This window comes from Streptomyces bottropensis ATCC 25435, from assembly GCF_000383595.1.
Taxonomy (GTDB): domain Bacteria; phylum Actinomycetota; class Actinomycetes; order Streptomycetales; family Streptomycetaceae; genus Streptomyces; species Streptomyces bottropensis.
On the sequence record NZ_KB911581.1, the window covers coordinates 3,151,301 to 3,263,921 of the forward strand.

A 112,621-nucleotide genomic window follows, 5' to 3' on the forward strand; every position below is an offset into this window, starting at 1 on the left:
CGGCCGGGCTGACCGTACGCGACCTGACCCTCGCCAACGACTGGCTGCGCGCGGACCATCCGGACTACACGGGGACCCAGGCGGTCGCCGCGTACGTCACGGGGGACCGCTCGCACTTCGAGAACGTCCGGTTCCTCGCGCACCAGGACACCCTCTTCGCGGACACCACCGCGCTCGACGCCTTCGACCGGCAGTACTACCGGCACTGCCACATCGAGGGTGACGTCGACTTCGTGTTCGGGCGGGCCAGGGCCGTCTTCGACGCCTGCCACTTCCGCACGCTCCAGCGGGACGTGTCCTTCACCCCCAAGGGCATGGTCTTCGCCCCGGCCACCGCCCGCGCCAACCCCTACGGCTTCCTCGCCCTGCGCGGTCGGATCACCTCCGGGGCCGAGGACGCCGCGTACAAGATCGCCCGGCCCTGGGTGCCCTCGTACGAGACGACCGCCTGGCCCTCGCTGGTCGTGCGGGACACCTGGATCGGGCCCGGGATCGACGCGGTCGCCCCGTACACCAACATGCGGGAGGCCTACCCCTGGCAGACCATGCGCTTCGGGGAGCACGCCAACTCCGGTCCGGGCGCGGTGGTCGCGGTGCCGGAGAACCGGCCGCAACTGACGGACGCCGAAGCCGCGACGCACACGCGGCGGACGTACCTGGGGGACTGGCGGCCCTATGGCCACCGGTGAACCGGTGGGGCGGCGCGCTTTCGTGGCGGGCGCGGGAGCCGCCGCCCTCTTCGCGGGCGCCGGACCCGCCGAGGCCGCGGCACCCCTGGAAGGCACCCTCCCTGACTTCCATCCCCTCCTCAAGGACGAGCTCCGCTTCCCGCTCGCCTGGGGAACCTCGCCCATCCGTGACTTCCGCGCCTGGCGGCGGGCGGCACGGGCGAAGGTCGAGGAGCACCTGTTCGTCGCCCGGGACGACACCCCGTACGCCCCGGAGTTCGGCGAGCGGAGCACCCAAGGGGAGGGCTTCACAAGGGAGTTGGTCACCTTCTCCCTCAGCCGCTACGGCCGTGTCCGGGGTGCCCTGCTCACCCCGCACGGAACCGGGCCCTTCCCCGCCGTCCTCCTCCTGCACGACCACGGCGCCAGGTTCGACATCGGCAAGGAGAAACTGGTCCGGCCCTGGTCCGACGGGAGCCGGCTGCCCTCGGCGCAGGCCTGGGCCGACCGGTACTTCGACGGGCGGTTCGTCGGCGACGAACTGGCCCGGCGCGGCTACGTCGTCCTCGCCGTCGACGCGCTCGGCTGGGGCGACCGGGGCCCGGTCGCCTACGAGGAACAGCAGGCGCTGGCCGCCAACCTCTACCACCTGGGTTCGTCGCTTGCCGGACTCATGGCCAGGGAGGACGTGCGCGCGGCGGGCTTCCTGGCCGGTCTCGACCGGGTGGACCGGCGCCGGGTGGCCGCCCTCGGCTTCTCGATGGGCGCGTTCCGGGCCTGGCAGACGGCCGCGCTCAGCGACGACATCGCGGCCACCGTGAGCGTCTGCTGGATGACCGGGCTCAAGGAGGTCATGGTCCCCGGCAACAACATCCTGCGCGGCCAGTCCTCCTACTACATGCTCCACCCCGGGCTCGCCCGGCACCTCGACTTCCCCGACGTGGCGAGCATCGGCGCCCCCAAGCCGATGTTCTTCCTGAACGGCGGCCTCGATCCGCTGTTCCCCGCCGACGGCGTCCGCGTGGCCCACGACAAGCTGCGCGCCGTCTGGCGGTCCCGCCGCGCCGAGGAGCGGCTGCGGCTGAGGACCTGGCCGGACCTCGGTCATGTCTTCACCGCGCCCCAGCAGGACGAGGTCTTCGACTGGCTCGACTCCGTCCTGTGAGCGACCCCACCCGCACGAGAAAGGAACCGCTCTCCATGTCTCGTCGTACCACTCTCGCCCTGGGCACCGCCCTCGCCATCGGCGCCGGCCTGGCCGTGCTCCCCACCCAGGCGCACGCCGCCACGGTCGTCGTCGGCAACACCACCGACCTCTCCAACGCCATCAAGAACGCCACCGCCGGCACCACCATCCAGGTGCGCGGCGGCACGTACTACCCGACGGCGACCCTCCAGTCGACGGCCAACGGCAGTTCCTCCAGCCGGATACGCCTCCAGCCGTACGGCTCCGAGACCGTGAAGATCGACGGCTCGAACCTTCCCGCCGGCGGCTGGATCTTCAAGCTGACCGCCGACTACTGGACCGTCTCCGGGATCACCTTCCAGAACTCCCCGGACAGCGCGGTCGTCTGCCAGTCCTGCGCCTCCACGGTCTGGGACAACATCAGGACCATCAACGGCGGCGACTCCGGCTTCACGCTCACCGGGGACAGCACCACCGACAACACCGTCCGCAACATCGACTCCTACGGCCACTACGACGCGGCCAACCACGGGGAGAACGCCGACGGCATCGCGGTCAAGTTCGGATCCGGCTCCGGCAACCTCATCACCGGTGCCCGCCTCTACAACAACGCGGACGACGGCCTGGACTTCTGGTCCTTCTCCTCGCCCGTCACCGTCGAGCACACCTGGGCGATGGGCAACGGCAGGAACCGCTGGGGCGACTCCGCGTTCGCCGGCGACGGCAACGGCTACAAGCTGGGCGGCGACGGCGAGACCGTCGCCCATGTCATCAACAACTCGGCCGCCTGGGACAACGCGGGCAACGGTTTCACCGAGAACAGCAACAAGGGCGCCATCGTCATCAACCGCACCACCGCCTACGCCAACGCCAAGTGGGGCTACTACTTCGCCACCGGCGCGGCCCGTCTCGGCAAGAACCTGGCGGTGAGCAACAGCGGCGGCTCGGTCAACAAGGGCTCGTCGGTCGCGTCGTCCGGCAACAACTGGGACTCGGGCGTGTCGACCCCGGCCTTCCGCTCGACCAGCGCCTCGACGACGTTCAACGCCCGCTCGTCCAGCGGCACCCTGCCCGCGACCACCTTCCTGACCACGGGCAGCACCACCATCGGCGCGACCATGAACTGAACTGGGCCGCGAAACTTTCGAACAGTTTCGCGGGCGCGCGGCAACCCTTTCGCGCCGGGCGGCGACCAGGGGAACGAAGCGGGCCGGAGCGGCCCCTCCGGCCCGCTTCGTTCCCCGTCTCCCCGAGACGCGTCGCCTGCGAAAGGAACACCGTGCGTCACAGCCACGGACGCCATCGAAGAGCGCGAACCCTGTCGATCGCCGCCGCCGTGTCCGTCGCGGCGGGCGCGGGCGGCGTCCACCTCGGCCTCGCGCACGACGACGCCCGGGCCGCGGCCGCCACGGTCACGGTCACCGTCTCCGACACCGCGTCGCTGGAGTCGGCCGTCGCACACGCCGTCGCCGGTACGACGATCCAGGTGCGCGGTGGCACCTACCGGCCGGCACACACCCTGAGATCCACGGCGAACGGCACCGCCTCGGCCCGGATCACGCTCACCGCGTACGGCGACGAGAAGGTCAGGATCGACGGGTCCGGCCTGGCCGCCGGCTCCTGGCTCGCCGGGATCCACGGTGACTACTGGACGGTCTGCGGCCTCACCTTCCAGAACTCCCCGGCGCAGGGCTTCGTGGCCACGTCGTCGACCGGCGGGATCTTCGAGAACCTCGTCACCGCGGACAACGGCGACACCGGGTTCACCCTGCGCGGCGACGGCACCACCGACAACCTCGTGGCGAACCTGGACAGCCACGGCAACGACGACGCCGCCGGCCACGGCCGCAACGCCGACGGCATCGCGGTGAAGTTCGGCTCCGGCACCGGCAACAGGATCACCGGCGCCCGCCTGTACGGCAACGCCGACGACGGGCTCGACCTCTGGCAGTTCTCCTCGCCGGTCACCGTCGAGCACTCCTGGGCCTTCGGTAACGGCAGGGACCACCGGCCCGGCCCCGCGTCCGAGGGCCGGGGCAACGGGTTCGAGCTGGGCGGGGGAGGGGCGACGGCCGCGCACGCGGTCGACTCCAACGCGGCCTGGGACAACGCGCTCCACGGGTTCACCCGGGACTCCAACACCGGCGCGATCCGGCTGGACCGCAACACGGCCTACGCCAACGGGGAGAGCGGGTTCTCCTTCGCGGCGGGCACGGCCCGTCTGGCCCGCAACCTGGCGGTGGACAACGGGGCGGGCGGGGCCGAGCTGGGCCCGTCCACGATGTCCACCGCGAACAACTGGGACAGCGGCGTGAGCGCGCCGGCCTTCAGGTCGACGACCCCGACCACCGTGTACGGCGCGCGGCGGGCGGACGGGTCGCTGCCCGCCACCACGTTCCTGACCACGGGCTCCACCACCATCGGAGCGACGATGCGCTGAACCGCCGCACCACGCGCGCGAAGGCGCCCCCCGCCGGTCGTCACCGGCGGGGGGCGCTGTTCGTGCCGACCCCGAGGGGGGCTCCGGTCGGCACCGCCGCCGGCCGAGGGGGGCTCGGGCCGGCAGGTCCCCACGGGCGGACACCAGGCCCGGACCGAGGACGTCGTACTGACTGGTGTTCGAATGCCCTGCACCGACAAGGACGCCGTACGCGCACGTGTGGTTGTTCCCCCGGTCGTACGGGGATACCCGCGGCCGATCGCGCACGAACGCGTCCGTGACCCCGGTCCGTTCCGCAGCTGCGGTCATGCGCCCGATCCCCCGCTGGTGGTGACGACTGTGCCGCCTCCTGGTCGCCACCGGTGGGGAAAGGGTTGCCGCCGCCGCGGATCTTCCTACGAGTCGTCCTCGTCCTTGTCCTCGTCCGAGGAGCCCTTGTCGTCGTGGGCCTCGAAGTCGCCCGCCACCGCGAGGTCGTCGCCGCCCGCCTTCGCCGTCATCGCGTAGCGGTCGCCGCCCGCGTCCCGGCCGCCGCGCTCGTGGTTGTACTGCCCGGCGAAGACGAACTCGCCCTTGGGGACCGTACGGCCGTCCTTGAGCACCCAGGTGTAGACCAGGAACCCGTCGTCGGTGGCGACCGTGAGGTCGAAGTCCTGCTCCGGCAGCGAGCGCCAGGCGCCGGACGAGGTGACCCCGCCGGTCCGGGCGATCCGCAGCTGCACGGTCAGCTCGGTGAGCTGCTCGCTCGTCCTCAGGGTGAGATTGCTCTGCGCCCAGAACTCGTTGCTGTGCGGGTCGACCGAGCCGTCCGACCAGAGCGGACCGTCCGTCTCGTCCCCCGAGGAGGGCAGCGTCGGCGCGGTCGTCTCCTTGGCCGACGGGCTCTGCGACGGGGTCGAGCGGGGCTTCGTCCCCTGCTTCCCGCCGGCGCTCGGGCTCGGTCGGTCGGGAGGGATCGGGGCCCGGCTCGTCGCGGCCGGGGAGTCGACCGGGGTCGGGGAGACCACGACGGTCCCCCGGTCGGCCGGCGCCGTCTCCTCGCCCTTCACCGCGGAGGCGACCGCGTAGCCGCCCACCGCGAGCACACTCGCGACACCGGCGGTCGCCGTGACCACCCGCACCCAGCCCCACAGTGGCGGCCGGGTCACCTTGCGGCTCCGGCGCTCCTCGGGGGCCGCCATACCGCGCTCGATCCGGGCCAGGATGCGGGCGCGGTCGGGCTCGTGCGCCTCGGCCGACTCACGCAGCCGGGCGCGCAGATCCTCGTGCACGTCCCTCATCGGTCCCTTCCTCCACTGCCCGGCGCGCCCGCACCGGTCACACTCGCGCCCCTTGCGCCCCCGCCCGTGATGCCGGCGTGCATACGCCGTGGCGCGTTCTCGGTGCCGAGCAGCTTCTGCAGTTCGGCCATCCCCTTGGACGTCTGACTCTTCACGGTACCGACCGAGACACCGAGGGCCAGAGCCGTGTCCTTCTCCGAGAGGTCGAAAGCATGCCGCAGCACCACACACGCCCGCTTGCGGAAGGGCAGTCTGCGCAGCGCCGACTGGACGTCGACCACGCCGGGCACATCGGGATTCTCGGTCTTCTCCTCGCGCTGCGACCAGAACAGCGTGATCCTGCGGCGCTCGCGGACCGCACTGCGGATCCGGGTGCGGGCCAGGTTGGCGACGACGCCACGGGCGTACGCCACCGGATGGTCCGCCGCGCGGACCCGGTCCCAGCGGTGCCACATCGCGAGCAACGCGTCCGCGGCCAGATCGTCGGCGGCGTCCGCCTCACCCGTCAACAGGTGCGCGAGGCGGGAGAGTTCGGCATAGTGCCGTTCGAAGAAGGCGTGGAACTCCACGGAGGCTGCGTCGTCGACGACAGTGCCCACGGGACCTCTCTTCTCGCTGCGGCCACGGCAGCCCGTCCGGCTGCCTGTGCGAGTCATGTGAATGACATGTGATCGTCCGAGGCCGACCCCCGACGAGATCCGGAAGAGTAGCAGTGATCGTGAACGAGGTTCGTACGCGGCTTCGAACGCCGTCTTGCAGGGAGAACTCCGTTTTCGTAACACGGAGAAAACCTGAACCAGGTTCAACGGGGAAACAATCCAGCCAGCATCCGCGCGTAGTCCACGCATGTCACTAGGAGCACCGTTCATGTCCGACGCACAGAAGGTGGCCGACCGGCCCGCAGCCGGACCACCCGGGGCGAACAGCGTCGATCGCTTCTTCAAGATCAGCGCCCGAGGGTCCACCTTCACCCGCGAGATACGCGGCGGCCTCGCCACGTTCTTCACGATGGCGTACATCCTTGTCCTGAATCCCATCATCCTCGGCAACGCCAAGGACAAGTTCGGCCACACCCTCGACGGCGCCGAACTCGTCACCGCCACCGCCCTCGTGGCCGCGGTGATGACGATCATCATGGGCGTCGGCGGCAACCTGCCCCTCGCCCTCGCCGCCGGCCTCGGACTCAACGCGGTCGTCGCCTTCCAGATAGCCCCGCTGATGAGCTGGCCCGACGCGATGGGCCTGGTCGTCCTCGAAGGCCTGCTGATCTGCGTCCTGGTGGCCACGGGCCTGCGCGAGGCCGTCATGCACGCCATCCCGCAACCGCTCAAGCAGGCGATCAGCGTCGGCATCGGCCTGTTCATCGCCTTCATCGGTTTCGTCGACGCCGGTTTCGTCAGCCGCATACCCGACATCGCCGGCACCACCGTGCCGGTCCAACTCGGCGCCGGCGGCGCGCTGTCCGGCTGGCCCATCCTGGTGTTCTGCCTCGGCGTCCTGCTGACCGTCGCCCTGCTCGCCCGCAAGGTGCGGGGCGCGATCCTCATCAGCATCCTGACGATGACGGTCGTTGCGATCGTGATCAACTCGGTGGCCGACATCAAGAGCTGGGGCCTCACCACCCCGAAGGTCCCGGCCGACCTCGTCGCCGCCCCCGAGTTCGGACTGATCGGTGACTTCAGCCTGTTCGGCTCGTTCGGCGAGACCACCGTCATCACGGTCGTCCTGCTGATCTTCACGCTGCTGCTGTCGGACTTCTTCGACACCATGGGCACGGTCGTCGGCATCACCGCCGAGGCGGGCCTGCTGGACGAGGAGGGCAAGGTCCCGAACCTCGGCCGGGTCCTCCTTATCGACGGCGCCGCGGCCGTCGCGGGCGGCGCCGCCTCCTCGTCCTCCGCGACCTCCTACATCGAGTCCGCGGCCGGCGTCGGCGAGGGTGCGCGCACCGGCTTCTCCAACCTGGTCACCGGTGGCCTCTTCGCGGTGGCGCTCTTCCTGACCCCGCTGCTGACCATCGTCCCCATGCAGGCCGCCGCGCCCGCGCTCGTCGCCGTCGGCTTCCTGATGATGACCCAGGTCAAGCACATCGACTGGGACAAGTACGAGATAGCCATCCCGGCGTTCCTCACCATCGCCGTCATGCCGTTCACCTACTCCATCACCAACGGCATCGGCGCCGGCTTCCTCGCCTTCGTCCTCATCAAGACGGTCCTCGGCAGGGCGAAGGAGATCCACTGGCTGCTGTGGGCCACCTCGGCCCTGTTCCTCGTCTACTTCGCGATCAACCCGATCCAGCAGCTGTTCGGGGTGAAGTGACCCCGTTCGCCCGCTGACGGCGAAGGGCCGCTCTCCGGGGGGAGTGAGGGCGGCCCTCCTTTTCGGATGGTTCAGGGGTGCCTCAGTTCTTCAGCGCGGCCTCCATGACCGCCTTGGCCACCGGCGCCGCCAGCCCGTTGCCGCTGACCTCCGACCGGGCCGCGTTCGACTGCTCCACCACGACCGCGACGGCGACCTCCTTGCCGTCGGCCTTCGCGTACGACGTGAACCAGGCGTACGGCGTCTTGCTGTTGTTCTCGCCGTGCTGGGCCGTACCGGTCTTGCCGCCCACCCTCGCCCCGCTGATCCGCGCGTTCGTGCCCGTGCCGTCCTCGACGACCGTCCGCATCGCCGACTGCAACTGCTCCGCGGTGTCGGCGCTCATGATCTCCTTCGTGTCCGCGTCGGCGTCGTAGTCCTCCAGGACGTCGCCACCGCCGTCGGTGATCTGGGCCACCATGTGCGGCGAGACCAGCTCGCCGCCGTTCGCGATCGCCGCCGACACCATCGCCATCTGCAGCGGCGTCGCGGTGACGTCGTACTGGCCGATGCCCGTCAGGGCTGTGGAGGATTCGTCCATGTCCGAGGGGTAGACGCTCTCGTACGCCCGTACCGGCACGTCCTGCGTCCTGTCGTCGAAGCCGAACCTCTCGGCCATCGCCCGCACCTTGTCCTGCCCGAGCTTGACGGCCATCCTCGCGAAGACGTTGTTGCACGAGTACTGCAGCGCCGTACGGATGGTGGCGTTCGTGCAGGGCGCGCTCGGGTTCTCGTTCGACAACTCCGTGCGCGTGCCCGGCAGGGTGTACGGGTCCGGGCTGTCGGTCCTGGTGTCCACCGACGCGTACAGCCCGTCCTCCAGCGCGGCGGCCGCCACGACCAGCTTGAACGTCGACCCCGGCGGCAGCGGCTGGCGCAGCGCCCGGTTGGTCAGCGGCTTGTCCGGGTCTGCGTTCAGCTTCTTCCAGGCCGTACCGGCGGTGCCCGCGTCCGTGAGCGAGGACGGGTCGTACGACGGCGTCGACACCACCGCGAGGATCCGCCCGGTGGCCGGGTCGATCGCCACGGCCGCGCCCAACTTGTCGCCGAGGGCGTCGAACGCGGCCTTCTGCACGGCCGGTTCGATCGTGGTGATCACGTTGCCCGGCTCGGCCCGCTCACCGGTGACCGTGTCCATCACGGTCTTCAGCCGCAGGTCGGTGCCGTCGAGCAGGTCCTTGTAGACGCCCTCCAGCTGCGTCGGCGCGTAGGCCTGCGAGGCGTAGCCCGTGACCGCCGCGTACAGCTCGCCGTCCTTGTACGTGCGCTTGTACGCGAGGTCGCTGTCCTTCGTCCGGCCCGAACCGGTGACCGAGTCGCCCGCCACGACGATGTTCCCCAGCGGGGCCGCGTACATCTCGATCGCGTTGCGCCGGTTGTTCTGGTCGTCCGCGAGCGCCGTGCCTTCGTAGAACTGCACCCAGGTCGCCCTCCCCAGCAGGGCGAGCACGAGCAGCAGGATGAAGACCGCGGAGCGTCTGATCGTCTTGTTCATGGCACCCGGAAGGACGGCCGGGCGCGATCGCGCGTTCCCTCCGCCCGGTGTTCTCATGGACTCCTCATGAGACCGGGCTCGCGCCCGGGGCCGGGTCCGGGGCCGTGCCCGGGCGGCTCAGAGCCGCCGCGTCGCCAGTGTCAGCCGGTCCCGTGCGTCGAAGAGGGCGTCCTTGACCAGCTGCTCGTGGGCGGGCGTCAGCCGGGCCACGGGGACCGAGCAGCTGATGGCGTCACGGGCGGGCGTGCGGTACGGGATCGCCACGCCGAAGCAGCGCAGCCCGAGCGTGTTCTCCTCGCGGTCCACGGAGAAGCCCTGGTCGCGGATCTGGCGCAGCTCCTCGATGAGCCGCTCCCGGTCGGTGATCGTGTGCTCGGTCAGCGCGGGCAGGGTCTCCGGGAGCATCTTGCGGACCTGCTCGTCGGTGTGCGTGGCCAGCAGCGCCTTGCCGAGCGAGGTGGAGTGGGCGGGCAGCCGGCGGCCGACCCGGGTGAAGGGGCGCAGATAGTGCTGCGACTGCCGGGTGGCCAGGTAGACGACGTTCGTGCCGTCGAGGCGGGCCAGGTGGATCGTCTCGGTGGTGTCGTCCGACAGCCGGTCCAGCGTCGGCCGGGCCAGCGCCACCACCTCGTCGCCGTCGATGTAGGACGTGCCCACGAGCAGTGCCCGCACCCCGATGCCGTACCGGGTGCCCGTCGCGTCCGTCTCGACCCAGCCCAGCTCCACCAGGGTGCGGAGCAACATGTAGAGACTGGATTTGGGGTAACCGACGGCTTCCTGGACGGCCGCCAGGGAGTGCATTCCGGGGCGCCCGGCGAAGTATTCGAGCAGCTCAACGGTCCTCACCGCCGACTTGACCTGCGCTCCGCCGCCCGTCTCGACTGCCGACATCGCCCTTGACCCCTTCGTTGGACGGGAAATAGTCTCCGAGTGAGTATTCATCATCAGAGACAGCGTTCAGCATATCGAACGACCCTGGTGAATGACCCAGAAATACCCCTGGGAATTGACCCAGATATACGTGGAGGAACCCGCGGTGGCAGCAGCACCAGTCTGGAGTGTCGACCCCCGAACCGGGAAGCAGCGCGAGCAGGTTGCGGTGGAGGCCACAGCCCAGGAGGTGGACGCCGCAGTCCGCGCGGCGCACGCCGCCCGGGCCTCACTGGCCGACCGCGCGGTCCGCGCGGCCTTCCTGCGCTCCGCCGCCGACCAGCTCCAGGCGGCCAAGGACCAGCTCGTCGAGGTCGCCGACGCCGAGACGGCGCTCGGCCCGGTCCGGCTCACCGGTGAACTCGCCCGCACCTGCTACCAGCTGCGGGCCTTCGCCGACATCGTGGACGAGGGCGCCTTCCTCGACGTGGTGATCAACCACCCCGACGACACCGCCACCCCGCCCATCCCGGACCTGCGCCGCTACAAGGTCCCCCTCGGCGTCGTCGCCGTCTACTCGGCGTCCAACTTCCCCTTCGCGTTCTCCGTCCCCGGCGGCGACACCGCGAGCGCGCTGGCCGCCGGCTGCCCGGTGGTCGTCAAGGCCCACCCCGACCACCCGGCGCTGTCCGAGCTGGTCGCGATCGTGCTGCGCCGGGCCGCCGCCGAGCACGGCATCCCCGAGGGCGTCCTCGGCCTCGTGCACGGCTTCGAGGCGGGCGTCGAGCTGGTCAAGCACCCGCTCGTCACCGCCGCCGGCTTCACCGGTTCGGTACGCGGCGGCCGGGCCCTGTTCGACGCGGCCGCCGCCCGGCCCGTGCCGATCCCGTTCCACGGCGAGCTGGGCTCCCTGAACCCCGTGCTCATCACCGAGGCCGCCGCCGCCGAGCGCGCCGAGGCGATCGGCGCCGGGCTCGCCGGGTCGATGACCCTCGGCGTCGGCCAGTTCTGCGTGAAGCCCGGCCTGGTGCTGGCGCCCGCCGGTGACGCCGGTGACCGCCTGCTCAAGTCCCTCACCGACGCGGTCAGCGACGTCGGCTCCGGCGTCCTGCTGGACCACCGGATGCGCGACAACTTCCTCGCCGGTGTCGCCGAGCGCGCCGAACTGCCCGAGGTGGAGTCGCCGGTGACCGCCGGCGCGGGCGGCGACCACACCGTCAGCCCCGGATTCCTGACCGTCCCCGCGGAGAAGCTGGCGGCCGAGGGCGAGCACGACCTGCTCCTGGAGGAGTGCTTCGGGCCGCTCACGGTCGTGGCGCGCTACACGGACGAGGACGAGGCCAAGTCCGTGCTGTCCCGGCTGCCGGGCAACCTCACCGCGACCGTGCACGTGTCCGGTGAGGAGGCCGCCGAGGGCGGGCGCGGACCGGAGCTGCTGGCCGAGCTGACGCCGCTGGCGGGCCGCGTGCTCGTGAACGGCTGGCCGACGGGCGTGGCCGTGGCCGCCGCCCAGCACCACGGCGGGCCCTACCCGGCGACGACCTCCACGTCCACGTCGGTGGGCGGAACCGCGATCGAGCGGTGGCTGCGGCCGGTCGCCTACCAGGGGGCGCCCGAGGCGCTGCTCCCGCCGGAGCTGCGCGACGACAACCCGCTGGGGCTGCCGCGGCGCTTCGACGGCCGCCTGGAGCGCTAGCGGCGCAGGCGCTCGGCCCGCTCCGGGCCGAGCGTCGGACACGGTGGTTCACGCAGCTTCCCGCGCCCCCGAAAGGCCCACTGCCGTGGGCCGGGAGCTGCGAGAATCCCCCCATGGACGTCGACATACCCGAACTCCCGTTCCCGCTCCGTACGTACGGTCCCGATGGGCACTGGTCCTATGAGGACGGGGTGCTCACCGGGTGGGCCGGTGCCCGGCAGGACCGGTTCGTGCCGCCCACGGACGAGGGGCTCGACCCGAAATCGGACGCGCCCCGGCTGCTGGGGTCGCCGGAAGGGGACTTCCAGCTGATCGCGCGGGTCACGGTCGGTTTCGGCGCCGGATTCGACGCGGGCGTGCTGTACGTGCACGTGGGGGAGCGGGCCTGGGCGAAGCTCTGCCTGGAGTACTCGCCGGACGTGCCGACCGTGTGCACGGTGGTCACCCGGGGCCACTCTGACGATGCCAACTCCTTCACCGTGGAGGGCAGTTCGGTGTGGCTGCGGGTCAGCCGCACCGGCCGCGCCTTCGCCTTCCACGCCTCGCGCGACGGCAAGCACTGGACCTTCGTCCGCCTCTTCACCCTCGCCGGCGAACACGAGAGCGGCGCCGCCCTCGTCGGTTTCATGACCCAGTCCCCGATGGGCGAGGGCTGCGTGGTCACCTACGACGAGATCGAGTTCCGCCCGAACTGGCCCGAGGACCTGAGAAACGGCAGCTGAGGCGCTCCTCGGGCCCTCACGGTGACCGGAGACGGGCGTGGCCGGGAATGGGCCGAGCTGCTTGAACGTTCACCAATCGTGGAGGCGGGGGCCGTCTCCGTGCCCGCAGACCTGGAGAGAGCTGACACCATGCGCGTCGAGATCTGGAGCGACATCGCCTGCCCCTGGTGCTATGTGGGCAAGGCCCGCTTCGAGAAGGCGCTCGCTGCCTTCCCGCACCGCGACGGCGTCGAGGTGGTGCACCGCTCCTTCGAGCTCGACCCGGGCCGCGCCAAGGACGACATCCAGCCGGTCCTCACCATGCTGAGCAAGAAGTACGGGATGAGCGAGGCACAGGCCCAGGCCGGCGAGCACAACCTGCGCGAGCAGGCCGGCGCCGAGGGTCTCGCCTACCGGGCCGAGGGCCGCGACCACGGCAGCACCTTCGACATGCACCGCCTGCTGCACCTCGCCAAGGAGCAGGGACGCCAGAGCGAGCTGCTCCAGGCCTTCTACCGGGCGAACTTCGCCGAGGAGCGGTCCGTGTACGCCGACGCGGACGAGTACCTGGTCGAGCTGGCCGTGGCGGCGGGGCTGGAGGAGAGCGCGGTCCGCACGGTGCTCGCCGACTCCGGCGCGTACGCCGACGCCGTCCGCGCGGACGAGCGCGAGGCGGCGGAGCTGGGGGCGAACGGGGTGCCGTTCTTCGTGCTCGACCGCACGTACGGGGTGTCCGGCGCTCAGCCCGCCGAGGTGTTCGAGCGGGCGCTCACGCAGGCGTGGGGCAAGCGGCCCGCGCCCCTGAAGGTCGTCGCGGCCGGGGGCGCGGACGCCTGCGGACCCGACGGATGTGCCGTGCCGCAGTAGCCGCGGTGAGGACTGCGGCGCAGGTCAGCGGCCATCCATAAGCATCGCTTGGGGAAATCGCGCAGAACCTCTCCATGGACGTGGGATGCGCGGGGGCCCCAAAGTGGAGCCATGGAGACCTTCGAGAGCCTGGTCCGGACCGAGTTCGCCCCGAAGAACACCTATCTGAACACCGCGAGTACGGGACTGCTGCCGGCCCGTACGGTCGACGCGATGAAGGCCGGCGTGGACTCGGTCGCGGCCGGGCGGCCGCAGGACATGTTCGCCGACGTGGAGGCCGCGCGGGCGGCCTTCGGGCGGATCGTCGGGGTGCCGGACAGCCGTGTGGCGGCCGGCGCCTCGGTCGCCGTCTACAGCGGACTGGTCGCCGCCTCGCTGCCCGAGGGCGCCGAGGTGCTGACCGCCGAGTCCGACTTCACCTCCCTCGTGAACCCCTTCCACGTGCGCGGCGACCTCAAGGTGCGCCAGGTCCCGCTGGAGCGCGTCGCCGAGTCGGTGCGCCCCGGCACGGCGCTCGTCGCGGTCAGCGCCGCCCAGTCCGCCGACGGCCGGATCGCCGACCTGGCCGCGATCCGGGAGGCCGCGCTGACCCACGGCGCGCGTACGTACGTCGACGCGTCGCAGTCCGCCGGCTGGCTCCCGATCGAGGCGGACGCGTACGACTACGTCGTCTCCGTCGCCTTCAAATGGCTCCTCTGCCCGCGCGGAGTGACCTTCCTGGTCGTTCCGGAGGACCTCGGCGGCCTGACCCCCCTCTTCGCCGGCTGGGTCGCGGGACAGGAACCGTGGGACAGCTGCTACGGCCCGGTCGAGGAACTCGCCCGCTCCGCCCGCCGGTTCGACGAGAGCCCGAGCCTGTTCTCGTACGCCGGCGCACGCCGGTCTCTGGCGCTGATCGAGGAACTGGGCGTCTCGCGCGTGCGGGACCACGACCTGGCGCTGGCCGACCGGTTCCGCGCGGGCGTGGCCGGCCTCGGCCACGAGCCCGTTCCGGCGCCCGGATCGGCGATCGTCTCGGTGCCCGGACTCGGCCACCGGCAGGCGGAACTGAGCCACGCGGGCGTCGAGGTCTCCGATCGCGCGGGCCATCTGCGGGCCGCCTTCCACCTGTACAACACGCCCACGGATGTCGACCGCGTCCTGGACGTCCTGTCCGGCTGAGTTCACGAGACCCACTGGCGCGGGACCGGGCGAGGGCGCTAGGAAGGCTTCACGAGGTGGTGGTGCCGGTGGAGCCGACGCTCGAACAGCCGTCCATCGATGTGGAGTTGCATCGGCGGCTGGTGTACGGGGACGAGTCCGCGCTGCGTGAGGCGTACGCGGTGTACGGGGGACTCGTCCGGCGGGTGGCCGCACGGGTCACCCGCAGCCCGGCGGCCGCCGAGGACGTGGCGCAGGAGGTCTTCGCCCAGCTGTGGAGCAGGCCGTACGGCTTCGACGCGCGCCGGGGCTCGCTGCGCACCTGGCTCTCCATGCTCGCCCACCGGCGGGCCGTGGACTGGGTGCGCGACGAGGCCCGGCACCGCAGGGACGCCCGCGCGGACGACTCCGCGCTGCACGCCGTCCCCGACCCCCGGCCCGGCCCGGACGAGGCGGTCGTCGACCGCGAGCGCTCCCTGCTGCTGCACACCGCCCTCGCCGGACTCCCGCGCCCCCAGCGGGAGGTGGTCCACCTCGCCTACTTCGCGGGCCGCACCTACCGTCAGGCCGCCGTCGAACTGGGCATACCCGAGGGCACCGCGAAGACCCGGCTCCGCTCGGCCCTGCGCACCCTGGCCCGTTCCCTCGCGGACCCACCGGACCCGGCGGCGGTGAGGGGCGCGTGATGGGGGCGTACGTGACCGCCGGGACCGCGCCGGTCGTGCGTATCGTGGACGGGGCAGGGCGAAAGGGCGGCGCGCGATGACCAACGACCACGACGGGGTGCGGGAGCTGCTGGCCGCCTGGGCGGTCGGCGCGCTGCCCCCCGGCGACCGGCGGGCGGTCCCCCTGCACCTGGCCGGCTGCGAGTCGTGCGCGGCGGAGGCCGAACGGCTCCGCGACACCGTACGCCTGCTGGACGGCGGGCCGGTCCCCGCCCGTGACGGTGCCGACGCCCCGGACACCGGTGCCGACGGCGTCCTCGCGCCCGCCCTGCGCTCCCGCCGCCCCCGCGCCGCCGAGATCGCCCACCACGCCGCCCCCTACGCCGCCGCCGTGGCCGGACTCCAGGCGCTGGTACCGGAGGTGGACGGCCGCTGGGGCACGCCGGTGGTGCACGACTGGGACGCGCACGCCACGGTCGCGCACCTCGTCGCCGCCGACGAGCACCTCGCCGTACGCCTCGGCCTGGACTCGCCCCTGCCCGCCTCGCACATTCCGGAGGGGATGCCCGCCGGGGAGGCCTGGGCCCGGCGCACCGCCGACGTCATCGCCCACGAGCACGGGCGCACCCCCCAGGAGACGGTCGCCACCTGGGCCGCACAGGCCGCCGCGCTGCTGGCCACCCCCGAGGCCGCCGACCCCGAACTCGCCGCCCGCCCCGTCTCGGTGATGGGCCTGCGGCTGCCGGTCGCCGACCACTTCGTGGTCCGCGCCTTCGAGGCATGGATCCACACGGACGACATCGGCCGCGCGCTCGGTCTCCCCGTCCCCCCGCCCCCGGACGAACACCTCTGGTCCCTGGTCCGCCTTGCCGTCCGCATCCTCGGCCTGGCCCTCCACGACGCGGCCCCCGTCCTCCTGGAGGTCACCGGCCCCACCGGCACCAGCTGGATCCTCGGTGACGACACCGGTCCCGTACGGGCCGAACTCACCCTGGCCCCGGTGGACTTCTGCCTCCTGGTCGGTGGCCGTCACACCCCGGGGGGCGTCCCCAGAGGCATCACGGGCGACGAGGCCGCCGCCCGGAACGTGCTGGACAGGGCGGCGTCACTGGCCTGGCTGTGAACGCGCGAAAGGGCCGGGCGGCCGCTCAGGGGCAGCGGCCGCCCGGCCCGGCCCGGGTGACGGTGAGGTCACCGCACGGGCCCGGATCCGGTGCTCAGCGCACCGGGGTGAAGTCTCGCGCGCCGATGAACTCGGGCCGCCGTACCGGCGCCGAGAACGGCTCGACCGCCGTGTTCTCCACGCTGTTGAAGACGATGAAGACGTTGCTGCGCGGGAACGGCGTGATGTTGTCGCCGGAGCCGTGCATGCAGTTGCAGTCGAACCAGGTCGCCGAACCGGCCTTGCCCGTGAACAGCTTGATGCCGTACTCCGAGGCCATGGCCGTCAGCGCCTCGTCGGACGGGGTGCCGGCGTCCTGCATCTGCAGCGACTTCTTGTAGTTGTCCTTCGGGGTGGCCCCCGCACAGCCGAGGAACGTCCGGTGCGACCCCGGCATGATCATCAGGCCGCCGTTGGTGTCGTGATTCTCGGTCAGGGCGATCGAGACGGACACCGTCCGCATGTTCGGCAGACCGTCCTCGGCGTGCCAGGTCTCGAAGTCGGAGTGCCAGTAGAAGCCGGAGGCACCGAACCCCGGCTTGACGTTGATCCGCGACTGGTGGACGTAGACGTCCGAGCCGAGGATCTGCCGGGCCCGTCCGACGACCCGCTCGTCGCGCACGAGCCGGGCGAAGATCTCGCTGATCCGGTGCACCTCGAAGACCGACCGGATCTCCTGCGACTGCGGCTCGACGATCGAGCGCTCGTCGGCGCGGATGGCGGGATCGGCGACGAGCCGCTCCAGCTCCTGCCGGTAGACGGCGACCTCGTCCGGCGCGATGAGCTGCTCGACGGGCAGGAAGCCGTCGCGCTCGTAGGCCTGGAGTTCGGCGAGGGAGACCGGGCCGGGCGTGGCCGGGGAGCCCCAGACGACCGGGTCCTGACGCGGGACCGACACCTCGGTGGCCCCACGGCTGGGGTAGAGGTCGGGCAGGGTGGTGGCAGTGTTCATCGTGGTGGTCGTGGTCATGGTGATGTCACACCTCCTCGGGCTCGGTGAGCAGCGGGTAGACGCCGTTCTCGTCGTGGTCCTCCCGGCCGGTCACGGGCGGGTTGAACACGCAGATGCAGCGGAAGTCCTCCTTCACCCGCAGCGTGTGCCGCTCGTGCCCGTCGAGGAGGTACATGGTGCCGGGCGTGATCGTGTAACTCCGCCCGTTCTCCTGGTCGGTGAGCTCGGCCTCGCCCTCGACGCACACGACGGCCTCGACGTGGTTCGCGTACCACATCGACGTCTCGGTCCCCGCGTACAGGACCGTCTCGTGGAGGGAGAAGCCGACCCGCTCCCGGGCGAGCACGATCCGCTTGCTCTCCCAGGTGCCGGACGCCGACTTCACATGCCGGTCGGTTCCTTCGATGTCCTTGAACGAACGGACGATCACGGTGTTGCGATGCCTCCTAGTTAGGTGCTTCAGGTGCTTCAGGTGCTCGGGGTGGTCCGGTGCGGTCTCAGACCGTCTCCCGCACGGCCCGGGCGAGGACGCGCAGCCCCTCGTCCAGTTCCTCGGGGGTGATGGTGAGAGCGGGCAGCAGTTTGACGACCTCGCTCTCCGGGCCGGACGTCTCGATCAGCAGCCCCAGCTCGAAGGCCCGGTGGGCGACCCGTCCCGCGCGGGCCTTGTCGTGGAACTCCAGGCCCCACACCAGGCCGCGGCCCCGGTACTCCTTCACGTCGGCGAGGTTCTCCTCGGTGATCGAGATCAGCGCCTCCTCGACCTGCTCACCGCGCGCCCGGGTCTGCTTCTCCATGGCGGAACCGTCCGCCCAGTACGCCTCCAGGGCGGCCGTCGCCGTCACGAACGCCGGGTTGTTGCCGCGGAAGGTGCCGTTGTGCTCGCCCGGCTCCCAGATGTCCAGCTCCGGCTTGAACAGGCACAGCGACATCGGCAGCCCGTAGCCGCTGATGGACTTGGAGACGGTCACGATGTCGGGGGTGATGCCCGACTCCTCGAACGAGAAGAAGGCACCCGTGCGACCGCAGCCCATCTGGATGTCGTCGACGATCAGCAGCATGTCCTGCCGCTCGCACAGCGCGGCCAGCGCCCGCAGCCACTCCGGGCGGGCGACGTTGATGCCGCCCTCGCCCTGCACGGTCTCCACGATCACCGCGGCGGGCTTGTTCAGCCCGGAGCCCTGGTCCTCCAGCAGTCGCTCGAACCACAGGAAGTCCTCGACCGTGCCGTCGAAGTAGTTGTCGAAGGGCATCGGGGTGCCGTGCACCAGCGGGATGCCCGCCCCGGCCCGCTTGAAGGCGTTGCCGGTCACGGCCAGCGAGCCGAGCGACATGCCGTGGAAGGCGTTCGTGAACGACACGACCGACTCCCGGCCCTTCACCTTCCGCGCCAGCTTCAGCGCCGACTCCACCGCGTTGGTGCCCGTCGGACCCGGGAACATCACCTTGTACGGCAGGTCGCGCGGTCGCAGCACCAGGTTCTGGAAGGACTCCAGGAACGCCCGCTTGGCGGTCGTCGACATGTCGAGCCCGTGGGTGACGCCGTCCCGCTCCAGGTAGTCGATGAGCGCGCGTTTGAGTACGGGGTTGTTGTGGCCGTAGTTGAGTGAACCGGCGCCGGCGAAGAAGTCCAGGTACGTGTGGCCGTCCTCGTCGAACATGCGGCTGCCCTGCGCGCGGTCGAAGACGGTGGGCCAGCCGCGGCAGTAGCTGCGCACCTCGGACTCCAGGGTCTCGAAGACGCTCAGGTCGGGCTGGGTGATGGTCACGTCGAATCGCTCCTCGGTGCGTGGGGGGAGGGAGAGGAAGGGGGGAGGGGGAGTGCGGGTGGTGCTCAGAAGGACAGCGGTCCGATGCGGTGGAGCATCTCGGGCGGGTGCGGGCCGTCCGGGAAGTCCCCCGCCTCGAACAGCACCGTGCGCTCGATGTCCGCGCCATGACGGGCGGCGAACCCGGCGAACAGACGCTCGGAGGCGGTGTTGCCCGGCGTGATGGTGGTCTCGACGGTGGTCAGGGGGTGCCGTCGTGCGACCCGCTCGGTCAGTCCGTCCAGCAGCGCCGCCGCGAGGCCGAGCCCCCGGTGCGCCTCGTCGACGGCCACCTGCCACACGAGCAGGGTGTCCGGCCGCTCGGGCCGCACATACCCGGTCACGAACCCGACCGGCTCTCCGGAGTCGTCCCGCGCCACCACCGAGGTGTCGGCGAAGTCCCGGCACCACAGCAGATAGCTGTACGAGGAGTTCAGGTCGAGGGCTCCGGAGTCCCCGGCGATGCGCCACAGCGCAGCGCCGTCCGCCACGCTCGGGCGGTCGATCCGAATCCCTTCTGCGATTTTCTGAGGGGCTTCCAGGGGTTGGGTGTGCAGGTCTGCTTGTGCGGCGGTCATGCGGCTTGAATTTACCCAGCGGAAATTCGAATTGCATCGCCCTGCGGGGTTACGTATGCGCCGAGCGCGTGTTATCACGCGGGCGCGAGCGCTCCGTCGAACCCGGGTGGATCTGATGCTTTTCGTCCGGAAATTACCGTACGAAAGGGGCGCGCTGTGGAGTCGGTCACACAGGTGAAACCCTCACGAGATCTGCTCGAATTACGCCCCACCGCGTTCGCGAAATCTTTGCGTTTAGGGAAGGGCGGAGCGGGCAGAAGAATACGGGGTTCTACCCGCTGAATTCACTGAATTGCCCCGTGGAAGATATCGGAAATTCCAGAGGGGCCTTTTCGCGCCCAGCTGTCCGCCGCGCTACGCCCAGGCCTGCGCCGCCGCGCGGCGGGCCCCTTCCGGATCGACCGTCCCGCCGTGCTCGGCCAGCGCCGCTCCCAGCCCGGCGAGGGCCGCGTGCACGACCTGAGGGGTCGCGTCGGCGCCGTAGTGGTTCACGCGGATCATCTCCGAGGCGAGGGTGCCGCCGCCCGCGGCCAGCGGCAGGGCCGGGTCCGCGGCGAGCGCCTTGGCGACCAGCTCCGCCGCGTCGGCCCCTGCGGGCGCCCGCAGGGTCGTGGCCACGGGCGCCGCGTCGGCCGCCGCGTGGACGTACGGCTCCAGACCGCCGCCCAGCGCGAGCGCCCCCGCCCGGGTCGCCGCGGCGGCGGACGCGTGCCGGGACATCACCGTGTCGAGCCCCTCCGTCTCGACGCGCTCCAGACACGCCTCCAGCGCCAGCATCTCCAGCTGGGCCGGCGCGTGCAGGAGCGCGCGGCGGCCGCCGTCGATCCAGCGCTCCTTCCAGTCCAGCAGGGAGAGGTAGGAGCGGCGCGGGGCGCGCGGGTTGGCCGCCATCCGCGCCCACGCCCGCTCGCTCACGGAGATCGCCGACACCCCGGCCGGCCCGCCCATGGCCTTCTGTGCGCCGATGACGCACAGGTCGACACCCCACGCGTCCGGCAGTACCGGCTCGGCGCCGACGGAGGCGACCGCGTCCAGGTAGAACAGGGCGCCCTGCGCGCGGACGACCTCGCCGATCTCCGCCACGGGGTTGGTGTTCCCGGTCGCCGCCTCGGCGTGGACCAGTGAGACGAAGTCGATCGCCGGGTGCGCGGCGAAGGCCTCCCGGATCCGCGCGGCCGTGACCGCCGTGTGGAAGGGGACGGCCAGGTCGATCACGCTCGCCCCGCAGTCCCGCAGCCAGTCGCCGAAGGTCTGCCCGTACGGGCCGGTGATCACGTTCAGCGCGGTCGTGCCGGGCCCGGCGGCCCCGCGGATCGCGCCCTCCAGCGGCAGCAGCGCCTCGCCCTGGGTGATCACGACGTCCTGCGTGGTGGAGAGCAGCCGGGCCACCCGGTCCTCGATCGACGCGAAGTGTGCCGCGCTCAGCGGGGCCAGATCCAGAAACGGGTGTGTCACGGGGTGCTCTCTTCACCTATGGGGTAGATGGTGTCGAGGGTACCGACGGCACCCTCGCCCCCCTCACCGGCGACATCCGAGGTCAAGAGGCCCGGTACCCATCGGATTGGTTTGGGGAAGTCAAACATCTCCTTATAATCGGTTGTCTCAAGTCCCCTTACAGGAGGTCTCCCCGTGAACTCGGTCCTCGGACGCCGGACCCGCACCCTGGCCGCCACCACCGCCGCGGCCGGACTGCTGCTCGTGGCCGGCTGTGGCTCGGAGGGCGACGGCGGCAGCGGCGGCACCAAGACCGCGGCCGGCGGGGTCGAGCTGGTGAAGGCCGGTCAGCTCACGACCTGCACGCACCTGCCGTACCCGCCCTTCCAGTCGGAGATCGACGGCAAGGTGCAGGGCTTCGACGTGTCGCTGATCGACCTCGTCGCCGAGGACCTCGGTGTGAAGCAGGACATCATCGACCAGCCCTTCGAGAACTTCAAGACCGGCGGATCCCTCAACTCCGGCCAGTGCGACCTCGCCGCGGCCGGTATGACGATCACCGACGAGCGCAAGAAGAACGTCGACTTCTCCGACCCGTACTTCGAGGCCACCCAGGCCGTCCTTGCCGACAAGAAGGCCGGCATCGCCTCCTTCGCCGACCTCAAGGGCAAGAAGGTCGGCACCCAGGCGCAGACCACGGGCGAGGACTACGCCAAGAGCAAGGGAATCGACTCGGTCTCCTTCGAGTCCTCCGACGCCGTCCTCAACGGCCTGCGCACCAAGCAGGTCGACGCCGTGATCATCGACTACCCGGTCGTCCAGGGCTGGCTCAAGGACAAGGCGAACGCCGCCGCCTTCGAGGTCGCCGAGCAGATCAACACCGGTGAGGAGTACGGCTTCACGGTGAAGAAGGGCAACACCAAGCTCGTCGCCGCCATCAACAAGGCGCTGTCCGAGGCCAAGTCCGACGGCACGTACAAGAAGCTGTACGAGCAGTGGATCGGTCCGTACGACGAGGACGCCGCCTCCGCCTCCCCGTCCGCCTCATGAGCGTGGCCGACCCCGACACACCGCTCCAGCCGCGGAAGAAGGGCCTGAGCCGGAGCCGTAGGCGCGCTCTCTCCCAGGGCGCGCAGTACGTGCTGTTCGTCGCGGCCGTCGTCGCCTTCGCGGTGTCGGCCGACTGGGCCCGGCTGAAGAACCAGTTCGCCCAGTGGGACATCGCCGAGCAGATGTTCCCCGAGGTCATCACGCTGGCGCTGAAGAACACCGTGCTGTACACGCTGTCCGGCTTCGTGTTCGGGCTCGTCCTCGGCATGGTCGTCGCGCTGATGCGGCTGTCGTCGGTGGGCCCGTACCGCTGGTTCGCCGGCGTGTACATCGAGATCTTCCGGGGCCTGCCCGCCCTGCTGATCTTCATCTTCATCGGCGTCGCCGTCCCGCTGGCCTTCCCCGGCACGGAGATCCCCGGCGGCACCTACGGCAAGGTCGCCCTCGCGCTCGGTCTGGTGGCCGCCGCGTACATGGCGGAGACGATCCGCGCGGGCATCCAGGCGGTCCCCAAGGGGCAGCTGGAGGCGGCCCGTTCGCTGGGCTTCTCACCCGCGCGCGCGATGGTCTCGATCGTCATCCCGCAGGCGTTCCGGATCATCCTCCCGCCGCTCACCAACGAACTGGTGCTCCTGTTCAAGGACTCCTCGCTCGTGCTGTTCCTCGGCGTCACGCTGGAGGAGCGCGAACTGTCCAAGTACGGCCGCGACCTGGCCAGTACCACCGCCAACTCCACGCCGATCCTGGTCGCGGGCCTGTGCTACCTGCTGGTGACCATCCCGCTCGGCTTCGTCGTACGCCGTATGGAGGCCAAGGCCCAGGAGGCCGTGAAATGACCGAGAAGACCCTCGGCGGGACGTCCCCCGGCGGGCGCGCGGAGATCGAAGTACGCGGTCTGCACAAGTCGTTCGGCACCAACGAGGTACTGAAGGGCATCGACCTGGAGATCGGGCGCGGCGAGGTGGTGTGCGTCATCGGCCCGTCGGGCTCCGGCAAGTCGACCCTCCTGCGCTGCGTGAACCTCCTGGAGGAGCCGACGAAGGGCCAGGTCTTCGTCGGCGGCACCGAACTCACCGACCCCGACGTCGACATCGACGCGGTACGCCGCCGGATCGGCATGGTCTTCCAGCAGTTCAACCTCTTCCCCCACCTCACGGTGACCGAGAACCTCACGCTGCCGCAGCGCAGGGTGCTCAGGCGCGGCAAGGCCGACGCGGCGAAGGTGGCCGCCGAGAACCTGGAGCGCGTGGGCCTGTCCGAGAAGGCGGACGCCTACCCGGCCTCGCTCTCCGGCGGCCAGCAGCAGCGGGTCGCGATCGCCCGCTCGCTGTCGATGGGCCCCGAGGTGATGCTCTTCGACGAGCCGACCTCCGCCCTGGACCCGGAGCTGGTCGGGGACGTCCTGGCGGTGATGCGCATGCTCGCCCGGGAGGGCATGACCATGATGGTCGTGACGCACGAGATGACGTTCGCGCGGGAGGTCGCCGACCGGGTGGTCTTCATGGACGGCGGGGTCGTCGTCGAGGACGGCACCCCGGACCAGGTCATCGCCCACCCGAGCCACGAGCGGACCCGCCACTTCCTCTCGCGTCTGCTGGACCCGGCGATGGCGGACGTGGAAGAGGAGGACGACAGCGCCCCGTAGGACGCCCGGCGGCCGCTCACGCACCCGCGGTCGACAGGGCGCCCCGGGGGAGCCTTATCGTGCGGGCATGAGCGATCGCGCGGTGCTGCACGTGAAGGGGCGGATCCTCGTCGGTCCGCAGGACGTCCGCGACGAACTGTGGGTCGTGGACGGGCGCATCTCCTACGACCGTCCGCACGGCGCCCAGGACGTCCGTACCGTCGAGGGCTGGACGCTCCCCGGCCTGGTCGACGCCCACTGTCACGTGGGCCTCGGGGCGCACGGCCCCGTCCCCGAGGACATCGCCGAGAAGCAGGCCCTGACCGACCGCGAGGCCGGCACCCTGCTGATCCGCGACGCGGGTTCCCCCTCCGACACCCGCTGGATCGACGACCGCGACGACCTCCCGAAGATCATCCGGGCCGGCCGTCACATCGCCCGCACCCGGCGCTACATCCGGAACTTCGCCCACGAGATCGAGCCGGAGGACCTCGTCGCGTACGTCGCCCAGGAGGCCCGGCGCGGCGACGGCTGGGTGAAGCTGGTGGGGGACTGGATCGACCGGGGCGTCGGCGACCTGACCGCGTGCTGGCCCCGGGAGGCCGTCGAGGCGGCCATCGCGGAGGCGCACGTGCTGGGCGCCCGGGTCACCGCCCACTGCTTCGCGGAGGACTCCCTGCGGGACCTCGTCGAGGCGGGCATCGACTGCGTCGAGCACGCGACGGGGCTGACGGCGGACCTGATCCCGCTCTTCGCCGCCCGCGGGGTCGCCATCGTCCCCACCCTCGTCAACATCGCCACGTTCCCGGCCATGGCGGACGGCGGCGAGGCCAAGTTCCCGCGCTGGTCCGCCCACATGCGCCGGCTGCACGAACGCCGCTACGACACGGTCCGCGACGCCTACGACGCCGGCATCCCCGTCTACGTCGGCACCGACGCCGGCGGCTCCCTCGCCCACGGCCTGGTCGCCGCCGAGGTCGCCGAACTGGTCACCGCCGGGATCCCGCCCGTCGAGGCCCTCGCGGCCACCACCTGGGCCGCCCGCGACTGGCTGGCCCGCCCCGGCCTCACCGAGGGCGCACCCGCCGACCTGGTGGTCTACGCGGAGGACCCTCGCACGGACGTACGCGTCCTGGCGGCGCCGTCGAGGGTGGTCCTCGACGGACGGGTGGTCGGCTAGGAGCGGCGCCACCACCGGCCGCCCCTTTCCTGCTCTCGCTCAGCGGTCCGCCAGCGTCATCGCCCGGTCCAGCGCCTGGAGGAAACCGTTGACCGTGACCCGGTCGCGGACCGCCAGGCGCAGCCACTCCTCGTCCAGCCCCGGGAAGGTGTCGCCCCGCCGGACGGCATAGCCGAGGCTGCGCAGATGCCGTCGTACGGCGGCCGCGCGGGGCAGCCGCATCAGCACGAACGGGCCCTCGGCCGGCTCGGCCACGACCAGCCCGTCGGGGGCGAACTCCCGCAGGCCGGCGACCAGATGGTCCCGGTCGGCGGCGATCCGGCGGGCCGCGTCGGCGGCCTCCGCGAGCGCCCGGTCCGACACGCACGCCTCGGCCGCCGCGAGGGCGGGCGTCGACACCGGCCACAGGGGCTGCGCCCGCTCCAGCTCGGCGATCGTCCCGGGGGCGGCGAGGACGTACCCGATCCGCAGGCCGGCCAGGCCCCAGGTCTTGGTGAGGCTGCGCAGGACGACGAGGCCGGGCACGTCCGTCCGCCCGGCCAGCGCCTCACGCTCCCCGGGCACCGCGTCCATGAACGCCTCGTCGACCACCAGGGTCCGCCCGGGCCGGGCCAGTCGGGCGACGGACGCCGCCGGGTGCAGCACCGACGTCGGGTTGGTCGGATTGCCGATGACGACCAGGTCCGCGTCCTCGGGCACGGCCGCCGGGTCCAGCCGGAAACCGTCCGACGCCCGCAGCAGCACCCGGTCCACCGCGTGCCCGGCGTCCCGCAGCGCGGCCTCGGGCTCCGTGAACTGCGGGTGCACGACCACGGGCCGACGGACCTTCAGGGCGCGGGCGAGCAGCACGAACGCCTCGGCGGCACCCGCCGTGAGCAGCACCCGGTCCGCCGGCAGCCCGTGCCGGGCCGCCACAGCCTCCCGCGCCGTCCGCCCGTCGGGGTAGGCGGCCAGCCCGGTCAGCGACCCGGCTATCCGCTCCCGCAGCCAGTCGGGCGGGGTGCCGGCCCGGACGTTCACGGCGAGGTCGACGAGTCGCGCCCCGTCGTCGCGCACCTCGGCGTCGCCGTGATGGCGGAGGTCGTGCCCCGCGTGCCGGGGGGCGTGGCCGTTCTCGGTGCCGGGTTCAGTGTGCATGGGAGTTCGCGTGTCCCCGATGGTGATGATCGTGGCCGTGGTGCCCGTCCTCGTCCGGCTGGACGCGAGGCTGCCGAGGCAGCTCCGTGATGCTCCCGGCGCCGGACGGGACTTCGCCGGCGGAGGGTTCGCGGGAAACGCGGTTCATGTGCGGATCGCCCTCCAGCGCCTCCCGGTACCGCTTCACGACCAGGTCGAGCAGCTCCGGCTCCGGTCCGATGACATCGGCCGACCGTACCTCGATCTCCGGGCGGGCGGCAGCCCAGCCCTCGGTCTGCTGCCGCACCCGGTCCGCCGGTCCGCCGGCGAGCGGGAAGTACGGCAGCACGACGACGCGCCGCGCGCCCAGCCTCACGCACCGGTCGAGACCGCTCGGCACGTCCGGCGCCGCCAGCGATCCGAACGCCGTCTCCACACCCGCGTAACCGCGCCCCTCCCACAGCAGCCGGGCCGCCCTGTGCACCTCGGCGTTGGCCCCGGCGTCGGTGGACCCGTGCCCCACGAGCAGCACGGTCACCTCGGCCCGGTCGCCCGGCATCCGGGGCGTGGGCGACCCCAGTGCCTCCTCGGTCCGCCGCTCCAGAAGGTTCAGCAGCGTCGGGTGCGGGCCCGGGGGCCGGCCGCAGGTGTAGCCGATCCCCGGGTGCCGCTCCTGGGCGAGGGCCAGCGCCGCCGTCAGGTCCCTCCCGGCCCGCCCGGCGGGCTCCGACGCCAACGGGACCACGACGAACCGCCGTACCCCCCGCTCCACCAGTTCGGCGACGGCTCCGCCCAGCGACGACCCGGACGGCTCGACGAGGCCGCCCCCGACGGGCAGCCCCGGGTGACGGCGCATCAGCTCACGCAGTAAGCCACGCAACGCCTCGGCCCCGGCATCGTCCCGGGTGCCATGACCGGCGATGAGCAGGGCGGGCGGCGGGGTGGTCACGATGTCTCCTCGGAAGCGGAAGCGGATGCGGCGGACGTGTGCGGGGTGCGGGGCGCGGGTCGAGCGGTGAGTCAGCTGTGGGGGCCGGGGCGGTGGCGGTCACCGTCGTCGTACCCCTTCGGGCCCCGGTCACGGCGGCCGTCACGATGATCATCATGCCGACCGGCGGCGGGACCCGCGCAACCAGGGTCCACCGGAGCGCCCGTCCCGTCCGGCGGCGAGGTGTCCGGCGGCGAGGCGCCCCGCCCCGCACCGGCCGACGCGACGGCACACGTCACCCCCGCCGGCCGCCCGTCCGCCGGAGCCGACTTCCGCTTGGGCACGAGGAGTTCACCCCCGCCCACGAGCGCGGCGGCCTCCGCGACGGACGGGGTGCCCACGGCGGAGAGGGGCACGTCGGAGGGGTGGGGCACCGCCACGGCGGCCAACTCCCGCGCCGAGTAGGTCACCAGGGGGACACCGAGACGTACGGCGGCCTGGACGACGCCGGGTTCGTCCGCCTTGGTGTCCACGGTGGCGAGCGCGGCGACCGCTCCGGACGGAAGACCGGCCTCCCGCAGGGCCCTTCCGATCAGCCCGACGACCTCCGCGACCGACACGCCCCTGGAGGCGCCCACCCCCACGACGACCGAGCCACGCGCACGGTCAGCCACGGCCGCGCCCCGCGGGGAACACGAGGCGGCCCCAGCGCGCGGACCGCACCGGCCACGGCCCGCCCGCGCCCGTGACCCGCCCGCCCCGCTCCTCACTCGCTCGGGGCGCCGCGGCCAGGAGACCCCGCTCATCCGGTAGCAAGGACGCATGGCGGTCTTCGTGGCACTCGGCGCGTTCGTGATGACGCTGGTCGGCGGCTGGACGGCACAACGGGTGACGGACCGCCGACACCTGGTGCTGGGCCTGGCCGGCGGCCTGATGCTGGGCGTGGTCGGCCTCGACCTGCTCCCCGAGGCACTGGAGGCCGCCGGTGACGAGGTCTTCGGCGTACCGGCCGCGCTGCTGCTGTTCGTCGCCGGTTTCCTGCTGGCCCACCTCGTGGAGCGCCTGCTGGCCGTCCGCCAGGCCGCGCACGGGGCGGGGGAGCACAACGGCCGTACGCCCCAGGTGGGTCTGACGGCCGCGGCCGCGATGGTCGGGCACAGCGCCATGGACGGCGTCGCGATCGGCGCGGCCTTCCAGATCGGCGAGGGCATGGGCGTCGCCGTCGCGCTCGCGGTGATCGCCCACGACTTCGCGGACGGCTTCAACACCTACACGCTCACGAGCCTGTACGGCAACGCCCGCCGCCGGGCGCTCGCGATGCTGTTCGCGGACGCGGCGGCCCCGGTGGTGGGGGCCGCCTCCACCCTGCTGTTCACGATCCCGGAGGGCCCTCTCGGCTGCTACCTCGGCTTCTTCGGCGGCGCCCTGCTCTACCTCGCCGCCGCCGAGATCCTGCCCGAGGCCCACCACGCGCACCCGGCCCGCTCGACCCTGCTCTGCACGATCGCGGGCGCGGCCTTCATCTGGCTGGTGGTGGGCGTGGCGGAGTGAGGGGCAGGAGGCGAAGCCGTGCGTGGCACCGGCCGGTCGACGGCTCATGACGTCCGGCATCTCTCCACGAACCGTCCGGCCACACCTGGTTCGGCCGCCCAGTGCGTATGCAGATAGCTCGCGTGCACCCCTCGCTGGACGAACCCCTCGACCCGCGGCCCGGGAGTCCGTACCCCCCAGGCGGGCGCGGGCCCGGCCCCCGGTTCGACGACCGTCCGGTGGAACTCGTGGGCCCGCATCCGGGTCCCGGCGGGCGCGAGCACACTGTCGCCGACGGCCACGGCGTCCCGGTAGCCGAGCGTCAGCCGCTCGTCCATCCGGGCCGTCGCGTCGAGCACCCCGCACATGGGCCGCCCGTCCAGCTCCCGGCACAGATAGAGCAGGCCGGCGCACTCCGCGGCCACCGGAGCCCCGCCGAACGCCAGCTCGGCGACCGCCTTGCGCAGCGGCTCGTTGGCGGACAGCTCGGCGGCGTACATCTCGGGGAATCCGCCCCCGATCACCAACCCCCGTGTCCCTTCGGGGAGTTGCTCGTCGCGCAGCGGATCGAAGGCGACGACCTCGGCACCGGCGGCGGTCAGCAGTTCGGCGTGCTCGGCATAGGAGAACGTGAACGCGGGCCCGCCGGCCACCGCGACCACCTGCCGTCCGCCGACGGGAGCGACGACGGGCGGCTCCCACGCCGGACAGGACAACGGCCCCGCGCTCCGGGCGAGCGCGACCAGCGCCTGGAGATCGCACCCCGCCCGTACCTGCGCGGCCATCGCCGCGACCGCCTCCACGGCCGCGGCCTGCCGCTCGGCGACCGGCACCAGCCCCAGATGCCGGGACGGCGTGTCCACCTGAGGAGCCCGCCGCAGGACCCCCAGCACGGGCACACCGGTCGACTCCAGGGCGTCCCGCAGCAACTCCTCGTGCCGGTCGGAGGCGACCTTGTTGAGGATCACGCCCCCCATCCGCACCTCGGGGTCCCAGGAGGCGAACCCGTGCACCAGCGCCGCCACCGACCGCGACTGCGAGGAGGCGTCCACGACCAGCACCACCGGCGCCCGCAGCAGCTTCGCCACGTGCGCGGTGGACGCCAGCTCCCCCTGCCCCGAGGCCCCGTCGTACATCCCCATCACACCCTCGACGACGGCGATGTCACAGCCGCGCGCCCCGTGCGCGAACAGCGGCGCGACCAGGTCCGGTCCGCACAGGTACGCGTCGAGGTTCCGGCCCACCCGCCCGCTCGCGAGCGCGTGGTAGCCGGGGTCGATGTAGTCCGGCCCCACCTTGTGCGGGGAGACGGCGAGCCCCCGCTCGGTGAGCGCGGCCATCAGCCCCGTGGCCACGGTGGTCTTGCCGCTGCGCGAGGCGGGCGCGGCGATCACCAGCCGGGGCACGGAGGGCAGGGAAGGGGAGGAGGGCGGGGGAGAGGAGGGCGAGGAGGTCACGACGTCACCACTCGATGCCCCGCTGGCCCTTCTGGCCCGCGTCCATGGGGTGCTTGACCTTCGACATGTCGGTCACCAGGTCCGCGAAGTCGACGAGCTTGTCCGGCGCGTTCCGCCCGGTGATGACGACATGCTGGGTCCCGGGCCGGTCCCGCAGCACCTCGATCACCTCGTCGGTGTCGATCCACCCCCAGTGCAGCGGGTACGCGAACTCGTCCAGCACGTAGAGCTTGTACGTCTCGGCCGCGAGGTCCCGCTTGACCTGCTCCCAGCCCTCACGGGCCTTGTCCTCGTTGTCCATCTGCCCATCCCGCTGCACCCAGGACCAGCCCTCGCCCATCTTGTGCCAGTCCACGGACCCGCCCTCACCGGACGCCCCGAGCACCCGCAGCGCGTTCTCCTCGCCGACCTTCCACTTCGCCGACTTGACGAACTGGAACACCCCGATCGGCCACCCCTGGTTCCAGGCGCGCAGCGCCAGCCCGAACGCGGCGGTGGACTTGCCCTTGCCTATGCCCGTGTGCACGAACACCAGTGGACGGTTCCGGCGCTGACGTGTCGTCAGTCCGTCGTCCGGTACGACACTCGGCTGTCCCTGCGGCATCTACGCGGCCCTCCTCGGAGCTTTCTGCGTTCCCTGCGTTCCCTGCGTTCGCTGTGTTCCCTGCGGTTTCTGCGTGCCCCGCACATCCCGTACCAGCCCGGCGATCGAGTCCGCCCGCAACTCGTCCAACGTCACCGCCGTACCGCCCAGTTCACCCGCGAGCCGGCCGGCGAGCCCGAGCCGGACATGGCCCGACTCGCAGTCGACGACCACGGACGCGGTCCCCTCGGCCGCGAACAGCCGTGCCGCCCGCTCCGCGAGCGCGACGGGCTCCGGGCCGCCGGTCGCCCGGCCGTCGGTGACCACCACGACCAGCGGCCGGCGCGCCGGGTCCCGCAGCCGTTCCACCCGCAGCACGTCGTGCGCCTTCAGCAGCCCTGCGGCGAGCGGCGTCCGCCCGCCCGTCGGCAGCGACTCCAGCCGGGTCGCCGCCGCGTCCACGGACGAGGTCGGGGGCAGCGCCACCTCGGCCGCCGACCCCCGGAAGGTCACCAGCCCCACCTTGTCCCGCCGCTGATAGGCGTCGAGGAGCAGCGACAGCACCGCGCCCTTCACGGCACTCATCCGCTGCCGCGCCGCCATCGACCCGGAGGCGTCGACCACGAACAGCACGAGATTGCCCTCACGCCCCTCCCGGGTCGCCTGCCGCAGATCGTCCCGACGGACCACCAGCCCCGGCCCGGACCGGCCCCGCGTCCGCTGGTGCGGCGCCGCCGCCCGCACGGTCGCCGCCAGATGCAGTTTGGTCAGCGTGCCGCGCGGCCGGCGCGCCCCGGTGGTGCGCCCGTGCTCCGTCCGTGCCCGCGAACGCCGCCCGGCGGAACCCTCCCCGAGCCCCGGCACGCTCAGCACCTTCGTACGAAAGGGCTCGGCGGCCCGTACGGCCGACTGCTCCCCGGCGGCCGGCGCCTGAGCCGGCACGCCCTCCCCGTTCTCCGGTCGCGCTGCGCCGTCGCCGCCCTGCGGCCCGTCGGGCCCGGAGGAGGGCGGCTGTCCGCCGCCACCGGGCCCGTCCGGATCGGGATCCTCGTCCTGAGGGCTGTGCGGGTCCTGCGGCTCCTCCGGCTCCTGAGGGTCCTGCGGATCCCGCGGGGGCTCCGCGAACTCCTCCAGGGTCTCGTCGAGCTTGTCCTCGTCGAGCCCCGGCGCGTCGAAGGGGTTCCGCCGCCGCCGGTGCGGCAGCGCCAGCAGCGCCGCCTGCCGCACGTCCTCCGCGAGCACCTCGGTGCGCCCGGCCCACGCGGCCAGCGCGGTCGCCGTGCGGGCCATCACGATGTCGGCCCGCATCCCGTCCACCTCGAAGGCCGCACAGGTCGCCGCGATCTGCCGCAGCACCCCGTCGCCCAGCAGCACGGACGGCAGCAACTCCCGCGCGGCGACCACCCGTTGCCGGACGTCGGCCTCCTGGTCCGCCCAACGGGCCGTGAAGGCCGCCGGGTCGTCGTCGTAGGCGAGCCGCCGCCGGACGACCTCCACCCGCTGGTCCGGCTCCCGCGAGGCCGCGACCTCCACGGTCAGCCCGAACCGGTCGAGCAACTGCGGCCGCAGCTCGCCCTCCTCGGGGTTCATCGTCCCGACCAGCAGGAACCGCGCGGCATGCCGTACGGAGACGCCCTCGCGCTCCACGTACGAGGCGCCCATCGCGGCGGCGTCGAGCAGCAGGTCGACGAGGTGGTCGTGGAGCAGGTTCACCTCGTCGACGTACAGGATGCCCCGGTGCGCGTCGGCGAGCAGCCCCGGCTCGAAGGCCTTCACGCCCTCGGACAGCGCCCGTTCGATGTCGAGGGCGCCGACGAGCCGGTCCTCGGAGGCGCCGACGGGCAACTCGACCATGCGCGCCGGCCGCGTCTGAGACGCCGGCTCATGCGGCCCGTCCGGGCACGCGGGGTCCGGCTTCGCGGGATCGCAGGAGAACCGGCACCCGGCGACGACCTCGACCTCCGGCAGCAGCGCCGCGAGCGCCCGCACGGCGGTGCTCTTCGCGGTCCCCTTCTCACCGCGCACCAGCACACCGCCGACCGCCGGCGACACCGCGTTCAGCAGCAGCGCGAGGCGCAGGTCGTCCTGGCCGACGACGGCCGTGAACGGAAACGGAACACTCACTTTGCGTCGCCCTCCAAGTCACCCTCCGGCCGCGGGCGGTTGACCCGCGGCCGGTCGTTCAACTGCGAGCCCGTGCCCGTCATCCGGACGCTCCCGGCGTTCCGGGAGCCCCCGGCGGCACGAACGGCAGACCCTTCGGCGCGCCCGACTCGATGAGCCGCCACAGCGCGTCCGTGTCCGCGTGTTCCTCGATCAGGTCGCCGAGCCGGTCCAGCTGCTCCTCGCGCAGCGCGGCGAACGACGTGTCGGCGGCCGGTACGAAACGGCGCCCGGAGGCCGCCGCCACCTCCCGCAGAAAGGCCCGCCGGAAACCGTCCGACTCCAGCGAACCGTGCCAGTGCGTGCCCCAGATCTGCCCGACCCGACACCCGTCCAGGAAGGGCTCCCCGCCCAGTACGTCGGCGACCCCGTGGTGGATCTCGTACCCCTCGACCCGCTCCCCGAGGGCCTCCCCGACGGGGCGGGTGAGTGTCTTCTCCGGGGCGAACCGTACGCGGACGGGGAGAAGTCCGAGCGCGTCGACGTGCCCCCGCCGGCTCTCGACGTCGTCCTCGATGTGCTCCCCGAGGACTTGGAAACCGCCGCAGATGCCGAGCACCGGCCGCCCCTCGGCGGCGCGCCGCGCGAGGGCGTCGGCCAGGCCCCGCTCCCGCAGCCACTCCAGCGCCCGTACCGTCCCCCGGGTCCCCGGCACCACGACGAGGTCCGCGTCGGCCAGTTCCTCGGCCCGGTCCACGAACCGCACGACGACACCGGGTTCGGCGGCGAGGGCGTCCACGTCGGTGAAGTTGGACATCAGCGGCACCGCGCACACGGCGACCCGCAGGACGTCCTCCCCGACGGGCGGTGCCACGTTCGACTCGCGGACCGTCCCGCGCAGCGACACCCGCAGCCCGTCCTCCTCGTCGATCCCGAGCCCGTGCCGGAACGGCAGCACGCCGTAGGTCCGCCTCCCGGTCAGCCCGTGCAGCATGTCGAGCCCCGGCTCCAGCAGCAAGACGTCGCCCCGGAACTTGTTGACGAGGAACCCGGCGACGAGTGCCTGGTCCTCGGGCGAGAGCAGCGCCACGGTCCCGAAGAAGGACGCGAAGACCCCACCGCGGTCGATGTCGCCGACGACGAGCACGGGGAGCCCGGCGTTCCGGGCGATCCCCATGTTGACGATGTCGGTCCGCCGGAGATTGATCTCGGCGGGGGAACCGGCCCCCTCACAGATCACCGCGTCATACGTGCCCCGCAACTCGGCGAGACAGTCCAACACGGTCCCGAGCAGCCGCTGTTGCCGTCCCCCGTGGTACCCGCGCGCACTCATCTCGCCCACGGGCTTCCCGAGCAGCACCACCTGACTGCTGCGCTCGCCACCGGGCTTCAGCAGGACGGGGTTCATGAGCGCGGTCGGCTCCACCCGGCAGGCCTGGGCCTGCATGGCCTGCGCCCGCCCGATCTCGGCGCCCTCCTTCGTCACGAAGGAGTTGAGCGACATGTTCTGCGCCTTGAAGGGCGCGACCTTGACCCCCTGCCGCACCAGCCACCGGCAGATCCCGGCGGTCACCACGCTCTTCCCGGCATCGGAGGTGGTCCCGGCGACCAGCAACCCGCCACTCATCCCTGACTCCTCGCCCGCCGTGCCGGCCGCCCCGCGACCCGCCCCCGCACCATCGCCGCACCCGCGCCGACCCCCAGGGCGAGCCAACTCACCCTGCGGGACAGCCGGACGGCCCGTTCGATGTCCCCGACGCCGACGGCCCGCCCCTCCCCATTGAGCACGGGCCGGTGCTCGACCCGCCCCCCGTACGACAACGTGCCCCCCAACCGCACTCCGAGCGCCCCCGCGAACGACGCCTCCACGGGCCCCGCGTTGGGACTCGGATGCCTGCCCGCGTCCGCCCGCCACGCCCGCACCGCCCCCCGGGGGTCCCCACCGGCGGCGGTGGCCAGCAAGGCGGTCAGCCGGGCCCCCGGCCACCCCGCCACGTCGTCCAGCCGCGCGGAGGCCCACCCGTAGCGCCGGTAGCGCCGCGACCGGTGTCCGACCATGGCGTCCAAGGTGTTCACGGCCCGGAACCCCACGAGCCCGGGCACCCCGCCGACGGCCCCCCACACGAGCGCCCCCACCACCGCGTCGGACGTGTTCTCGGCGACGGACTCCACGACCGCCCGCGCGATCCCGTCCGGGTCGAGCGCCTGCGGATCCCGTCCGCACAGATGGGGCAACCGGCCCCGCGCGCCCTCGACATCGCCGGCGTCGAGGAACCGCGCGATCGTCCGCGCCTCCCGCCCGAGCGAGGTCCCCCCGACGACGGCCCAGGTGGCGGCGGCGGTCAGTCCGACGGACGCGATCCGCGACGGCCGTACGGCGGCCGAGGCCGCGGCCCCCAGCGCGACGGCGCCGCCGGCGCACACCGCGGTGTGCAGCGCGCCCCACCCCCGGTGGTCCCGCCACAGCACCCGCTCCACCGCGCCGGCGGCCCGCCCGAACGCCGCGACCGGATGCCCGCGGCGCGGATCGCCGAACAGCAGATCGCCGAGGAGCCCGGCGGCGGCGCCGTACGCGAAGACGCGATCGGCACGCACCGGTTCAGCCGGTCACGGGGTCGGGCAGGGTCCGGACGCTGGGCCCCGAAGGGCAGCCGCACAGGGCGCACATGGCGATAGGTCCTCACTCAGGGTGTCCACGCCCTGGTTCGACGAGACCGACGGCGAGAGTTCCTGGCTCCCGGGGAGACGCTTCGAGATGCTTCCCCGGTGACAGTGGCGGGACCGCGCCGGACTCGCACCGGCTTCCTCTTCTGCCGTCGTACATGGCCCCGGCAGTCCACCACGCCCCCGGAAGACCCGTCAACTTGCTGTTGACCTGCGGCGCAGCGGTGTGCTCAGCCCCACACCGCCGAAATCCCGCCAGACGCCCGAATCGGCACTTTCCGCGCGCTTGCCCGACGACCCGGCCGGGAACACCCCGAGGAACGGCGGCGGGCGGCTCGCGACGGGCCGTCCGGGGGACGGGAGGTGCACACGTGGACGATCGGCGGAGCAGGACGGTCTCGTCGGGCACGAGGTACGGGAGCGCGCGCGGAGCCTGGGTGACGGCGGCCGCGCCCTGGGCACTCTTCTGCTGGGTCATGGGGGTGCTGGCCGTCGGCGCGGGCGCGCTGGCGGCGCTCCTCGTCCCGGCGGGTGAGGTGCGCGGTCCGGTCTGGACGCTGGTGACGGTTCTCGTCGCCGCCGGCGCGGGCCTGTGGTCGGGTCTCACCCCGGGCACCGGGCGGCTCCGGGTCCCGGACCGTGCTCCGGTCGCGCCCCGGCCCCGCGGGCCGGAGCGTCGCTGACGCCGGCCCGGGACGCGCACGACCCCCGAGGGCGCCGTACGCCGTCGGGGGTCGGTGGTCGAGCTGTCGAGAGACCGGGGAGGCCCGGTCCCAGCTCATGATCATGTCCGGTCTCAGGTCATGATCAGGGAGATTCCGTACGCCACGGCCGCCGCGCACAGCGCGAAGCACACGTACGCACCCGTGGTCGCCGCCGCGACCGAGTCGCCCCGGGTCGACGCCTCCTCCCGCTTGGAGAGGCCGACGATGCCGAGGGTGAACAGGCCGACGAGGGCCACGGTGACCACGAGGCTGACTCCGAAGACGGAGCCGAGAGCTGCCCAGTCGATGTGCATGGTGGTGATCTTCCTCAGGGAGTCGTGGGGCTCAGACGGCGGGCGTCGGCGCGGACGTGCTCGCCGGTGCCGTGGCCTCGGCGGCGGGGGCCGGAATGGTCGCCGTGAGGTCCTCGGCCACGGTGCCGACCGGCGGCGGGGTCACGGCGGCGATCGCCGTCGTCACCACCCCGGGCGGCTCCTCGGTGTCGTTCACGTTGGTGTGGTCGACCACCTCACGGCGGGAGACCAGCCAGATCGCGGCGCTGGAGGCGACGAGGAAGACCGCGACGACGGCCGTGCCCCAGGTGCCGAAGGACGTCACCCACTCGGCCAGCGCGGCGACCAGCGCGGCGGCCGGCAGGGTCAGGCCCCAGGCGACGAACATCCGGGTCGCGGTGGACCAGCGGACCACCCCGCCCTTGCGGCCGAGGCCCGCGCCCATCACGGCGCCGGAGACCGAGTGCGTGGTGGAGAGCGAGAAGCCCAGGTGCGAGGAGGCCAGGATGACCGTGGCCGCGCTGGTCTGGGCGGCGAAGCCCTGCTGCGGCTGGAGGTCGGTCAGGCCCTTGCCCATCGTGCGGATGATGCGCCAGCCGCCCAGGTAGGTGCCGAGCGCGATGGCCGTACCGGCGGAGACGATGACCCACACCGGCGGGTCCGAGTCGGGCGCCAGGGTGCCGCCGGCCACCAGGGCCAGCGTGATGATGCCCATCGTCTTCTGGGCGTCGTTCGTGCCGTGGGCCAGCGAGACCAGGCCGGCGGAGGCGATCTGGCCGGCGCGGTACCCCTTGCCGGAGGCCTTCTCGTTGGTGTGCGCGCCGAGCTTGTACGTCAGCCGGGTGGCGAGCATCGCCGCGAGGCCGGCGACCAGCGGGGCGGCGATGGCCGGGATCAGCACCTTGGTGACGAGCACGTCCCCGTGCACCGCGCCCGTGCCGACCGAGGCGATGGTGGCACCGATGAGGCCGCCCATCAGGGCGTGCGAGGAGCTGGAGGGGAGTCCGACCAGCCAGGTCAACAGGTTCCAGAGGATGGCGCCGACGAGCGCCGCGAATATGACCTCTGGCTGGATGCCGGACTCGTCGACGAGCCCCTTGGAGATGGTGTTGGCGACCTCGATGGAAAGGAACGCGCCGACAAGGTTGAGCACGGCGGACATGGCCACCGCGACCTTGGGCTTCATGGCGCCTGTCGAGATGGTGGTGGCCATCGCGTTGGCGGTGTCGTGGAAACCGTTCGTAAAATCGAACGCAAGCGCGGTGATGACCACGATCGCGAGGATCAGCGAGAAGTTTTCCATTTACCTGAGCTTCTTTCGGACGTCAGTGGCATGTGGACCGTAGGCAACCTGGATGAACGGAAGGTGAACTGGGGCGGGCGCGTGGGTGTAGTGAATGAGGTGCCACCCTTCCGCTTGTGCGCGTGCGGCGGGGCCCGGCCCGAAAGGACGGAGGCCCGACGTTCGAACGCAGGCGGAATGCCGTGGTCCGGCCGCCCTTCGCCCCGTGTCCGGCCGCCCTGCCTCCGGTCGCCCGTCCATTCCGCCGGGGTGAGGTGCCTGACAGGATCACGGCATGGCTGAGCAGCGGCGCGACGTCCGGGACGAGCGAGGCGTGGACGAGGTGGGCGGGCATCCGCGGGATGCGCGGGACGGGGAAGGTCGGCGCGCTGCGCCGGGGGAGGTGGCGCGCGCGTGGGACGGACTCGTCGCCACCGCCCGGCGGACCGTGGCCGACGGCCTGGTCGTCGGCACCTCCGGCAACGTCTCCGTGCGCGTGGGGGACACCGTCCTGGTCACACCGACGGGAGTGCCGTACGACCGCCTGAGCCCGGACGACGTCACGGGCGTCGACCTCTCCGGCCGGCAGGTCCTCGGCACGCTCCGCCCGACCAGCGAACTCCCCATGCACCTGGCGATCCACACCACCACCGACGCCCGTGCCGTCGTCCACACCCACGCCGTGCACGCGACGGCCGTCTCCACCCTCGTGGACGAGCTGCCGCTGATCCACTACATGTCCGCCGCCCTCGGCGGACCCGTCCGGGTCGCCCCCTACGCGACCTACGGCACCCCGGAGCTGGCCGAGAACATGCTCCGCGCCCTGACGGGCCGCACGGGCTGCCTGCTCCAGAACCACGGCACGATCACCTACGGCGGCACCCTCGACGAGGCCTACGACCGCACGGCCCAACTGGAATGGATGTGCCAGGTCTGGCTGAAGGCCTCCACGGTCCCGCACCTCACCCCGCACCTGCTCACCCGCGAACAGCTGAACGAAACGGGCGAGCGCCTCAAGGGATACGGCCAGCCGGGCTAGCTTCCGGACCGACGGCGGCGAGCCTGCGGGGCACCCTCGGGACGCGTACACCCGCCACTCGGCCGGGCGACCGCGCTCCGCGACCCGCACGTGGTCCCCCCGACGCACGCCCACTGGCCCCCGGCACGGTCCGCCGGGACACTGGAGCCGTGCGTGGAGTGAGAGCTGCAGCCTCGGCCCTCGGGGTCGCGTTCGCCGCCGGCGCGGCCAGTGTCGCCGCGGGCCGGCTGGCCAGTGACGTCGCGCTGAAGGCGCCGCCGGGCGAACCGCTGCCCACGGAACCCCGGCTGACCGTGCACGCCACCGCGGCCGGCCGCATCGCGCTGACCCGGGCCTTCGCCTCCCAGCGCCCCGGCGTCTACGGCCTCACCGGCAACGGCTCCCACGCGGTCGTCGGGGGCGTGCTGAACGGCGCCCCGCACGCCCCCGACACGGTCGTCCGCCGCCTGGAGCGCGTCAGCCGGGGCACCCTGGAGCCCGGCGACAAGGTGTGGTTCACCCCGGACCTCCACGTCGGCGACCCGCGCACCGCGCTCGGCCTCGACCACGACGACGTCGAGATCCCCGGCGAACTCGGCGCCCTGCCCGCCTGGTTCGTGCCCGCCGCCCGGGACACCTGGGTGATCGCCGTGCACGGTCTCGGCGCCACCCGCGCGCACGCCCTGAACCTCATGGAGGCCCTGCACCGCCACCACTTCCCTGTCCTCGCCCCGGCCTACCGGGGCGACCCGGGCGCGCCCCGCTCCCCGGACGGCCTGAACCACCTCGGCGAGACCGAGTGGCGGGACGTGGACGCCGCCCTCAGGTACGCCGTGCGGTACGGCGCCGAGCGCGTCGTCCTGCTCGGCTGGTCCACCGGCGCCACCATGGCCCTGCACGCGGCCACCCGCTCCGCCCTGCGCGACCGCGTCGCCGGACTCGTGCTGGACTCACCGGTCCTCGACTGGGCCGCCACCCTGCGGGCCCTCGCCACCGCCCGCCGTACCCCCGGGCCCCTGCTGCCCCTCGCGGTCCGCGCCGCCCAGGGACGCACCGGACTGCGTGCCGTCCCCGCCGACCACGAGCCCGCCCCCTCCGGTCTGCGGGCCCCGACGCTGCTCCTCCACGGTCCCGACGACGCCGTCGCCCCCTGGGGCCCCTCCCGGCGTCTCGCCGCCCTCCGCCCCGACCGGGTCACCCTGCGCACGGTCCGCCACGCCCCGCACGGCGCCATGTGGAACGCCGACCCGAAGGCCTACGAGGAAACGCTCCGCCGCTTCCTCACCCCACTCGTGTAGCGGCCGGAGCTCGTCGAGGGCCCCGCGAAACCCGTCAGCGGCGAGAGGTACGCCACATTCCGCTTAGTGCCGTGGCGACGCGATCCTCGTCGGTACCGACCCTTGGGGACCCCGTGCGTTGGCCACCCCTGTCGCCCGCTGTGACATTCCGTTTGGGTTTTCGGACCGTCAACCGGAAGACTGCCCCCGTGACGTCCCGTAACCCGCGCGACTCCAGGCTCCGCCTCGTCGGCCCGCGAACCCTGGCCGCCGCTCCCCGAGCAGCAGTGACCCAGCGCCGCCGACCGGCCCCCCGGCCCCCGGAGGGCACCCCGCCGCCCGTGGAACTCGCCCGTATGGCCCGCGCCGTTCTGGCGGACGCGGCCCGGGTCGCCCACTGGGCCGACGCCGCCCTGCGCCCCGGCCGCGAGGGCGCGAACGCCGACGGCAAGGGCACCCTCTCCGCCGCGACCGCCGAACGGGCCGCCGCCGAACTGGGCCTGACCCCGGATCAGGTCCGCCACGACTGGGACACGGCACGACTGGCCGGCCTCATCGAGGTGCACGGCGACAGCGCACGCCCCGGCTGGCGGCTGCGTGCCTGGCACCGCGACGACAGCGCCGTCCTGCGCGGCTGGGTCGCGTTCTTCGACGCCTGGTCCATCGCCTACCCCGAGCCCGAGGACCGCGAGCCCGCGGCGGTCGCCGAGGTCGTCTCGGCCATGCCCCAGGTGCTCTCCTTCCTCCAGCTCTCCGCCGGGCCCGTCCCCGTCGAACAGCTCCTCGACCTCCTGGAGCAGCGGGTCACCGAACTGCGCACCGAGCGCTGCGAGGTCCCCTACGGCCCGCAGCCGGAGCCGAACCCCGAGCCCGCCGCCGAGGACACCCCCCTCGCCCCGCTCCTCGACTGGTCCCTGCGCGCCCTCGCCTCCGTCGGCGCCCTCACCTACGGCGACGCCCAGGCCACCCTCACCCCGCTCGGCAGCTGGGCGGTCTGGGTCAAGCTGGAGCAGATCTGCGTCGCCGCGCAGAGCCCCGCCGGGAACATCGAGGTCTCCGCCGAGGACATGCTCAGAGGCTGCGCGCAGCTCCGTCCGAACGCGGCCCGCGCCGAGTACCGCGCCTGGCTCGCCGCCCGCCCCGTCGGCGGCGCCGTCACCGAGCTGATCGCCGCCGCGCGCGGCGAGGACGCCCTCATCCGGGGCCTCGCCTTCGAGGCGCTGCGCGTCGTCGGCGCCCCCGCCGAGCCCGACGTCCGCACCGTCGCCGACGAGACCCCGCTGCGCCCCTACGCCCTGCTCTGGCTCGCGGAGCACGACGGCGCCGACCCCGAGGACGCCCACGAGGTCCTCACCCGCGAGGAGTCCACCTGGCTCTGGGTGGACACCGCCGCCGCCGTCGCCGACCACGGCGAGGCCCCACTGCTCGTGCGGCATCTGGAGTCCGCGGTGCAGCCGACGGTCCCCGCGCTGCTGGCCGAGGTCCGCGCGGTCGGCCACCCCCGCACCGTCCAGGTCCTGGTCGCCCTCGCCGCCGCCCACCCCGACCCGGCCCTCGCCAAGGCCGTCCGCCGCGCCGCCTTCCAGGTGCACACCGGGGGCAGCTGACCGGGCGGGCGCGGGCCCGTCAGCCGTCCGTCTCGGGGGCGTAGGTGCCGAAGCTCCAGACATTGCCCTCGGCGTCCCGGGCCATGTAGTCCCGTGAGCCGTACTCCTGGTCCGTCGGGGGCGTCAGGATCTCCACGCCGTGCTCCACGGCCCGCCGGTGGTGGGCGTCCAGCTCGTCGGCGGACACGACGATGTACACCCCGGCGGGCCCCGCGCCCTTCATCGCGCCGTCGAAGACGCTGCCGCTGCCCTTGGAGCCGACCATCACCGCGCCGTTGCCCTGCGTCAGCTCCGCGTGCTGCACCACACCGTCCTCGCCCTCGTAGACCGACAGCTCGGTGAAGCCCAACGCCTCCGTGAGCTGTCTGATGGCGGCCTTGGCGTCCGCGTACAGCAGCGTCGGATAGACGCTCGGACGTCCGTCGCTCCTGCCCGTCATACCGATCACGACCTCTCCGTCGTCCGGAACACGCCCTGCGGCTCAGTTTCGCACCCGCCACCGACAACGCCCCGTACGCCGGTGACCGAGACCACGTGATCCCTTGTCATACGGGCGATAAACCGCTTGCCGCCCCCAGTTAGAATCGGCCCATGGCCATTCTCCTCGCGCATTAGACGGCGGGAACGTCCTCAGCCGCCCACCCGCCACCTCCGATCCGCCCTGGAGTCTGTCCGTGATCTCCGCCTCCGCCGTCGAGCTGCGCGCCGGTGCCCGCGTCCTCATCGAGTCCGCCACCTTCCGCATCGCCAAGGGCGACCGCATCGGCCTGGTCGGCCGCAACGGCGCCGGCAAGACCACCCTCACCAAGTGCCTGGCCGGCGAGGGCATGCCGGCCGGCGGCACCATCACCCGCTCCGGCGAGGTCGGCTACCTCCCGCAGGACCCACGCACCGGCGACCTCGACGTCCTCGCCCGCGACCGCATCCTCTCCGCGCGCGGCCTCGACGTACTGATCCGCAAGATGCGCGACAACGAGCAGCGGATCGCAGTCGGCCAGGGCGCCACCCGGGAGAAGGCGCTGAAGCAGTACGAGCGCCAGGAGACGGAGTTCCTCACCAAGGGCGGGTACTCCGCCGAGGCCGAGGCCGCCACCATCGCCGCCGCGCTGAACCTGCCCGACCGGGTGCTCGGCCAGCCGCTGCACACCCTCTCCGGCGGTCAGCGTCGCCGTATCGAGCTGGCCCGGATCCTCTTCTCCGACGCCGACACCCTGCTCCTCGACGAGCCGACCAACCACCTCGACGCCGACTCGATCGTCTGGCTGCGGGACTACCTGAAGACCTACCGCGGCGGCTTCATCGTGATCTCCCACGACGTCGACCTGGTCGAGACGGTCGTCAACAAGGTGTTCTACCTCGACGCCAACCGCGCCGAGATCGACGTCTACAACATGGGCTGGAAGCTGTACCAGCAGCAGCGCGAGGCCGACGAGAAGCGCCGCAAGCGGGAGCGGCAGAACGCCGAGAAGAAGGCCGCCGCGCTGCACTCGCAGGCCGACAAGATGCGCGCCAAGGCCACCAAGACCGTCGCCGCGCAGAACATGGCCAAGCGCGCCGACCGGCTGCTCGCCGGCCTCGACGCGGTCCGGGTCTCCGACAAGGTCGCCAAGCTGCGCTTCCCGGACCCCGCGCCCTGCGGCAAGACCCCCCTCATGGCCGAGGGCCTGTCGAAGTCGTACGGCTCGCTGGAGATCTTCACCGACGTCGACCTGGCCATCGACAAGGGCTCCCGGGTCGTCATCCTCGGCCTCAACGGCGCCGGCAAGACCACCCTCCTGCGTCTGCTCGGCGGTGTGGAGAAGCCCGACACCGGCGAGGTGATCGAGGGCCACGGCCTCAAGCTCGGCTACTACGCGCAGGAGCACGAGACCCTCGACCCGGAGCGCACGGTCCTGGAGAACATGCGCTCCGCCTCCCCGGACCTGGACCTGGTCGAGATCCGCAAGACGCTCGGCTCGTTCCTGTTCTCCGGCGACGACGTCGACAAGCCGGCCGGGGTCCTCTCCGGCGGCGAGAAGACCCGCCTCGCGCTCGCGACCCTGGTGGTGTCGTCCGCGAACGTCTTGCTCCTCGACGAGCCGACGAACAACCTCGACCCCGCCAGCCGCGAGGAGATCCTCGGCGCGCTGCGCACCTACAAGGGCGCGGTCGTCCTCGTCACCCACGACGAGGGTGCGGTCGAGGCGCTCCAGCCGGAGCGGATCATCCTGCTGCCGGACGGCGTCGAGGACCTGTGGGGCGCGGACTACGCGGATCTCGTCGCGCTCGCCTGAGCGAACGGCCGATCGAATGGGCCGACCGCTCGGGTTGATCAACTGCCTCTGGATCATTCGGCCCATCCGTGATCCATCATCTGTGTGAGATCTCCTCGTACCGAGGTGTGTCCTACATCGATTTCACGGCCGAGTCCTTCCGTGCGAAGGGCTCGGCCGTGGTGCGTCTCTGACCTGGCACTTCGCAGAACAACCCGTTCGGGTCTACGGACAACGCTGGGCGGAATCACAGGTTCCGCTCGTGAGTACGCGCTCCTGTCGTCACAACCTTGTCCCACGGACCTTGCCGAATGGGTGGCCATCACGCCCCGGAGGGGTGATCATGAGGAGACCAGAGCGCACTTCCCATGAGGAGGACCGGGTGGCCGAGACTCTGAAGAAGGGCAGCCGGGTAACCGGCGCCGCGCGCGACAAGCTCGCGGCAGACCTGAAGAAGAAGTACGACTCCGGTGCGAGCATTCGGGCGCTGGCCGAGGAAACCGGTCGCTCGTATGGCTTCGTACACCGGATGCTCAGCGAATCGGGTGTCACGCTCCGAGGGCGTGGCGGCGCGACGCGGGGCAAGAAAACCGCCTCGGCCTGACGCGCCGGGCGGCCCATCGGCTTCGATGGTGGCCACCCGGTCGGTCGTCCCCCCAGAGCTCTAAAGGGACCTGGGGGGACCCACAGATCGACCGGGTGGTTACTGTGCAGTCACTTAGCAATGTTTCATCGCTCTGCTGACCGCACTCATCGGAGGCGCCCCATGGCTTCGCTCGAACCGCTGCTCGACCAGGACGGCGTACGGCTCACCGTCGACGACGCCATCGCCACGGTGACGCTGACCAATCCGGCCAAGCGCAACGCGCAGAGCCCCGCTCTGTGGCGGGCGCTCACCGAGGCCGGACGGTCGGTGCCGGGCTCCGTCCGTGTGGTCGTGCTGCGGGCCGAGGGCAAATCGTTCTCCGCCGGCCTCGACCGGCAGATGTTCACGCCCGAAGGCATCGAAGGGGAGCCGTCCTTCGTCGATCTCGCGCGTCGTGACGACGCCGGGCTCGACTCGATCATCGCCGAGTTCCAGGAGGCGTTCACCTGGTGGCGGCGCAACGACATCGTGTCCATCGCCGCCGTGCAGGGACACGCCGTCGGTGCGGGCTTCCAGCTCGCCCTCGCCTGTGATCTGCGCGTCGTCGCCGACGACGTGCAGTTCGCCATGCTCGAAACTAGCCTCGGGCTCGTGCCCGACCTCACGGGGACGCATCCGCTGGTCGGCCTCGTCGGGTACGCCCGCGCGCTGGAGATCTGTCTCACCGGACGCTTCGTCACGGCGGAGGAGGCGCAGCGGATCGGGCTCGCCAACCTCGCGGTCCCCGGCGACCAGCTCGCCGACGCGGTGCGGGACCTGGCCGCCGCGCTGGTGTCCGCGCCGCGCGACGCCGTGGTCGAGACGAAGGCGCTGCTGCGAGGAGCGGTGGGCCGGGACTACGACCAGCAGCGCGCGGCGGAGCGGGCGGCCCAGGCACGGCGCCTGCGGGACCTCGCGGGGATCGCTCAGTAACCGGCACCCCGGCACCCCGCATCCGGCGCGACGTGTGCACCGAGTCGGCGAACGCGATCCACGGCGGTCAGACCAGGGCGGCCCCGCCTGTCACCGCGGTGACGAGCACCGCCACCGTCGGGTGGTCCGGCATCGCCTCGCCCACCGCCACCCGGACCTCGCGTGCCGCGTCCAGGGCCCGCCGTTCCTCCGTCACCACCAGTTCCACGAGGACATGACGGCGGGGGAGGGCGGGCCCCGTCGTGCCCGGAGCGCCGAGGACGGTGGTGAGGCGGCCGACGCCCGGGACCGCGAGCCCCGCGGCGGCGGCGCGCGCCTGCTCGTCGTCGCCCGTGGGCGTAGCGGGGGGCGCCGACGGGGGCGCGGAGGGCGGGGGGACCGCCTGCTCGTCGTCCTCCAGCAGATGGGTCAGCCGTAGATCCACCTCGGCCACCCGCAGGCCGATGCGTTCCCGGGCCGTGGTGGCGAGGACGGTCCGCAGACGGGCCGCCGTCGCGGGGAAGGGCTCGGCGGCCGGGCCCGCCAGGGCCGCGAAATCGGCTGTGACGCGCAGCGGGCCGCACGGGAGCGCGCTCGGCGGCGGGGGCACCGCCGCCTCGCTCCCGTCGACGTCGGCCGACGAGACGCGCAGCGGGCCGAGACTCAGCCCCCGCAGCGCCGCGGCCGCGCCGCGCAGCACCGATTCCACGGCCCGCTCCGTGATCCACGCGCCGTCCTGCGGGCCGCCCAGGGGGAGCACGCGGCCCGTCCCGAGGTGCCGGCGTACCGCTTTCGTCCACCTGTCCGACGTCATTCCTCCAGCCTGCCCCATCCCCGGCGCGCGGCGCTGCAACCGCGCTTACTGTGGGTTGAGGGGGACGACCGGAAGGGACGTACGGCATGACTGACATGACGGAGCGGAACCGGACGGAAGGGCCCGACACCACCAAGGAGTCGCCACAGGTCGGGCGGCGGACCACCCGGCGCGGTGGCGGGGATCCCGCGGGCCGGGGGCGTACGACCATCGCCGACGGCGTCGTGGAGAAGATCGCCGGACTCGCCGCGCGGGAGGTCGTGGGCGTCCATGCCATGGGCAGCGGACTGTCACGGACCTTCGGGGCCGTGCGGGACCGGGTGCCCGGCGGAGCCAAGTCCGTGACCCGGGGTGTGAAGGTCGAGGTCGGCGAGGTGCAGACCGCGCTGGACCTGGAGATCGTCGTCGATTACGGGGTGTCCATCGGTGATGTGGCCCGCGATGTGCGCGAGAACGTCGTCGCGGCCGTCGAGCGGATGACCGGGCTGGAGGTCGTCGAGGTCAACATCGCGGTCAGCGATGTGAAGCTGCCGGAGGAGGAGGACGAGGAGCCCGAGTCCCGCCTGCAGTGAGCGGGGCCCGGCCGTCGAGCACCCGGCCCACCACGTACGTCAGGAGTCTTTGAAGTGTCTAGGAGCGCAGGATGAGCTTGGCCATGATCGGCATGATCGCCGGCATGGCGCTGGGCTTCGCCGGGTACTTCGGCGGATTCGGCGCCTTCCTGCTGGTGGCCGCGCTGGGCGCCGTCGGCTTCGTCGTCGGCCGGTTCCTGGCGGGTGACCTGGAACTGGGCGACTTCTTCCGCCCACGTGACGACCGACGCCGATGAACCCGCCTGACAGCGGCCGCCCCGCGGAGCGCGGGGCCGTCGAGCCCGGTGAGCGCGGGGCGATCCGGATCGCCGACCGGGTGGTCGCGAAGATCGCCGCGCAGGCGGCGCGCGAGGCACTGGTGGCGCCGACGCCGGGCTCCGCGCCCCCGAACGCCACCGTCCTCGTCCATCACGAGACCGCGCGCGTGACGGTCAGTCTCGGGCTCCCCTACCCCTCGGACATCGGGGGCCAGTGCGCCGCGGTGCGTCGGCATGTCGTCGAGCGGGTAGGGACGTTGGCGGGAATGCACGTGTCGGAGGTGGCCGTCCACGTCGAACGGCTGCACCCGGCGCATGCACACGACGTGGCACAGGCGAGGACGCGATGAGCGAACCCGAGCGCTCCGAAGGCACCACGCGACGACTACCCGTCATCGAGAAGGCCGACGACACCGACGGCACGGGCGCGGACGGGAGGACCGCCGACCGCGAGTCCGACCAGTCGGCGTCCGCCGCCGCGTACGACCCGCCGCTGGTCCGCGACGGCGAGAACGGCGCGGAGAAACGCTTCTGGTCCGCGCGCAGAATCCCCGCGGGCATCCTCGCCGCCGTGCTCCTGGCGGGTCTCGGCCTGCTGCTGTACGACGTCGTCGCCGTCCGCGCCGGCCGGCCCGCCATGGCATGGCGCCGTTCGCTGGCCCGGGAACTGGCCGAGCGCCCCCTCGACGACATCTGGGTGCTCGTCGGCGCCTCGGTCGCCGTACTCCTCGGCCTCTGGCTGCTGGTGCTCGCCGCGACCCCCGGACTGCGTGACGTCCTGCCGATGCGGCGCGTCCACCCCCGGGTACGGGCCGGACTGCACCGGGACGCCGCCGCGCTGGCCCTGCGCGACCGGGCCATGGAGGTGTCCGGGGTGCAGTCCGTACGGGTCCGGGCGGGCCGCAGGCGGGTCGACGTCCGCGCGGTGTCCCACTTCCGGGAACTCGACGAGGTACGGGCCGACCTGGACGTCATGCTCGCCGACGGCATCCGGGGGCTCGGCCTGTCCCGGCCGCCCGCTCTGTCGGTGCATGTCCGCCGGCCCGGCCGGAAGGGGTGAGCGCGATGCTGAGGATCGTCGACCGGGTGCTGCTCGCAGTCGTCGGGCTCGTGCTGGTGGTGGTCGGCGGCGCCGTCCTCGCCGTCGGACTGGGCGTGGACCCGCCCTCGTGGTGGCCGCACGACGGCAAGAAGGACGTCCTGCTCAGCGAAGCCGACCGCACCCGGTGGCACGACTCCGGCTGGTGGTGGCCCACCGTCATCGCCGTGCTCGCCGTTCTGGTCCTGCTCGCCCTGTGGTGGCTGACGGCGGTCCTGCGGCGCCACCGCCTCGCCGAGGTGCTCGTCGACACCGGCGACGGCGAGGGCGCGTTGCTGCGCGGACGGGCACTGGAGGGCGTGCTCACCACCGAGGCCGCCGAGGCGGACGGTGTCGAACGGGCCCACACCCGCCTGACGGGGCGCCGCAACGCCCCCGAGGCCCGGGTCCGCCTCCTCCTCCAGCCCCATGTGAACCCGGGCGACGCCCTGCGCACTCTGACGTCCCAGGCCCTGACCCATGCCAAGGACTCGGCCGGACTGGCCGCGCTCCCGGCGGAGGTCGCACTGCGCGCGGCCAGGCACCGTGCCCAGAGGGTGAGCTGACGACCCGCCCCGCGGTCGGCTCTCGCCGACGGGGTCGCGACGGGTTCCCGCGGGGCGGTCAGAACCCGTGCCGCATCCCGCCGTCCACCGGCAGCATGATCCCCGTCAGATAGGACGCGGCCGGGGACAGCAGGAAGGCGCCGGCCCGCCCGAACTCCTCCGGTCGCCCGTACCGCCGCAGCGGGATCCGCGACTCGTGCGCGGCCCGCGTCGCCTCCGGGTCCGCCGACAGCCCGTCCAGCTCACGCACCCGGTCCGTGTCGATACGGGCCGGGAGCAGACCCACGACCCGGATGCCCCGCGGCCCCAGTTCGTCGGAGAGCGACTTGGCGAACCCGGCCAGCCCCGGCCGCAGCCCGTTCGAGATGGTCAGCCCGGGGATCGGCTCGTGCACGGACCCGGACAGCACGAACCCGATGACACCGCCCTCGCCCAGCTCCTCGGCCGCGGCCCGCGCCAGCCGGACCGCCCCCAGGAACACCGACTCGAACGCGGCGGTCCACTGCTCGTCCGTGTTGTCGGCGACGAACCCGGGCGCCGGCCCGCCCACGCTGACCAGGATGCCGTCGAAGCGCCCGAAGCGTTCGCGCGCGGCGGCGATCAGCAGCCCGGCGGCCCCGGGGTCGGCGTTGTCCACGGCGACGCCCACCGCGTTCCCCCCGAGCGCGGCCACCGCCGCCCCGACGCTCTCCTCCTCGCGGCCCGTGACGACCACCTTCGCGCCGTCGGCGACGAGTTCGCGCGCGACCGCGTGACCCAGTCCGCGGGTCGCTCCGGTGACGATGTAGACACGGTCCTTCAGCCCAAGATCCATGGCCCTATCCTGCCTCCTTCCCGTCGAAGAGGGCGAGGGCGGTGCCCACGAGACCGACGTGGCTGAACGCCTGGGGGAAGTTCCCGAGCTGCCGGCCCGCGACGGGGTCGTACTCCTCCGCCAGCAGCCCCACGTCGTTGACCAGCCCCACGAGCCGTTCGAACAGCTCGCGCGCCTCGGCCGTGCGGCCCGTCAGATGCAGTGCGTCCGCCAGCCAGAACGAACAGACGAGGAACGCGCCCTCGCCGCCCGGCAGGCCGTCGACGGAGGTGGTCGCGGCCGTGCGGTGGTCCAGGCCGTAGCGGCGGACCAGCCCTTCGTGGCTCAGCTCCGCGCGGATCGCGTCGACGGTGCCGACGACCCGGGGGTCGTCCGGCGGCAGGAAGCCCATGAGGGGGATGAGCAGCAGCGAGGCGTCGAGTTCGCGGGAGCCGTAGGACTGGGTGAAGGTGCCCCGCTCGGGGTCGTAGGCCCGGTCGCAGACCTCGCGGTGGATCTCGTCGCGCAGGGCCCGCCATCCTTCGAGGTCGCCGCCGGTCAGCGTCGGGTCGTCCTCCAGGGTGCGCACGGCCCGGTCGGCGGCCACCCAGCACATCACCTTGGAGTGCGTGAAGTGACGGCGCGGCCCGCGCACCTCCCACAGCCCCTCGTCCGGCTTGCGCCAGGCCGAGCGCAGGTACTCCATCAGCGCGCACTGCATCCGCCACATGTCGGGCTTGTCGGGCAGGCCCGCACGCCGTGACACGAACACGGAGTCGATGACCTCGCCGTACACGTCCAGCTGCAGCTGCCGTACGGCGTCGTTGCCGACCCGGACCGGGCGCGAGTCCTCGTAACCGGACAGCCAGTGCAGGTCGTACTCGGGGATGCGGCGCTCACCGGCCAGGCCGTACATGATCTGCAGGTCGGCCGGGTCGCCCGCGGCCGCGCGGAGCAGCCAGTCGCGCCAGGCCCCTGCCTCCTCCTGGTAGCCGCAGGACAGCAGCGCGCCGAGGGTGAGGGTGGAGTCGCGCAGCCAGCAGTGGCGGTAGTCCCAGTTGCGGACGCCGCCGATCTCCTCGGGCAGGGAGGTGGTGGCGGCCGCGACGATCCCGCCGGTCGGGGCGTAGGTGAGCGCCTTGAGGGTGATCAGGGAGCGGACCACGGTGTCCCGGTGCGGGCCGGTGTACCGGCAGCGCGCCGCCCAGGCCCGCCAGTCGTGCAGGCTCGTCTCCAGCGACTCGTACGGGTCGACGAGGCGGGGCCGGGGCTCGTGCGAGGGATGCCAGGTCAGCACGAACGCGACCTTCTCGCCCGGTCCGACCGTGAACTCCGCGTACGTGGCGCGGTCCTCGCTCCACGACCGCACCCCGGGTTCGCTGCGCAGCCACACCGCGTCCGGGCCGGCGACCGCCACGCGGTGACCGTCCGACCTGCGCATCCACGGCACGGCCGAGCCGTAGTCGAAGCGCAGGCGCACGGTGCTGCGCATGGTCACCCGGCCGGACACACCCTCCACGATCCGTACGACGTCGGGGGAGCGGTCGCGCTGCGGCATCAGGTCGGTGACCCGTACCGCGCCCTCCTCGGTCTCCCACTCGGTGTCGAGGACGAGCGAGTCGTGCCGGTACGCCCGCCGCGTGCACGTCCCCCCTTCTCGGGGCGCGATCGTCCAGTGCCCGTTCTCCTGGTCGCCGAGCAGCGCGGCGAAGCAGGCGGCCGAGTCGAAGCGGGGCAGGCAGAGCCAGTCGATGGAACCCTGGCGGTTCACCAGCGCGGCCGTCTGGTGGTCGCCGATCAGCGCGTAGTCCTCGATGGGGGGGTGCACGGGGTGCGGGTTCCCGGACCCGGGGGTGATCAATCCGGCGGGATCCGGAAGGGGAGGGTCAGCCCGGTCCCGCCCCCGCCGTCGTCCCTCCCGTTTCGGAGAAGATCACCCCGGAGCCGGAGGGGGCCTGGTTGAGGACCCACAGGCCGAGCAGGGTGGCGAGGGTGAAGACCACGAGGACGAGGACCGCGAGGACGAGGCGGCGGCGGCGTTCGCGGCGGAGCCAGTCGCCGCGGGCCGTGCGGTAGGCGTCCGGGGCGGCGTGGACGCCGCCCGCCAGTGCGGCGAGCGCCTCGGCCAGCTCCCGCTCGGTGCGGTCCCGGCCGGTGTCGTTGCCGGTGGTGTCGTTCATCGCCGGGCCTCCATCGCCTGGGTCAGGGCGGCGAGGCCGCGTGCGGTGTGGGTCTTGACCGAGCCGCAGGAGATCCCCATCGCGGCCGCGATCTCGCTCTCCTTCAGCCCCAGCCAGTGGCGCAGCACGAGCGCCTCCCGCTGCCGGGCGGGCAGGTGCTGGAGCGCGCCGATCAGCACCCGCTGGTCGTCGTGGAGCAGCGCGGTGCTCTCGGCGGAGGCGACCGGCTCCTCGGCCGCGGGCGTCTCGACATGTCTGCGGGCGACCTGGAGGTGCCGTATCCGCATCCGGGTCAGATTGCAGACCGTGGACCGCAGATACGCCTCCGCCGCCTCGGCGTCCCTGAGGCGCCGCCACTTGCGGTAGATCTGGTAGTACGCCTCGGCCACCACGTTCTCGGGGTCGTCGGCGCCCAGCAGCACCGCGAGCCGCAGCATCGAGGAGTAGTGCAGCTCGAACAGCCGGGCGACGCCGGCCTCGCGCTCCACGTCGGCGGGATCACCGAGGGCGCCCGGCGGCATGGCCTGGTTCGGGACCAGGCCCGGCTGCGGTATCAGGGGTTCGGCGGCGGCCGGGGCCGGCACCGGGCTCCGGGGCCCGGCGGCGGTCACGGGTCCGGAAACGGCCGGGGGCACCGGCACACGTAGGTGCTGTCTGCGTCTCACGGGTTGTTCGCTCCCGTCTCGGGGCGCCGCCTGACGGTCAGGCGGGACGGTAGGTCGGTCGCGTCGGCGCCGCGCGGGACACCGAGCCGTTCGAGGACCGCGGTGCCGACGACGGCGACGGTCAGATTGAGCAGGAGCGCGAGCAGGCCGGCGTAGATCTCCAGCGAGCCGCCGCCCAGGAGCACGATGGACGAGAACCCCTCGCGCACCACCAGGAACGTGCCGGTCGCCATGCCCACGCCCCATCCGGCGAGCAGGGCCCGGGGGTGCAGCCGCCCCGTGAAGAGGCCGACCGCCACCGCCGGGAAGATCTGCAGGATCCACACCCCGCCGAGGAGCTGGAGGTTGATGGCGTCCTGGTCGCGCAGTCCGAACACGAACGCCACCGCCCCCACCTTCGCGGTCAGCGACACCGCTTTGGCGATGCGCACCTGGCGCTTGGGTGTGGCGGTGGGCTGGAAGTACTCGACGTACACGTTGCGGACGAAGCCGGTGGCGGCCGCGATCGACATCACCGCCGCCGGGACCAGCGCGCCCACGGTGATCGCGCCGAACACCAGTCCGGCCAGCGGTGCCGGCATCAGCCGGTCCACCAGCATCGGCACGGCCGCCTCCGCGCCGCCCTCGGGTGCCCGCACCCCGGACGCGAGCGCCGCGATCCCGAGGAAGCCGAAGAGGGCCAGCAGCCCCGTCCAGGCGGGCAGCGCCACCGCGACCTTGCGGACCGTGCGCGGCCCGTCGGCGGCGAACCCGGCGGTGAGGACGTGCGGGTACATCAGCAGGGCCAGCGCCGAGCCGAGCGCGAGGGTGGCGTAGGCGGGCTGCTGTTCGGGGGCCAGCAGGAGGGCGGACCCCTCGACACCGGTGCCGCCGAGCCGCCGCGCCGCCCCCTCGAAGACCGCGCCCGGACCGCCGAACCGTTCCAGCACCAGCCAGCACACGGCGGTCAGCGACACGAAGACGGCCACCGCCTTCAGCGCCGAGATCACGGCGGGGGCCCGCAGCCCGTGCCGGTACGTCGCCACCGCGAGCCCCGCGAACAGCGCGACCATGACGAGGTCACCGGCCGCGCCCTTCGGATAGACGCCCCCGGCCGTCAGCACGGCCCTGATGCCGAGCAGCTGCAACGCCAGATAGGGCATCGTCGCGAGGATCCCGGTCAGCGCCACCACCAGGGCGAGCGGCGCCGAACCGTACCGCCCGCGCACGAAGTCCCCGGCCGTCACATAGCCGTGCCGCCGGGCCACCTCCCACAGCCGGGTCAGCAGGACGAAGGCCAGCGGGCAGACGATCACCGTGTACGGCACCGCGAAGAAGGCGGGCGCCCCGTTGCCGTACGCGAGGCCGGGCACGGCGGTGAAGGTGTACGCGGTGAAGATCGTGCCGCCCAGCAGCAGCCAGGTCCACACCGGGCCGAGGCTACGGTCGGCCAGCGCCCAGCTCTCCAGCGAGGGCAGCCGGTCGGTGGGGCGCAGCCGGCGCGCGGTGACGGCGAGCAGCGACGCTCCGCCGATCACGGCGAGGAACGTCGCGGTCATGGCAGCGTCCGCCATGGGTCACCGTCCTTGGTGTGCCTGGGCCCTCGCGTGTTGGTTGCGCGGACGGCCGGTTCGGAGGACACGAAGCGGCGGGAAATCTTCTGGAAATTCGGTGTCAACCGGATCCGGCGGGTGGGCAACTCTTGCACAGACCCACAGCGATCGGGAGAGGAGCACAGCCCATGGAACCCCACACTCACCAGCGGCTACGGCACGTCGCGACCGCCGTCCTGCTTCTCGCCCCGGCCGCCGGACTGCTGTGGGTGCCCTGGTACGCCGGCGCGGAGCCCCGGCTCGCGGGCACACCGTTCTTCTACTGGTACCAGCTCGCCTGGGTCCCGGGATGCGGCCTGTGCCTGCTCGCCGCGTACGCGCTGACCGACCGCCGTCGTCCGCGAGGACAGCGCTCGGACGGACAGCACTCCGAGCGACATCCCTGAGCCGCCCCCGCCCCACTCCTCCCTGCCGCACGCACACCCGTTGACATCAGGAGCCGCCATGTCCACCTCAGCCATGCCCGAATCCGGTCCCGAGACCCCGGAGAAATCCCGTATGTCGCCCAGATCGATCGCCCTGTGGATATCCGTGGCCCTCGTCGGCGCCATCGGCTGGGCCGTGCTCGCGCTGTCCCGGGGCGAGGAGATCTCGGCGGTCTGGCTGCTCATGGCGGCCCTCGGTTCGTACGCGATCGGCTACCGCTTCTACTCGCGGTTCATCGCCCGCCGGGTCCTGCGGCTCGACGACACCCGCGCCACGCCGGCCGAACGCCTGGAGGACGGTGTCGACTACCACCCCACCGACAAGCGGGTGCTGTTCGGCCACCACTTCGCGGCCATCGCGGGCGCAGGCCCGCTCGTCGGACCGGTGCTGGCGGCCCAGATGGGCTATCTGCCGGGGACGATCTGGATCATCGCGGGTGTGATCTTCGCAGGTGCGGTGCAGGACATGATCGTCCTGTTCCTCTCCATGCGACGGGACGGCAAGAGCCTCGGCCAGATGGCCCGGGACGAGATCGGCAAGGTCGGCGGGGCCGCCGCGCTGATCGGCGTCTTCGCCATCATGATCATCCTGCTCGCGGTCCTCGCGATGGTCGTCGTCAACGCCCTCGCCGAGTCCGCCTGGGGCACCTTCTCGGTCACCATGACCATCCCGATCGCCCTCTTCATGGGCTTCTACCTGCGTTATCTGCGCCCCGGCCGGGTCGTGGAGACCAGCTTCATCGGCGTCGCCCTGCTGCTGCTCGCCATCCTCGGCGGCGGCTGGATCCAGGACTCCTCGCTCGCCGAGTACTTCGTCTGGAGCCCCGAGACCCTGGTCTTCTGCCTGGTCGGCTACGGCTTCGTCGCCTCCGTGCTCCCCGTGTGGATGCTGCTGGCCCCGCGCGACTACCTCTCCACCTTCATGAAGGTCGGCACCATCGCCCTGATGGCCGTCGGTGTCGTCATCGCCGCCCCGAACCTCCGCGCCGAGCCGGTCACCGAGTTCGCCCACACCGGCGCCGGACCGGTCTTCGCCGGTTCCCTCTTCCCGTTCCTCTTCATCACCATCGCCTGCGGCGCCCTGTCCGGCTTCCACGCCCTGGTCTCCTCCGGCACCACGCCGAAGCTGATCCAGAAGGAGTCGCAGGTCCGGATGATCGGCTACGGCTCCATGCTCACGGAGTCCTTCGTCGCCGTCATGGCCCTCATCGCCGCATGCGTCCTCGAACCCGGCCTCTTCTACGCCATGAACTCCCCGGCCGCGCTGCTCGGCCCGACCGTCGACACCGCCGCCGAGGCGGTCAAGAACCTCGGCTTCACCATCACCCCGGAACAGCTCACCGCGGCGGCCAAGGCGGTCGAGGAGGAGACCCTCGTCGGCCGCTCCGGCGGCGCGCCCACCCTGGCCGTCGGCATGTCGGAGATCTTCGCCGGGGTCTTCGGCGGCGCCGGGATGAAGGCCTTCTGGTACCACTTCGCGATCATGTTCGAGGCCCTGTTCATCCTCACCACGGTCGACGCCGGCACCCGTGTGGGCCGCTTCATGCTGCAGGACATGCTCGGCAACGTCTGGAAGCCGATCGGCCGCGTCACCTGGAAGCCGGGCATCTGGATCACCAGCGCCATCGTCGTCGGCGCCTGGGGCTACTTCCTGTACGCCGGTGTCACCGACCCCCTGGGCGGCATCAAGCAGCTGTTCCCGCTGTTCGGCATCGCCAACCAGCTGCTTGCCGCGGTCGCCCTCGCCGTCACCACCACCGTGCTCATCAAGACCGGCAAACTGCGCTGGGCCTGGGTCACCGGCATCCCGCTGGCCTGGGACGTGGCCGTCACCTTCACCGCCGGCTGGCAGAAGATCTTCTCGGACAACCCGGCGATCGGCTTCTTCGCCCTGCGGGACAAGTACGCGGCCGCCATCGACAAGGGCGACCTCCTGCCCGGCGCCACGAACATGGACGACATGCACACGATCGTCACCAACAACACGGTCGACGGCGTGATCATGGCGATCTTCCTGATCCTGGTCCTCACGGTCCTGGTCAACTGCGCCGTGGTGTGCGTCCGCGCCGTACGCTCCCCGGTCCCGCTGCCGTCGACCGAGGCTCCGTACGTCGAGTCGCGCATCGGCGCGGAGAACCCCGAGAAGCAACTGGTGGGGGCCCGCCGGTGACCGCCCGCCACTGGGTACGAACCGTCCGCTGGTACCTGCGGGAACTGACCGGAGAAGCGGAGTACGACCGCTACTGCGACCGCCACCGCCGTCACCACCCGAAGGCCCCGCTCCCGACCCGGCGGGAGTACGACGCCCTGCGCACCCGGCACCGGGAGGAGAACCCGGAGGGCCGCTGCTGCTGAGAACCACGGCCACCTGCCGAGCCGGCCCAGGGTGCGTTGTCGGGGGCGGGTGCGTGGGGGCCTCTCGCGCGGTTCCCCGCCCCCTGCAAGACCAGGACCAGGCCCTGCTTTTCAGGGGCGCGGGGAACCGCGCGAGAAGCACCACCGGGCCCGCACCCGGCAACGCACCCGAACCCACCCCACCGCGACCCCCGGATCCAGAGATGCTGAGACGCCGCCGACCCTCCCTCCTGATCCGCCCCGAACTCGACGACGACCCCTTGCGCAGGACCCTCACCGAACTCCGCCCCGCCCAGCAACTGCACGGCCTCGGCGCGGGCCGCACCCGCCCCGTATGGGAACCCGTGGCCGACCTCCTCCGCGCCACGGGCCGCGACTGGGACCGCCGCACCCACCGCATCGCCGTACTGGCCCGCCACCTGCCCGCGGCGATCCCGCAGCGCTGGACCGCCGACCGCCCGGGTGACGGGGACGCCCTCACCCTGCACGCCTGGGCCGCGGCGCACCGCACTCTCGCCACCGACCGCGCCGCCGTCCGCCACGCCGAACACGCCTGCCTGCGCGCGGCCGAGGCCGGCCCCGAGGACCCCACGCCCTGGCTGGCGCTGCTGTCGCTGATGGACACCTGCGCCGTACCGGTCGGGGAGGCCGTCCCCGCCTGGACGGAGGCCGTCGACCGGGCCCCCTGGCTCCGGACGGCCTACCACCGGCTCCTGCGCTACCTGTCGCCGCGCGGACACGGCACGGTCCCCGACATGATGGACTTCGCCTGGCAGGCCGCCGCCCGCGCACCCCACGGCTCACCGCTCGCCCTGCTCCCGGTGGCGGCCCGCGTCGAACTCATGGCGCACCGCCAGGACGGGACTCCGTTCGACGCCCTCGGCTCGGGCGGCGGGAACTGGCACGAGCCCCGGTCCGCCCACGAACTGAACCTGGCCCTCAAGAGCTGGTTCGACGTCGGCACCGCACCCCATGCCGAGGCGGTCACCGACCTCAACATCCTCGCGTTCGCCCTGACCCGCGCCCACCGTCCCGTGGAGGCCGCCCCCGTCTTCCAGCGCCTCGGCCGCCACATGACACCCCACCCGTGGGACCTGTTGCCCGAGCCGGAACGCACGTTCGCGTACTGGCGGGAGAGAGCGAGCGGTGGCCGGGGCCGGAGCTGAGACCCACCCCGGGACCACGCGCGTCTACGCCGGAGCGGACGCCGTCTCCCTTTCCTCCTGCGCCGCGGCGGTCGCGGCCTCCGCACGGTCGCGAAGCTCCCGGCGGACGAGGATGACGAAGCCGATCGGGACACCGAGGGCGAAGAGCCACCACTGCAGGGCGTAGGCGTAGTTCAGCGCGGCGTTCTCGTCACCGGGACTGCCGAGCTGCTCCGGGGCGTCGCCCTTCGGCTCGGGCGCCGTCTGCGCGAGGTAGCCGCCGAGCACCCGGACGCCGAGGCGGTCCGCCTCCCGCTCGCTGTCGATCAGCATGATCTGCCGGTCCGGCAGACCCTGGAGATCCTTGATGCCGCTCGCCTCGGTCGTCTCGTCCGGCATCAGCCGTCCCGTGACGGTGATCTCACCGGAGGCCGGGGCGGGGATCTTCGGGAACGCGGTCTGGCTCGGTCCGTCGGCCGGGATCCAGCCCCGGTTGACGAGCAGCACCTTGCCGTCGTCGAGCACGAACGGGGTCAGGACGTGGAAGCCGACCTCGTCGTCGGCGTTGACGCGGCGGCGGACGACGACCTCGTCGTCGGTGTCGAAGCGGCCCTTCGCGGTCACCGTGCGGTAGCGCTCGGCGCTGGTGACGGTGTGCCCGGGGGAGGTCAGCCGCTCCACGGGCACCGGCTTCGCGGCCAGCGCGTCGGCGACGAGCTGATTCCGGGCGCTGCGCTCCTCGTAGCGATGCATCTGCCAAATACCCAGCCTGACCATGGTCGGGATCAGGACGAGCGAGAGCAGCGTGAGGATCACCCACTGCCGGGACAACAGGAAGCGGTACACCCCACGACCGTACAACTCGGTCGTGGGGTGTGTTCGGGCGGGTGGGCGCTCGGACCCCGCGGGGCCCCGAGGGGGCGCGGTCAGACTTTGTCGACGATGCCCGCCTTCCCCTCGGCCCGCGCGCAGTGGGCGCCGCAGTACCAGTGGCCCTCGACCTCGACGCCCTGGCCGATGATCTGCACCCGGCAGTGCTCGCAGATGGGGGCCATGCGGTGGATCGCGCAGGAGAAGCAGTCGAAGACGTGCACCGCGCCCTGTGCGTGGATCTCGAAGGTCATGCCGTAGTCATTGCCGCAAACTTCGCATCTCGCCATGCGCCACAGGGTGAGCCGTCACCACCGCGCGGGCGAGCGGGCGGCGGGCGAGTCGCGCGTCAATCACCCATCCGTACGGCCGCCGCCGCGGGCCGCCGCGCCGCTCACCCGTCGGCGGGCTCGACATCACGCAGCAGCTGTCCGAACGCCGCCTCGTCCACGACCGGTGTCCCGTACTGCCGGGCCTTGACGACCTTCGACGTGTTCGAGTCCGGATCGTTGGTGACGAGCAGGCTGGTCACCCGGGACAGGCTGGTCGCCACGTGCAGCCCGGCCTCGATCGCGCGGTCCTCCAGCAGATCGCGTTCGATCGACGTGTCCCCGGAGAAGGCGACCCGCATGCCCTGCTTGAGCGGTTTGCCGTCTTCGTAACGCCCGGGGTTGGGGTGGGGGCAGGCGGGCCGCTTCCGTGCGGGCCGCCAACTGGTGGGCCGGTAGCTGCCGTGGCCGCCGGGGCCCGCCTGCTGTCCGATCCGGGGCGCGGCGGGGCTCCCCCGCCACTCGGTCAGCGGCCGGCACTCGTGCAGCGGGAGCCGTACGTTGCCCGCGGCGGCGACCCGCAGGCTCGGCCGGAACGCCTCCGCCAGCACCCGCGCGTCGTCCAGGGCGTGGTGCGCCCGCTGCTGGACCACCCCGAAGTGCGCCGCCAGCGACTCCAGTTTGTGGTTGGGCAACGGCAGGCCCAGCTCCTTCGACAGCGCGATCGTGCACAGCCGCTGCCGCACGGGTGCCTCGGTCTCCGCGCGCGCGTACTCGCGGGCGATCATCGACCAGTCGAACACCGCGTTGTGCGCGACGAGTACCCGGTCGGCGAGCCGCGACGAGAACTCCTGCGCGATCTCCCGGAAGAGCGGCGCCCCTTCGAGCACGTCACTGGTCAGCCCGTGGATCCACACCGGTCCCGGGTCCCGCTCCGGATTCACCAGCGTGTACCAGTGGTCCTCGACCTCGCCCCACGCGTCCAGTCTGTACACGGCCGCGGAGATTATCCGGTCGTCCCGGGACAGTCCGGTCGTCTCCACGTCGACGACCGCGTACCCCTGTGGGTACGCGGCCGGCCAAGGCGCCTGCGACGCTGCGGTCGTGTGGTCTTCGAGCATGGTCCCTGAGGATACGGGCCGCGACTGACAGCCTGTTACCGCGTCCGCGGGCGAGGCGGGTCGGGCTCGGTGCCGGACAACTCCGCACGGGCGCGCGGCAGTCGCCCGAGGCGCCGGCGCCCGACGGCGCTCGCGTCGTGGGCGGGGGAGCCCCGCCGACCGTGCGCCCCGTACCCCGTATTGGCGGAGGGCGCCAAGAAGCAAGCGCGTACCACCGGAAATACTTGTCAGTAACACCGTCTAGCCGCCGCCGACCAGCGGATCTACGGTGCCCACATGCCGAACCTGCCCGATGTCGTGCTGTGGTCGATACCCGCCTTCGTGCTGCTCACCGTGATCGAGGTGATCAGTGTCCGGATCCATCCGGACGACGATGCCGCCGGGTACGAGACGAAGGACGCCGCGACCAGTGTCGGCATGGGACTCGGGAGCCTCGCCTTCGACTTCCTCTGGAAGATCCCGATCGTCGCGATCTACACGGCCGTCCACGAGTTGACCCCGCTGCGCGTCCCCGTCCTGTGGTGGACGATCCCGCTGATGCTGCTCGCGCAGGACTTCTTCTATTACTGGTCGCACCGCGGCCACCATGTGATCCGGATCCTCTGGGCCTGTCACGTGGTCCACCACTCCAGCCGCAGGTTCAACCTGACCACCGCCCTGCGGCAGCCCTGGACGACGCTGACCGTCTGGCCCTTCTACGTCCCGCTCGTCGCCCTCGGCGTGCACCCGGCCGCGCTCGCCTTCTGCTCCTCCGCCAACCTCGTCTACCAGTTCTGGATCCACACCGAGCGGATCGGGAAGCTGCCCCGCGCGTTCGAGTTCGTGTTCAACACGCCCTCGCACCACCGGGTCCACCACGCCTCCCAGGGCGGTTACCTGGACCGTAACTTCGGCGGCATCCTCATCGTCTGGGACCGGCTCTTCGGGTCCTTCGTGGAGGAGACCGAGCGGCCGGTGTATGGGCTGACGAAGAACATCGGCACGTTCAACCCGCTGCGGGTCGCCACCCACGAGTACGTCTCCATCGCCAGGGACCTGAAGCGGGCGAGCGGTTGGGGCGAGCGGGCGGGCCGGGTCTTCCGCGGGCCCGGTTGGCAGCCCGCACAGCCGCCCGAGCGCGCCGCGGCGGCCGAGCAGGACGCGGCGGCCGGCCGGGGCGCGGCCGCCGTCGAGGAGACCGTCGCGTGAGACGACCGGACGGGGCGACCGCCCTCCTCGTCGCCTTCGGGACCGCCGCCGTGGTCGACCTCGGTGCCCTCGCCCTCGGCCTCACCCCCGGGCACACCGTCGCCAAGCCCCTGCTGATGCCGTTGCTCGCGGCGTACGCGTACACGCGCGGTGCGCCCCGACCGCTGCTCGCGGCCCTGCTGTTCGGCTGGGGCGGCGATGTCCTGCTCCTCTCCGACGCCGAACCGGCCTTCCTCGCGGGGATGGCCTCCTTCGCCGCGGGCCACGTCTGCTATCTCGTCCTGTTCGGGAGGTCAGACCGGCCCAGGAGGTCCGGCCGGCCCAGCCGACTCGCGTACGCCGTCGGGTACGGCCTCGCCCTGGTCGCCGCCGTCGCGAGTCTGTGGCCCGGTCTGCCGGCGGACCTGCGGCTCCCCGTCGCCGGTTACAGCGCCCTGCTGACCACGATGGCGTGGGCCGCCACACGGCTCGGGCTCCTCGCGGGGCTCGGCGGCGCGCTCTTCGTGGTGTCGGACATGCTCATCGCGACCGGCGTGGCCGACTGGCCGCAGCCGCCCCGCCCCGACCTGTGGATCATGCTCACCTATCTGGCGGCCCAGTACCTGCTGGTCCGTGGCGCCCTCGGCAGCCCCGGCGACCGGCACCCGGCCACCCCGGAGTACGACACGGCGAACCCGCTCTGACCGAACCGAACGGCGAGATCCCCGACCACCCTTCGCACCGCGGACGCCAGCCGCCGCTCACCAGCGGATCGGCACCGGCAGTGCGGTCAGCAGCGCCGACACCGCGACGACCGCGGCCAGTACGGCCACCTCGGCGCGGGCGAAGGCGCCGGCGTCGGGCCGGCCGCCGGCCGGGTGGCGCAGGCGTTGCCGGGCTCGCAGGGCGAGGGCGGCGACCGCGGTGACCAGGAGCACCTTGGCCAACAGGGCGCGTCCGTACGCCGTTTCCGTCAGCTGGTCCAGGGCCGTGCCCGGTGGCAGGCGGCGCAGTGTGCTCCACACGCCGGTGGCGGTGACGGCGGCCAGCAGGAGCGCGGCCACGCGCGCGTAGCGGCCCAGCAACGTGGTGCCCGCCCGCGTCGAGCGCCACGCGCGCGTGCGCAGCGTCCGCAGGACGTGCAGCAGTCCGCCCGCCCACAGCGCCGCGCACGTCAGATGCACCAGGGTCAGGCCGGTGCCGACGAGCGGGCTGTCCTCGGTGGCGGGGTGCGCCCGCAGGGCCTCCGCGACGACGAGCGCGGCCAGGGGCAGCGTCTGGGCGGCCGGCCTGCGGGACAGCGCGAGCAGCCCGGCCGCCGCGAAGGCGTTCACCTCCAGCAGCGCGAGTCTGCCGTCCCGGGTCGCGTACAGCCCGCCCACGTCCAGGTCGGCGGGGGAGTACGGCACCAGATTGCCCGTGGCCACCACCGAGGCAAGCCCCGACGCGGCCACGAATCCCGCCACCGCCGCCCAGGGCGCCCAACTGGGCGGCGCCTCCTGCGAGGCGCCCGGCACCCGCCGCGCCAGCCACCCCACGAACAGCTCGCCCACCGGCACGCACAGCGCCGCCAGCAGCACCGCCCGCAGCAGCGCGACGCCCCCGGCCCCGGGCGCCCCGGCCTCACCCGTACCGGCCAGCGCCGCACGCGGTCCGAGCAGGGGGATCAGCGCACCCGCGCCCACCAGGACGAGCACGACGACCGTCCTGCCGGCCCGGCCTCCGGGCCGGCAGGACACTCGCCCGGCACTGTGCTCGGGCTCGTCCGCCCCCGCCTCCGTCGCCTCAGTGGTCCCACTCGTCAGGCTCACCCCGAAAAGTTCACCAGTCGCACCAGAACCATGCAAGTGCCGGAAAACAACTGGCAGTTCGACATTGCCCCCATACGTACGGGTGAGCGGCCCCGGTGACTCAGTCCCAGCGCGGCCCGTCCGCACCCCAGGGCCCCGGCGGCCGAGCCCAGTCGCCGGGCCCGCCCTCGAACGACACCGGCGAGAGGGCGTACCGCAGCCGTCCGAGCCGGCTGTCCCGCTCGGCGACCCACGCCCGCGGTCCCTCGTACGCCGCGCCCTCGTCCTCGCCAGGGGCATGCTCGATCCCGCCCGTCAGCCAGGCCGCCGTACGGGCCAGCGACAGCCGGACGACCCGGCTGTATCCCTGCTCCGCCTGCTCGGTGAGCGCCCTCAGCACGGCCGCCGCCATCAGGTACCCGGTCCCGTGGTCGAGCGCCTGCGCCGGCAGCGCGCCCGGCCGTTCCCGCGTACCCTCGATCGCCGCGATGCCCGTCGCCACCTGCACCAGACTGTCGAACCCCCGTCGCCCGGCCCACGGCCCGTCCGCGCCCCACGCCGAGAGCTGCGCCACGACCGCGCCGGACCGCCGTGAGACCAGCGCGTCCGGTGACAGCCCGAAGCGGTCGAGGGAGCCCGGCCGGTAGCCGGTGACGACGACGTCCGCGGTGGCCAGCAGGTCCTCGAAGGCCCGCCGGTCGGCGGTCCGGCCCAGGTCGAGGGTCGTCGACCGCTTCCCGGATCCGGTGTCGGTGTGCTGGTCGGGGATCTCCGGCATCCCCGGCGGGTCCACGCGCAGCACGTCCGCGCCCAGCAGGGCGAGCGTGCGGGTGGCCACCGGGCCCGCGATGACCCGGGTCAGGTCCAGGACACGCACTCCGGCCGCGGGCAGCAGAGGACCGCCCCCGGCCGGCCCGCCCCCGATCGGCGCGAGCACGCGCGCGTACGCCGTGTCCAGCCGCTCGTGCTCCACCAGCGGCCGGGCCGCCACCGCCCCCGCCTGCCCGTGCGCCGCCCACTGCCCGGCCGTCCGCAGGGCGACCGCCAGGCCCCCCGCCGCGTACACCATCTCCTCGACCTCCAGGGACGCCCGCTCGGCGAGGACGGCCGCGACGTCGGCGACGGGGTCGGGGGAGGCCTCAGGCACTCCCAGCGCGGACAGCAACCGCCGTCGGTGGTGCGGGTAGTTGGCGTGCGTACGCACCCACCCGTCCGCCGTCCGCCAGAACCGCGACAGCGGCGCGAAGCTGACCGGCGCCCGTCCGTCGACCAGCAGATGACGCTCACTCACGAAGGCGGTGCCGACCGCCCCGTCGTCCACCCGCGCCCGCGGCACCTCCGCGAGCCCGGCCCGTCGCGCCCCGAGTTCGGCCGCCGCCAACGCGCACACCCCGACGCACGTCCGCGCCAGTTCCCGCACCGGCAGCCGGGCTTGCAGCACCCCGTCCCGTACGACGGTCGAGACTCTCGGCAGCAGCGCGGGATCGCCGCCCAGGGCCGCCCACGCGTGATTCATGTCTGTCATGACCCGCACTATGCATCGAAGACCGGGGGCGCAGGGCGACAACGGAAACGGCCGGGCGGTGAGGTCACCGCCCGGCCGTACACGTCATGACCGTGCCCGCTCCTCGCGGAGGGTTACTTCTCGACGGCCTTCAGGGCGTTGACGATGCCGGCGCCGTAGAAGCCGTTCAGGTCCAGGGTGCCCTGGCACACCGCGTCCTGCGTGCCGTCACCGTTCTGGTCGTACGACGTCGGGCAGGCGTGCTTGTCCGCCTCGGCCTTCAGCAGCCGCTGCAGCCGGCCGGGGTTCGCTCCCGGGTGCGTGGACTTCAGCAGCGCGGCGACACCGGCGGCGTGCGGGGACGCCATCGAGGTGCCCTGGAGGAAGCCGTACGCGCCGTTCGGCATCGTGGACAGGATGCGGCCGTTCTTCGACGGCGTGTCCGGGATCTGGTAGCGGGCGTCGCCGCCCGGGGCGGCGATGTCGACGACACCGTTGCCGTACGTGGAGTAGTACGACTTCTCGTTCTTTACGCCCGTCGCGCTGACCGTGACGACACCCGGCAGCTGGGTCGGGACGTCGAAGCACTCGCTCGGGTCGATGGTGCGCGGGACCGGAGTGGTGTCGTTGGGGCTGGAGGCGTCCGCGATCGCGTCGGAGGCGAGGTCGTGGTTGGAGTTGCCCGCCGACGCCAGGTTCAGCGTGCCTTCCTTGGTGGCGTACTCCTGGGCCCGGTTGACCGCGTCGACGATGGCCCGCTGGTCCGGGTCGTCCATGCAGTTGTAGAGCCACGGGTCGACGTAGTAGCTGTTGTTCGTGATCTCCACGCCGTGGTCGGCGGCGAACACGAACGCGCAGACGACGCTCTCCGCGTAGAAGAGGCCGCTGACGCGGTCGGTCACGTTGATGCCGGAGACCTTCACGCCCGGCGCGACACCGGCGACGCCGACGCCGTTGCGGGCCGCGGCGATCTCACCGGCGACGTGCGTGCCGTGGTAGTCGTCCGCGGTGTAGGGACGCCAGGCGCCCTCACTGGTGTCCGCGACACCGCCGTTGCAGTTCGCCGACTGGGACTTGGAGAAGTTCGGCGCGAGGTCCGGGTGGGTGTCGTCGACGCCGGTGTCGATCACGGCGACGGTGACGTTCCTGCTCCCGGGGTTGATCGTCGCGGCCTTGTCGGCGCCGATCGCCCGCAGGTCCCACTGGTCGGCCTCGAGGGGCTCGGCGCCGGGCATGTCCGCCGAGGCGGCCTTCACCTTCGCGGCCTCTTCGGCCGTCAGGTAGTCGACGGCACCCACGTCCGTCGTACCGGCCGGCGTCAGCGGCGAGGTACGGGTGGCACCGGCCGACTGCACACCGCGCACGGCGCGGATCTTCGCACCGAAGGCCGGGTCGGTCGAGTGGACCACGATCACGCCGATCTCGTCGTACGTGATCACGATCTTGCCGCCGGCCTCGGCTATCGCCTCCTGGACGGCGGCTATCGTGCGCTTGTTCGTCTTCGTGTTCACGACGTACGAGAGGTTCGGGCCCTCCGCGGTCGCGGCGGTGGACTTCGCGACCGGGGCCGCCGTGGCGACACCCGGCAGGAAACCGAGCGAGGCGGTCAGCGACAGGACGACCGGCACCGCGAGAGCGAGCCGTCGTCTGGAGCGCAGATGAGCCATGGGATCTCCACATCAGCTTCAAAGAAACCGGCCCCGGGCACGCGTGTGCCTGGGCAGGTACATGACGTTGGTGGTGCAGCCCGAAGCTATCCCTGGTCGTCGTCGGCCAGCAACGACTTCACGGGCGGGAGGCCGAAGTAGAGGGGTAACCCTCGAAGTCACCGCACGTCCCGGCCGCTTCCGAATCGGTTTTCGAAAGAAACACACACGGTTGAACCGGTCCCACCGTGCCGCCGTGACGTTGTGCAGGGAGCCCGAGCACGATCGTGCACCCGCCACCGAAGGAACAGAGCCCACCCCCATGTCCGTACCCCATCCGACCCCCGACCCGACGGCGAAGAAGCCACCGTCCGCCGTCGCGACGGCGGCGCAGACGCGAGGAGACTCCGTGGCAACCGACGCACCGCCCCCCTCGAAGACCGAGCATCACCTCCCCTCACCCGAGGAGTTCGCCGCGGTCCATGAGAGCGCCGAGTTCGCCGAACTGCGCCGCTCCTACCGCTCGTTCGCCTTCCCGCTGACCGTGGCGTTCATCGCCTGGTACCTGCTGTACGTCCTGCTCTCCAACTACGCGGGCGACTTCATGGGCACCAAGCTCTTCGGCAACATCAACATCGCCTTCGTCCTCGGCATCGCCCAGTTCGTCACCACGTTCCTCATCGCCTGGTGGTACTCGCGGCACGCCGCCGCGAAGCTCGACCCCAAGGCCGAGGCGATCAAGTCCCGGATGGAGGGCGGCGCATGAGCCCCGCACAGCAGACTTTCCTCGCGGCCAACGAGGCCAGCCAGCACCGGCCGCTCATCATCACCCTGTTCGGGCTGTTCGTCCTGGCGACGCTCGCCATCACCATCTGGGCCGGCCGCCAGACCAAGGACGCCGCCGACTTCTACGCGGGCGGACGGCAGTTCAGCGCCTTCCAGAACGGCCTCGCGGTCTCCGGCGACTACATGTCCGCCGCGTCGTTCCTCGGCATCGCGGGCGCGATCGCCCTCTTCGGCTACGACGGCTTCCTCTACTCCATCGGCTTCCTGGTCGCCTGGCTGGTCGCCCTCCTCCTGGTCGCCGAGCCCCTGCGGAACTCCGGCCGCTACACGATGGGCGACGTCCTCGCCTACCGCATGCGCCAGCGCCCCGTCCGCACCGCCGCCGGTACCTCCACGATCGTCGTGTCGATCTTCTACCTGCTGGCCCAGATGGCGGGCGCGGGCGTCCTCGTCTCGCTGCTCCTCGGCATCACGTCCGACGCCGGCAAGATCCTCATCGTCGCCCTCGTCGGCATCCTGATGATCGTCTACGTCTCCATCGGCGGCATGAAGGGCACCACCTGGGTCCAGATGGTGAAGGCCGTGCTCCTCATCGGCGGCACGATCCTCATTACGTTCCTGGTGCTGCTGAAGTTCAACTTCAACATCTCCGATCTGCTGGGCACCGCCGCCGAGAACAGCGGCAAGGGCGCCGCCTTCCTGGAGCCCGGCCTCCAGTACGGCGCCACCGGCACCTCCAAGCTGGACTTCATCTCCCTCGGCATCGCCCTGGTCCTCGGCACCGCCGGTCTGCCGCACATCCTGATCCGCTTCTACACGGTGCCCAACGCCAAGGCCGCCCGGAAGTCCGTGAACTGGGCGATCGGCATCATCGGCGGCTTCTACCTGATGACCATCGCCCTCGGCTTCGGCGCCGCCGCGATGATCTCCCAGGACGAGATCATCGCCTCCAACCCGTCGGGCAACACGGCGGCCCCGCTGCTCGCCCTGCACCTGGGCGGCGTCGACTCGGCCTGGGGCGCGATCCTGCTCGCCACCATCTCGGCGGTGGCCTTCGCGACGATCCTCGCCGTGGTCGCGGGCCTCACCCTCGCCTCGTCGTCCTCCTTCGCGCACGACATCTACGCCAACGTCATCCGCAAGGGGAAGGCATCCGGCGCCGAGGAGGTCCGCGCGGCCCGCTGGGCGACCGTCTTCATCGGCGTCGTCTCCATCGGCCTCGGCGCCCTCGCCCGCGACCTGAACGTGGCCGGCCTGGTCGCCCTCGCCTTCGCGGTCGCGGCCTCCGCCAACCTGCCGACGATCCTCTACAGCCTCTTCTGGAAGAAGTTCACCACCCAGGGCGCGCTGTGGTCGATCTACGGCGGTCTGATCGTCGCCGTCGGCCTGGTGCTGTTCTCGCCCGTCGTCTCCGGCGACCCGAAGGCGATGTTCCCGGACGTCGACTTCCACTGGTTCCCGCTGAAGAACCCGGGCATCATCTCCATCCCGTTCGGCTTCCTCATGGGCTGGCTGGGCACCGTCCTGTCCAAGGAGGAGCCCGACACCGCCAAGTACGCCGAGCTGGAGGTCCGGTCCCTCACGGGCACCGGCGCACACTGATCCGGCCCACCGCCCCCGGGGCCGTCGTAGATCCCTACGGCGGCCCCGCGCCGTGTCCGGTCGTAGCTACCTACGGCGATTCCGCGCCGCATCTCGTGCGATCGGGCCGGTGGTGTTGTCGGTGGCGTCACGTAGGCTCGCAAGTGTCGGCACAACTGTGATCGCTACGAGGGAGGGGGCCCACGTGCTCATCGACACCTACGGCCGAGTGGCCACCGACCTGAGGGTCTCGCTGACCGACCGGTGCAATCTGCGCTGCACGTACTGCATGCCCGAGGAAGGCCTGCAGTGGCTGGCCAAGCCCGACCTGCTCGACGACGACGAGATCGTCCGCCTCATCGACATAGCCGTCCGCACCCTGGGCGTCACGGAGGTCCGCTTCACCGGCGGCGAGCCGCTGCTGCGCCCCGGCCTGGTCGGCATCGTGGAGCGTGTGGCGGCCCTCGCCCCCCGCCCCCAGATGTCCCTCACCACCAACGGCATCGGCCTCAGGCGCACGGCCACGGCCCTGAAGGCGGCCGGCCTGGACCGGGTGAACGTCTCCCTGGACACCCTGCGCCCGGACGTCTTCAAGACCCTCACCCGCCGGGACCGCCACAAGGACGTCCTGGAGGGCCTGCAGGCCGCCCGCGACGCCGGCCTGACCCCCGTCAAGGTCAACTCGGTCCTGATGCCGGGCCTGAACGACGACGAGGCCCCCGACCTCCTGGCCTGGGCCGTGGAACACGACTACGAGCTGCGCTTCATCGAGCAGATGCCCCTGGACGCCCAGCACGGCTGGAAGCGCGACGGCATGGTGACGGCCGGCGACATCCTCACCTCCCTGCGTACCCGCTTCGACCTCACCCCGGAGGGCTCCGAGATCCGCGGCTCGGCCCCGGCGGAACGCTGGCTGGTCGACGGCGGCCCCCACCGCGTCGGCGTCATCGCCTCCGTCACCCGCCCGTTCTGCTCGGCCTGCGACCGCACCCGCCTCACCGCCGACGGCCAGGTCCGCACCTGCCTGTTCGCCCGTGAGGAGACCGACCTCCGCGCCGCGCTGCGCTCCGGCGCGCCCGACGAGGAGATCGCCCGGATCTGGCGCCTGGCGATGTGGGGCAAGAAGGCGGGCGCGGGCCTGGACGACCCGTCGTTCGTGCAGCCGGACCGGCCGATGTCGGCGATCGGCGGCTGACGGGGAGGCCGCGCGCTCTACGGCGCCGGGGCCTCCCACTCGTCCAGCTTCACGACGTCCTTCAGGAACCCCCGCACACCCAGGAACTGCGAGAGATGCTCCCGGTGCTCGTCGCACGCGAGCCAGGTCTTGCGACGCTCGGGCGTGTGCAGCTTCGGGTTGTTCCAGGCCAGCACCCAGACCGCGTCGGCCCGGCAGCCCTTGGCCGAACAGATGGGGGAGGACGGGTCGGAACCGGGGACGTCGAGGATGTTCACAGGTCGACCCTAGCCGCACAAAAGGCGACGCCGAGCAGCCACGGGGGGAGCTGCCCGGCGTCGGTCTGTCGCTCCGACGGGGGATGCGGAGCGCGTACGAAGTATGTCACGGGTGTGCCTCTGCCCGGCACAGGAACTTCATGATTGATCTGAGCATTTCTTGAGCTTGGCGGGTGGCCGGATTCCGCTTCTTGCGGACCCCCGACGCTCAGAACCGCTCGCGCGACTCACCGCGAACGCCGCCCGCGGGATCGGCCGCGACGTCCTCCGGGACGGATTCCGCGAAGCGCCGCCCGGCCCCGGAACCGGCCGAGGACGCGGCGTCCGTCCCCTGCGGCGGCGTGATCATCGGACGCGTCGGTGCGTGGACGAAGGTGGACGGCAGCGAGGGCGCGTTCTCCCGCCCGGCGTTGGCGATCACCACGGCCACGTACGGCAGCACCCCGCCGAGCACCAGTGCCACGACCGCGACGTGCCGTTCGACGTTCCAGAGCACCGCGGCGGCGATCACCGCGAGGGTACGGACGGACATCGAGATGATGTAGCGACGCTGCCGGGCGCGGACGTCGTCGGTGAGACCCTGCCGGGCGCCCGTGATCCGGAAGACCTCGACGCTTCCCTGCTTCCGCATCACGCTCCACCACCCGCCTGTATCGGACGCTCCCCGGCCCGTGCCCGCCCGCGCCGCCACACGGAACGCGGTCCGGACACGTTCCACGGTACGCCGCGCCTGCGACGTCTACGAGACCGGGGCACCCTGGGCCGGGAGTGGAGGAAATGCGCCGCGGCGCGTACGGCCGTGCCCGACATGCGGCGTATCGCGGGCGGGCCGACACTGGGCGTACTGCTCACGTCGAGCCGTACGAGGAGGCAGCCATGGGCTGGTTGTGGGCGATCATCGTGGGATTCATCCTGGGCCTGCTGGCCAAGGCCATCCTGCCGGGCAAGCAGCACAGCCCGCTCTGGCTGACGACGATCTTCGGCATGCTGGGGGCCGTCATCGGCAACGCGATCGCACGCGGCTTCGGGGTCGAGGAGACCGCCGGGATCGACTGGAGCCGCCACATCTTCCAACTGGTCGCCGCGATCGTCATCGTGGCGTTCGGCGACATGGCCTACATGGCGACCCTGGGCAAGCGGAAGCAGCGGACGACCTGAGCCCCAGGGGCCGCAAGGGGCGCGAGGAACCCGCGAGCGACCACGACCGCGCGGCACTCGCCCGACACCCCACGCCCCTACGGCGCCTAGGCCCCGGTCACCTCGACCGCGGCCAGGTTCTTCTTGCCGCGGCGCAACACCAGCCACCGCCCGTGAAGGAGATCCTCGGACGCCGGCACGGCGTCCTCGGCGGTGACCTTCACGTTGTTCACGTAGGCCCCGCCCTCCTTCACGGTCCGCCGCCCCGCGGACTTGCTCGGCACCAGACCGACCTCCGCGAGGAGATCCACGACCGGCGCCAGCTCGGGCACCTTCGCGTGCGGCAGCTCGGACAGCGCCGCGGCCAGCGTCTTCTCGCTCAGCTCCGCCAGCTCCCCCTGACCGAAGAGGGCACGGGACGCGGCGATCACGGCGGCCGTCTGCTCCGCCCCGTGCACCAGCGTCGTCAGCTCCTCGGCCAGCGCCCGCTGCGCGGCCCGCGCCTGCGGCCGCTCCTGCGTCTGACGCTCCAGCTCCTCCAGCTCCGCACGGGACTTGAAGGACAGGATGCGCATGTACCCGCTGATGTCCCGGTCGTCCACGTTCAGCCAGAACTGGTAGAACGCGTACGGCGTCGTCATCTCCGGGTCGAGCCAGACGGCGCCGCCCTCGGTCTTGCCGAACTTGGTGCCGTCCGCCTTGGTCATCAGCGGAGTGGCCAGCGCGTGCGCCTGTACGCCGGGCTCCAGCCGGTGGATCAGGTCCAGACCGGCCGTGAGGTTGCCCCACTGGTCGCTGCCGCCCTGCTGGAGGGTGCAGCCGTACCTGCGGTAGAGCTGCAGGAAGTCCATGCCCTGGAGGATCTGGTAGCTGAACTCGGTGTAGCTGATGCCCTGGTCGGACTGCAGCCGACGGGCCACGGAGTCCTTCGCCAGCATCTTGTTGACGCGGAAGTGCTTGCCGATGTCCCGCAGGAACTCGATGGCGGACAGGCCCTCGGTCCAGTCGAGGTTGTTGACCATGACGGCCGCGTTCTCACCCTCGAAGGAGAGGAACGGCTCGATCTGGGCACGCAGCCTGCCGACCCAGCCCGCGACCGTCTCCGGGTCGTTCAGCGTGCGCTCCGCCGTCGGGCGGGGGTCGCCGATCAGGCCCGTCGCCCCGCCGACCAGCGCCAGCGGCCGGTGCCCGGCCTGCTGGAGCCGGCGCATGGTGAGCACCTGCACCAGGTGTCCGACGTGCAGGGACGGCGCGGTCGGGTCGTAACCGCAATAGAACGTGACGGGACCGTCCGCGAGCGCCTTGCGCAAAGCGTCCTCGTCGGTGGACAGGGAGAACAGCCCCCGCCACTTCAGCTCGTCGACGATGTCCGTCACGGTTCTCATGTCTCCTTGATTGAGCTGGTCATCGGGTACGAGGTTATACGCCCTGGCTGACAGAACTCATATTGAAATCCGGCACCCGCAGCGCGGGCATCGCGGCCCTGGTGAAGTAGTCGCTCCACTCGCGCGGCAGCGTCTTCTCCGTGCGCCCGGCCTCGGTGGCCCGGCCGAGCAGGTCCACCGGCGACTCGTTGAACCGGAAGTTGTTGACCTCGCCCGTGACCTCGCCGTTCTCCACGAGGTAGACGCCGTCCCGGGTCAGCCCGGTCAGCAGCAGCGTCGCCGGATCGACCTCACGGATGTACCACAGGCAGGTCAGCAGCAGCCCGCGCCGGGTGCCGGCGACCATCTCCTCCAGGGAGCGGTCCTCGCCGCCGTCCAGGATCAGGTTGCCGATCGTGGGCACCACCGGCAGCCCGGTCAGGCCCGCGCTGTGCCGGGTGGTCGGCAGGTTCGCGATCTCACCCCCGCTGATCCACTCGGTCTCCCGCAGCGGCAGGCCGTTGTCGAACACCGAGCTGTCGCCACCGGAGGAGTGGGCCAGCACGAAGGGCGCGGACTCCAGGCCCGGCTCGTTCGGGTCGCTGCGCAGGGTCAGCGGCAGGTCGGTCAGCCGCTCGCCGATCCGCGTGCCGCCACCGGGCCTGCTGAACACCGTCCGGCCCTCGGCCGCGTCCCGCGCCGACGCCGACCACATCTGGTAGATCAGCAGGTCGGAGACGGCTGTCGGCGGCAGCAGGGTCTCGTACCGGCCGGCCGGCAGCGGCACCCGCCGCTCGGCCCAGCCCAGCCGCAGGGCCAGCTCGGCGTCCAGGGCCGCCGGGTCGACGTCCTTGAAGTCCCGGGTGGAGCGCCCCGCCCAGGCCGAGCGCTTGCGGTCCGGGGACTTGGCGTTCAGCTCCAGCGTCCCGTTCGGCTGGTCGTGGCGCAGGCGCAGCCCCGTGGACGTACCGAGGTAGCTCGACACCAGCTCGTGGTTGGCGAAACCGTACAGCTCCCGGCCGCCCGCACGCGCGCGGGCGAACGACTCCCCGAGTGCCGGCGCGAAGTCGGCGAACACGGCGGAGGAGGTCTCGGCGGGCGCGTCCGTGAAGTCGGGGGAGTGCGCCACGCCCGTGACCAGCGGCTGGGCGTCCTCGGCGGGCCCGGCGCCCCGCGCGGCGGCCTCGGCGGCCCGCACCAGCGGCTCCAGCTCCTCGGCGGTGACGGCGGACCGCGACACCACCCCCGAGGCGGTGCCCTCCTTGCCGTCGACGGTGGCGACCACGGTCACCGACCGGCCCCGGGTGACCCCGTTCGTGGTCAGCGCGTTGCCCGCCCACCGCAGGTTCGCCGTCGAGTACTCGTCGGCGATCACCACACAGCCGTCGGCCCGGGACAGCGCGAGGGCCCGCTCGACGATCTCGTGCGGCTTGTTGGTACGGGCGCTCATCGACCGGCCTCCTGTGTGGTGTTGAGAATGTTGACTCCCTTGAAGAGGGCCGACGGGCAGCCGTGCGACACCGCGGCGACCTGGCCCGGCTGGGCCTTCCCACAGTTGAAGGCACCGCCCAGGACGTAGGTCTGCGGCCCGCCGACGGCCGCCATGGACCCCCAGAAGTCGGTCGTCGTCGCCTGGTACGCGACGTCCCGCAGCTGACCGGTGATCCGGCCGTTCTCGATCCTGAAGAACCGCTGCCCGGTGAACTGGAAGTTGTACCGCTGCATGTCGATGGACCACGACCGGTCCCCGACGACGTAGATCCCCCGGTCGACCCCGCCGATCAGATCCTCGGTGGACATCCCGGCCGGGTCCGGCCGCAGGGACACATTGGCCATGCGCTGCACCGGCACATGTCCGGGGGAGTCGGCGTACGCGCAGCCGTTGGAGCGGCCGAGACCGGTCAACCTGGCGATCCGCCGGTCCAGTTGGTATCCGACGAGGGTGCCGTCCTTCACCAGGTCCCAGCTCTGGCCCGCCACGCCCTCGTCGTCGTACCCGATGGTCGCCAGGCCGTGCTCGGCGGTGCGGTCACCGGTGACGTTCATCAGCTCGGAGCCGTAGCGCAGCTTGCCGAGCCTGTCGAAGGTGGCGAAGGACGTGCCGGCGTACGCGGCCTCGTAGCCGAGCGCGCGGTCCAGCTCGGTGGCGTGACCGATGGACTCGTGGATGGTCAGCCACAGGTTCGAGGGGTCGACCACCAGGTCGTAGACGCCCGACTCGACGCTCGGCGCCCGCATCTTCTCGGTGAGCAGTTCCGGGATCCGCGCCAGCTCGTCGTCCCAGTCCCAGCCGGTGCCCGTCAGGTACTCCCAGCCGCGCCCGACCGGCGGCGCCAGGGTCCGCATCGAGTCGAACTCACCGCTGGACTCGTCGACCGACACGGCCGTCAGCGACGGGTGCAGCCGTACGCGCTGCTGGGTGGTCACCGTCCCGGCGGTGTCGGCGTAGAACTTGTTCTCGTGCACAGTGAGCAGCGAGGCGTCCACATGGTTGATCCCGTCGGCCGCCAGCAGCCGCGTGCTCCACTCGGTGAGCAGCGCGGTCTTCTGCTCGTCGGGGACGGTGAACGGATCGATCCCGTACGCGGAGATCCAGGTCTTCTCCGCGTGCACGGGCTCGTCGGCCAGCTCGACCCGCTCGTCCGACCCGGCGGCCTTGATGACCTGCGCGGACAGCTTGGCCATCGCCACGGCCTGCGAGGCGACCTTGGCGGCGGCGTCCATCGTCAGGTCCACCCCGGACGCGAACCCCCAGGTCCCGCCGTGCACCACCCGCACCGCGTACCCGAGGTCCGTCGTGTCCGACGACCCGGCCGGCTTCGCGTCCCGCAGCCGCCAGGACGCGCTGCGCACCCGCTCGAACCGGAAGTCCGCGTGATCGGCGCCGAGAGCACGCGCGCGGGCGAGCGCGGCGTCGGCCAGTGCCCTCAGCGGTAGTGCCGTGAAGGCTTCGTCGATGGAATGAGGCACCGAAGGTCTCCCTGTTGCCGAGCGGTTGTCGTGACCTGTCGAGTCCGATCATGTCGCGCCCGCAGGCACGTGGACCACATCTTTGCGCCTGCGGACACCGCACATTCTGTAGGGACCCCACAGCGCCGTCCCCGAGCCACTGTCACAGCTCGAATGCCCACCCGGCGGACCGGACCGATAGGTTTTCGGGGAAGGCGCCTACCGTCCAGCCATGCTGGCAGGCGTTCCGACCGCTAAGGAAAGGGTGATCCGTTGAGCCGCTCGGTTCTCGTCACCGGAGGCAACCGGGGCATCGGCCTCGCCATCGCCCGCGCGTTCGCCGACGCCGGCGACAAGGTCGCCATCACGTACCGCTCGGGGGAGCCGCCGGCAGGCTACCTGGCCGTCAAGTGCGACATCACCGACTCCGAGCAGGTGGAGCAGGCCTACAAGGAGATCGAGGCCCAGCACGGCCCCGTGGAGGTCCTGATCGCCAACGCGGGCGTCACCAAGGACCAGCTCCTGATGCGCATGTCCGAGGAGGACTTCACCTCGGTCATCGACACCAACCTCACGGGCACCTTCCGCGTCGTCAAGCGAGCCAACCGCGGCATGCTGCGTGCCAAGAAGGGCCGCGTCGTCCTCATCTCCTCGGTCGTGGGCCTCTACGGCTCGCCCGGGCAGGCCAACTACGCCGCCTCCAAGGCCGCCCTGGTCGGCTTCGCGCGCTCCCTCGCCCGTGAGCTGGGTTCGCGCGACATCACCTTCAACGTCGTCGCCCCCGGCTTCGTCGACACCGACATGACCAAGGCGCTCACCGACGAGCAGCGCGCGGGCATCGTGAAGCAGGTGCCGCTCGGCCGGTACGCGCAGCCCGAGGAGATCGCCGCGACGGTGCGGTTCCTCGCCTCGGACGACGCCTCGTACATCACTGGAGCCGTCATCCCCGTAGACGGCGGACTGGGAATGGGTCACTGATCACCATGAGCGGAATCCTCGAAGGCAAGCGCGTCCTGATCACCGGTGTGCTGATGGAGTCCTCCATCGCCTTCCACACCGCCAAGCTGGCCCAGGAGCAGGGCGCCGAGATCATCCTGACCGCGTTCCCGCGGCCCACGCTGACCGAGCGCATCGCCAGGAAGCTCCCCAAGCCGACCAAGGTCATCGAGCTGGACGTCACCAACGACGAGCACCTCGGGCGGCTGGCCGACATCGTCGGCGAGGAGCTGGGCGGCCTCGACGGCGTCGTCCACTCCATCGGCTTCGCCCCGCAGGACGCCCTCGGCGGCAACTTCCTGAACACGCCGTTCGAGTCCGTCGCCACCGCGATGCACGTCTCGGCGTACTCCCTGAAGTCGCTGACCATGGCCTGCCTGCCGCTGATGCAGAACGGCGGCTCGGTCGTCGGCCTCACCTTCGACGCCAAGTTCGCCTGGCCGCAGTACGACTGGATGGGACCGGCCAAGGCCGCCCTGGAGGCCACCAGCCGTTACGTCGCCCGCGACCTGGGCAAGCAGAACATCCGCTGCAACCTCGTCTCCGCCGGCCCCCTCGCCTCCATGGCCGCCAAGTCCATCCCGGGCTTCGGCGAGCTGGCCGCCGTGTGGGACGACCGTTCGCCGCTGGAGTGGGACCTCAAGGACCCCGAGCCGGCCGGCCGCGGTGTCGTCGCGCTCCTGAGCGACTGGTTCCCGAAGACCACCGGCGAGATCATCCACGTGGACGGCGGGCTGCACGCGATCGGCGCGTAGCACTGCCGACCGGGCTCCACCGGTGCATGAGGGGCGCGCATCCATTCGGGTGCGCGCCCTCGCCGTACTCCTCTTCGCGGGGACGATCACTCGTTCGGCTCATCCGGCGGGGCGCCGGGGCCCTGCGCCGCGCACGCTGGACGTACACCGCTCAGCCGCTCGGCCTGAGGAGGTCCCCTTGTGCGCGTCTTCCGCAGCATCGCCCCAGCGGTCCTCGCCCTCGCCCTGGCCCTCGTCCCCGCGCTGCCGTCCGACGCGAACACGGCCGACGCGCATCCGGCCGACCGGCCCGACCCCTTCGGAGCGGCCTGCCGCAGCACCGTCACCGGCTCCCGGGTGATCGCGCACTGCTACAACCCCTATGTGGCCGTCGACCGCGTCCGGCTGCACATCGAGTGCGCGCGGTGGTGGGACATCGACAGCGACAGTGCCGCGGTCGCGGCGGGACCGGCGCAGACGGTACGGCTCGCCGGGCGCTGCTGGAAGGAAGTCCGCTCGGTGTGGTTCAGCCACCAGCGGGTGGAGGGCTGACCCGGCCCGGGCGGCAGTGGAAGGGGTAGCCGGCCGCCTCCGCCGCCGCGGTGCCGGCGTCGCCCGCGCGGATCGCGTCCACCAGGCGGGCGTGGTCCATGTACGTCTCCGGGGTCAGCTCCTCGCCCACGTCGCCGCGCAGCCAGTCCCGCAACACCTCGCCCAGGTCCGCGTAGACCGCCGTGACGACGTCGTTGTGGGACGCGGCCACGACCGCCATGTGGAAGGTCGCGTCGGCGGTCACGAAGGCCTCCGTGTCGCCCGACGACCATGCCTCCTCACGGCGGGCGAGAAGCGCGTCCAGCTGCTTGAGGTCCTTGTCCGTGCGCCGCTCGGCGGCCAGCTTGGCGGCGTTCGACTCCAGGGCGGAGCGCAGCTCGGCGATGTGGGTCGGGTCGGCGTCCGCGAAGCGGCGGTGCATCACGCCCGCGAGTTCGCTGGTCGCGACGACATAGGTGCCGGAGCCCTGACGGATGTCCAGCAGGCCGTTGTGGGCGAGCGCGCGGACGGCCTCGCGGACCGTGTTCCGGGCGACGCCCAGCTCCTCGACCAGTTCGGGCTCGGTGGGGATGCGGGAGCCGACCGGCCACTCGCCCGAGGTGATCTGGTTCCGCAGGGCGGCGATGACCTGCTCGGACAGCGCCGATCGGCGGGGATGGCTCAGCGGCATGGCACACCTTCGCATGTGCGGGCCGACCGGGAGCGGCCGGGCCCTGGACAACCAATCATCCTATGATTCTATGATGGGTGTCATGGTGAGCGAGGAGACTTCGACGTCGGCGTCGACACGTGGACGGACGATGTCCGTGCGTTCCGTGCGTTCCGTGGGTTCCGTGGGTTCCGTACGTTCTGCGGGTTCCGTTGGTCCCGCGCCCGGAGGGTTCGCGTCCGGACGCCCGGCGCGGGGCACGCGCGCGTGGACGACGCGACTGGTCGTCGTGGGCATCGTCCTCACGGCCCTCAACCTCCGCCCCGCCATCACCAGCCTCGGCGCCCTGCTCGAAGAGGTGCGCGCCGGGCTCGGCATGAGCGGCAGCGTCGCCGGACTGCTCACCTCCGTGCCGCCGCTCTGCTTCGCCGCCTTCGGCGTCATGGCACCCCGTCTCGCCCGCCGGTTCGGCCCGGCCGCCGTCGTCTGCGCCGGCATGGCCGCGATCGCCGGCGGGCTGCTGCTGCGGCCGTACGCCGGCGGTACGGCCGGATTCGTGGCCGCGAGCGCCCTCGCCCTGATGGGCATCGCCGTCAGCAACGTCCTGATGCCGGTCATCGTCAAGCGCTGGTTCCCGGACCGGGTCGGCTCCATGACGGGCCTCTACTCCATGGCCCTCGCCCTCGGCACCGCGTCCGCCGCGGCCGTCACCGTGCCCATGACGGCGGCCCTGGGCGGGAGTTGGCAGACCGGGCTCGCGGTGTGGGCGGGCCTCGCGGCGGCGGCCGTGCTGCCCTGGCTGCCCTTCGTCCGGGACCGCGCCCCGCGCTCGGCCGGGCCGGCTCCCGCGCGTGAGGAGGAGCCCGCCCCGAGGATCACCCGGAGCCGTACGGCCTGGGCGCTCGCCGTGTTCTTCGGGCTCCAGGCGACCGCCGCCTACATCACGATGGGGTGGATGGCCCAGATCTTCCGGGACGCGGGGCTCCCGGCCGGCCGGGCGGGGCTGCTGCTGGCGGTCACGATGGTGATGGGCGTACCGCTGGCCTTCGTGATCCCCCGGCTCGCCACCCGGCTGCCCCGCCAGGGCCCCATCGTGATCGTCCTGGGCGTCTGCGGGCTCCTCGGATACGGCGGGCTCTACGCCGCCCCGGCCGAGGGCGCCTGGGCCTGGGCGGTGCTGATCGGCATCGCCAACTGCTCCTTCCCGCTGGCGCTCACCATGGTCGGCATGCGGGCCAGGACCGGAGCGGGCGTGGCCAGGCTGTCCGCCTTCGCGCAGAGCACGGGGTACCTGATCTCGATCCCCGGCCCACTCCTCGTGGGCGTCCTCTACCAGCACAGCGGCGGCTGGGGCCTGCCCCTCGGCCTCATGGCCGCCCTCATGCTGCCGCAGATGGCGGTGGGCGTCCTGGCGGGCCGGGACCGGGTCGTCGAGGACGAGGCGGCCCGCTGACCCGGCCCCCGGGCCGGCCCCGGCAGGGGCCCCGGCGACTCCGGCAGGGGGTGGGGGTGCGAGACTGGCAGCATGCCAGTGCTCGACCCGAACCCCCAGAACGGCCAGAAGAAGATGCTCCTGGTCTTCGGCTCGTTCCTCGCCATCTTCGTCGTCATCGGGATCATCGCGGCCATCGCGTCACCGTGACCCCGCCGGGGGGTGGGGAAAACCCCCCGTCCCCTAGGGGGTCGGTCTCAGGGTGAAGTGGGTGGATCACCGGATGGGCCGGGGCGCCCGCAGTCCGTAAGTTCGAGATGTGGCCGCAGGGGACCCGCGAGGGCCCACGGAGGACCGGGCCACGAGGACTCTCGGACCACGGAGGCGGCATGTCGGCCCGTACACACACCCGGCCCCACCCGGCGGCACCCGCGGCCGGTGCCGGCATCCGGCTGCCCTGGTGGGCGGTCGCCCTGCCGGCGCTCGGCTTCGTCACCCTCCTGCTGCTGATCCTCGACCCCGCTCAGGCCCAGGCGGCCGGCGGAGATCCCGCGATCTCCCGCCTGCTGGAGCTCATACGGCAGGCGCTGGCGGGCCACGCGCAGTGACGAGTGACCAGCCCATCGGAAGCACATGTACGGGTGCCGGGTACCCGCACTTCAACTCCCAGCGCCCCATGGCCTGTTTCGTGCGAAGCTGGGACTCATGAGCGTCGCAGAACCCCGCAGGATCATCCTCTTCCGGCATGCGAAGGCCGACTGGCCGCAGGTCTCCGACCACGAGCGGCCGCTCGCCGACCGGGGCCGCATGGACGCCGCCGTCGCCGGGCGCAAGCTGGCCGACTCCGGTATCCCTCTCGACCTTGCCCTCTGCTCCACCGCCGTCAGGACCCGCGAGACCTGGAAGCTGGCCGTCCACGAACTGCCCGAGCGGCCGAAAACGGTCTATGAGGAGCGGATCTACGAGGCCTCGCCCGGCGAGCTGATCGCCCTGCTCAACGAGAGCCCGGACGACATGCGCAACATCGTCCTGATCGGTCACAACCCCGGGATCCAAGGCCTCGCCGACATACTCGCGGGCAGCTCCGAGGGCGACACCCGCGCGCGCATGAACCGTCACGGGTTCCCGGCCGCCGCTTTCGCCGTGCTCTCCTTCGAGGGCGTCTGGAAGAGCCTGGAGCCGGGCGCCACCACGCTGGCCGACTACTGGGCGCCGACGGAATAACCCCGCCCGCGCGACCCCACCGGCACCCGGTACGGCCGAGGCCCGGCACCGCTTCGGTGCCGGGCCTTCGCCGTGCGTACGCCCCCGCTACTCGCTGTGCGTGTCCGCCGCCTCGACCTCTTCGCGGGTCACCCCGAGCAGGTACAGCACGGTGTCGAGGAAGGGGAAGTTCACCGCGGTGTGCGCGGCCTGGCGGACGACCGGCTTGGCGTTGAAGGCGACGCCCAGACCGGCCGCGTTCAGCATGTCGAGGTCGTTGGCGCCGTCGCCGATCGCCACGGTCTGGGACAGCGGCACCCCCGCCTCGGCGGCGAACCGGCGCAGCAGCCGGGCCTTGCCCGCGCGGTCCACGATCTCGCCGACCACCCTGCCGGTGAGCTTGCCGTCGACGATCTCCAGCGTGTTGGCCTGCGCGAAGTCGAGCCCCAGCCGCTCCTTGAGGTCGTCCGTGACCTGCGTGAACCCGCCCGAGACGACACCGACTTGGAAGCCCAGCCGCTTCAGCGTGCGGATCAGCGTGCGCGCCCCCGGCGTGAGCCGTACCTCGCTGCGCACCTTCTCCACCACCGAGGCGTCGAGCCCCTCCAGCAGCGCCACACGCGCGTGCAGCGACTGCTCGAAGTCCAGCTCGCCCCGCATCGCGGCCTCGGTCACCTCGGCGACCTCCTTCTCGCACCCGGCGTGCGCGGCGAAGAGCTCGATCACCTCGTCCTGGATGAGGGTGGAGTCCACGTCCATGACCACCAGCCGCTGCGCCCGCCGGTGCAGGCCCGCCGCGACCACGGCGACGTCCACGCCGAGGGCCACCGACTCGGTGACCAGCGCGGTCCGCAGGGTCTCGGGTTCCGTACCGGAGACCGCGAACTCGACGGCGGTCACCGGGTACTTGGCGAGCCGGAAGATACGGTCGATGTTGCCGCCGGTCGCCGTGATCCGGGCGGCGATGCGGGCGGTGGACTCGGCGGTCAGCGGATGGCCCAGCACGGTCACGTGGGAGCGGCCGAGGCCGCGCGGCCGGTTGTCGCCCTTGCCGGAGATGATCTCCGCCTGCATCTTCATCGACTCCGCCCAGCTGTGGACGGTCGCCCGCAGGTCGCCCTCCTGCCCGGCGGGCGGCTCGGTCACGAGCGCGCACAGCACGATCCGGCCACGGGTGACGACCTGCTCGATGTCGACGACGTCGACGGAGTACGCGGCGAGGGTGTCGAACAGTCCGGCGGTGATGCCCGGCCGGTCCTTGCCGAAGATCTTGACGAGGAGAGTGGGGACGTCAGAGGAGGTCTGCGAAGCGCTCATGATGTGCCAACCGTATCCGGCCCCCCGCGCCTTCGCCCCTGAGGTCCGCCCAGCGGACGGAGAACACTGGGTTACCGGTGGCTGAAGCGCACCCGGACCGTGTACGACGCCCCGGAGAGCCCCCTTGGATCACCCCTGTCCACCCCCGTCCCCGGTGGCTCACCGCCCCCGGGGCCCGCGCGGAGGCGGCGGTGGTGGCGGTGGTGGCGGCCCCGCCTCCGGTGGCGGCGGCGGAGCCGGCCAGACGCTCGACCCTGACCCCGGCCCCGGCCCCGGCCCCGGCCCCGACCCTGACCCCGGCCCCGACCCCGGCCCCGACCCTGACCCCGGCCCCGGCCCCGGCCCCGATCCCGACCCGGACCCGGGCTGCTGCCCCGGCCGTCGCGGCGGAGGCGTGAACCGCCGCACGACCGTCGGCGCCCCGTACACATCCGGCGGCGCCCCCCGGGGCTCCCGTGAGTCCGGGGCCCCCGGCGACTGCGCCCTGCGCAGCTCGTCCGGCAGCCGCAGATACGGATTGGTGTCCGGGTTCGGCGGCCGGTACGGCATGCCCGGCGTGTACGGTCCCGAGGAGGAATCCGCGGCCGTGGTCCCGTGGGCCCCGGCGGGCGCCGGCCGGAGGCCGTCCGCGTCCCCCCGTGCCCACGGCGAGGCCCGCAACCCGGCGGCCCGCGTCCCGCACGCCAGCAGCGCCCCGACGGCCCCCGCACCCGCCCCCCACAGCGCGCCCAGCAGCAGAGCCGTCACCGCCCGCCCGCGCAGCTCGATGCCCGCGTCGAACGCGTCGATGCCGAACAGACCGAGCGAGGCGTCCACCGACACCTCCGTCAGCCGTACCAGCAGCGGCAGCGCCACCGCCGTCGCGAGGCCCAGCCGAAGAGCGCAGCGCCCCACGAAACCGAGCGTGCCCGCGCCCCGTGCATCCGCACCGGGTCCGCCCCCGGCAGCGGCGGCAGTGGACCGCCGTACGAAAGGCGTACGTACGGCGGTCAGGACCCCCGCGTACACCATCATCAGCGCGGCAGCGAGGCCCAACAGCCAGACCCTGTCGTCCAGTTCGGCGAGGCGGCCGAGCGTGACGGGTTCGCTCGTGTCGATGCTCAGCAGGTCGTCGAGCGGGTCGGGCAGGAGGTCGGCCAGCGCGCCGGTGGCCCTGCCGTCCCAGGGGACGAGGAGGCCGAGGGGGACACCGAGCCAGACGCCGTTGGGCGCGCCGAGGAGGGCCGCGCCGGCGATCCGCCGGGGGTGGGGGTCGCCGATCGCCGCGTACGCCGCCGCCGCGAGCCCGGCCAGGACCGCCACCAGCAGCACGGAGACCACGGCGGACACGGCGGGCCGTACGACGCGGTGCAGGGCGTCCAGGGCGGACGGCAGGGGGGTGCGGCGCGAGGCCAGCAGGGCGATGAGCAGCACGCCCAGGCACCAGGTCAGGCCGCCGAGCAGGGTCGGCACGGTGTCGACGGTGAAGCCGACCTTGGCCTGCGCGTCGGCCAGGTCGCCGAGCCGGTCCGGCAGCAGACCGCCGCCGATGTCCCCGATGGCACCGAGCCCCGGGATCTCCACGTCGTCGAGGGCACCGCCGCCGGGCAGTTGTCCGTCGAGCCCCAGCCGGGTTCCGTCCAGGGTCACGACGGCGTTCCCGGCCCAGGCCAGCCCGCCCATCAGCGCCACGAAGAGGGCGAGCACCGTGCCCACCCGCGCGAGGAGTTCGCCGGGGGAGATCACAAGTCCCGCGCCCCGCAGGGACCGCAGGAAGAACCAGGCCAGCAGGAGCGCTCCCACCAGGCCGACACCCAGTGGCGCGATGTCGATGGCGGTGGTGGCCTGGGCTCCTTCCAGGCCGAAGGCGGACACGTCGCCGGACGGGGTCACCGTCCCACCTGCCCCCAGCGCCACGACCGCCGCGGTCATGGGACCGAGTTCGCCCGCCGTGTCGGCCTCCAGCAGGTGCAGGCCCAGCGCCGCCGTACCCGCCATGCCGATCAACGCCCAACTCACGGCGGCGATCGCGGAGAACAGTACGTCCCCCCACGGCACGCCGCCGCCTCGGCCGAGATTCCGGTCGCTCATGTCGGACCCCCCCGATCCGCATCGCGGCGTTGCGCCGCCGATGTCCCTCTCGCGTGGGATTACCACTCTCCGGCCCGGTTTCAACCCCGTCAACGGGACCGGCCGATACCCCCGTACGCACTCTTCACAAGGCCCGACTTTCGGTCAGGGGGCCGAGCCTGAAATAGTTCCCCCCGATGTTCGACATCCCTAGACTCCCTGTGATGGGGGTAAATCGGGGGACAACTCAGTGGGGCATGGAGTGCCGGAACTCGTACTGGAATTGAACGGACAAACCTGGACGCTCGATCCGTCCAGGGCATACACCCTCGGACGTGATCCGCAGGGAGACATCGTGTTCGACGACGCCAGGGTGTCCTGGCGTCACGCCACGATCAGCTTCAGCGGCCGTGGTTGGGTGATCGAGGACCACGGCAGCACCAACGGCACCTTCGCGCAGGGGCAGCGGATCCACCAGCTGGAGATCGGCCCCGGTTCGGCCGTGCACCTGGGCAACGCGACCGACGGCCCGAGACTCAACCTCTCCGGCAGTGCCGCGTCCGTCGCGCAGCCCCAGCAGCAGCCGTACGCGGCGCAGGGCGCGAACGCCGGATACGCCGGCCAGCAGGCCCCGCAGCAGCAGGCGCCGCAGGCGGGCTGGCAGCAGCCGCAGGCACAGGTCCCGCACCAGCAGGGCCCCGGTGGTGGCGCGGGGGCGCCGCCGGTCTACGGCGACCGCAGCCCGACCACGTTCCACCATCTCTCGCTCGGCCGCGTCATGCGCATCGGCCGTGCCCTGGAGAACGAACTGGTCGTCTCCGACCTGCAGGTCTCGCGCAACCACGCCGAGTTCCACGCGACGCCCGACGGGCGCTTCGAGATCCGCGACCTCGGCTCGCACAACGGCACGTTCGTCAACGGTATGCCGATCGCCAAGGGCGGCACGGCCCTCCTCGGCCCGAACGACATCGTGGGCGTCGGCCACTCGACGTTCCGTATCGTCGGCGACCGCCTGGAAGAGTTCGTCGACACCGGTGACGTCTCCTTCTCCGCGCGCCATCTGACGGTCACCGTCGACGGCGGCAAGCAGATCCTGAAGGACGTCTCCTTCGGTGTCCCGGAGAAGTCGCTCATCGCGGTCATCGGCCCCTCGGGCTCCGGCAAGTCCACCCTGCTGAAGGCGCTCACGGGCTACCGCCCGGCCAACCAGGGTGACGTCCTCTACGACAACCGGAACCTGTACAAGCAGTTCGCCGAGCTGCGGCAGCGCATCGGTCTGGTCCCGCAGGACGACATCCTGCACAAGGAGCTGACCGTCAAGAAGGCCCTCAAGTACGCGGCCAAGCTGCGCTTCCCGGCCGACACCACGGCCGCCGAGCGTGACGCCCGCATCGACGAGGTGCTGCGCGAGCTGAAGCTCGACATCCACAAGGACAAGAAGGTCACCTCGCTCTCCGGCGGCCAGCGCAAGCGCGTCTCGGTCGCCCTGGAGCTGCTGACCAAGCCGTCGCTGATCTTCCTGGACGAGCCGACCTCCGGCCTCGACCCGGGCATGGACCGTGACGTCATGCAGCTGCTGCGCGGCCTCGCCGACGACGGCCGTACGGTCCTGGTGGTCACCCACTCGGTCGCCGAGCTGGCGATCTGCGACAAGCTGCTGGTGATGGCGCCGGGCGGCTCGGTGGCGTACTTCGGTCCGCCCGAGGAGGCCCTGAACTTCTTCGGCTACGAGACCTGGGCCGACGTCTTCTCCGCCTTCGAGAACTACCGCGACTACGACTGGGCGGGCCGCTGGAAGGGCTCGCAGCACTACCAGATGTACGCCGCGGACATCGACGCCGTCGCCCCGCAGTCGGTGCACATGCCGCCCCCGCAGTCGATGCGCCCGCCGAAGCCGCAGGGCTGGCTCTCCCAGCTCGGCACCCTGGTCCGGCGCTACGTCTCCGTCATCGTGTCCGACAAGGGCTTCCTGGCGCTGACGGTGATCCTGCCGGCCGTGCTCGGCGCGGTGAGCCTGCTCATCGACCCGGACAAGGACCTGCTGGTGCGGGGGGTGAACAAGGCGACCGGCCTGCCCATCCCGAACGGCACGGCCACCACGGTGCTGCTCATCCTCGCGGTCGGCGCGTGCTTCGCGGGCGCCGCCAACTCGGTCCGAGAGCTGATCAAGGAACGCGTGATCTACGAGCGGGAGCGGGCCACCGGCCTGTCCCGCTCGGCGTACCTGATGTCCAAGGTGATCGTCCTGGGCGCGGTCACCGTGTTCCAGGGCGCCATGGTCGGCGCGATCGGGTTCTCCAGCCGGACGATCCCGGACGAGGCCCTGATCTTCGGCGAGGGCAAGGTCGCCGTCATGCTCGAACTGTCGATCCCGATCATGGGGCTCGGCTTCACCTCCATGATGTTCGGCCTGGTCATCTCCTCGCTGGTGAAGACCGCCGAGAAGACGATGCCGCTGCTGGTGATGTTCGCGATCGTCCAGGTCGTCTTCACCGGCTGCCTCTTCGCCCTGCACGGCAGCCCGGGTGTCAACGAGTTCTCGTACCTGATGCCGTCGCGCTGGGCGGTCGCCGCCGCCGGAGCCACGCTGGACTTCAACAACATCAGTCCGCCCAAGGAGGCCGGCGACACCGACCCGCTGTGGAACCACACGGTCGGCGCCTACAGCCTCGACATGATCGCTCTGATCGTGCTCGGCGTGATGTGCGGGTTCCTCGTGGCCCGCTTCCTGCGCCGCCACGAGCCGGAGGTCATGCGCAAGTAGCTCCGGGGCCCACGGGCCGGGCACGGACGTACGAGGGGCGGCACCCGCACAGGGTGCCGCCCTTCCACGTTCTCAGAGGTCCGCGCCGACCTCAGTACGCGCTGTTGACGTTGTCGATCGAGCCGTAGCGGTCGGCGGCGTAGTTCGCGGCGGCCGTCAGGTTGGCCACCGGGTCGTACTGGCTCTTGGCGGTGCCCGGGACGTGGTAGGCGTCGAAGGTCGGCTTGATGACCTGCAGCAGACCGATCGACGGGACGCCGTTGATGGCGTTGATGTCCCAGTCGTTGATGGCGTTCGGGTTGCCCGAGGACTCCCGCATGATGTTCTTGTGCAGGCCGTTGTAGGTGCCCGGGATCTTGTGCTTCTTCATGATGTCGAGCGCCTCGCGGATCCAGCCGTCGAGGTTGTTCGGGTAGGACTTCACGGCGGCCTTGGCGATCTTCGCGCGCTGGGCGGACCGGCTCGCGGCCTCCTTCTTGGCGCGCTCCTGGTCGGCCTTCTTCTTCGCGGCGGCCGCGGCGGCCTTCTTGTCGGCGTCGGAGGCCTGGTCGGTGACGCTGGCCTTCACGGCCTGCGCCGGGTTCTGGCTGAACGCCGCCGGAGCCGCGGACACGGTCTGCGTGGCGGTCTGAGCCTCGGCCGGCACCAGCGAGAACGCGAGGGCGGCGGCACCGAAGGCGGCCGTTCCGGCGAGCGAGAGCTTGTGGGTCTTGGTCAGCGCGAGACTGCGGCCGGGGTTCTTGGCGTTCTTGAGCATGTGTGAGGGACCTCTTCGAATAGCGCGGAGATCGCTCTCGTGCCGGGTGGGGACCTTGCAGTTCCGGCACAAACGCCGCGGGGCGACCCGCGGCGTCGAGCGACAGCAGCAATTCTTAGCGGCCGCAAAATCGTGTGGCAAAGGTGTGACGTACGATGCCGCTTAGTAGAAACGGAAAGGGCAAAACGGGACAGAACAACCCGTCCTTCCCGCTCAAACCACCCTTATACCTCAACTAGGGAGCTTCGTACGTGATGCGCACCCTATGGGCGGGCTCACAGGGCCCGGGCGGCAAGCTCACCGGCAGTTGCTGGCGCAATGCTCTGCGTGAGGGGTCTCCTCCGGCAGGATGAGGTGCACGTCCCCGAACTCGTGCCACAGGTAACGCCCCTCGGCCGCCGCCTCGTACGAGCGGTCGACCGCCGCCCGCCCGGCGACCGCCTCCAGCATCAGCAGATGCGAGGCCTCCGGCTCGTGCAGCCCCGTCAGCAGCCCGTCCACCACCCGCACCCCGCGCTCCGGGGTCACCACCAGGTCCGTCCAGCCGCGCCGGGCCCGTACGACACCGTCGGGCCCGGTGGCCGACTCCACCGCCCGCACCGCCGTCGTCCCCACCGCGACCACCCGCCCGCCCGGCCGTCTCCCCCCGTTCGCCCGCGCCGCGTTGATCAGCCGCGCCGACGCCTCCGGCACCGCGAACCGCTCCGGGTACGGCGGCTCGTGCGCCTCCGCCGACGCCACCCCGGTGTGCAGCGTGACCGGCGCGAACTGCACCCCCCGACTCACCAGCTCCGCCACCAGCCGCGCCGTGAACGGCCGCCCCGCACTCGGCATCTCCGCGGACCCCGCCCCGTCCCGCGACGGCAGCGCGAACACCGTCTGGTACACCGAGAGCGGCTGGTCCCGCTCCGTGTAGGAGTAGCGGATGGGCCGCCCGTGCTCCCGCAGCACCCCCGCGACGTCCGGTGCGGACACCCGGGCCCACCACAGCCGCTCGCCCCGCGCGCTCAGCGGCTCCTCCAGGACCAGCCGCGCACCCCCCGGCAGAACCACCTCCGTCCCCGCCGGCCCGCCCGCACGCGCGCGCGTGGTGCCGCGTCCGTCCGGATCCCGCAGCTCGACGGCCCACCGCCCGTCGTCGCCCCGCGTGGAGAAATGCACCACCACGCGCGCGTGTCCCACCGTCCCGTCCACCGCCGCCGCCAGCGTCGGCGAGGTGTTGACCACCAGCAGGTCTCCCGCCCTCAGCAGCCCCGGCAGCGCCGCGAACGCGTGGTGCGACACCCGCGTACCGCACGAGACCAGCAGCCGTACGCCGTCCCGGTCCAGACCCGGCCCGCGCTGCTCGGCGGGCACGCGCGCGTGCAGCTCCTCCGGGACGCCCACCGCCACCGTGCTCATCGCCCCTCCAGCAGGGACCGTGCCCCGTACCGGCCGCTGACCGGCCGCTCGTCCAGCAACCGCAGGAACGCCGGGACCACGCTCCCCGGACCGGGCCGCGGCTCGTCGTCGTCCGGTACGGCCGCGGCGTACAGGTCCGTGCCCATGTCCCCGGGATCGACGGCCCACACCCGCAGCCCCGGTTCCTCCACGGCCAGCACCGCCGACATCCGGTCCAGCGCCGCCTTCGAGGCCCCGTACCCGCCCCACGTCCCGTACGCCTCGGCCGCCGCGTCGGAACTGACGCCGATCACCGCGCCCGCCCCGGAGGCCCGCAGCAGCGGCAGCGCCTCCTGCACCAGCCCCAGCGCCGCGACCACATTGACCTCCAGGGCCCGCCGCAGCCCGTCCAGGGCCAGCTCCTCCAGCCGTACCAGCGGCTCGGCGCCCAGCGCGCTCGCGTTGTTCACCAGCAGGTCGACCCCGCCCAGCTCCCGCGCCGCCGCCGTCAGCGCGGCCCGGTGCCCGGCGTCGGTGACGTCCCCCGGCAACGCCTCCACCCGTGTTCCGTACGCCGACAGCTCCGCCGCCGCCTCCTTCAGGGCCCCGGCGGTCCTGGCGTCCAGCACCAGATCCCACCCGCGCTCCGCCAGCGCCGCGCCCAGCGCCCGGCCCAGCCCCTTCGAAGCCCCCGTGATGATCGCTACGGGCATGACATCCGTCCCCTCGTCCTCGGCCGCCACCCGACCCGGGCGGCGGTGATCCCAACGTAGGAACGGGACCGCCCCCGCCGCCTCGTACGCGGGCCGCAGACCGCCGGGGCCCTTTGCCCTAGGCCGCCGGGCGGACCCGCGGTCCTAGGTCCGGTCGTAGGCCCCCGGCCTAGGTCCAAGGGCCCGGAGGAGACCCCCACCGGCCCGATCCGCGGTGTCGGACCCCGCCGGTACGGTGAGTTCATGAGTCACCGTCCACGGTCCGGCCTCGCCGCGGTCAGCTCCGCGCTGCTGGCCATGAGCAGGCACCTGGAGGTGCGCGACGTCCTCAAGACGATCGTCGCCTCCGCGCGCGAACTGCTCGACGCGGAGTACGCGGCGCTCGGCGTCCCCGACGACCACGGCGGCTTCGCCCAGTTCGTCGTCGACGGCGTCAGCGACGCCCAGTGGAAGGCCATCGGCCCCCTCCCGCGCCAGCACGGCATCCTCGCCGCCATGCTCCACGAGGCCGCCCCCGAGCGCCTCGCCGACGTCCGCAAGGACCCGCGCTTCGAGGGCTGGCCGAGCGCGCACCCCGACCTCGTCGACTTCCTGGGCCTGCCCATCCGCGACGGCGACGAGGTCATCGGCGCCCTCTTCCTCGCCAACAAACGCTGCCCGAGGCCCGAGGGCGGCTGCGGCTTCACCGAGGAGGACGAGGACCTGCTGTCGATCCTCGCCCAGCACGCCGCGATCGCCCTGACCAACGCCCGCCTCTACGAGCGCAGCCGCGAGCTGACCATCGCCGAGGAGCGCTCCCGGCTCGCGCACGAACTCCACGACGCCGTCAGCCAGAAGCTGTTCTCCCTGCGCCTGACCGCCCAGGCCGCCGCCACCTTGGTCGACCGCGACCCCTCCCGTGCCAAGGGCGAACTCCAGCAGGTCGCCGCCCTCGCCGCCGAGGCCGTGGACGAGCTGCGCGCCGCCGTCGTCGAGCTGCGCCCCGCCGGGCTCGACGAGGACGGCCTCGCCGCCACCCTGCGCACCCAGATCCACGTCCTGGACCGTGCCCACAGCGCCCGTGTCACCTTCTCCGGCCGCGGCGCCCGCGCGCTGCCCGCCGCACAGGAGGAGGCCATGCTGCGCGTCGCCCAGGAAGCCCTGCACAACGCCCTGCGGCACTCGGGAGCCGAGCGGGTCGACGTCACCCTCGACCGCCACGGCGGCGGGGCCGTCCTACGGGTCACGGACGACGGCGTGGGCTTCGACACCCAGATCGTGCGCCGCCAGGGACGCCATCTCGGCCTGGTCTCGATGCGCGACCGGGCGAGCGGCGTCGGCGGCCGGCTGACCGTGGAATCGGCGCCCGGAAAGGGCACCACGATCGAGATGGAGGTCCCCGGTGGCTGAGACAATCAAGGTGCTGCTCGTCGACGACCACCAGGTGGTCCGACGCGGCCTGCGCACCTTCCTGGAGGTGCAGGACGACATAGAGGTCGTGGGAGAGGCCGCCGACGGCGCCGAGGGAGTCGCCCGCGCCGAGGAACTCCGGCCCGATGTCGTCCTCATGGACGTCAAGATGCCGGGCATGGACGGCGTCGACGCCCTGCGCAAACTCCGCGAACTCGCCAACCCCGCACGCGTGCTCATCGTCACCAGCTTCACCGAACAGCGCACGGTCGTCCCGGCCCTGCGCGCCGGCGCCGCCGGGTACGTCTACAAGGACGTGGACCCCGACGCCCTCGCCGGTGCCATCCGCTCGGTGCACGCCGGGCACATCCTCCTGCAGCCGGAGGTCGCCGACGCGCTGCTGTCGCAGGAGGGGGCCAACTCGGGCCAGGGCAGGGGCGGTTCCCTCACCGAGCGGGAGCGCGAGGTGCTCGGTCTGATAGCCGACGGGCGCTCCAACCGCGAGATCGCCCGCGCGCTGGTGCTCTCCGAGAAGACGGTCAAGACCCACGTCTCGAACATCCTGATGAAACTCGACCTGGCGGACCGCACCCAGGCCGCGCTGTGGGCGGTGCGCCACGGTGTGACCTGATGATGTACGGATTGTCCGGCAACATGGAGGGTTCCACTCCGGACTGAGATTCATACTGTCGGGTGTATGTCCCTCGGGTGGCGCATCCTCGGGGGAGCCCCGCCGTTCTTCAGTGCGTGCTGTGTGCGACCGCCGCAGTGATCGCAAAGAAGGGCTCAACGTGAAGAACCTGAAGAAGGCCGCCGCTGTCACGATGGTGGCCGGTGGCCTCGTCGCCGCCGGTGCCGGCATGGCCTCCGCCACCGACGGCGGGGCGCACGCCGACGGCAAGGCCATCGGCTCGCCGGGCGTCGTCTCGGGCAACGTCATCCAGGCCCCGGTCCACATCCCGGTGAACGCGGTCGGCAACAGCGTGAACGTCATCGGTGTCCTGAACCCGGCCTTCGGCAACCTGGGTGTCAACCACTGACGTTCCCGCCCCGGAGCACCAGTGACCACCGGCCTTCCAGGCGCTCCTGGGAGGCCGGTCAGACTGCCGCCCCATCCTGTTCCCCAGCCGTCCTGCCGTCTTGACGCGCCGAACGGGCGGTTCCCCCTGCCCGTCCGTGCCAGGGCGCCCGCGTTGGCCGGCGCACGATCCGTGTGCGGGTCGGACCCGTACGACGCAGGAGGAGCGCGGCTCACGAACTTCTCCAAGAAGGCCGCCCTGACCGTGACCGCCGCCTATCTCGCCGCGGCCGCCTCGTCCGGCGCCGCCGTCGCCGACTCGTCGGCCGACAGCGCGGCCGTCGGTTCCCAGGGCGTCGCCTCCGGCCTCGTCGTCCAGGTCCCCGTCGACGTCCCCGTCACGGTCACCGGCCTCGGTGCCGACCTCGTTGCCGCGCTCAACCCGACGTTCGGCAATGTCACGGTCGACCCCTGACCACCCCCGCGCTCCCACCGGGGTCCCGCGAACCTGCCGGGTTCGCGGGGCCTTCGGCTGCGCCGCCCCACCCGGTCGGGGCCCGCCGCCTACCGCCCCCGCTCCCGCTCCTCCACGAACGCGTTGTACGCCGCCACCTGCGCCCGCCGAGCCGTCCGCTCCACCGGCCGCAGCGCGTCCGCCCGCGAGGCCATCTCCGAGGCGCTCACGGCCCCGCCGTCCCCGTGCTCGAAGGCCACCGAGACCAGCAGCCCCACGCGCTGCGCCAGCTCCAGCACCCGTACCGCACGCGGCGGATACCCGGGAGCCAACACCTCCCGTCCCCGCTCGGCCCGCGCCCGGTACGCGTCGATCGCCGCCTCGGCCACCGGCCCGGACGCCGCGATGTCCAGCCGGGACAGCACGGCGGTGGCGTCCCGCAACGCCTCCGCCAGCTCCCGCTCGGCCTCCCCGAGGGACGGCACGTCGGCCGGCGGGGCCTCCCGCACCGCCAGGCAGTGCCAGACGACCTCCACGTGCTCGTCACCGGCGGGCCCGGCCTCGTACACCTCCGGCACCAGCCCCACCGCACCCCCGTGGCAGACGACCGCCTCCTTCGCCTCCAGCGCCCGCTTGTTGAACTCCGGTGGCCCGCTCAGCCCCAGTGGATGCCCCGCCGCGGGCAGCGCGATGCGCAGCCCGCTCACCCCGAGGGCCCGCAACCGCCCCAGCGCGAGCGTCAGCCCGACCGGACCCAACTCGCCGGGCAGCCCCTCCACCCGGTGCACCGCGTCCTCACCGACGATCGCGAGGACCGCGTCATCCGGCGAGACAAGTCCGGCAAGAAGGGCATTTCCCCATGCGGCAAGGCGTCCTGAGCGCGGTTCCGAGAGCATGCCCCCACCCTAAGGACCGACCGAGGGGATGGACGGCCCGACCGGTGGCGTAGATTTCCCTGAGGGCTGCGCCCACCCGGCGGTGGCTCCGACCACAGGCGTACGCGACAGCCGAGACAGGCCGACACTGCAAGGGGAGACAGCGCGCTCATGAGCGATGTTCTGGAGCTGGAGGACGTATCCGTGGTCCGCGAGGGCCGGGCTCTGGTGGACCAGGTCTCCTGGTCGGTCAAGGAGGGCGAGCGCTGGGCCATCCTCGGCCCGAACGGCGCCGGCAAGACCACCCTCCTCAACATCGCCTCCAGCTACCTCTACCCCAGCAAGGGCACCGCCACGATCCTCGGCGACACCCTCGGCAAGGTCGACGTCTTCGAGCTGCGCCCCCGCATCGGCATGGCCGGCATCGCCATGGCCGAGAAGCTCCCGAGGCGCCAGACCGTCCTGCAGACCGTGCTGACCGCCGCGTACGGCATGACGGCCACCTGGAACGAGGACTACGAGGAGATCGACGAGCTGCGCGCCCGCGCCTTCCTCGACCGCCTCGGCATGACCGACTACGTCGACCGCAAGTTCGGCACCCTCTCCGAGGGCGAGCGCAAGCGCGCCCTCATCGCCCGCGCCCTGATGGCCGACCCCGAGCTGCTGCTCCTCGACGAGCCCGCCGCCGGCCTCGACCTCGGTGGCCGCGAGGACCTCGTACGCCGTCTCGGCCGCCTCGCCCGCGACCCGATCGCCCCCTCCATGATCATGGTCACGCACCATGTCGAGGAGATCCCGCCGGGCTTCACCCACGTCCTGATGATCCGTCAGGGCAAGGTCCTCGCCGCGGGCCCGCTGGAGCTGGAGCTCACCTCCCGCAACCTCTCCCTCTGCTTCGGCCTCCCGCTCGTCGTCGACCAGCTCGGCGAGCGCTGGACCGCCCACGGTCTGCCGCTCACCTGAACCCCCAACTTCTCCCGGCCCCCGCCAGTCGAATGCCCTGGGACCACAACCGGACCCAGGCGCAACCGACTTGGGCGCACTCTGCACGTGATCTTTGGCCGTGCGCTCTGTTCGGCGGCCCGATCGCGGTTCTACCATGGCCGATGTGGACAGCATCGACGCATGGGTGTGGTGGCTGATCGGCGCGGCCGGGCTCGGGATCGCCCTCGTCGTGACCGCGATGCCCGAGTTGGGCATGCTCGCCCTGGGCGCGGTCGCCGGCGCCGTGACCGCGGGACTGGGCGGAGGTGTCGTACTCCAGGTCCTCGTCTTCGCGGTCGTCTCGGTCGCGCTCATCGCCGTCGTACGGCCCATCGCGGCCAGGCACCGGTCCCAGCGACCCCAACTCGCGACCGGTATCGACGCGTTGAAGGGCAAACAGGCCGTCGTCCTGGAACGGGTCGACGGCATGGGCGGCCGGATCAAGCTGGCCGGCGAGATCTGGTCCGCCCGCGCGCTCGACACCGGCCAGGCCTACGAGGTGGGTCAGGAAGTGGACGTCGTGGAGATCGAGGGAGCCACGGCGATCGTCATGTGACCTCGTACGACGGGGTCACGAGGCGATGACGCAATGACCTGAACGACCCACCTGGCAGGCGGGCTTCTGCCAGACTCGACCAGCAAGATCTTCAACAGTCCGAACAGGCATAAGATCTTCCGGAAGCGCCACGGCGGAGAAGGGCACGGGGAGCAACGATGGAACCGATCATCATCGTCCTGATCATTCTGGTGGTGTTGGTCTTCATCGCCCTGATCAAGACCATCCAGGTGATCCCACAGGCCAGCGCGGCGATCGTCGAGCGATTCGGCCGCTACACCCGCACCCTCAACGCGGGACTCAACATCGTCGTCCCGTTCATCGACTCGATCCGCAACCGCATCGACCTCCGTGAACAGGTCGTACCGTTCCCGCCCCAGCCGGTGATCACCCAGGACAACCTGGTCGTGAACATCGACACGGTCATCTACTACCAGGTGACCGACGCCCGCGCCGCGACCTACGAGGTCGCCAGCTACATCCAGGCGATCGAGCAGCTCACCGTCACCACACTGCGCAACATCATCGGCGGCATGGACCTGGAACGCACCCTGACCTCCCGCGAGGAGATCAACGCGGCCCTGCGCGGCGTCCTCGACGAGGCCACCGGCAAGTGGGGCATCCGCGTCAACCGCGTCGAGCTGAAGGCGATCGAGCCGCCCACCTCCATCCAGGACTCGATGGAGAAGCAGATGCGTGCCGACCGCGACAAGCGCGCCGCGATCCTCACCGCCGAAGGTACGCGCCAGGCGGCCATCCTCACCGCCGAGGGCGAGAAGCAGTCCCAGATCCTGCGCGCCGAGGGTGAGGCCAAGGCCGCCGCCCTGCGCGCCGAGGGTGAGGCCCAGGCCGTCCGTACGGTCTTCGAGGCCATCCACGCCGGTGACCCGGACCAGAAGCTGCTCTCCTACCAGTACCTCCAGATGCTCCCGAAGATCGCCGAGGGCGACGCCAACAAGCTCTGGATCGTCCCCAGCGAGATCGGCGACGCCCTCAAGGGCCTCTCCGGCGCCATGGGCAACTTCGGCAACCTGGGCGGCGGCCCGTCGGTCCCCAGGCCCGCCGACGGCAACGGCGAACGCCGCGAGAAGCCGGCGATCGACTGAGCACACGACCAGGGGCCCGCCTTCGAGGAGAAGGCGGGCCCCTGGTTTCTGCCTTTCGGGGGCCGGCGAAGCCCTACGCGGCTCCCTGGGACAGCCACGCCGGAAGCGCGTCGTAGTCCTCGTGTCCCAGCGACAACAGCATGGCGTCGGCCGGCGTCGGCTCGAACGGCTGCCGCAGCAGCGGCATACCCGCCTGCTCCGGAGTCCGGTCGGCCTTGCGGTGGTTGTCCTCGGCGCAGGAGGCGACCGTGTTCAGCCAGGTGTCACCACCGCCCCGCGACCGCGGCACCACGTGGTCGACGGTCGTCGCCCGCCTGCCGCAGTAGGCGCACCTGTGCCTGTCCCTCACCAGGACACCCCGCCTGGACCACGGCGCTTGTCTTCGGAACGGCACCCTGACATACCTGCAGAGTCTGATCACCCGGGGCGCCGGTATGTCGACCGCGGCTCCGCGCATGCGCAGTTCGGGGTGGGTCTGCTCGACGACGGCCTTGTCCTGCAGTACCAGCACGACGGCTCGGTTGAGCGTCACCGTCGACAGCGGCTCGAAGCTCGCGTTCAGTACCAGCGTGTCCCGCATCCCAGCCCACCTCCTGTGCCAGCCCACCCCCCGGCGGGCTTGGATCAACTCTGGCCGGGCACGCCGAGATGGACAACGCAATAAAAAATGCCCGTCTCTGATCACTTCCAAGACCAGAGACGGGCAAACGTTCAATGAACGTCCGGCTTCGTTACTTTTCCGCCTCAGCGGCGTACTCGCCGATGAGTTGGGCACGAGCCAGGGTGTGGAACCGCAGGTTGAAACCGATTACGGCTGGTGAGGCGTCCGAGTCCGGACCGAGCTTCTCCTGATCCACGGCGTACACCGTGAACACATAGCGGTGCGCGGGGTCCCCGGGCGGCGGCGCGGCCCCGCCGAAGTCCTTCGTCCCGTAGTCGTTGCGCACCTGGACGGCGCCCTCGGGCAGTCCCTCGAACTTCCCCGAGCCCGCGCCCGTCGGCAACTCCGTCACCGACGCCGGGATGTCGAACACCACCCAGTGCCAGAACCCGCTGCCCGTGGGGGCGTCCGGGTCGTAGCAGGTCACGGCGAAACTCCTGGTCTCCGGCGGGAAGCCCTCCCAGCTCAGCTGCGGCGAGGTGTTCCCCTCCGCGTAGACCTGGGCGTCCTTGAGCGTTTCACCCGCCTCGACGTCTTCGCTCGTGACGGTGAACGACGGCACGACCGGGTGGAAATCGTGGGGGAGCGGCGGCCTCTTCGGCTCGGTCACCTCAATACCTCCTGATGGATCCGGGGTAGGTGTGCTCAGAGCCTAGAACCAGCTGCGCTTGCTGCCGACCTCCGACAGCCACTGGTTCAGATACGCGGCCCAGTCCGTGCCCTGGTAGTCGTGCAGCCCCACCCGGAACGAACGGAACGAGTCGCTTCCCTCGCTGAACAGACCCGGCTTCTTGTCCATCTCCAGCACGACGTCCATCTCGCGGTCGTCGGCCACGAAGCTCAACTCGACCTGGTTGAGGCCGTGGTACTGCTGCGGCGGGTAGAACTCGACCTCCTGGTAGAAGGGGAGCTTCTGCCGGGTGCCACGGATGTGACCGCGCTCCAGGTCCGCGTTCTTGAAGCGGAAGCCCAGCTGGATGAAGGCGTCCAGGATGGCCTGCTGCGCCGGCAGCGGGTGCACGTTGATCGGGTCCAGGTCACCGGAGTCGACCGCACGCGCGATCTCCAGCTCGGTGGTCACACCGATGTTCATGCCCGGCAGGGTCTGCCCCTGGATGGTCGTGATCGGCGTCTCCCACGGGATCTCCAGCCCGAACGGCACCGTGTGGACCGCCCCGGCCTTCAGCTCGAAGGCACCACCGAGCCGCTGCTTGGTGAACACCATGTCCTGCTTGTACTCCGCGTCCTGGCCCTCCACCTCGACCCTGGCCTGCAGACCGACGGACAGCGCCTCGATCTGCTGGTCCACGGAACCGCCCTGGATCCGCACCTCACCCTGGACGACGCCGCCCGGGACGACATTGACCTCGGTCAGCACCGTCTCGACCGAAGCCCCGCCGGCTCCCAGGCTCGCGAGCAGCCGCTTGAACCCCATGTCTGTTCCTCCCGTCAGGCAATGCCTGCATATCTGTGTGGTTCTGTGTCTTGTGGTGTGGATCGCTCTGCGTCGCGTGGATCCTTGATCCCTACAAACGCAAACAGGCGTCGACCGGTTCCGCGTCCTCCCGCTCCACACCCTTCCAAGGAGAACGCCCTCTCGCCACCCGTCGGCACGCACCCGTCTGGACTACGCTCGGACGCCATGATCGCGAGCACCGACCGTACGCCCCTGGCCCGCGAGTTCTTCGACCGCCCCGTACTGGAGGTGGCACCGGACCTCCTGGGACGCGTCCTCGTACGCCTCACCCCGGACGGGCCGATCGAACTGCGCCTCACGGAGGTCGAGGCCTACGACGGCGCGAACGACCCCGGCTCCCACGCCTATCGGGGGCGTACCGCCCGCAACGACGTGATGTTCGGTCCACCCGGTCACGTGTACGTCTACTTCACCTACGGCATGTGGCACTGCATGAACCTCGTGTGCGGTCCTGAGGGCACGGCGAGCGGGGTCCTGCTGCGCGCCGGCGAGATCACCGAAGGTGCCGACCTCGCCCGCAAACGTCGAATCTCAGCCCGAGATGACAAAGAACTGGCCAAAGGACCCGCCCGTCTGGCCACCGCCCTGGACGTGGACCGGGCCCTGGACGGTACGGACGCCTGCGCATCGGGCAACGCGCCCATAACGGTCCTGACCGGCACTCCTGTTGGGCCTGACCAGGTACGCAACGGCCCCCGCACCGGTGTCTCCGGGGACGGTGGAGTGCACCCCTGGCGTTTCTGGATCGCCGACGACCCGACGGTCAGCCCGTATCGGGCCCATGCCCCCCGCCGGCGCTCAACTTGACTCGCCCCTGGGGTGTCCGTAATGTAGCCCGAGCCGCTTGAACCGGTTACGGCGATCAGCCAGCAGCCGAGAGCGGCCAACCCACTATCTACGTCATCCCCTCAGCGGGGGCGAATCAGGCATGCCTTGATTTCAGCCCGCAGAACTCAATTATGAGTTGCCGAGGGAATCGGCTAACGTAGTGAATGTCGAAAGGCCGCAAGGGAAACCGAGAGGCCAAAAGGCAGCCGAAAGGCAAACCCCCCGACTGGGAATCGGAACCGGAAACGGTCTGATAGAGTCGGAAACGCAAGACCGAAGGGAAACTGCCCGGAGGAAAGCCCGAGAGTAGCTTGGGTGAGTACAAAGGAAGCGTCCGTTCCTTGAGAACTCAACAGCGTGCCAAAAATCAACGCCAGATATGTTGATACCCCGTTCCTGGCCGGATTTCCGGTTGGGGCGAGGTTCCTTTGAAGTAAAACACAGCGAGGACGCTGTGAACGGTCGGGCTTATTCCGCCTGGCTGTTCCGCTCTCGTGGTGTCGACCCGATTACGGGTAAACATTCACGGAGAGTTTGATCCTGGCTCAGGACGAACGCTGGCGGCGTGCTTAACACATGCAAGTCGAACGATGAACCACTTCGGTGGGGATTAGTGGCGAACGGGTGAGTAACACGTGGGCAATCTGCCCTTCACTCTGGGACAAGCCCTGGAAACGGGGTCTAATACCGGATACAACACTCTCGGGCATCCGATGAGTGTGGAAAGCTCCGGCGGTGAAGGATGAGCCCGCGGCCTATCAGCTTGTTGGTGAGGTAACGGCTCACCAAGGCGACGACGGGTAGCCGGCCTGAGAGGGCGACCGGCCACACTGGGACTGAGACACGGCCCAGACTCCTACGGGAGGCAGCAGTGGGGAATATTGCACAATGGGCGAAAGCCTGATGCAGCGACGCCGCGTGAGGGATGACGGCCTTCGGGTTGTAAACCTCTTTCAGCAGGGAAGAAGCGAAAGTGACGGTACCTGCAGAAGAAGCGCCGGCTAACTACGTGCCAGCAGCCGCGGTAATACGTAGGGCGCGAGCGTTGTCCGGAATTATTGGGCGTAAAGAGCTCGTAGGCGGTCTGTCGCGTCGGATGTGAAAGCCCGGGGCTTAACCCCGGGTCTGCATTCGATACGGGCAGACTAGAGTGTGGTAGGGGAGATCGGAATTCCTGGTGTAGCGGTGAAATGCGCAGATATCAGGAGGAACACCGGTGGCGAAGGCGGATCTCTGGGCCATTACTGACGCTGAGGAGCGAAAGCGTGGGGAGCGAACAGGATTAGATACCCTGGTAGTCCACGCCGTAAACGGTGGGAACTAGGTGTTGGCGACATTCCACGTCGTCGGTGCCGCAGCTAACGCATTAAGTTCCCCGCCTGGGGAGTACGGCCGCAAGGCTAAAACTCAAAGGAATTGACGGGGGCCCGCACAAGCAGCGGAGCATGTGGCTTAATTCGACGCAACGCGAAGAACCTTACCAAGGCTTGACATCGCCCGGAAAGCATCAGAGATGGTGCCCCCCTTGTGGTCGGGTGACAGGTGGTGCATGGCTGTCGTCAGCTCGTGTCGTGAGATGTTGGGTTAAGTCCCGCAACGAGCGCAACCCTTGTTCTGTGTTGCCAGCATGCCCTTCGGGGTGATGGGGACTCACAGGAGACTGCCGGGGTCAACTCGGAGGAAGGTGGGGACGACGTCAAGTCATCATGCCCCTTATGTCTTGGGCTGCACACGTGCTACAATGGCAGGTACAATGAGCTGCGAAGCCGTGAGGCGGAGCGAATCTCAAAAAGCCTGTCTCAGTTCGGATTGGGGTCTGCAACTCGACCCCATGAAGTCGGAGTTGCTAGTAATCGCAGATCAGCATTGCTGCGGTGAATACGTTCCCGGGCCTTGTACACACCGCCCGTCACGTCACGAAAGTCGGTAACACCCGAAGCCGGTGGCCCAACCCCTTGTGGGAGGGAGCTGTCGAAGGTGGGACTGGCGATTGGGACGAAGTCGTAACAAGGTAGCCGTACCGGAAGGTGCGGCTGGATCACCTCCTTTCTAAGGAGCACTTCTACCGATCCCTACGGGGTGAGGTCAGAGGCCAGATCATCAGCGAACGTCTGATGCTGGTTAGCTCATGGGTGGAACGTTGATTATTCGGCATCTTGAGTCATCTCAGGCTGTGAGTACTGTCCTTTCGGGGGCGTGGAAAGCTGATCGGAGTGGTGAGGGTGCCGGGCACGCTGTTGGGTGTCTGAGGGTATGGCCGTGCTTTACGGTTGCCTTCAGTGCCGGCCCCAGTGCACTCGGACTACTGGTTCGGGGTGATGGGTGGTTGGTCGTTGTTTGAGAACTGCACAGTGGACGCGAGCATCTGTGGCCAAGTTTTTAAGGGCGCACGGTGGATGCCTTGGCACCAGGAACCGATGAAGGACGTGGGAGGCCACGATAGTCCCCGGGGAGTCGTCAACCAGGCTTTGATCCGGGGGTTTCCGAATGGGGAAACCCGGCAGTCGTCATGGGCTGTCACCCTTGCCTGAACACATAGGGCAAGTGGAGGGAACGCGGGGAAGTGAAACATCTCAGTACCCGCAGGAAGAGAAAACAACCGTGATTCCGGGAGTAGTGGCGAGCGAAACCGGATGAGGCCAAACCGTATGCGTGTGAGACCCGGCAGGGGTTGCGTATACGGGGTTGTGGGATCTCTCTTTTACAGTCTGCCGGCTGTGAGACGAGTCAGAAACCGTTGATGTAGGCGAAGGACATGCGAAAGGTCCGGCGTAGAGGGTAAGACCCCCGTAGCTGAAACATTGACGGCTCGTTTGAGAGACACCCAAGTAGCACGGGGCCCGAGAAATCCCGTGTGAATCTGGCGGGACCACCCGCTAAGCCTAAATATTCCCTGGTGACCGATAGCGGATAGTACCGTGAGGGAATGGTGAAAAGTACCGCGGGAGCGGAGTGAAATAGTACCTGAAACCGTGTGCCTACAAGCCGTGGGAGCGTCGCGCATCGAGTTTACTCGGTGCGTCGTGACTGCGTGCCTTTTGAAGAATGAGCCTGCGAGTTTGCGGTGTGTTGCGAGGTTAACCCGAGTGGGGTAGCCGTAGCGAAAGCGAGTCCGAACAGGGCGATTTTAGTAGCACGCTCAAGACCCGAAGCGGAGTGATCTAGCCATGGGCAGGTTGAAGCGGAGGTAAGACTTCGTGGAGGACCGAACCCACCAGGGTTGAAAACCTGGGGGATGACCTGTGGTTAGGGGTGAAAGGCCAATCAAACTCCGTGATAGCTGGTTCTCCCCGAAATGCATTTAGGTGCAGCGTCGTGTGTTTCTTGCCGGAGGTAGAGCACTGGATAGGCGATGGGCCCTACCGGGTTACTGACCTTAGCCAAACTCCGAATGCCGGTAAGTGAGAGCACGGCAGTGAGACTGTGGGGGATAAGCTCCATGGTCGAGAGGGAAACAGCCCAGAGCATCGACTAAGGCCCCTAAGCGTACGCTAAGTGGGAAAGGATGTGGAGTCGCACAGACAACCAGGAGGTTGGCTTAGAAGCAGCCACCCTTGAAAGAGTGCGTAATAGCTCACTGGTCTAGTGATTCCGCGCCGACAATGTAGCGGGGCTCAAGCGTACCGCCGAAGTCGTGTCATTCCAGCATATAGGGCCAACGCCTGCTGGGATGGGTAGGGGAGCGTCGTGTGCCGGGTGAAGCAGCCGCGGAAGCGAGTTGTGGACGGTTCACGAGTGAGAATGCAGGCATGAGTAGCGATACACACGTGAGAAACGTGTGCGCCGATTGACCAAGGGTTCCTGGGTCAAGCTGATCTGCCCAGGGTAAGTCGGGACCTAAGGCGAGGCCGACAGGCGTAGTCGATGGATAACCGGTTGATATTCCGGTACCCGCTGTGAAGCGTCAAACACTGAACCAGGCGATGCTAAGTCCGTGAAGCCGTTCCGGACCCTTCGGGGAAAGGAAAGTGGTGGAGCCGACGGACCAGACTTGTAGTAGGTGAGTGATGGGGTGACGCAGGAAGGTAGTCCATCCCGGGCGGTGGTTGTCCCGGGGTAAGGGTGTAGGCCGTGCGATAGGTAAATCCGTCGTACTTGTGGCTGAGACCTGATGCCGAGCCGATTGTGGTGAAGTGGATGATCCTATGCTGTCGAGAAAAGCCTCTAGCGAGTTTCATGGCGGCCCGTACCCTAAACCGACTCAGGTGGTCAGGTAGAGAATACCGAGGCGTTCGGGTGAACTATGGTTAAGGAACTCGGCAAAATGCCCCCGTAACTTCGGGAGAAGGGGGGCCATCACTGGTGATCCGATTTACTCGGTGAGCTGGAGGTGGCCGCAGAGACCAGCGAGAAGCGACTGTTTACTAAAAACACAGGTCCGTGCGAAGCCGTAAGGCGATGTATACGGACTGACGCCTGCCCGGTGCTGGAACGTTAAGGGGACCGGTTAGTCACATTTCGGTGTGGCGAAGCTGAGAACTTAAGCGCCAGTAAACGGCGGTGGTAACTATAACCATCCTAAGGTAGCGAAATTCCTTGTCGGGTAAGTTCCGACCTGCACGAATGGCGTAACGACTTCTCGACTGTCTCAACCATAGGCCCGGTGAAATTGCACTACGAGTAAAGATGCTCGTTTCGCGCAGCAGGACGGAAAGACCCCGGGACCTTTACTACAGTTTGATATTGGTGTTCGGTTCGGCTTGTGTAGGATAGCTGGGAGACTTTGAAGCTCGGACGCCAGTTCGGGTGGAGTCGTCGTTGAAATACCAGTCTGGTCGTGCTGGATGTCTAACCTGGGTCCGTGATCCGGATCAGGGACAGTGTCTGATGGGTAGTTTAACTGGGGCGGTTGCCTCCTAAAGAGTAACGGAGGCGCCCAAAGGTTCCCTCAGCCTGGTTGGCAATCAGGTGGTGAGTGTAAGTGCACAAGGGAGCTTGACTGTGAGACCGACGGGTCGAGCAGGGACGAAAGTCGGGACTAGTGATCCGGCGGTGGCTTGTGGAAGCGCCGTCGCTCAACGGATAAAAGGTACCCCGGGGATAACAGGCTGATCTTCCCCAAGAGTCCATATCGACGGGATGGTTTGGCACCTCGATGTCGGCTCGTCGCATCCTGGGGCTGGAGTCGGTCCCAAGGGTTGGGCTGTTCGCCCATTAAAGCGGTACGCGAGCTGGGTTTAGAACGTCGTGAGACAGTTCGGTCCCTATCCGCTGCGCGCGCAGGAATATTGAGAAGGGCTGTCCCTAGTACGAGAGGACCGGGACGGACGAACCTCTGGTGTGCCAGTTGTCCTGCCAAGGGCATGGCTGGTTGGCTACGTTCGGGAGGGATAACCGCTGAAAGCATCTAAGCGGGAAGCCTGCTTCGAGATGAGTATTCCCACCCACTTGATGGGGTAAGGCTCCCAGTAGACGACTGGGTTGATAGGCCAGATATGGAAGCCTGGTAACGGGTGGAGTTGACTGGTACTAATAGGCCGAGGGCTTGTCCTCAGTTGCTCGCGTCCACTGTGTTAGTTCTGAGACAACGAACAGTTGTCGGCTCAGAGCAGAACATCAACTGAAAAGTGTGCTTGTTCGCTCGAAACCAATAGGGTTTCGGTGGTCATAGCGTGAGGGAAACGCCCGGTTACATTTCGAACCCGGAAGCTAAGCCTTACAGCGCCGATGGTACTGCAGGGGGGACCCTGTGGGAGAGTAGGACGCCGCCGAACAATCTTTGAAGGACCCCTGGTCACCAGCGTACAGCTGGGACCAGGGGTCCTTTTTTGTTTTTCCGGAGCGCGCCGGGTATCCGGCTGCGCGAGAATGACTTGCGGTACCGAAGACAGGAGTCACCATGTCCACCAACTCTCCCGACGATCGACCGGAGCGCGACCAGCGGCGACGGGACAGTGGTGATCGTGGTGGTTATCGCAGTGGGCCGCGTCCGAACAACGACCGTCGGGACAACGACCGTCCGAACAACGACCGTGGTGGCTACGGTCGGCGGGACGACCGCCGTCCCGATGACCGCCGTGGTGACGACCGTCGAAGTGACGACCGTGGTGGCTTCCGGCGCGATGACAACCGCGGTGAGCAGCGCGGCGGTGGCGGCGGTGGCTTCCGGGGACGGGACGACCGTCGCGAGGGCGATCGTGGGCCTCGTCCCGCGTTCCGGCGCGACGACCGCCCTGCGGGTGCGGGTCCGCGTCGTGATGACCGTCGGGACGGCGGGGACCGTGGTGGTTTCCGTCGCGACGGTGACCGGCCGGCCTTCCGGCGGGACGAGCGCAGGGATGACCGGCGTGACGATCGGCGTGGTGACGACCGTGGGGGCTTCGCCCGCCGCGATGACCGTCCCGCGTTCCGGCGCGACGACCGCCCTGCGGGTGCGGGTCCGCGTCGTGACGACCGTCGGGACGGCGGAGACCGTGGAGGCTTCCGCCGGGACGACCGTGACCGGGGCGGCGATCGGGACCGCCGGCGTGACGACCGTCCGGCCCGTCCTGAGCGTCGTGAGGGGGACCGTCCCCCCTTCCGTCGTGATGACGACCGCGGTGGGTTCCGCCGTGATGACAGCCGTGGCGGTGAGCGCCCCGGTGGGTTCCGTCGTGACGACAGCCGTGGCGGTGAGCGCCCCGGTGGGTTCCGTCGTGACGACAACCGTGGCGGTGGCGAACGTCCCGGCGGGTTCCGCGGCCGCGACGACCGTGGCCGTGACGACCGGCGTGGAGACGACCGGCGTGGAGACGACCGGCGTGGAGACGACCGAGGTGGGCGTCCGCCGTTCCGGCGTGACGACCGACGTGACGACTTCCGGCGTGACGACCGCGGAAGCGGAGACCGGCCCGCCTTCCGCCGTGACGACCGCCGCGATGACCGTCCGGCCCGCCCTGAGCGTCGTGAGGGGGACCGTCCCCCCTTCCGCCGCGATGACGACCGCGGTGGGTTCCGCCGTGATGACAGCCGTGGCGGTGAGTGCCCCGGTGGGTTCCGTCGTGACGACAACCGTGGCGGTGGCGAACGCCCCGGCGGGTTCCGTCGTGATGACAGCCGTGGCGGTGGCGAGCGCCCCGGCGGGTTCCGTGGCCGTGACGACCGGCGTGGAGACGACCGAGGCCGTGACGATCGGAGCCATGGCCCCCGTCGGGACGATCGTGGTGGCCGCCCCGGTGGGTTCCGTGACCGGGACGACCGGCGTGGTGGCGACGACCGGCGCGGCGGCGGGCGTTTCCGTGACGAGCGGGACCGGGACCGTGAGCCGATCAAGCGGCTGCCGATCCCCGAGGACGTCACCGGCGAGGAGATCGACAAAGACGTACGGCAGGAGTTGCAGAGCCTGCCCAAGACGCTCGCCGACGATGTCGCCAAGAACCTGGTGATGGTCGCGCGACTCATCGACGAGGACCCCGAGGGCGCGTACGGCTACTCCAGGGTCGCGCTGCGGCTGGCGTCGCGCGTCGCCGCCGTGCGTGAGGCGGCAGGCTTCGCCGCGTACGCCAACCAGAAGTACAGCGAGGCGCTCGCGGAGTTCCGGGCGGCTCGGCGGATGACCGGCAATGTCGACCTGTGGCCCGTCATGGCGGACTGCGAGCGTGGTCTCGGGCGGCCCGAGAAGGCGCTGGACATGGCCGGTGCCCCCGAGGTGCACAAGCTGGACAAGGCCGGTCAGGTCGAGATGCGGCTCGTGGCGGCCGGCGCGCGGCGCGACATGGACCAGCTCGACGCGGCCATCGTGACCCTGCAGAGCCCGGAGCTGGCCTCCAGCTCCGTACAGCCGTGGACCGCGCGTCTGCGGTACGCGTACGCCGACGCGCTGCTCGAGGCCGGGCGGGAGAGCGAGGCGCGGGAGTGGTTCGCCAAGGCTGTCGAGGCCGACAAGGACGGCAGCACGGACGCGTCGGACCGGCTCGCGGAGATGGACGGCGTCGAGTTCGTCGACGCCCTCGGCGAAGAGGGCGGACACGAGGGCGGCGAGGCGCCGCTGAGTGTGTCGGTCACGGACGAGCCGGCCGTCGATGACAGCCACGACGAGCAAGACGGCCTGGACAGCGACACCGACGAGGATGACGTCACCGACGAGGACGACGTCACTGGCGAGGACGCTGCCGACGTGGACGTGACGGACGAGGACGTGACGGACGAGGCGTCCGCCGACAGCGTCGATGTCGTCGACGTCCGGGAGGACAAGGACTGACCCCGGGGAACCGGCGAAGGCCGTGTCAGGGCGGGATCCCGTACGACGGGGTCCCGCCCTTTCGCATGCCCGCTCCCCGGGGGGACCGGGGATCCCTCAGAGGTCCAGCGCGCGCAGCACCAGCCCCGACGCCGGCTTCGGGCCGAACGACGTGGACTTGCGGGGCATGGTGACGCCCTGGCGGGCGAGGTCGCGTACGACTTCCTCGCGGACCGGATGCATCAGGACGGCCGTGCCGCCGTCGCGTTCGGCCTTCTCGACGGTCGCCGCCGTGTCGTGGATGTAGGCGACGTGAGCCGGTGAGTCCTCGGGGATGTGCCAGACATGGTCGAGGAGGGTGGCGTGCAGCACGGTCGCGTCGAGGGTGCGCCACTCGGCCGGGCGGTCGGTGGGAATCGTACGAGCGAGGAGATCCGCGTCCGGCCGGTCGACGAGGTGGAAGGAGCCGTCGCCCGCGAGGAGGAAGGCGTTGCCGGCGGCGGCCGCTTCGGCCAGGGCTTCCAGGGCCTCGGGGAGCGGGACGTCCAGGCGGCGTACGCGGAACCTGCCGTCCAGGGCCGCGAGAGCGTCCGGGACCGCAAGGCGGTGCAGGAGGCGGTGGATCGCGCGGACCCGGAGGGGGTAGCGGGCGGTGTCCACGAGGAGGACCAGGCCGTAGTCCCAGGGGCTGGGGGACGGGTGTTCCGTGCGGAGCCGGAGGTAGGTGGCCCAGCGGTGGTGGCCGTCGGCTATCAGGGCCTGGTGGTGGGCGAGGTCCGCCTGGATCTCGGCCAGGTCGGCGGGGTCGGTGACGGCCCACAGGCGGTGGCTGAAGCCGTCCTCCGTGGTGGTGGCGAGGAGCGGGGCCCGTTCCGTGGTCCGCTCGACCACGGCCGTCGCACCGGCCGTCGCACCGTTGCCCCGGTAGGTGAGGAGCAGGGGCTCCATGTTGGTGGAGGTGGCGCGCATCAGGGCCGCGCGGTCCGTGACCACGTGGGGGATGACGTCCTCGTGCGGGAGGACCACCCCGGCGGACGGCTCCGAGAGGCGCAGGGCGCCTATGAGGCCGCGCTGGAGGATGCTGCCGTCCGCCTGCTCGTAGACATAGAGGCCGGGCTCCCTGTCGGCGGCGAGGACGCCGTCGGCGAGCCAGCGGCGCAGAGTGTCGGCCGCCTGTTCGTCGCGGGCGGTGGGTGTTCTGGCCTGGGGGAGTATCAGGCGGACGATGTTGTGCGGATCGGCGGATTCGAGGTGGAGCAGACCGTCCGGCCGTACGACGACGTCGTACGGCGGTGATGTCACGGCGGCCAGGCTGCCGACCCGGTCGGGGTCGTAGCGAAGCCCCCGGAACGGGGTCAGTTCGAGGCCGCTGCGCGCCGGGATCTCCTCCGCGGGACCTGCGTAGTTCATTGATGCATCGTATGGGTGCCGGTGCTGTGAGGGATGATCGGGGAAAGTGACCTAACCGATTGTTGACCCACCGGGCGATCGCCGGCCCGATCGCCGGACCGCCGGCGGGTGACCGGCCGACCGGCCGACCGGTGGACCGAGCGAGGAGCGGAGTGCAATGAGCCAGGCAGTCAGGACACGGCCCGACGGCAGTGGGCAGGCCCTGAGCGAGGCGTACGACACGGCGCTGCTCGATCTCGACGGGGTGGTGTACGCGGGCGGCAGTGCGATCGCGTACGCCGTGGAGTCCCTGGGCACGGCACGCGCGGGCGGTATGCACCTCGCGTACGTCACCAACAACGCGCTGCGGACGCCCGACACGGTGGCCGCGCATCTCACCGCGCTCGGGATTCCGACCGAGGCGGGGGACGTCATCACCTCGGCGCAGGCCGTCGCCCGGCTGATCAGCGAGCAGCTGCCCGCCGGCGCGCGGGTGCTGGTCATCGGCGGAGAGGGGCTGCGGGTGGCCCTGCGCGAGCGGGGTCTCGAACCGGTCGAGTCGGCGGACGACGCTCCGGCGGCCGTGGTGCAGGGCTTCGGCGGCCCCGACCTGCCCTGGGGGCGGTTCGCGGAGGCCAGCTACGCCATCGCGCGCGGTGTGCCGTGGTACGCGTCCAACACCGACCTGACGATCCCGAGTGCGCGGGGCATCGCGCCCGGCAACGGGGCGGCGGTCCAGGTCGTGCGGATCGCGACCGGAGCCGAGCCGCAGGTGGCGGGTAAGCCGCTGCCGCCGATGCACCGGGAGACGATCCTGCGGACCGGCGCCGAGCGGCCGTTGGTGGTCGGGGACCGGCTGGACACGGACATCGAGGGCGCGTTCAACGGCGAGGTCGACTCGCTGCTCGTGCTGACCGGCGTGACCGGCGGCGCGCAGCTGCTGGCCGCGCCCCCGCAGCACCGGCCGACGTATGTCGACGCCGATCTGCGGGGCATGCTCACCGGGCAGCCGGAGGTCGTCGAGGCGGGCGCGGGCTTCCGCTGCGGAGGCTGGACGGCGACCGCCGGCGCGGAGCGGCTGGAACTGGACGGCGAGGGCTCGGCGCTGGACGGGCTGCGAGCGCTGTGCGCGGCCGCCTGGACGGCTGCCGGGGAGGGCTCGTGCGCGCTGGACGGGGGGAAGGCGCTGGCCCGGCTGGGGCTGTGAGCGCGCGGTGACCCTGGAGAGGGCCCGAGCGAGCCGAAAAGGGAGGATAGGCTAACCTAACCGGGTGTTGGTCGACAGTCCTCCTGAACCGAGCGCGGAGACCGCCCCCGCGCCTGCGAACCGCCGGGCGGTACGAGCCGTCGGGCTCCTCGTGTCCGTCCTGATCCTCGTCCTGGTCGCCCTGGCGAGTATCGCGATCGGCGCGAAGGAGCTGTCCTTCGCTCAGGTCTGGCACGGATTGTTCGTGGACACGGGGACGTACGGCGACGCCGTCGTCGGGGAACGGGTCTCGCGCACCCTCCTCGGCCTGCTCGCGGGATCCGCGCTGGGCCTCGCGGGGGCCGTGCTCCAGGCGCTCACCCGCAACCCGCTCGCCGACCCGGGCCTGCTCGGTATCAACGCGGGCGCGTCCGCCGCGGTCGTCACCGCCATCACCTACTTCGGCGTCACCTCGCTGAGCGGGTACGTGTGGTTCGCGTTCGCCGGTGCCGCCGCGGTCGGGGCGCTGGTCTGGTTCCTCGGCGGCAGCCGGGGCGCGACACCCGTGCGGCTCGCGCTCGCGGGCACCGCCATCAGCGCCGCCCTCTACGGCTATCTGCAGGCCGTCATGATCATGGACGGCGCGGCGCTCTCCAAGATGCGCTTCTGGACGGTCGGTTCGCTCGCGTCGGCGACCGACGGGACGATCACGCAGGTGCTGCCGTTCCTCGCCGTCGGCACGGTCGTCGCGCTGCTGCTCGCCCGGCCGCTGAACGCGATGGCCATGGGCGACGACACGGCCCGCGCGCTGGGCGCCGACCTCAACCGCACCCGCGCGCTCTCGATGGGCGCCGCCACCGTGCTGTGCGGTGCCGCGACCGCCGCCTGCGGGCCGATCGTGTTCGTCGGGCTGATGGTCCCGCACGTCGTACGGTCCTTCACCGGGCCCGACCTGCGCTGGATCCTCCCGTACGCGACCGTCCTGTCGCCCGTGCTGCTGCTCGGCGCCGACGTCGTCGGCCGCATGGTGGTACGGCCCGCGGAGCTGCAGGTCGGCATCGTCACCGCGATCCTCGGCGGGCCGGTCTTCATCTTTCTCGTACGACGGCGGAGGACGGCGCAGCTGTGAAGACGCGGGTCACGAGGGAGACACCGGACTCCTTCAGCAAGACGCGGGACGCGGGGAGGACCCCGGGCACGGGCGGGCACGGCGCACGCAACCGTGTGGTGCGCACCCCCGGCGGGCTGTCGTTCCGGCTGGACGTACGGGCGTGCGCCGTCGTCGCCCTGCTGCTGGTGGCGGCGCTCACCGCGAGCGTCGTACTGATCGGCACCGGTGACTTCCCCATCCCGGCCGGTGACGTCCTCAGGACGCTGCTCGGCAACGGCGACGCCGGCCAGGAGTTCATCGTCAACGAACTGCGGCTGCCCAGGGTCCTGGTCGGACTCCTCGTCGGGGCCTCGCTCGGGCTCGGCGGAGCGCTGTTCCAGTCCATCTCCCGTAATCCGCTGGGCAGTCCGGACGTGCTCGGCCTCTCGCAGGGCGCCACCGCCGGCGCGCTGGTCGTCATCGTGCTGTTCTCCGGCAGCGCGAACCAGGTGGCCCTCGGGGCGCTCGCCGGCGGTCTGGTCACCGGGTTCGCGATCTACGCGCTGGCGTGGAAGCGGGGCGTACACGGCTACCGGCTCGTGCTGGTCGGCATCGGCGTCTGCGCGATCGTCACCGCCGTCAACGGCTATCTGATCACCAAGGCCGACCTCGTGGACGCGGCCCGCGCGGTCGTCTGGATGACCGGATCCCTCGGCGGCCGTGACTGGGCCCAGGTCTGGCCGCTGCTGATCATGTGCGTGATCCTCGTACCGCTGGTGCTCGGCAACGCGCGCGGGCTGCGGATGACGGAGATGGGCGACGACGTGTCGTACGCCCTCGGAGTGCGCGTCGAGCGGGTGCGGCTGCTGCTGATGGTCTCGGCCGTGCTGCTCACCGCCGGGGCCACCGCGGCCGCCGGGCCGGTGAGCTTCGTCGCCCTCACCGCACCCCAGCTCGCGAAGCGGCTGACCCGCTCGCCCGGCCCGAACCTGGTGCCCGCCATGTGCATGGGCGCGACCCTGCTGATCGTGGCCGACTGGGCCTCCCAGCGGGCCTTCGGCGCCGACCAGCTGCCCGTCGGCGTCGTCACCGGCGTGCTCGGCGGCGTCTACCTGTTGTGGCTGCTGGTCACCGAGCGGAAGGCCGGGCGGATATGAGCGCGCCGGCGGATGCGAACGGCAGCGCGCCGGAGAACGAGAACGACAGCGTGCCCACGAACAAGAACGGCAGCGCATCGGCGAACAAGAACGACAAGAGGAGCACCGTGAACCGCCTGTCCGCCGAGGACGTCACCCTCGCC

The 112,621-nt window shown here is 71.3% G+C and carries 107 protein-coding genes, 3 rRNA genes, 1 pseudogene and 1 riboswitch (2 of these 112 cut by a window edge); of the genes and pseudogenes, 63 read left to right on the forward strand and 48 right to left on the reverse strand.

Annotation, left to right across the window (positions count from 1 at the left end):
* The 4 genes from STRBO_RS0113840 to STRBO_RS0113855 form a co-directional block, all read left to right on the forward strand.
* Nucleotides 1-689, forward strand: the 3' portion of a protein-coding gene (locus STRBO_RS0113840) for a pectinesterase family protein (protein ID WP_005477767.1). The gene continues 346 nt to the left of window position 1, outside the view; the window shows 689 of its 1,035 coding nt (coding positions 347-1,035); its start codon lies beyond the left edge, outside the window; its stop codon occupies nt 687-689.
* On the forward strand, nt 676-1,833 hold the full coding sequence (locus STRBO_RS0113845) for a dienelactone hydrolase family protein (protein ID WP_005477766.1): 1,158 nt from the start codon (nt 676-678) through the stop codon (nt 1,831-1,833). Before STRBO_RS0113840 ends, STRBO_RS0113845 begins: the two co-directional genes overlap by 14 nt.
* A 35-nt stretch (nt 1,834-1,868) precedes the next feature.
* Entirely contained in the window at nt 1,869-2,981 is a 1,113-nt protein-coding gene (locus tag STRBO_RS0113850; RefSeq protein ID WP_005477760.1) for a right-handed parallel beta-helix repeat-containing protein, read from the forward strand.
* A 152-nt stretch (nt 2,982-3,133) separates the two neighbouring features.
* Nucleotides 3,134-4,294, forward strand: coding sequence for a right-handed parallel beta-helix repeat-containing protein (locus tag STRBO_RS0113855; RefSeq protein ID WP_005477758.1), 1,161 nt, complete (start codon nt 3,134-3,136; stop codon nt 4,292-4,294).
* Nucleotides 4,295-4,689: 395 nt separating this feature from the next.
* On the opposite strand, the gene STRBO_RS0113860 is transcribed toward STRBO_RS0113855, so the two are convergent.
* Together STRBO_RS0113860 and STRBO_RS0113865 are read right to left on the reverse strand one after the other, a co-directional pair.
* Nucleotides 4,690-5,574 (reverse strand): hypothetical protein, encoded by an 885-nt coding sequence (locus STRBO_RS0113860; RefSeq protein WP_005477756.1) that lies wholly within the window; start codon nt 5,572-5,574, stop codon nt 4,690-4,692.
* Nucleotides 5,571-6,173 carry a SigE family RNA polymerase sigma factor gene (locus tag STRBO_RS0113865; RefSeq protein ID WP_005477754.1) on the reverse strand — a complete coding sequence of 201 codons (603 nt, stop codon included), beginning with the start codon at nt 6,171-6,173 and terminating at the stop codon, nt 5,571-5,573. Before STRBO_RS0113865 ends, STRBO_RS0113860 begins: the two co-directional genes overlap by 4 nt.
* A 268-nt stretch (nt 6,174-6,441) precedes the next feature.
* Between STRBO_RS0113865 and STRBO_RS0113870 the strand changes: the two genes are divergently transcribed.
* Nucleotides 6,442-7,893: an NCS2 family permease gene (locus tag STRBO_RS0113870; RefSeq protein WP_005477751.1), complete on the forward strand. Its 1,452-nt coding sequence runs from the start codon at nt 6,442-6,444 to the stop codon at nt 7,891-7,893.
* 82 nt (nt 7,894-7,975) lie between these two features.
* Here STRBO_RS0113870 and STRBO_RS0113875 read toward each other — a convergent pair whose 3' ends face one another.
* Nucleotides 7,976-9,427 carry a peptidoglycan D,D-transpeptidase FtsI family protein gene (locus STRBO_RS0113875; protein ID WP_005477749.1) on the reverse strand — a complete coding sequence of 484 codons (1,452 nt, stop codon included), beginning with the start codon at nt 9,425-9,427 and terminating at the stop codon, nt 7,976-7,978.
* A gap of 117 nt (nt 9,428-9,544) precedes the next feature.
* Nucleotides 9,545-10,318 (reverse strand): IclR family transcriptional regulator, encoded by a 774-nt coding sequence (locus STRBO_RS0113880; protein ID WP_005477746.1) that lies wholly within the window; start codon nt 10,316-10,318, stop codon nt 9,545-9,547.
* Between the two features lie 145 nt (nt 10,319-10,463).
* On the opposite strand from STRBO_RS0113880, the gene STRBO_RS0113885 reads away from it, so the two are divergent.
* The 6 genes from STRBO_RS0113885 (at nt 10,464) to STRBO_RS0113910 (ending at nt 16,489) form a co-directional block, all read left to right on the forward strand.
* Nucleotides 10,464-11,993, forward strand: a complete 1,530-nt coding sequence (locus tag STRBO_RS0113885; RefSeq protein WP_078531433.1) for an aldehyde dehydrogenase (NADP(+)) — start codon at nt 10,464-10,466, stop codon at nt 11,991-11,993.
* 113 nt (nt 11,994-12,106) lie between these two features.
* Nucleotides 12,107-12,715, forward strand: a complete 609-nt coding sequence (locus tag STRBO_RS0113890; RefSeq protein ID WP_005477743.1) for a DUF1349 domain-containing protein — start codon at nt 12,107-12,109, stop codon at nt 12,713-12,715.
* Nucleotides 12,716-12,844: 129 nt separating this feature from the next.
* Nucleotides 12,845-13,561: a DsbA family oxidoreductase gene (locus STRBO_RS0113895; RefSeq protein ID WP_020114333.1), complete on the forward strand. Its 717-nt coding sequence runs from the start codon at nt 12,845-12,847 to the stop codon at nt 13,559-13,561.
* A gap of 111 nt (nt 13,562-13,672) precedes the next feature.
* A complete protein-coding gene (locus STRBO_RS0113900) occupies nt 13,673-14,722 on the forward strand; it encodes an aminotransferase class V-fold PLP-dependent enzyme (protein WP_005477739.1) in 1,050 nt (349 codons plus the stop codon).
* Between the two features lie 56 nt (nt 14,723-14,778).
* On the forward strand, nt 14,779-15,387 hold the full coding sequence (locus STRBO_RS0113905) for an RNA polymerase sigma factor (RefSeq protein ID WP_005477737.1): 609 nt from the start codon (nt 14,779-14,781) through the stop codon (nt 15,385-15,387).
* A gap of 76 nt (nt 15,388-15,463) precedes the next feature.
* Nucleotides 15,464-16,489, forward strand: a complete 1,026-nt coding sequence (locus tag STRBO_RS0113910; RefSeq protein ID WP_005477735.1) for a maleylpyruvate isomerase family mycothiol-dependent enzyme — start codon at nt 15,464-15,466, stop codon at nt 16,487-16,489.
* A 94-nt stretch (nt 16,490-16,583) separates the two neighbouring features.
* Here STRBO_RS0113910 and thpD read toward each other — a convergent pair whose 3' ends face one another.
* The 5 genes from thpD to STRBO_RS0113935 all read right to left on the reverse strand — a co-directional run bounded on the left by thpD (nt 16,584) and on the right by STRBO_RS0113935 (nt 21,321).
* On the reverse strand, nt 16,584-17,498 hold the full coding sequence (gene thpD / locus STRBO_RS0113915; RefSeq protein ID WP_005477733.1) for an ectoine hydroxylase: 915 nt from the start codon (nt 17,496-17,498) through the stop codon (nt 16,584-16,586).
* 7 nt (nt 17,499-17,505) lie between these two features.
* Entirely contained in the window at nt 17,506-17,910 is a 405-nt protein-coding gene (locus STRBO_RS0113920; protein WP_005477732.1) for an ectoine synthase, read from the reverse strand.
* A 67-nt stretch (nt 17,911-17,977) separates the two neighbouring features.
* On the reverse strand, nt 17,978-19,249 hold the full coding sequence (ectB, locus tag STRBO_RS0113925; RefSeq protein WP_005477730.1) for a diaminobutyrate--2-oxoglutarate transaminase: 1,272 nt from the start codon (nt 19,247-19,249) through the stop codon (nt 17,978-17,980).
* Between the two features lie 65 nt (nt 19,250-19,314).
* Entirely contained in the window at nt 19,315-19,866 is a 552-nt protein-coding gene (gene ectA / locus STRBO_RS0113930; protein WP_237547314.1) for a diaminobutyrate acetyltransferase, read from the reverse strand.
* Nucleotides 19,867-20,220: 354 nt separating this feature from the next.
* Nucleotides 20,221-21,321 (reverse strand): pyridoxal-phosphate-dependent aminotransferase family protein, encoded by a 1,101-nt coding sequence (locus tag STRBO_RS0113935; RefSeq protein WP_005477727.1) that lies wholly within the window; start codon nt 21,319-21,321, stop codon nt 20,221-20,223.
* Nucleotides 21,322-21,495: 174 nt separating this feature from the next.
* On the opposite strand from STRBO_RS0113935, the gene STRBO_RS0113940 reads away from it, so the two are divergent.
* The 4 genes from STRBO_RS0113940 (at nt 21,496) to STRBO_RS0113955 (ending at nt 25,154) form a co-directional block, all read left to right on the forward strand.
* Nucleotides 21,496-22,350, forward strand: a complete 855-nt coding sequence (locus STRBO_RS0113940) for a transporter substrate-binding domain-containing protein (protein WP_005477725.1) — start codon at nt 21,496-21,498, stop codon at nt 22,348-22,350.
* Entirely contained in the window at nt 22,347-23,186 is an 840-nt protein-coding gene (locus STRBO_RS0113945) for an amino acid ABC transporter permease (protein WP_005477723.1), read from the forward strand. Before STRBO_RS0113940 ends, STRBO_RS0113945 begins: the two co-directional genes overlap by 4 nt.
* Complete coding sequence (locus STRBO_RS0113950; protein ID WP_005477721.1) at nt 23,183-23,995, forward strand: amino acid ABC transporter ATP-binding protein; 813 nt, start codon at nt 23,183-23,185, stop codon at nt 23,993-23,995. Before STRBO_RS0113945 ends, STRBO_RS0113950 begins: the two co-directional genes overlap by 4 nt.
* 67 nt (nt 23,996-24,062) lie before the next feature.
* Nucleotides 24,063-25,154: an amidohydrolase family protein gene (locus STRBO_RS0113955; protein ID WP_005477719.1), complete on the forward strand. Its 1,092-nt coding sequence runs from the start codon at nt 24,063-24,065 to the stop codon at nt 25,152-25,154.
* Between the two features lie 39 nt (nt 25,155-25,193).
* Here STRBO_RS0113955 and cobC read toward each other — a convergent pair whose 3' ends face one another.
* The 3 genes from cobC to STRBO_RS45900 form a co-directional block, all read right to left on the reverse strand.
* A complete protein-coding gene (gene cobC / locus STRBO_RS0113960) occupies nt 25,194-26,291 on the reverse strand; it encodes an Rv2231c family histidinol phosphate aminotransferase CobC (RefSeq protein ID WP_005477717.1) in 1,098 nt (365 codons plus the stop codon).
* The gene (locus tag STRBO_RS0113965) at nt 26,281-27,219 is read right to left on the reverse strand and encodes a sirohydrochlorin chelatase (RefSeq protein WP_005477716.1); all 939 of its coding nucleotides are present in this window, start codon (nt 27,217-27,219) and stop codon (nt 26,281-26,283) included. Before STRBO_RS0113965 ends, cobC begins: the two co-directional genes overlap by 11 nt.
* Before the next feature lie 71 nt (nt 27,220-27,290).
* Nucleotides 27,291-27,872 carry a cobalamin biosynthesis protein gene (locus STRBO_RS45900; protein ID WP_005477714.1) on the reverse strand — a complete coding sequence of 194 codons (582 nt, stop codon included), beginning with the start codon at nt 27,870-27,872 and terminating at the stop codon, nt 27,291-27,293.
* Between the two features lie 148 nt (nt 27,873-28,020).
* Between STRBO_RS45900 and STRBO_RS0113975 the strand changes: the two genes are divergently transcribed.
* Nucleotides 28,021-28,749: a ZIP family metal transporter gene (locus STRBO_RS0113975; protein WP_005477710.1), complete on the forward strand. Its 729-nt coding sequence runs from the start codon at nt 28,021-28,023 to the stop codon at nt 28,747-28,749.
* A 44-nt stretch (nt 28,750-28,793) separates the two neighbouring features.
* Here STRBO_RS0113975 and STRBO_RS0113980 read toward each other — a convergent pair whose 3' ends face one another.
* From STRBO_RS0113980 to STRBO_RS0114000, 5 genes are all read right to left on the reverse strand, one after another.
* Nucleotides 28,794-30,185 carry a cobyrinic acid a,c-diamide synthase CobB gene (locus STRBO_RS0113980; protein WP_005477708.1) on the reverse strand — a complete coding sequence of 464 codons (1,392 nt, stop codon included), beginning with the start codon at nt 30,183-30,185 and terminating at the stop codon, nt 28,794-28,796.
* 4 nt (nt 30,186-30,189) lie between these two features.
* The gene (gene cobO, locus STRBO_RS0113985; RefSeq protein ID WP_005477706.1) at nt 30,190-30,789 is read right to left on the reverse strand and encodes a cob(I)yrinic acid a,c-diamide adenosyltransferase; all 600 of its coding nucleotides are present in this window, start codon (nt 30,787-30,789) and stop codon (nt 30,190-30,192) included.
* Nucleotides 30,790-32,892 carry a putative cobaltochelatase gene (locus STRBO_RS0113990; protein ID WP_005477704.1) on the reverse strand — a complete coding sequence of 701 codons (2,103 nt, stop codon included), beginning with the start codon at nt 32,890-32,892 and terminating at the stop codon, nt 30,790-30,792.
* Nucleotides 32,893-32,971: 79 nt separating this feature from the next.
* Nucleotides 32,972-34,498 (reverse strand): cobyric acid synthase, encoded by a 1,527-nt coding sequence (locus tag STRBO_RS0113995; RefSeq protein ID WP_020114336.1) that lies wholly within the window; start codon nt 34,496-34,498, stop codon nt 32,972-32,974.
* Nucleotides 34,495-35,466 carry a cobalamin biosynthesis protein gene (locus STRBO_RS0114000; protein WP_005477693.1) on the reverse strand — a complete coding sequence of 324 codons (972 nt, stop codon included), beginning with the start codon at nt 35,464-35,466 and terminating at the stop codon, nt 34,495-34,497. The genes STRBO_RS0113995 and STRBO_RS0114000 overlap by 4 nt, the downstream gene beginning before the upstream one ends.
* 107 nt (nt 35,467-35,573) lie before the next feature.
* A riboswitch (cobalamin riboswitch) is annotated at nt 35,574-35,727 on the reverse strand.
* Between the two features lie 179 nt (nt 35,728-35,906).
* Between STRBO_RS0114000 and STRBO_RS0114005 the strand changes: the two genes are divergently transcribed.
* Entirely contained in the window at nt 35,907-36,218 is a 312-nt protein-coding gene (locus STRBO_RS0114005) for a hypothetical protein (RefSeq protein WP_237547313.1), read from the forward strand.
* A 113-nt stretch (nt 36,219-36,331) separates the two neighbouring features.
* Here the strand turns inward: STRBO_RS0114005 and STRBO_RS0114010 are convergent, their stop codons facing one another.
* Together STRBO_RS0114010 and STRBO_RS0114015 are read right to left on the reverse strand one after the other, a co-directional pair.
* Nucleotides 36,332-36,553 (reverse strand): hypothetical protein, encoded by a 222-nt coding sequence (locus tag STRBO_RS0114010; RefSeq protein ID WP_005477691.1) that lies wholly within the window; start codon nt 36,551-36,553, stop codon nt 36,332-36,334.
* 31 nt (nt 36,554-36,584) lie between these two features.
* Nucleotides 36,585-37,835 (reverse strand): inorganic phosphate transporter, encoded by a 1,251-nt coding sequence (locus STRBO_RS0114015; RefSeq protein ID WP_005477690.1) that lies wholly within the window; start codon nt 37,833-37,835, stop codon nt 36,585-36,587.
* Between the two features lie 274 nt (nt 37,836-38,109).
* Here STRBO_RS0114015 and STRBO_RS0114020 point away from each other — a divergent pair, with 274 nt between their 5' ends.
* From STRBO_RS0114020 to STRBO_RS0114030, 3 genes are all read left to right on the forward strand, one after another.
* On the forward strand, nt 38,110-38,853 hold the full coding sequence (locus STRBO_RS0114020) for a class II aldolase/adducin family protein (RefSeq protein ID WP_005477688.1): 744 nt from the start codon (nt 38,110-38,112) through the stop codon (nt 38,851-38,853).
* Nucleotides 38,854-39,002: 149 nt separating this feature from the next.
* Entirely contained in the window at nt 39,003-40,130 is a 1,128-nt protein-coding gene (locus tag STRBO_RS0114025; protein ID WP_005477687.1) for an alpha/beta hydrolase, read from the forward strand.
* Between the two features lie 188 nt (nt 40,131-40,318).
* On the forward strand, nt 40,319-41,716 hold the full coding sequence (locus tag STRBO_RS0114030; RefSeq protein WP_209442944.1) for a hypothetical protein: 1,398 nt from the start codon (nt 40,319-40,321) through the stop codon (nt 41,714-41,716).
* Nucleotides 41,717-41,735: 19 nt separating this feature from the next.
* On the opposite strand, the gene STRBO_RS0114035 is transcribed toward STRBO_RS0114030, so the two are convergent.
* Nucleotides 41,736-42,164 carry a VOC family protein gene (locus tag STRBO_RS0114035; RefSeq protein WP_005477685.1) on the reverse strand — a complete coding sequence of 143 codons (429 nt, stop codon included), beginning with the start codon at nt 42,162-42,164 and terminating at the stop codon, nt 41,736-41,738.
* A gap of 226 nt (nt 42,165-42,390) precedes the next feature.
* On the opposite strand from STRBO_RS0114035, the gene STRBO_RS0114040 reads away from it, so the two are divergent.
* The 3 genes from STRBO_RS0114040 (at nt 42,391) to STRBO_RS0114055 (ending at nt 45,526) form a co-directional block, all read left to right on the forward strand.
* Entirely contained in the window at nt 42,391-43,989 is a 1,599-nt protein-coding gene (locus tag STRBO_RS0114040; protein ID WP_005477684.1) for an ABC-F family ATP-binding cassette domain-containing protein, read from the forward strand.
* A gap of 361 nt (nt 43,990-44,350) precedes the next feature.
* The gene (locus STRBO_RS0114050; RefSeq protein WP_005477683.1) at nt 44,351-44,572 is read left to right on the forward strand and encodes a helix-turn-helix domain-containing protein; all 222 of its coding nucleotides are present in this window, start codon (nt 44,351-44,353) and stop codon (nt 44,570-44,572) included.
* Between the two features lie 162 nt (nt 44,573-44,734).
* Nucleotides 44,735-45,526, forward strand: a complete 792-nt coding sequence (locus STRBO_RS0114055; protein WP_005477682.1) for an enoyl-CoA hydratase/isomerase family protein — start codon at nt 44,735-44,737, stop codon at nt 45,524-45,526.
* Nucleotides 45,527-45,593: 67 nt separating this feature from the next.
* On the opposite strand, the gene STRBO_RS0114060 is transcribed toward STRBO_RS0114055, so the two are convergent.
* Nucleotides 45,594-46,319 carry a hypothetical protein gene (locus tag STRBO_RS0114060; RefSeq protein ID WP_005477681.1) on the reverse strand — a complete coding sequence of 242 codons (726 nt, stop codon included), beginning with the start codon at nt 46,317-46,319 and terminating at the stop codon, nt 45,594-45,596.
* A gap of 86 nt (nt 46,320-46,405) precedes the next feature.
* Here STRBO_RS0114060 and STRBO_RS0114065 point away from each other — a divergent pair, with 86 nt between their 5' ends.
* From STRBO_RS0114065 to amaP, 5 genes are all read left to right on the forward strand, one after another.
* Nucleotides 46,406-46,891: an Asp23/Gls24 family envelope stress response protein gene (locus STRBO_RS0114065; protein ID WP_005477680.1), complete on the forward strand. Its 486-nt coding sequence runs from the start codon at nt 46,406-46,408 to the stop codon at nt 46,889-46,891.
* Nucleotides 46,892-46,962: 71 nt separating this feature from the next.
* Nucleotides 46,963-47,148 carry a hypothetical protein gene (locus tag STRBO_RS0114070; protein WP_005477679.1) on the forward strand — a complete coding sequence of 62 codons (186 nt, stop codon included), beginning with the start codon at nt 46,963-46,965 and terminating at the stop codon, nt 47,146-47,148.
* The gene (locus tag STRBO_RS0114075) at nt 47,145-47,519 is read left to right on the forward strand and encodes an Asp23/Gls24 family envelope stress response protein (RefSeq protein WP_005477678.1); all 375 of its coding nucleotides are present in this window, start codon (nt 47,145-47,147) and stop codon (nt 47,517-47,519) included. Before STRBO_RS0114070 ends, STRBO_RS0114075 begins: the two co-directional genes overlap by 4 nt.
* Nucleotides 47,516-48,229, forward strand: a complete 714-nt coding sequence (locus tag STRBO_RS0114080; RefSeq protein WP_005477677.1) for a DUF6286 domain-containing protein — start codon at nt 47,516-47,518, stop codon at nt 48,227-48,229. Before STRBO_RS0114075 ends, STRBO_RS0114080 begins: the two co-directional genes overlap by 4 nt.
* 5 nt (nt 48,230-48,234) lie before the next feature.
* Nucleotides 48,235-48,813, forward strand: a complete 579-nt coding sequence (amaP, locus tag STRBO_RS0114085; protein ID WP_020114342.1) for an alkaline shock response membrane anchor protein AmaP — start codon at nt 48,235-48,237, stop codon at nt 48,811-48,813.
* A 58-nt stretch (nt 48,814-48,871) separates the two neighbouring features.
* Here the strand turns inward: amaP and STRBO_RS0114090 are convergent, their stop codons facing one another.
* Genes STRBO_RS0114090 through STRBO_RS0114110 form a run of 5 tightly spaced genes read right to left on the reverse strand, consistent with a single transcriptional unit; the run spans nt 48,872 to nt 54,004 of the window.
* A complete protein-coding gene (locus STRBO_RS0114090) occupies nt 48,872-49,627 on the reverse strand; it encodes an SDR family oxidoreductase (RefSeq protein WP_005477674.1) in 756 nt (251 codons plus the stop codon).
* Between the two features lie 4 nt (nt 49,628-49,631).
* On the reverse strand, nt 49,632-51,434 hold the full coding sequence (locus STRBO_RS0114095; protein ID WP_020114343.1) for a glycoside hydrolase family 15 protein: 1,803 nt from the start codon (nt 51,432-51,434) through the stop codon (nt 49,632-49,634).
* 58 nt (nt 51,435-51,492) lie between these two features.
* Nucleotides 51,493-51,786: a hypothetical protein gene (locus STRBO_RS0114100; RefSeq protein WP_005477672.1), complete on the reverse strand. Its 294-nt coding sequence runs from the start codon at nt 51,784-51,786 to the stop codon at nt 51,493-51,495.
* Nucleotides 51,783-52,451, reverse strand: coding sequence for a SigE family RNA polymerase sigma factor (locus STRBO_RS0114105; RefSeq protein ID WP_028796641.1), 669 nt, complete (start codon nt 52,449-52,451; stop codon nt 51,783-51,785). Before STRBO_RS0114105 ends, STRBO_RS0114100 begins: the two co-directional genes overlap by 4 nt.
* Nucleotides 52,448-54,004: a sodium:solute symporter family protein gene (locus STRBO_RS0114110; RefSeq protein ID WP_020114344.1), complete on the reverse strand. Its 1,557-nt coding sequence runs from the start codon at nt 54,002-54,004 to the stop codon at nt 52,448-52,450. The genes STRBO_RS0114105 and STRBO_RS0114110 overlap by 4 nt, the downstream gene beginning before the upstream one ends.
* Before the next feature lie 167 nt (nt 54,005-54,171).
* Between STRBO_RS0114110 and STRBO_RS0114115 the strand changes: the two genes are divergently transcribed.
* From STRBO_RS0114115 to STRBO_RS0114130, 4 genes are all read left to right on the forward strand, one after another.
* Complete coding sequence (locus tag STRBO_RS0114115; protein WP_005477669.1) at nt 54,172-54,429, forward strand: DUF3311 domain-containing protein; 258 nt, start codon at nt 54,172-54,174, stop codon at nt 54,427-54,429.
* Nucleotides 54,430-54,487: 58 nt separating this feature from the next.
* Nucleotides 54,488-56,638 (forward strand): carbon starvation CstA family protein, encoded by a 2,151-nt coding sequence (locus STRBO_RS0114120; RefSeq protein WP_005477668.1) that lies wholly within the window; start codon nt 54,488-54,490, stop codon nt 56,636-56,638.
* Nucleotides 56,635-56,823 carry a YbdD/YjiX family protein gene (locus STRBO_RS0114125; RefSeq protein WP_005477667.1) on the forward strand — a complete coding sequence of 63 codons (189 nt, stop codon included), beginning with the start codon at nt 56,635-56,637 and terminating at the stop codon, nt 56,821-56,823. Before STRBO_RS0114120 ends, STRBO_RS0114125 begins: the two co-directional genes overlap by 4 nt.
* A gap of 203 nt (nt 56,824-57,026) precedes the next feature.
* Nucleotides 57,027-57,989, forward strand: coding sequence for a hypothetical protein (locus STRBO_RS0114130; protein ID WP_005477666.1), 963 nt, complete (start codon nt 57,027-57,029; stop codon nt 57,987-57,989).
* A gap of 24 nt (nt 57,990-58,013) precedes the next feature.
* Here STRBO_RS0114130 and STRBO_RS0114135 read toward each other — a convergent pair whose 3' ends face one another.
* The 3 genes from STRBO_RS0114135 to STRBO_RS0114145 all read right to left on the reverse strand — a co-directional run bounded on the left by STRBO_RS0114135 (nt 58,014) and on the right by STRBO_RS0114145 (nt 60,228).
* On the reverse strand, nt 58,014-58,814 hold the full coding sequence (locus STRBO_RS0114135; protein WP_005477665.1) for an SURF1 family cytochrome oxidase biogenesis protein: 801 nt from the start codon (nt 58,812-58,814) through the stop codon (nt 58,014-58,016).
* Nucleotides 58,815-58,894: 80 nt separating this feature from the next.
* Nucleotides 58,895-59,128, reverse strand: a complete 234-nt coding sequence (locus STRBO_RS0114140) for a hypothetical protein (protein ID WP_078531414.1) — start codon at nt 59,126-59,128, stop codon at nt 58,895-58,897.
* Nucleotides 59,129-59,232: 104 nt separating this feature from the next.
* Nucleotides 59,233-60,228: a DEDDh family exonuclease gene (locus STRBO_RS0114145; RefSeq protein ID WP_020114345.1), complete on the reverse strand. Its 996-nt coding sequence runs from the start codon at nt 60,226-60,228 to the stop codon at nt 59,233-59,235.
* Nucleotides 60,229-60,504: 276 nt separating this feature from the next.
* Here STRBO_RS0114145 and STRBO_RS0114150 point away from each other — a divergent pair, with 276 nt between their 5' ends.
* Both STRBO_RS0114150 and STRBO_RS0114155 read left to right on the forward strand, forming a co-directional pair.
* Entirely contained in the window at nt 60,505-61,416 is a 912-nt protein-coding gene (locus tag STRBO_RS0114150; protein ID WP_005477661.1) for a sterol desaturase family protein, read from the forward strand.
* Nucleotides 61,413-62,099: a lysoplasmalogenase gene (locus tag STRBO_RS0114155; protein ID WP_005477660.1), complete on the forward strand. Its 687-nt coding sequence runs from the start codon at nt 61,413-61,415 to the stop codon at nt 62,097-62,099. Before STRBO_RS0114150 ends, STRBO_RS0114155 begins: the two co-directional genes overlap by 4 nt.
* 57 nt (nt 62,100-62,156) lie before the next feature.
* Here the strand turns inward: STRBO_RS0114155 and STRBO_RS0114160 are convergent, their stop codons facing one another.
* From STRBO_RS0114160 to STRBO_RS0114170, 3 genes are all read right to left on the reverse strand, one after another.
* Nucleotides 62,157-63,206: a CopD family protein gene (locus tag STRBO_RS0114160; protein WP_051085292.1), complete on the reverse strand. Its 1,050-nt coding sequence runs from the start codon at nt 63,204-63,206 to the stop codon at nt 62,157-62,159.
* 100 nt (nt 63,207-63,306) lie between these two features.
* Entirely contained in the window at nt 63,307-64,710 is a 1,404-nt protein-coding gene (locus STRBO_RS0114165) for a CoA transferase (protein ID WP_037627847.1), read from the reverse strand.
* 113 nt (nt 64,711-64,823) lie between these two features.
* Nucleotides 64,824-66,356 carry a S8 family serine peptidase gene (locus STRBO_RS0114170; RefSeq protein WP_005477657.1) on the reverse strand — a complete coding sequence of 511 codons (1,533 nt, stop codon included), beginning with the start codon at nt 66,354-66,356 and terminating at the stop codon, nt 64,824-64,826.
* Nucleotides 66,357-66,744: 388 nt separating this feature from the next.
* Here STRBO_RS0114170 and STRBO_RS0114175 point away from each other — a divergent pair, with 388 nt between their 5' ends.
* The 3 genes from STRBO_RS0114175 (at nt 66,745) to moaA (ending at nt 69,897) form a co-directional block, all read left to right on the forward strand.
* Nucleotides 66,745-67,101, forward strand: coding sequence for a DUF485 domain-containing protein (locus STRBO_RS0114175; RefSeq protein WP_028796642.1), 357 nt, complete (start codon nt 66,745-66,747; stop codon nt 67,099-67,101).
* Nucleotides 67,098-68,723 carry a solute symporter family protein gene (locus STRBO_RS0114180; protein ID WP_005477652.1) on the forward strand — a complete coding sequence of 542 codons (1,626 nt, stop codon included), beginning with the start codon at nt 67,098-67,100 and terminating at the stop codon, nt 68,721-68,723. Before STRBO_RS0114175 ends, STRBO_RS0114180 begins: the two co-directional genes overlap by 4 nt.
* Before the next feature lie 184 nt (nt 68,724-68,907).
* Nucleotides 68,908-69,897, forward strand: a complete 990-nt coding sequence (gene moaA / locus STRBO_RS0114185) for a GTP 3',8-cyclase MoaA (RefSeq protein ID WP_005477650.1) — start codon at nt 68,908-68,910, stop codon at nt 69,895-69,897.
* Between the two features lie 17 nt (nt 69,898-69,914).
* On the opposite strand, the gene STRBO_RS0114190 is transcribed toward moaA, so the two are convergent.
* Both STRBO_RS0114190 and STRBO_RS0114195 read right to left on the reverse strand, forming a co-directional pair.
* Entirely contained in the window at nt 69,915-70,154 is a 240-nt protein-coding gene (locus tag STRBO_RS0114190) for a hypothetical protein (RefSeq protein ID WP_005477648.1), read from the reverse strand.
* A gap of 208 nt (nt 70,155-70,362) precedes the next feature.
* Nucleotides 70,363-70,785: a DUF3099 domain-containing protein gene (locus STRBO_RS0114195; protein WP_020114348.1), complete on the reverse strand. Its 423-nt coding sequence runs from the start codon at nt 70,783-70,785 to the stop codon at nt 70,363-70,365.
* Nucleotides 70,786-71,030: 245 nt separating this feature from the next.
* On the opposite strand from STRBO_RS0114195, the gene STRBO_RS0114200 reads away from it, so the two are divergent.
* Nucleotides 71,031-71,312: a GlsB/YeaQ/YmgE family stress response membrane protein gene (locus STRBO_RS0114200; protein ID WP_020114349.1), complete on the forward strand. Its 282-nt coding sequence runs from the start codon at nt 71,031-71,033 to the stop codon at nt 71,310-71,312.
* An 86-nt stretch (nt 71,313-71,398) separates the two neighbouring features.
* On the opposite strand, the gene tyrS is transcribed toward STRBO_RS0114200, so the two are convergent.
* The 3 genes from tyrS to STRBO_RS0114215 are packed head-to-tail and all read right to left on the reverse strand — an operon-like array spanning nt 71,399 to nt 75,625.
* On the reverse strand, nt 71,399-72,667 hold the full coding sequence (gene tyrS, locus STRBO_RS0114205) for a tyrosine--tRNA ligase (protein WP_020114350.1): 1,269 nt from the start codon (nt 72,665-72,667) through the stop codon (nt 71,399-71,401).
* A 43-nt stretch (nt 72,668-72,710) separates the two neighbouring features.
* A complete protein-coding gene (locus tag STRBO_RS0114210) occupies nt 72,711-74,105 on the reverse strand; it encodes a metallopeptidase TldD-related protein (protein WP_005477639.1) in 1,395 nt (464 codons plus the stop codon).
* Entirely contained in the window at nt 74,102-75,625 is a 1,524-nt protein-coding gene (locus tag STRBO_RS0114215) for a TldD/PmbA family protein (protein ID WP_005477637.1), read from the reverse strand. The genes STRBO_RS0114210 and STRBO_RS0114215 overlap by 4 nt, the downstream gene beginning before the upstream one ends.
* A 252-nt stretch (nt 75,626-75,877) precedes the next feature.
* Between STRBO_RS0114215 and fabG the strand changes: the two genes are divergently transcribed.
* From fabG to STRBO_RS0114230, 3 genes are all read left to right on the forward strand, one after another.
* Entirely contained in the window at nt 75,878-76,582 is a 705-nt protein-coding gene (gene fabG / locus STRBO_RS0114220) for a 3-oxoacyl-[acyl-carrier-protein] reductase (protein WP_005477635.1), read from the forward strand.
* Nucleotides 76,583-76,587: 5 nt separating this feature from the next.
* Entirely contained in the window at nt 76,588-77,355 is a 768-nt protein-coding gene (gene fabI, locus STRBO_RS0114225; protein ID WP_005477633.1) for an enoyl-ACP reductase FabI, read from the forward strand.
* A 180-nt stretch (nt 77,356-77,535) separates the two neighbouring features.
* Nucleotides 77,536-77,886, forward strand: a complete 351-nt coding sequence (locus tag STRBO_RS0114230) for a hypothetical protein (protein WP_005477631.1) — start codon at nt 77,536-77,538, stop codon at nt 77,884-77,886.
* Here the strand turns inward: STRBO_RS0114230 and STRBO_RS0114235 are convergent.
* Nucleotides 77,861-78,556, reverse strand: a complete 696-nt coding sequence (locus tag STRBO_RS0114235) for a FadR/GntR family transcriptional regulator (RefSeq protein ID WP_005477627.1) — start codon at nt 78,554-78,556, stop codon at nt 77,861-77,863. The two genes, STRBO_RS0114230 and STRBO_RS0114235, sit on opposite strands and share 26 nt — an antisense overlap.
* Nucleotides 78,557-78,626: 70 nt before the next feature.
* Between STRBO_RS0114235 and STRBO_RS0114240 the strand changes: the two genes are divergently transcribed.
* From STRBO_RS0114240 to STRBO_RS0114255, 4 genes are all read left to right on the forward strand, one after another.
* On the forward strand, nt 78,627-79,988 hold the full coding sequence (locus STRBO_RS0114240; protein WP_005477625.1) for a CynX/NimT family MFS transporter: 1,362 nt from the start codon (nt 78,627-78,629) through the stop codon (nt 79,986-79,988).
* A 72-nt stretch (nt 79,989-80,060) separates the two neighbouring features.
* Entirely contained in the window at nt 80,061-80,177 is a 117-nt protein-coding gene (locus STRBO_RS45400; RefSeq protein WP_005477623.1) for an SGM_5486 family transporter-associated protein, read from the forward strand.
* 179 nt (nt 80,178-80,356) lie between these two features.
* The gene (locus STRBO_RS0114250) at nt 80,357-80,575 is read left to right on the forward strand and encodes a hypothetical protein (protein WP_005477620.1); all 219 of its coding nucleotides are present in this window, start codon (nt 80,357-80,359) and stop codon (nt 80,573-80,575) included.
* 97 nt (nt 80,576-80,672) lie between these two features.
* The gene (locus tag STRBO_RS0114255) at nt 80,673-81,191 is read left to right on the forward strand and encodes a SixA phosphatase family protein (RefSeq protein WP_005477618.1); all 519 of its coding nucleotides are present in this window, start codon (nt 80,673-80,675) and stop codon (nt 81,189-81,191) included.
* A gap of 87 nt (nt 81,192-81,278) precedes the next feature.
* On the opposite strand, the gene serB is transcribed toward STRBO_RS0114255, so the two are convergent.
* A complete protein-coding gene (gene serB / locus STRBO_RS0114260; RefSeq protein ID WP_005477616.1) occupies nt 81,279-82,487 on the reverse strand; it encodes a phosphoserine phosphatase SerB in 1,209 nt (402 codons plus the stop codon).
* Between the two features lie 159 nt (nt 82,488-82,646).
* Nucleotides 82,647-84,557, reverse strand: a complete 1,911-nt coding sequence (locus tag STRBO_RS0114265; RefSeq protein WP_005477613.1) for a streptophobe family protein — start codon at nt 84,555-84,557, stop codon at nt 82,647-82,649.
* A gap of 241 nt (nt 84,558-84,798) precedes the next feature.
* Between STRBO_RS0114265 and STRBO_RS0114270 the strand changes: the two genes are divergently transcribed.
* Nucleotides 84,799-87,300 carry an ABC transporter ATP-binding protein/permease gene (locus STRBO_RS0114270; protein ID WP_005477611.1) on the forward strand — a complete coding sequence of 834 codons (2,502 nt, stop codon included), beginning with the start codon at nt 84,799-84,801 and terminating at the stop codon, nt 87,298-87,300.
* A 91-nt stretch (nt 87,301-87,391) separates the two neighbouring features.
* Here the strand turns inward: STRBO_RS0114270 and STRBO_RS0114275 are convergent, their stop codons facing one another.
* From STRBO_RS0114275 to STRBO_RS0114285, 3 genes are all read right to left on the reverse strand, one after another.
* Nucleotides 87,392-88,057 carry a transglycosylase SLT domain-containing protein gene (locus STRBO_RS0114275; RefSeq protein ID WP_005477610.1) on the reverse strand — a complete coding sequence of 222 codons (666 nt, stop codon included), beginning with the start codon at nt 88,055-88,057 and terminating at the stop codon, nt 87,392-87,394.
* Between the two features lie 297 nt (nt 88,058-88,354).
* Nucleotides 88,355-89,458, reverse strand: a complete 1,104-nt coding sequence (locus STRBO_RS0114280; protein ID WP_005477609.1) for an S-adenosylmethionine:tRNA ribosyltransferase-isomerase — start codon at nt 89,456-89,458, stop codon at nt 88,355-88,357.
* Nucleotides 89,455-90,150: an SDR family NAD(P)-dependent oxidoreductase gene (locus STRBO_RS0114285; protein ID WP_028796643.1), complete on the reverse strand. Its 696-nt coding sequence runs from the start codon at nt 90,148-90,150 to the stop codon at nt 89,455-89,457. Before STRBO_RS0114285 ends, STRBO_RS0114280 begins: the two co-directional genes overlap by 4 nt.
* 243 nt (nt 90,151-90,393) lie before the next feature.
* On the opposite strand from STRBO_RS0114285, the gene STRBO_RS0114290 reads away from it, so the two are divergent.
* The 4 genes from STRBO_RS0114290 to STRBO_RS40130 all read left to right on the forward strand — a co-directional run bounded on the left by STRBO_RS0114290 (nt 90,394) and on the right by STRBO_RS40130 (nt 93,032).
* Nucleotides 90,394-91,539, forward strand: a complete 1,146-nt coding sequence (locus STRBO_RS0114290) for a GAF domain-containing sensor histidine kinase (RefSeq protein ID WP_005477607.1) — start codon at nt 90,394-90,396, stop codon at nt 91,537-91,539.
* Nucleotides 91,532-92,170, forward strand: a complete 639-nt coding sequence (locus STRBO_RS0114295; RefSeq protein ID WP_020114354.1) for a response regulator — start codon at nt 91,532-91,534, stop codon at nt 92,168-92,170. The genes STRBO_RS0114290 and STRBO_RS0114295 overlap by 8 nt, the downstream gene beginning before the upstream one ends.
* Nucleotides 92,171-92,330: 160 nt before the next feature.
* The gene (chpE, locus tag STRBO_RS0114300) at nt 92,331-92,579 is read left to right on the forward strand and encodes a chaplin ChpE (RefSeq protein WP_020114355.1); all 249 of its coding nucleotides are present in this window, start codon (nt 92,331-92,333) and stop codon (nt 92,577-92,579) included.
* A gap of 153 nt (nt 92,580-92,732) precedes the next feature.
* Nucleotides 92,733-93,032 (forward strand): chaplin family protein, encoded by a 300-nt coding sequence (locus STRBO_RS40130; protein ID WP_237547312.1) that lies wholly within the window; start codon nt 92,733-92,735, stop codon nt 93,030-93,032.
* An 89-nt stretch (nt 93,033-93,121) separates the two neighbouring features.
* On the opposite strand, the gene STRBO_RS0114310 is transcribed toward STRBO_RS40130, so the two are convergent.
* Complete coding sequence (locus STRBO_RS0114310; protein WP_005477602.1) at nt 93,122-93,907, reverse strand: hypothetical protein; 786 nt, start codon at nt 93,905-93,907, stop codon at nt 93,122-93,124.
* 150 nt (nt 93,908-94,057) lie between these two features.
* Here STRBO_RS0114310 and STRBO_RS0114315 point away from each other — a divergent pair, with 150 nt between their 5' ends.
* The 3 genes from STRBO_RS0114315 to STRBO_RS0114325 all read left to right on the forward strand — a co-directional run bounded on the left by STRBO_RS0114315 (nt 94,058) and on the right by STRBO_RS0114325 (nt 96,532).
* Nucleotides 94,058-94,849, forward strand: coding sequence for an ABC transporter ATP-binding protein (locus tag STRBO_RS0114315; protein WP_005477601.1), 792 nt, complete (start codon nt 94,058-94,060; stop codon nt 94,847-94,849).
* Between the two features lie 145 nt (nt 94,850-94,994).
* Nucleotides 94,995-95,426 (forward strand): NfeD family protein, encoded by a 432-nt coding sequence (locus STRBO_RS0114320; RefSeq protein ID WP_028796645.1) that lies wholly within the window; start codon nt 94,995-94,997, stop codon nt 95,424-95,426.
* Between the two features lie 158 nt (nt 95,427-95,584).
* Nucleotides 95,585-96,532, forward strand: a complete 948-nt coding sequence (locus STRBO_RS0114325) for an SPFH domain-containing protein (protein WP_005477598.1) — start codon at nt 95,585-95,587, stop codon at nt 96,530-96,532.
* A 73-nt stretch (nt 96,533-96,605) separates the two neighbouring features.
* Here STRBO_RS0114325 and STRBO_RS0114330 read toward each other — a convergent pair whose 3' ends face one another.
* The 3 genes from STRBO_RS0114330 to STRBO_RS0114340 form a co-directional block, all read right to left on the reverse strand.
* Nucleotides 96,606-97,112 carry an HNH endonuclease gene (locus tag STRBO_RS0114330; protein WP_005477596.1) on the reverse strand — a complete coding sequence of 169 codons (507 nt, stop codon included), beginning with the start codon at nt 97,110-97,112 and terminating at the stop codon, nt 96,606-96,608.
* Between the two features lie 151 nt (nt 97,113-97,263).
* Complete coding sequence (locus STRBO_RS0114335; protein WP_005477594.1) at nt 97,264-97,803, reverse strand: YbhB/YbcL family Raf kinase inhibitor-like protein; 540 nt, start codon at nt 97,801-97,803, stop codon at nt 97,264-97,266.
* Between the two features lie 42 nt (nt 97,804-97,845).
* The gene (locus tag STRBO_RS0114340) at nt 97,846-98,628 is read right to left on the reverse strand and encodes a sporulation protein (protein WP_005477592.1); all 783 of its coding nucleotides are present in this window, start codon (nt 98,626-98,628) and stop codon (nt 97,846-97,848) included.
* 207 nt (nt 98,629-98,835) lie between these two features.
* Here STRBO_RS0114340 and STRBO_RS0114345 point away from each other — a divergent pair, with 207 nt between their 5' ends.
* The 6 genes and pseudogenes from STRBO_RS0114345 to STRBO_RS0114370 all read left to right on the forward strand — a co-directional run bounded on the left by STRBO_RS0114345 (nt 98,836) and on the right by STRBO_RS0114370 (nt 107,677).
* A complete protein-coding gene (locus STRBO_RS0114345) occupies nt 98,836-99,477 on the forward strand; it encodes a DNA-3-methyladenine glycosylase (RefSeq protein WP_005477590.1) in 642 nt (213 codons plus the stop codon).
* A 543-nt stretch (nt 99,478-100,020) separates the two neighbouring features.
* Nucleotides 100,021-101,547: ribosomal RNA gene (locus tag STRBO_RS40135) — 16S ribosomal RNA — on the forward strand.
* A 320-nt stretch (nt 101,548-101,867) separates the two neighbouring features.
* Nucleotides 101,868-104,991, forward strand: a 23S ribosomal RNA gene (locus tag STRBO_RS0114355).
* 104 nt (nt 104,992-105,095) lie between these two features.
* A 5S ribosomal RNA gene (gene rrf, locus STRBO_RS0114360) occupies nt 105,096-105,212 on the forward strand.
* The 16S, 23S and 5S rRNA genes sit together here, the layout of an rRNA operon.
* A gap of 287 nt (nt 105,213-105,499) precedes the next feature.
* A pseudogene (locus tag STRBO_RS45905) lies at nt 105,500-106,147 on the forward strand (tetratricopeptide repeat protein); the annotation flags it as partial.
* A 606-nt stretch (nt 106,148-106,753) separates the two neighbouring features.
* On the forward strand, nt 106,754-107,677 hold the full coding sequence (locus STRBO_RS0114370) for a tetratricopeptide repeat protein (RefSeq protein WP_237547661.1): 924 nt from the start codon (nt 106,754-106,756) through the stop codon (nt 107,675-107,677).
* Nucleotides 107,678-107,773: 96 nt separating this feature from the next.
* On the opposite strand, the gene STRBO_RS0114375 is transcribed toward STRBO_RS0114370, so the two are convergent.
* Nucleotides 107,774-109,066: a DUF1015 family protein gene (locus STRBO_RS0114375; RefSeq protein ID WP_005484887.1), complete on the reverse strand. Its 1,293-nt coding sequence runs from the start codon at nt 109,064-109,066 to the stop codon at nt 107,774-107,776.
* A gap of 157 nt (nt 109,067-109,223) precedes the next feature.
* Here STRBO_RS0114375 and STRBO_RS0114380 point away from each other — a divergent pair, with 157 nt between their 5' ends.
* From STRBO_RS0114380 to STRBO_RS0114395, 4 genes are all read left to right on the forward strand, one after another.
* Nucleotides 109,224-110,252, forward strand: a complete 1,029-nt coding sequence (locus STRBO_RS0114380; protein WP_005484888.1) for an HAD hydrolase-like protein — start codon at nt 109,224-109,226, stop codon at nt 110,250-110,252.
* Nucleotides 110,253-110,316: 64 nt separating this feature from the next.
* Nucleotides 110,317-111,360, forward strand: a complete 1,044-nt coding sequence (locus STRBO_RS0114385) for a FecCD family ABC transporter permease (protein WP_028796647.1) — start codon at nt 110,317-110,319, stop codon at nt 111,358-111,360.
* A 95-nt stretch (nt 111,361-111,455) separates the two neighbouring features.
* Complete coding sequence (locus tag STRBO_RS0114390; RefSeq protein ID WP_028796648.1) at nt 111,456-112,478, forward strand: FecCD family ABC transporter permease; 1,023 nt, start codon at nt 111,456-111,458, stop codon at nt 112,476-112,478.
* On the forward strand, nt 112,475-112,621 hold the 5' portion of the coding sequence (locus STRBO_RS0114395) for an ABC transporter ATP-binding protein (protein ID WP_005484901.1). It continues 798 nt past the right edge of the window; 147 of the gene's 945 nt are visible here — the first part of the coding sequence; its start codon is at nt 112,475-112,477; the stop codon falls past the right edge of the window. The genes STRBO_RS0114390 and STRBO_RS0114395 overlap by 4 nt, the downstream gene beginning before the upstream one ends.

Bases quoted from the DNA above. Each gene is read 5' to 3' on its own strand.
- STRBO_RS0113845 (WP_005477766.1), top strand. From the start codon at position 676: ATGGCCACCGGTGAACCGGTGGGGCGGCGCGCTTTCGTGGCGGGCGCG.
- STRBO_RS0113850 (WP_005477760.1), top strand. From the start codon at position 1,869: ATGTCTCGTCGTACCACTCTCGCCCTGGGCACCGCCCTCGCCATCGGC.
- STRBO_RS0113860 (WP_005477756.1), bottom strand. From the start codon at position 5,574: ATGAGGGACGTGCACGAGGATCTGCGCGCCCGGCTGCGTGAGTCGGCC.
- STRBO_RS0113870 (WP_005477751.1), top strand. From the start codon at position 6,442: ATGTCCGACGCACAGAAGGTGGCCGACCGGCCCGCAGCCGGACCACCC.
- STRBO_RS0113875 (WP_005477749.1), bottom strand. From the start codon at position 9,427: ATGAACAAGACGATCAGACGCTCCGCGGTCTTCATCCTGCTGCTCGTG.
- STRBO_RS0113880 (WP_005477746.1), bottom strand. From the start codon at position 10,318: ATGTCGGCAGTCGAGACGGGCGGCGGAGCGCAGGTCAAGTCGGCGGTG.
- STRBO_RS0113890 (WP_005477743.1), top strand. From the start codon at position 12,107: ATGGACGTCGACATACCCGAACTCCCGTTCCCGCTCCGTACGTACGGT.
- STRBO_RS0113895 (WP_020114333.1), top strand. From the start codon at position 12,845: ATGCGCGTCGAGATCTGGAGCGACATCGCCTGCCCCTGGTGCTATGTG.
- STRBO_RS0113900 (WP_005477739.1), top strand. From the start codon at position 13,673: ATGGAGACCTTCGAGAGCCTGGTCCGGACCGAGTTCGCCCCGAAGAAC.
- STRBO_RS0113910 (WP_005477735.1), top strand. From the start codon at position 15,464: ATGACCAACGACCACGACGGGGTGCGGGAGCTGCTGGCCGCCTGGGCG.
- thpD (WP_005477733.1), bottom strand. From the start codon at position 17,498: ATGACCACGACCACCACGATGAACACTGCCACCACCCTGCCCGACCTC.
- ectA (WP_237547314.1), bottom strand. From the start codon at position 19,866: ATGACCGCCGCACAAGCAGACCTGCACACCCAACCCCTGGAAGCCCCT.
- STRBO_RS0113945 (WP_005477723.1), top strand. From the start codon at position 22,347: ATGAGCGTGGCCGACCCCGACACACCGCTCCAGCCGCGGAAGAAGGGC.
- STRBO_RS0113950 (WP_005477721.1), top strand. From the start codon at position 23,183: ATGACCGAGAAGACCCTCGGCGGGACGTCCCCCGGCGGGCGCGCGGAG.
- STRBO_RS0113955 (WP_005477719.1), top strand. From the start codon at position 24,063: ATGAGCGATCGCGCGGTGCTGCACGTGAAGGGGCGGATCCTCGTCGGT.
- cobC (WP_005477717.1), bottom strand. From the start codon at position 26,291: ATGCACACTGAACCCGGCACCGAGAACGGCCACGCCCCCCGGCACGCG.
- STRBO_RS0113975 (WP_005477710.1), top strand. From the start codon at position 28,021: ATGGCGGTCTTCGTGGCACTCGGCGCGTTCGTGATGACGCTGGTCGGC.
- cobO (WP_005477706.1), bottom strand. From the start codon at position 30,789: ATGCCGCAGGGACAGCCGAGTGTCGTACCGGACGACGGACTGACGACA.
- STRBO_RS0113995 (WP_020114336.1), bottom strand. From the start codon at position 34,498: ATGAGTGGCGGGTTGCTGGTCGCCGGGACCACCTCCGATGCCGGGAAG.
- STRBO_RS0114010 (WP_005477691.1), bottom strand. From the start codon at position 36,553: ATGCACATCGACTGGGCAGCTCTCGGCTCCGTCTTCGGAGTCAGCCTC.
- STRBO_RS0114015 (WP_005477690.1), bottom strand. From the start codon at position 37,835: ATGGAAAACTTCTCGCTGATCCTCGCGATCGTGGTCATCACCGCGCTT.
- STRBO_RS0114020 (WP_005477688.1), top strand. From the start codon at position 38,110: ATGGCTGAGCAGCGGCGCGACGTCCGGGACGAGCGAGGCGTGGACGAG.
- STRBO_RS0114055 (WP_005477682.1), top strand. From the start codon at position 44,735: ATGGCTTCGCTCGAACCGCTGCTCGACCAGGACGGCGTACGGCTCACC.
- STRBO_RS0114060 (WP_005477681.1), bottom strand. From the start codon at position 46,319: ATGACGTCGGACAGGTGGACGAAAGCGGTACGCCGGCACCTCGGGACG.
- STRBO_RS0114065 (WP_005477680.1), top strand. From the start codon at position 46,406: ATGACTGACATGACGGAGCGGAACCGGACGGAAGGGCCCGACACCACC.
- STRBO_RS0114070 (WP_005477679.1), top strand. From the start codon at position 46,963: ATGAGCTTGGCCATGATCGGCATGATCGCCGGCATGGCGCTGGGCTTC.
- STRBO_RS0114075 (WP_005477678.1), top strand. From the start codon at position 47,145: ATGAACCCGCCTGACAGCGGCCGCCCCGCGGAGCGCGGGGCCGTCGAG.
- STRBO_RS0114080 (WP_005477677.1), top strand. From the start codon at position 47,516: ATGAGCGAACCCGAGCGCTCCGAAGGCACCACGCGACGACTACCCGTC.
- amaP (WP_020114342.1), top strand. From the start codon at position 48,235: ATGCTGAGGATCGTCGACCGGGTGCTGCTCGCAGTCGTCGGGCTCGTG.
- STRBO_RS0114090 (WP_005477674.1), bottom strand. From the start codon at position 49,627: ATGGATCTTGGGCTGAAGGACCGTGTCTACATCGTCACCGGAGCGACC.
- STRBO_RS0114100 (WP_005477672.1), bottom strand. From the start codon at position 51,786: ATGAACGACACCACCGGCAACGACACCGGCCGGGACCGCACCGAGCGG.
- STRBO_RS0114110 (WP_020114344.1), bottom strand. From the start codon at position 54,004: ATGGCGGACGCTGCCATGACCGCGACGTTCCTCGCCGTGATCGGCGGA.
- STRBO_RS0114115 (WP_005477669.1), top strand. From the start codon at position 54,172: ATGGAACCCCACACTCACCAGCGGCTACGGCACGTCGCGACCGCCGTC.
- STRBO_RS0114120 (WP_005477668.1), top strand. From the start codon at position 54,488: ATGTCCACCTCAGCCATGCCCGAATCCGGTCCCGAGACCCCGGAGAAA.
- STRBO_RS0114130 (WP_005477666.1), top strand. From the start codon at position 57,027: ATGCTGAGACGCCGCCGACCCTCCCTCCTGATCCGCCCCGAACTCGAC.
- STRBO_RS0114140 (WP_078531414.1), bottom strand. From the start codon at position 59,128: ATGGCGAGATGCGAAGTTTGCGGCAATGACTACGGCATGACCTTCGAG.
- STRBO_RS0114145 (WP_020114345.1), bottom strand. From the start codon at position 60,228: ATGCTCGAAGACCACACGACCGCAGCGTCGCAGGCGCCTTGGCCGGCC.
- STRBO_RS0114150 (WP_005477661.1), top strand. From the start codon at position 60,505: ATGCCGAACCTGCCCGATGTCGTGCTGTGGTCGATACCCGCCTTCGTG.
- STRBO_RS0114165 (WP_037627847.1), bottom strand. From the start codon at position 64,710: ATGACAGACATGAATCACGCGTGGGCGGCCCTGGGCGGCGATCCCGCG.
- STRBO_RS0114170 (WP_005477657.1), bottom strand. From the start codon at position 66,356: ATGGCTCATCTGCGCTCCAGACGACGGCTCGCTCTCGCGGTGCCGGTC.
- STRBO_RS0114180 (WP_005477652.1), top strand. From the start codon at position 67,098: ATGAGCCCCGCACAGCAGACTTTCCTCGCGGCCAACGAGGCCAGCCAG.
- STRBO_RS0114195 (WP_020114348.1), bottom strand. From the start codon at position 70,785: ATGCGGAAGCAGGGAAGCGTCGAGGTCTTCCGGATCACGGGCGCCCGG.
- STRBO_RS0114200 (WP_020114349.1), top strand. From the start codon at position 71,031: ATGGGCTGGTTGTGGGCGATCATCGTGGGATTCATCCTGGGCCTGCTG.
- STRBO_RS0114210 (WP_005477639.1), bottom strand. From the start codon at position 74,105: ATGAGCGCCCGTACCAACAAGCCGCACGAGATCGTCGAGCGGGCCCTC.
- fabI (WP_005477633.1), top strand. From the start codon at position 76,588: ATGAGCGGAATCCTCGAAGGCAAGCGCGTCCTGATCACCGGTGTGCTG.
- STRBO_RS0114235 (WP_005477627.1), bottom strand. From the start codon at position 78,556: ATGCCGCTGAGCCATCCCCGCCGATCGGCGCTGTCCGAGCAGGTCATC.
- STRBO_RS0114240 (WP_005477625.1), top strand. From the start codon at position 78,627: ATGATGGGTGTCATGGTGAGCGAGGAGACTTCGACGTCGGCGTCGACA.
- STRBO_RS45400 (WP_005477623.1), top strand. From the start codon at position 80,061: ATGCCAGTGCTCGACCCGAACCCCCAGAACGGCCAGAAGAAGATGCTC.
- STRBO_RS0114250 (WP_005477620.1), top strand. From the start codon at position 80,357: ATGTCGGCCCGTACACACACCCGGCCCCACCCGGCGGCACCCGCGGCC.
- STRBO_RS0114255 (WP_005477618.1), top strand. From the start codon at position 80,673: ATGAGCGTCGCAGAACCCCGCAGGATCATCCTCTTCCGGCATGCGAAG.
- serB (WP_005477616.1), bottom strand. From the start codon at position 82,487: ATGAGCGCTTCGCAGACCTCCTCTGACGTCCCCACTCTCCTCGTCAAG.
- STRBO_RS0114265 (WP_005477613.1), bottom strand. From the start codon at position 84,557: ATGAGCGACCGGAATCTCGGCCGAGGCGGCGGCGTGCCGTGGGGGGAC.
- STRBO_RS0114275 (WP_005477610.1), bottom strand. From the start codon at position 88,057: ATGCTCAAGAACGCCAAGAACCCCGGCCGCAGTCTCGCGCTGACCAAG.
- STRBO_RS0114280 (WP_005477609.1), bottom strand. From the start codon at position 89,458: ATGAGCACGGTGGCGGTGGGCGTCCCGGAGGAGCTGCACGCGCGCGTG.
- STRBO_RS0114285 (WP_028796643.1), bottom strand. From the start codon at position 90,150: ATGCCCGTAGCGATCATCACGGGGGCTTCGAAGGGGCTGGGCCGGGCG.
- STRBO_RS0114290 (WP_005477607.1), top strand. From the start codon at position 90,394: ATGAGTCACCGTCCACGGTCCGGCCTCGCCGCGGTCAGCTCCGCGCTG.
- STRBO_RS0114310 (WP_005477602.1), bottom strand. From the start codon at position 93,907: ATGCTCTCGGAACCGCGCTCAGGACGCCTTGCCGCATGGGGAAATGCC.
- STRBO_RS0114315 (WP_005477601.1), top strand. From the start codon at position 94,058: ATGAGCGATGTTCTGGAGCTGGAGGACGTATCCGTGGTCCGCGAGGGC.
- STRBO_RS0114325 (WP_005477598.1), top strand. From the start codon at position 95,585: ATGGAACCGATCATCATCGTCCTGATCATTCTGGTGGTGTTGGTCTTC.
- STRBO_RS0114330 (WP_005477596.1), bottom strand. From the start codon at position 97,112: ATGCGGGACACGCTGGTACTGAACGCGAGCTTCGAGCCGCTGTCGACG.
- STRBO_RS0114340 (WP_005477592.1), bottom strand. From the start codon at position 98,628: ATGGGGTTCAAGCGGCTGCTCGCGAGCCTGGGAGCCGGCGGGGCTTCG.
- STRBO_RS0114345 (WP_005477590.1), top strand. From the start codon at position 98,836: ATGATCGCGAGCACCGACCGTACGCCCCTGGCCCGCGAGTTCTTCGAC.
- STRBO_RS0114375 (WP_005484887.1), bottom strand. From the start codon at position 109,066: ATGAACTACGCAGGTCCCGCGGAGGAGATCCCGGCGCGCAGCGGCCTC.
- STRBO_RS0114380 (WP_005484888.1), top strand. From the start codon at position 109,224: ATGAGCCAGGCAGTCAGGACACGGCCCGACGGCAGTGGGCAGGCCCTG.